Origin of the sequence: Psychrobacillus sp. AK 1817, from assembly GCF_008807035.1 — a bacterium.
GTDB classification, from domain to species: domain Bacteria; phylum Bacillota; class Bacilli; order Bacillales_A; family Planococcaceae; genus Psychrobacillus; species Psychrobacillus faecigallinarum.
Map to the genome: position 1 here is coordinate 1,038,085 of NZ_CP031739.1, position 115,343 is coordinate 1,153,427.

Genomic DNA, 115,343 nt, shown 5'->3' on the forward strand with positions numbered 1-115,343 from the left:
GGAAATTTTGCAAGAACAAGTTGACCTGCCCAACGCAACGTACCTTCCTTGTCAACAAATGTTACTGTTCCATCTTGACCGATATTCATACTTTGTGCATCTGTTGGTATCTTTATTGGTCGATACTCCCCACCTACAGTCAGTGGTGTATCAGGTAAATAACTACCACCAGTATTAAGGTTGCCAGAAGCTTCCCAGTTTCTTTCAACACTAGATGCATCTGGATATGACAAATTAATAACCGCAGCATTTGCAGCAGCTAATGTCTCCGCAGCTAATACTGCTTTATTGTTCGCTTCAAATGCATCTTTTGCTGCACTACCAGCAGGAGTTGTGCTAATAGTTGGATCTTGGGCATCTTTCAACACTTTCTCTTCTGCCACTAATTTGTCTTCTGCAGCCTTAATTAAAGCAGGATCCGCGGGACTTTTAGCTTTTTCATCTGCTAAGCTTTTTTTAGCATCTGCCACATTTTTTTCTAATGGCTCTAAAGCTTTTGCTAATGTATCAGCTTTAGCCTTTGCGTCAATAGCTGCATCCTCTGCAGGCTTCTTAGCATCATTTGCTAATTTTGTAGCATCTGCAAGTGCTTTTGGATCAACTTTAGTAACTCCACCAACTAAAAATTTACCATCACTATTTACTAAATACCCTTCATTGTCCATATAGAAATTACCTGCACGAGTATATAAAGGATTAACAAATCCACCTCGATTAGCATTAGTTGAGTCCGCTACTTGAAAGAATCCATCTCCAGAAATAGCAAGGTCTAATGTATTTCCAGTAGATTGCATTGAACCTCCTGAGTGAATTGTATCAATTGCAGATAATTGAGATCCTAAGCCTACTTGTTTTGGGTTTACTCCCCCACGTGTCCCTGTAGCTGCAGAAGCACCAGCGGTAGTTTGTGAGATTAAGTCTTTGAAGATGGTACGACCTTTTTTAAAACCGTAAGTATTTACGTTTGAGATATTGTTACCTATTACATCTAATTTTGTTTGAAAGTTTTTAAGTCCTGAGATACCTGAGTACATTGAACGAATCATTGATTAATTTCTCCCTTCGATTTGTGTGCTAGCTTCAATCAGTCCACTGCACATAGCATCCTATAAAGGTCCTGCTATCCTAGCACAATTGTGCCGTCAATATTAGTAAACAATTGGTTTTTCGCTTCCGTGCGATCCATGGCAGTTATAACCGTTGCATTTTTTGCACTTACGATTAGAGCTGCTTGATCCATCAATACTAATGAGTCATTGACACCCTTTGAGCGCGCTTCTGTTACTTTATCACTTACAAGCTGCCACTGCGCATCTGATATATGAATATTTCTTTCTATTAATCGCTGATTAGCATGTTTGCTTACCTTTAATTCCGTTTTAACCGTGGCTTCATGTAAATGCTGTAAAAACGCTTGCTTCGACGATGTGACTTGTTTAGATGTAATTGGTTGACGGATTCCTGGCTGCAGCGTGACGCGGTTAATAGTAACTTGGTCCATTGCATGTCTCCGTTCTATTTATTATTGAATAGAATTTATTTTTTCTGCTGTAATCGTCTTACCTCCATCAAGATTAAAAACAATTACTCCTTCTTTTTTAGATACTGATTGAACAACACCTGTAGCTTCCGCAGAATCAGCAGTGTAGCTAACAGTTTTTCCAATCATCATACTCGCTTCTACTAAGTTATTAGAGTTTGCATTGTTTGATAGTACTTCAGATATATTACCAGGTGTGATTTTCTTTCCGTCCGAAAGCGTAAATTCTACACTCCCATTCACGAATTTTACTCCTGTGATTAAACCTGTACCTTCAGTTGTGATCGGTTTACCAGCTTCATCTAGCTTATCTGTCAGCTCATGCCATTTCACTTGTTTACCAGCGAAATTACTATATTCAATCATTTGAGTTTGCTCTTGTGCCTCTGCATACTTCTCAAATGCCTTAGTAAGGTTTGTCATTTGCTCTAAAGATGAAAACTGAGCCATTTGGGCAATGAATTCATTGTCCTTCATCGGATTTGTAGGATCCTGATTTTGAAGCTGAGCCATTAATATTTTTAAAAATTCATCTTTACCAAGTGTACTATTTCCCGTAGTTTTAGTAGTTTTCTTTGAAGATAAATACATATTACTCGTAATTGGTGATAAGTCGGCCATAGTTATACCTCGATTTCATTTAAAAATTCTTGGAAAGTAGTTTGAGTATCCTGACTTTCTGGATTAGAATCTTGTTGCTCCTGCTCTTGTTGCTGCTTAAAGGAAGAGTCTTGGAAGCTTTCATTTCTTTGTTGCTTAGCAGTGTCCTGCAAAGCTTGAGTAATCTCAAGTTTTTCAACCTGGATGTTCTGATTTGCTAATCCTTGTCTTAGTTGACCGGAATGGGTATCTAGCATTTCTTTACCTAAAGCAGTTGAGGCTAACATTTTTGCAGTAAGTATTCCATCCTTTTGGATCAACTCGATACGAATTGTCCCAAGCTGTTCTGGATATAGTTTAATAACTAATCTATTAGCTCCCCCAGATTGTCCAAATTGTACCCGGTTCATAACCTTTTGAAGCTCTTTCAAAAACTCCTCTGATTGAGCAGGTTTTTCAGTAGGAAGAGTCATTGTTACAGTTTCTACCTTTGTTTGTACAGTAGTCGTTTGACCTTGAACCAAAGAAGTTATCTCTTTACTTTCCGTCACTACTTCTGTATTCGCTCCTTTTACAACAGTTTGATTTATCACCATTTGCTGTAAAAAGGCTTTAGGAATAGTAATTGTACTCTTTCCTTGATTAAGAGAGACATTCATTAAGTTTTCCTTTAATGTTTCTAACGTTTGCTTTAAATCAAACAGCGTAGATTCTTGCTTAAAAGTTAAATCACTTTTGTTACCGATAAGTTGAGCAATTTTTAAAAGCTCCACTGCTTGTGTTGCTTCAACAGGGCTTACGACTGATTGCTTAGCCTCAACTTGGTTTGCCATTACCGGGTTTGCCATCGCTTGTCCATTCAAGGATAAAAGGATAGATTCAACAAGCTTATTAGGTTGTTCCGAAACGATAGCGAGAATATCCCATACGTCCTGTGTTTGATTTTCCAGCTTGGACAAATCATCAGTTTCTCCTAGTAGCTTATTTAACAATTGTTTTAGTGAACTAGAATCTACCGTTAAATCATTAGCTTGTAGTAACTCCTGTGCTTCTTCCAATGATTGAACATCTAGAAGGGAAAGTAAATCTTGAATAAAATCTGGCTCTTTATCTGCACCATTCGATACATTTGGCAGTTGCAAAGTTTGACTAGAAAGAATTTGCCCAAATACATTACCAAAAGCCTGTCCGTTACCTGCTTGTAACTGTGGTTTGGATTGTACTGCTACTGAATTTCCCATATTAACCATTGCCGCTATGTTCATTTTTTCACCTCCCTTCAAATACAAGAAGCATGCTCTATTGTTTAGTCATTAGCTCGGTATATTTTGCTGCATCCAGGGGGGACATTTTTTCGTAAATTTTTGCAACTGTATCTGGTTTTAAGCTTGCTAAGATTCTCAAAGCCTCAGCATCACTCATATTTGTAATAACAGGTGCTGCTGTCTTCGCTGACATTTTTTCAAAAGTAGAAACTACTTCTGCATAATCTCTTTTAGATTGTTCGTTTTGTCTCTTTAATTCCTCAATTTGCTGTAATAGACTCTCCTGTTCCAATAACAATGATTCTTGTGATTTCTCGGAGTTGTCTATTTCTGCTTGAAGCTTATCGATTTGGACTTCCTTTTGCTGGATCTCTGCTTGAAGAGAAACAACTCTCTCCTCTAAACGATTCGTTTTCTTGTTTTCACCTATGGACTCTTCCTGACCAAGAGAAGTAAGTTCTTTAGCTTTTTCAAAAACATTTATATGTGTTATCTGAGCAAAAGTTAGAAGGAGAGCCAAAGCAAAGAGAAGCGGTATGATAAACAAATATAGTATTTTCTTGCCTAAGCCCGCTTTCTTCGGCTCGTTGTCCATCGTTTGTACGCTTTTCTTTTTGTTATTCGGTTTAGCCATGCCTTTACTCACCTAATCTCTTTGTTTTGAAACTTTAAGGAAGATATCTCATCTAATACAATTGACTCTAATCTAAACTGTTCTTGTTGAAAGCTTTCAAAATCTTTTTCTTTCATTTTTTCAAACTTACGAACTTCTAAGCTTTTTTCTAATAACTTTTCTTCATACCAATTCATCTTTGCTCTAGCTTGAACTACTTCCTTCTGCACTACTTCAATTCTTTTTTGTAAGCCTTCCAAAAAGTTGGAGTAATGATGTATTCCATCTATACTTAAACCATTTACTAAAAGATTATTTTGTGCATCTAATGTATTTTCTCTTTTTTTCAAAAGATTATATAGCTCAGTAGCAACCTCTTCAAAAGAATTCACCGATTCCTTATATGCTATTTCTGTCTCTGACTTTTCTTGTTCTCGAACCGTAAGTACTTTAGCAAATTTATATTGATAAGCAACCATCTTAAGCTCCACCACCTGATAATGTCACTAATTCATTCACGCTATTTTCCAAAGAAACCTTATCAAGATATCCTTGCTTTAAAAAGGAGGTTATTAAAGGTTCAAATTGAATCGCCTCATCGATTTCTCGAGAGGTTCCACGTTTATATGCACCGATATTGATCAAATCCTCTGATTTATTGTAAGTAAAGTAGAGCTCCCTAAGTCTTTCTGCTGCTTTTACATGGTCTTCATCTGAAATATGGTTCATTAGGCGACTAATACTTTTCAACACATTGATGGCAGGAAATTGCCCTTTATTAGCAAGAGATCTATCCAGAACAATATGCCCATCTAATATCCCTCGTACAGTATCTGCTATCGGCTCATTCATATCATCACCATCTACTAAAACTGTATAGAAAGCAGTAATAGTTCCTCGTTCATTTGTACCTGTTCTCTCCAACAACTTGGGAAGAATAGAGAAAACCGAAGGTGTATACCCCCTTGTTGCTGGTGGCTCACCTACCGCTAGTCCAATTTCACGTTGAGCCATTGCCACACGGGTAACAGAATCCATCATCAGCATGACATTTAAGCCCTTATCACGGAAATATTCTGCAATAGCAGTCGCAGTAAAAGCTCCCTTTATACGCATAAGTGCTGGTTGATCAGATGTAGCTGCAACAACTATAGATTTTTCCAGTCCCTCTTTGCCTAGATCTCGTTCGATAAACTCTCGAACCTCTCTTCCACGTTCTCCAATTAGTGCTATAACGTTTAAATCAGCGTTAGTATTCCTTGCTATCATTCCCAACAAGGTACTTTTACCTACACCCGAACCAGCAAATATACCAACCCTTTGTCCCTTTCCGACTGTAAGCATACCATCAATCGCCTTCACACCCACCTCAATTTGCTCATGGATAGGTGGTCTCGTTAATGGATTTGGCGGATCTTGTTCGGTACCAACCGTGCTTAACCCTTTAGGTAATACTGTTCCATCTATCGGGTTTCCCATAGAATCTAGTACTTTACCTATCAGCTCTGGCCCTACTTTTATCTCTAAAGGACTATTAGTTCCTTCCACTAAGCAACCTGTTGAAATTTCGCGAATGTTTGTATAAGGCATTAAAATAACTATTTCCTCTTTAAAACCGACTACCTCAGCAAGTATTACTGACGGTCCATTTTTAACGGAATTAATATGAATTTTACATACATCACCAATGGAGCTCTCGGGGCCTTGGGATTCAATCATTAATCCAACAACACGATTTACGCGACCATACTTTTTAAAGGTGGATACGTTTGGTATGTGTTGAATTAAATCGATTGCCTTCATTTACTTTCACTCCATACTTTCAAGAATATCGACTAGCTTACGTCTTAATTCTTTTACTTGTTCATCAATACTTACAACAATCCGACCATGGTTTGTCTCAATATAGCAATCGGTATCATTCATTTCCTCATCAACAAAAATCATAAAAGGTACGTCTACCGGAAAAATAGATGCAAGCTCTTCTCGATTCTCAGAGACTAGTGAAAAGTATACTGGAGAAACATATATTTTAATTTCTTTCATTTCTCTAGCTTCTTTTAATCCTCTTCTAACAATAGATAAAAACAACTCGTGTTCATCTTCTAACTTAACACCCAAAATACGTTCCGCATTTCGAATACTTAACTCAAGAATCACCTGTTCTTGTTGCTGTAAGTAAGCAGCGGCATTCATATACGCTGTTTGCATTGCTTCATTGGCTACGGCTAGCTTATTTTGCATGTCAGCCATAGCCTTTAATCTTCCCTCTTCTAGTCCCTGCGCAAAACCCTCATCATAAGCACTTTTTTGATAACTAAGCTTTTGCTCGTTCCACTCATTTAACTCGTTTTGAATAATGTTCCTTGTTTGTTCTATTTCTTGTTGAAGTTCTTGTTGTTTTTTAGCTATTTCCTGATCTACTTCCTCTAACATTCTGTTTCGATCAGCAGAAAAATTTTCATGTACAACTGACTCTTCTGTTGTATCCTCTTCCATATAAAGATTTTTTATGTGAATGGGACGAATTTTTTCAGAGTTCTCATTTATTTGTACGTTTCGGAAAATTCTAGACAATAATGTCATCTCCTCCACCACGGGCAATAATGATTTCACCAGCGTCTTCTAAGCGTCTGATTACTGACACAATTCTGCTCTGCGCTTCTTCTACGTCGCGTAGTCGAACAGGTCCCATGATTTCCATCTCTTCTTTGAATGTCTCCGCCATGCGTGTAGACATATTGCGGAAGATTATATCTTTAACTTCCTCACTCGACACCTTCATGGACAGAATAAGATCCTCGTTTTCACAATCACGAATAACTCGTTGTATAGAACGATTGTCCAAAGTAACAATATCTTCGAATACGAACATTCTCTTTTTAATCTCTTCTGCAAGCTCTGGATCTTGAATTTCAAGTGCATCCAAAATCGTTTTCTCTGTAGTACGGTCTACTCCATTAAGGACTTCTACTACCGCATCTACTCCACCGGTTTCTGTATAATCTTGTGTAACTGTGGATGAAAGCTTACGTTCTAACACGGCTTCAATTTCACTTATCACTTCAGGAGAAGTGGAGTCCATCGTAGCAATTCTTCTTGCTATATCCGCTTGTACCTCCTGTGGCAGGGACGATAATATAATCCCTGCTTGCTGCGGTTCAAGATACGATAAAATAAGGGCAATAGTTTGCGGATGCTCATTTTGAATGAAATTAAACAATTGGGTTGGCTCTGCTCTTCTTGCAAAATCGAAAGGGCGAACCTGGAGTGAAGATGTCAAGCGGTTAATGATAGCTTGTGCATGTTCACTGCCTAGCGCCTTTTCAAGAACAGTTCTAGCGTAACCAATACCACCCTGTGAAATATAATCCTGCGCTAAGGCAATATTGTGAAACTCTTCTATGATGTCTTCTTTTATTTCTGGCTCTACTCTTTTCACTCCAGAGATTTCTAGAGTTAATCTCTCGATTTCTTCTTCATTTAAATGTTTATAAATAGAAGCAGACACTTCCGGTCCTAGAGAAATTAATAAGAGCGCGGCTTTTTGCTTACCAGTTAGTCCTTTTTCTTTTTTGTTCATAGCCGTCCCCCCTTAATCCTCTGCTATCCAAGTACGTAACAATTTAGCAAAGTCTTCAGGCTTATCTTTTGCCATTTTTTCAAGTTGCTTACGTCTTAAAGTAGATTCTGTTTCTTTTTCATTATTAATATCATCAACTTCTGGTATTTCTTTTGCTTCTTCAAGGATAATTAGTTCTTCCTCTTCCTCACTTCGTCTAGATCGTAGCAACGATACTACAAGGAGAATAATAGCTACAAGGAATACTCCAAGAATCACATAAATCCACCAAGGAATTGTTGAAGAAGGGACATCAGCGAGTTCATTTTTCCCTTTAAGCTCTTGAACGGAGACAACAACTTTTTCTTCAATCTGTTCCTCCGTTAGTTCGCCAGCTTCCTTATCAATAGATGTGCGAACAATCGTTGCAAGAATCTGTTCTATATCTCCTTGGACATCTGCTGGTAAAGAAGTAACATCGTCAGCTTGAGGTGGTTCAACCATTACTTGAATACCTATATCTCTTATTTTATATGGGCTCTCGACTATTTCTTTCCTAATACGATTTACTTCATTGTTAATCGTATCTTCTGTTCTCTCATAGTCACCATCTGCTGTAGAACCTTCCACATAATTAGTAAAATTATCAGTAGCGTCTTCTGATTGAGGAGTACCACCCGTTAATGGATTATTACCAGTAAAAGTTTCAGAGATTCGTTGAGCACTAATTTCAATACCTGCCATATTTTCGACATCAACAGGTTCCACTAGATTCTCTTCTCGGTTTTCTTGTTTAAAGTCGATATCTGTAGTTACAGATACAACAACTTTATTGTGCCCCATCAAAGTACCTAGCATTGTTTGTACTTGGCGTTGAAGGTCACGCTCAATGGTTTTCTTTAATGTCATTTGATCTGTAACATTTGTCCCGCCAGAACCGTTTGCCTGCTCCAAATCAAAGTATTCTAGGAATTGATTTCTAATAACGATATCTTCAGTAGATAAATTAGGTATAGATTTAGATACTAAATTATATAAGGACGCTATTTGAGTTTCTGAAAATTGATACCCTGGTTCTGTGTTAAGTACTATAGATGCACTAGCGGATTCATTGCTTTGAGATAAAAATACCCCTTCTTCAGGCAATGTAATCATTACCTTAGCTTCTTTAACCCCTTCTACACTTCCAATCAAATTCGCTAGCTCTGTTTGTGTAGTGGCAAGCTTGAGTACATTAAACTCGTTATCGGTCATCCCAAAACCTGCATTTTGAGAGAAAAAGCTATAATCTATCATTCCCGATTGTGGAAATCCTTCGGCCGCCATTTGAACTAGCAGTGTATCCTTCTGTTCCTTAGGAACTAATATAGAAGTCCCGCCAGCTGCAATTTCATTTGGTATGCCTTTTGAATCTAAATTTTCTTTAATGCGCCCTACTTCCGAAGGGGTCACTTCTGAATATAGAGGAACCATTTCAGTTTTTGTCAGGAAAAAAGTTAGTACAGCTGCAAGAGCTATTACTCCTAAAAGACCGCCTATCATAATTCCTTTTTGGCCTTTAGAACGACTTTTCCAAAAGACTGTTATATCATTTTTTATTTTCTTTATACGTTCATTCATTTTTATCCTCCGGTTATGGTGAATATTTTAGCTCGATATATTAACTTTAACCGAGGACTAAACTTGCATACGCATGATTTCTTGATAAGCCTCCACGACTTTGTTCCGAATTTCTAATGTAGCATTTAAAGCAATACTTGATTTCTGTGAAGCAATCATCACTTCATGAAGTTCTATATTTCCACCATTGATTAGCTTATTTGTTGCAACGTCTGAAGCTTTCTGTGTCTCATTCACCGAGTTAATAGCACTTTGTAGGAAATCTCCAAAGTTTTCTTGTGCCTGCGACGAACTAACCTTATTAGTCGCCATGGGTGCATTTACCTGAGCAACATTAAACATTGATACTGATTCAATAGCCATAAAGAGTTAAACCTTCTTTCCTATTTTCCAATTTCAAGAGCCTTTGAAAGCATTGCTTTATTCGCGTTAAACACAGTGACGTTTGCCTCATAAGAACGAGTAGCTGAAATTAGGTCAACCATTTCTCTTAAAGGATCTACATTAGGCATTTCAACATAACCTTCTTCGTTTGCGTCCATATGACTTGGATCATATACGAGCTTAAATGGTGTTTCAGTATCCTCTTTTACTTGAGATACCTTTACTCCATTACCAACACCATTTTTATCTGATGTGCCTCTTGCTACATTTAAAAAATTTGAAAATGAACCTTCATTTGGTTGCAATGTTACTGTTTTCCGTCTATATGCTTGCCATTCACCATCAACCATTTTTGCTCTAGTTGTTTCTGCATTAGCCATATTAGATGAGATAACATCCATACGTAAACGCTGAGCAGTAAGAGCTGATGCTGTAGTATTCATCCCGTGAAATATTGACATTATCAACTGCCTCCTTTAATCACCGTTTGTAAGGTGTTCAGCTTTCCGCTCATTCGATCAACTAAAGCATTGTAATAGAGTTGATTGGTTGCTAGGTTCGCCTGCTCCTTATCCATATCTACTCCATTGCCATTGCTGCTATATCTTAGATTGGAATAATTGAATACTGCGGAAGAACTAGAACTAGCTTGAAAGTTAATATGTTTCTCTTCTGTTCGATAAGCAGAAATTGATGTTTTCTTAGCATTTTCTAAATAATCATTGAAACTTACGCTTTTTGCCTTGTAATTCGGCGTGTCAACATTCGCTATATTTTGCGCAATAGTCTTTTGTTTCATAGTTGAGAAATTTAGACCTCGTTCTAAATTCTCAATTGTACCACCAAAAATACCCATAAATTACTCACCCCTATTTTTCTTACGTCCTAATTTTAGTAATAATCTGTTAAAATCACAATAATTTAATTGTAAAGAATTAGATGCACAGTGTCTATTCTATTTTTTGCATTTTTGTAGGTCTTTTTTCCTTTTTTTCTTATTGTTCGTCAAAACATTTGTCACATTTGGGGAACCTTGACGAAATTTAGCATGCAATTACAAATTCTACCCTACTTTTCAATAAATAAAAAGAGCCAATTCTAGAAAAATCTAGAATTGGCTCCATTTTTTAGTAAATTATCGCATTTTAAGCTGAGCAAGTTCAGCTAAGAATTTATCATTTAGAACTTTAATATAAGTTCCTTTCATACCTAATGATCTTGACTCAATAACTCCTGCACTTTCTAATTTGCGTAGTGCATTTACGATTACTGAACGAGTGATTCCTACGCGGTCAGCGATTTTAGAAGCTACTAACAGGCCTTCGTTACCGTCTAACTCTTCAAAGATATGCTCAATAGCTTCTAATTCACTGTATGACAATGAGTTGATAGCCATTTGAACGACAGCCTTGCTTCTTGCTTCCTCTTCGATTTCTTCTGATTTTTCACGTAAGATTTCCATACCAACAACAGTAGCACCGTATTCACCAAGAATTAAATCATCATTTTGGAATTCGTTTTTCAAACGTCCAAGTATTAAAGTACCAAGACGCTCACCACCACCGATAATCGGCACAATAGTAGTTAAGCCATCTTTAAATAATTCTCTATTTTCAACTGGGAATACAGAATGTTCGCTGTACACATCTAGGTTAGAAGATGTTTCATTAACATGGAAAAGGTTTTTAGTGTAATCCTCTGGGAATTGACGCTCTTCCATCATTTTAATAATACGGTCATTTTCGATTTGTTGATGTACTTCATGCCCTAGTAATTTTCCTTTTCTACTAACGATAAATGCATTACATTCTATAACTTCACTTAATGTTGCAGCCATCTCTTTAAAGTTAACTGGTTTCCCAGCAGATGCTTGTAACATCGAGTTAATTTTGCGTGTTTTGTCTAATAAGTTCATTGAATAAATCCTCCATTGTAGTTTTCATATTTATTTTAATATTCTAAAGGTTTTTAATTGTTTTTGAAAGTAATAAGAATCGGTTTTTATAATATAAATTGTGATAAATCTTTGTTTTTCACAATATTGTCAAGTTTAGAGTCAATATAAGCAGGAGTAATTTGAATCTGTGCCGGAGAAATCTCCGAAGCCTCGTAAGAAAGGTCTTCTAATATTTTCTCTAGAATCGTATGAAGACGTCTTGCTCCAATGTTATCTGTTTCTTGGTTTACCTGATATGCTATATCTCCGATTCTTTCAATCGCATCATCAGAAAAAGTAATACTCACTTCCTCCGTTTGTAGCAGTGCTTCATATTGCTTTATAAGCGATTGATGAGGTTCCTTTAGAATTCGGACAAAGTCTTCCTTCGAAAGCTTTTCAAGCTCTACACGAATAGGAAAGCGTCCTTGAAGCTCTGGAATTAAATCAGAAGGCTTAGACATATGGAAAGCTCCAGCAGCTATAAATAATATATAGTCCGTTCTAACTGCTCCATATTTTGTCGTCACCGTCGAACCTTCTACAATTGGTAAAATATCTCTTTGGACACCTTCGCGAGAGACGTCAACAGAAGAGCTTCCACCACTTTTGCTAGCGATTTTATCCATCTCGTCTATAAAAATAATACCCGTTTGTTCAGTCTTTTCAATGGCAATTTGTGACAACTCATCGTTATCTATTAATTTACCCGCTTCTTCTTGAATTAATACTTTTCTTGCATCTTTTACTTTCATTTTTCTTTTTTTCTTTTTCTTTGGCATTAAGTTAGAAAAAGCATCTTGCATATTCATTCCCATACTTTCCATACCGCCGCCTTGCAATGCATCAAATATGGAAGGAGCTTGTTCTGTCACTTCAACTGTTACCATTTCATCTTCCAGCTTGCCATCTCTTAAGTCTTCGGCAATTTGGGATCGTTTTATACGTACTTCTGTATCATCATTGTCAGATGAATCATCTTCAGGTTTTCCACCGAACAGAGCCTCAAATGGATTTTGCGTAGCATTCTTTTTCTTTAAGGAAGGTACAAGAAGCTTTACAATGGCATCATTGGCCAATCGAACAGCCTGATCCTTTACCTCTTCCATTTTTTCTTCTCTAACGATACGTATAGCAGCCTCTACTAGATCTCTAACCATAGACTCTACATCTCTACCTACATACCCTACTTCTGTGAATTTAGTCGCTTCAACCTTTACAAAAGGAGCTTTAGTCAGTTTAGCAATTCTTCTAGCTATTTCTGTTTTCCCTACTCCTGTAGGACCAATCATTAAAATATTTTTAGGAATTACTTCTGCTCTTAATTCCTCGTCTAGCAGTTGTCTTCTATAACGATTTCGTAAAGCAACTGCCACTGCTTTTTTAGCCGTTTCCTGGCCTACAATATACTTATTTAAGTGCTCAGTTATTTGTTTCGGGGTTAAGTTAGTTTCCTTCATGTTCACCTAATACCTCCACAACTATTTGATGGTTTGTAAAAACACAAATGTCTGCCGCCGTTGTTAAAGAGGCCTTTGCTATTTCCTTTGCAGTTAATTTATCACCCGCAAATTGCTTCAACGCTCTACCTGCTGCCAGTGCATAATTACCACCGGAACCAATGGCTAATATTCCGTCATCAGGTTCTATAACCTCTCCTGTACCTGATACAAGCAATAAATTGTTTTTGTCCATCACTAATAGCATTGCTTCTAACTGACGGAGCATTTTATCACCACGCCACTGTTTGGCTAGCTCAACCGCTGCTCTTTGAAGATTGCCGTTATACTCTAGCAGTTTACCTTCAAACATTTCAAAAAGCGTAAATGCATCTGCGACAGATCCCGCAAAACCTGCTATGACTTGACCGTTAAACAGTCTTCTAACTTTTTTAGCAGTATGCTTCATTACCACTTGATTTCCTAAAGTAACTTGACCATCGCCTGCCATTGCACAACTTCCATTATGACTTACCGCAAATATAGTAGTTGCATGAATTGAACTCATTTGTATGACCTCCTATAATTACGCCCTTGGATGGGCATTCATATATGTTTTTCTTAGATGCTCTTTCGTAACGTGTGTATAAACTTGAGTCGAGGAAAGATGAGTGTGTCCCAACAATTCTTGGACACTCCTTAAATCTGCTCCATTATTAAGCAGATGAGTAGCAAATGTATGGCGTAGCATATGAGGATATATTTTCGTATGCAGAGAAGCTTTTTTAATCATGCTATTAAGAATGTAACGTACACCATCTGTGGTAAGATGCTCACCTCGACTATTTACAAATAAGTATGGATGAGTAGTTTTTTTCATCAATTTTGGTCGACTATTTTGCATATATTCTTCTACCGCAGCAAGTGCATAATCTCCAACAGGTATGTATCTTTCTTTCCTTCCCTTACCCATTACCCGCACTACTCCATAGCTACTATCTATATGACTGTTTTCAATCGAAATAAGTTCGCTCACACGCATTCCAGTTGCATATAATAATTCAAGTATGGCAATATTTCGAACAGACAATAAATCCGTCCCTTTATTTTCTTCAAATAACTTCTCTATTTCTTCTTCATAGAAAAACTGTGGCAATCTTGTTTCTTTTTTTGGATGATACAATGACTGGAAAGCGTCGTCTCGAATACTATATTCCTTGTTTAAAAATTTATAATATGATCTTATGGATGAAATTTTCCTAGAAATAGACGTCCTTGCTAATTTTTCTTCATATAGCTTAGTAATATACAATCGCGCATGAATATATTCGACGTCATTTAATTCCTCAACACCCTCAGCTTCTAAAAACTTTAAAAATTGAATAATATCTTTTTCATACTCTCGGACTGTAAGATTAGAATAATTTTTTTCCAGTTGTATGTGTGCAATAAAAGAATGAAGTTCATCTTTCCCAATCACAACTAACCACTCCAATTTATACATTGTAAAAGCCTCTAAAAGTATACAACTTTTTAGAGGCTTTTAGCAATTATATCGCTGTATTTTTCATAAAATTTTGAATTGTTGTCAACGCTCTATTTGCAAGCTGTTCAGTTCTAACTTTTTTGTCTCTAACTTTCGGTTGTAGTTCAGGAAACAAACCAAAGTTAACATTCATCGGCTGGAAATTCTTCGGGTTTGCCTCAGTGATGTAACGCGCCATGCTGCCTAGAGCCGTCTCGGCTGGGAACACAATTAGGTCTTCACCTTTTGCCAATTTCGCAGCGTTTATGCCTGCTAATAAACCACTTCCTGCAGACTCTACATAGCCTTCGACACCTGTCATTTGTCCAGCAAAGAACACATTTTGGTTGGCTTTTAGTTGGTATGTCGGCTTTAAAACATATGGCGAATTAATGAACGTATTTCGATGCATCACGCCATAACGAACGATTTCTACATTTTCAAGACCAGGAATTAACTTTAATACTTCCTTTTGAGGTCCCCATTTTAAATGTGTTTGAAACCCTACAATATTATATAGAGTCCCTGCAGCATCGTCCTGTCTAAGCTGGACTACCGCATATGGTCGTTTACCGGTTTTAGGGTCTTCAAGACCAACTGGCTTCATTGGCCCAAATAACAGCGTCTTTCTTCCTCTTGCCGCCATTACCTCTACTGGCATACAACCTTCAAAATAAATTTCTTTTTCAAATTCTTTTAAAGGAACAACCTCTGCCTCGATTAATGCGTCGTAGAAGCGGTTAAACTCCTCCTCGGTCATCGGGCAGTTTAGGTAAGCTGCTTCTCCTTTGTCGTATCTAGACTTTAAGTATACCTTATCCATGTCAATACTGTCTTTTTCTACGATTGGCGCAGCAGCATCATAAAAGTAAAGATATTCTTGTCCAGTAACTTCTCTCACTTTTTCTGCTAGTGCAGGAGATGTCAAAGGACCAGTAGCTATAACTGTTATTCCTTCAGGTATTTCAGTTACCTCTTCATTTATTATTTCTATTAACGGATGGTTTCTAATTGAATCAGTTACTCTTCCCGCAAAGTCATGTCTGTCTACCGCAAGTGCGCCACCAGCCGGCACACTACTGTTATCTGCCGATGATATGATGAGGGAGTTGAGCATACGCATTTCTTCTTTAATAACGCCTACAGCATTAGTTAAATTATTTGCTCTTAATGAATTGGAACAAACCAATTCAGCAAATTTATCAGTATGATGAGCCGGTGTCTGTTTAACAGGTCGCATTTCATAGAGGCGTACCTTCACACCTCTACTAGCTATTTGCCATGCCGCCTCGCTTCCTGCTAAGCCAGCACCAATAACGTTTACTATTTCAGTCATGTCGTATCCTTCTTTCTAACTTTGCGGATCTTCTTTATAATCACACGCAACACATTGTATTTGTATTCCTTTTTTCAACTTCTTCTCTACCAGCATCTCATTACATTTTGGACATTGTCTACTTATCGGCTTATCCCATGATAAGAAATCACACGTAGGATATTGATCGCAGCCATAGAATAAGCGTTTCGTTTTACTTTTTCGTTCAACGATCTGTCCTTCTTCACACGCTGGGCACTTAACTCCAATTTCTTTAACGATAGCTTTTGTATTTCTACAATCTGGAAAATTACTACATGCCATGAATTTACCATAACGACCAAGCTTGTAAACCATAGGAGAACCGCATTCTTCACAGTCCTCACCAGTAGGCTCATCTTTAATCACTATTTTTTCCATTTCAGCTTCAGCATGCTTCAAATGTTTTTCAAATTCTACATAGAATTCGTCTATTATTTTTTTCCATTCCACTTGCCCTTCCTCTATACTATCCAAATCTTTTTCCATTTGGGCAGTAAATTTTATATCTACGATATTTGGGAAGAATTCTAATACAAGTTGATGGATGATTGTTCCTAGTTCAGTAGGAACAAATCTCTTCGTTTCTAGAGTCACATAACCTCTTTTTTGAATTGTATCTAATGTTGGAGCATATGTAGATGGTCTACCTATGCCCAGTTCTTCAAGTGTTTTAACAAGTCTTGCCTCGGAGTAACGCGGTGGAGGCTGAGTAAAATGCTGCTTAGGCTCAATTTCTATAGCGTTAACTTTATCTCCAACTTCCATAACAGGTAACAATTTATCTTTGTCATCCGTCTGGTCATCCGAGCCTTCTACATATACCTTCATAAAACCAGGAAACTTCACTTGGGAACCATTTGCTCTAAAAATAACTTCTCCATTTTTAAGGTCCACAGCAACGGTATCTAATGTTGCTGGAGCCATTTGGCTTGCTATAAATCTTTCCCAAATCAGTTTGTATAAGCGGAAAAGATCACGTGATAATATAGCCTTTAGGGACTCAGGTGTTCTTAATACACTTGTAGGTCGAACAGCCTCATGTGCATCCTGCGCTTTCTTATCTTGTTTTTCAGCTTTCTTAATCGAAAGAAACTCTGAGCCATATTCATTTTTAATAAATTCAGCAGCGTCTGTCTTAGCTGTATCTGAGATTCTAGTAGAATCCGTTCTCATATAAGTTATTAGACCGACGGTACCTTCTTTTTTACCAAGATCTATTCCTTCATATAGTTGTTGCGCAAGCATCATTGTTTTTCTTGCTCTAAAGTTTAACTTTCTTGCTGCCTCCTGCTGTAAGGAAGAAGTAGTAAATGATGGAGCTGGATTACGTTTTCTTTCTTTTTTCGTCACATTAGTGACTTCAAACTTTTTGCCCTTCATGAGTTTTAATACTGCATTAACCTCATCTTCGTTAGTAAGCTTAGCTTTCTCTTTTTCTTTTCCGAAATAAAGCGCTTCAAAGGTTTTTTTACCCTTTTCAAATTCAGCTTCGATAGACCAGTATTCCTCAGGAACAAATCGTTCTATTTCTTGTTCACGATCAATTATTAGACGCAGAGCAACTGATTGAACTCTTCCCGCCGAAAGACCCTTTTTTACTTTCTTCCATAGAATAGGGCTTATATTGTATCCAACTAAACGGTCTAAAACACGTCTTGCTTGCTGTGCATCTACCAAATCCAAATCAAGTGGTCTTGGATGTTTAAAAGATTCTAGTATAGCATCTTTTGTTATTTCATTAAATACAACTCGACAGTCTGAATCTATATCCACATTTAGAGAGTTAGCTAAATGCCAAGCAATAGCTTCCCCTTCTCTGTCGGGGTCAGCTGCGAGATAAACTTTCTTCGCTTTTTTGGCAGCATTTTTTAAATCCTGAAGGACAGGACCTTTACCGCGTATTGTAATATATTTGGGCTCATAATTATTTTCCACATCGACACCCATTTGACTTCTAGGTAAATCTCTTACATGTCCAATCGATGCTTTTACTTTATATTTTTTCCCTAGATATCGCTCAATCGTTTTTGCTTTCGCTGGCGATTCTACTATTACTAAATAATCCGACATAGATGTGCCTCCTTATAGAAGGTAACTCGCTTCAATCTGCAAAACAAATACCTGTTGCAAAATGTATAACAGTTTTCTGAGAAATGCAAGACTTTTCATTTTTAAAAAGCAAAATTTAGGTGATTTTGATCAATTCTTCTATGATTTGATGACCGTTCCAAATTGGCTTTGCGCCTTCTAAAATAAGGTGATGTGGCCCTTCTGAAAGACCTGAATCGATTGAACCCGGGATTGCGAAAATTTCTTTTCCATTTTCTAAGGCATGCTCCATTGTAGAAACTGTACCACTCTTTTTTTTCGCCTCTGTAATAACGACACCTAACGACAAACCGCTAATAATTCGATTCCTCATGGGGAAATTCCACTTTTTAGGGGTAATATATGGAGGGTATTCTGTTACTAATAAGTGATGCTTCGACATAAAATTAGCTAGTTCCTTATTATCTTTTGGATACATATTAAAAAGCCCTGTGCCTAGCACTCCTATTGTTTTGCCGCCCATTTCAATCGTTTTCCGATGAGCTATTGTGTCTGCACCGCTAGCTAGTCCACTTACTATGATAAAATCATTTTCAATTAGAGGAGGTAATATCTTCTCAATACTAGTTTCTGAATAAGAGGTTGCCTTTCTAGAGCCAATTATAGCAATCTTCCTTTTGTTTGCTAGGAAACGAATATCCCCTTGTACGTATAAAATAGCTGGAGGATCGTACAAATTTAGAAGACTTTCTGGATAAATATCATCATTGTAAATAATCGGAAGGATATTGTGCTTCTCATATGTTTCGAGGATTGGATGACGAATAAACTCTTTGTACATATTCTTCAGATGATTAGCTCGTTCTATAGTAATATTACACAATTTTGCTAGTAGGCTTGGTTGGATTTCTTCAAGTTGTGATAAATCCGGATCTTGCTTAAGAAGTGAGTATATTTTGGGAAGAGGGACTGGGAATACATAATGGAGGGCAAGTATGCGGTTTTTAAATCGAGGTACTGTCATCTATTTGCTCCTTTATAATTGGATTGTTAGGGATGATTATAACTAGCTGTTTTAATTTTTATTAAAAAGCACGGCCCATCATTGATGAGCCGCACAAATATTATTAATGTGTTTTACAAGCGTCGTAAATTCCAGCTTCTTTAATAGCTTCGATTAAAGTCTCACCGATTACAGATGGTGTAGCCGCTACTTTCATGCCAGCTGCTTCCATTGCTTTAATCTTACCTTCTGCTGTACCTTGGCCACCAGAGATAATTGCTCCAGCATGACCCATACGTTTACCTGGAGGTGCAGTTTGTCCACCGATAAATCCAACTACTGGTTTTTTCATGTTAGCTTTAATCCATTCAGCAGCCTCTTCTTCAGCAGTACCACCGATTTCTCCGATCATAACAACTGCATAAGTATCTTCATCTTCATTAAATTCTTTTAATACATCGATAAAGTTTGTGCCGTTTACTGGGTCTCCACCAATACCAACGGCAGTAGTTTGACCAATGCCTTCTTGAGTTAGTTGATGAACAGCTTCGTATGTTAAAGTACCAGAGCGTGAAACAACTCCTACATGACCTTTTGTATGAATATATCCTGGCATAATACCAATTTTACACTCATCAGCAGTGATAACACCTGGGCAGTTTGGTCCCACTAAACGTGTTTTCTTACCTTCCATATAGCGCTTCACATTTACCATGTCTAAAACTGGAATATGTTCTGTAATACAAATAGCCATATCTAGCTCAGCGTCAACAGCTTCCATAATCGCATCAGCAGCAAATGGTGCTGGTACATAAATTACAGATACATTAGCACCTGTAGCTTTTACAGCGTCAGTTACTGTATTGAATACAGGTACGCCTTCTACTTCTGTTCCACCTTTACCAGGAGTAACCCCAGCAACGATTTTTGTACCATATTCTAGCATTTGTTTTGTATGGAAAAGAGCAGTTGAGCCCGTAATTCCTTGAACAATTACTTTAGTATCTTTATTAATATATACGCTCATTTTATGTCCCTGCCTTTCTTATCCTACAAGATTAACGATTTTTTGAGCACCGTCTGCCATTGAATCTGCCGCAACAATGTTTAAGCCTGATTCATTTAATAATTTTTTACCTAAATCTACATTAGTTCCTTCTAAACGAACTACTAGTGGTACTTGAAGTCCAACTTCTTTTGCCGCGATGATAACACCCTCAGCAATAACGTCACATTTCATAATTCCACCAAAAATATTTACGAAAATACCTTTAACGTTTGGATCAGCTAAGATAATTTTGAATGCTTCAGTTACTTTCTCAGCTGTAGCACCGCCCCCAACGTCCAGGAAGTTAGCGGGTGAGCCGCCATAGTAGCTAATTGTATCCATAGTTGCCATAGCTAAACCTGCTCCGTTAACCATACATCCGATATTCCCATCTAAAGAAATATAGCTTAAGTCATATTTAGATGCTTCGATTTCTTTTGGATCCTCTTCATCGAAATCACGAAGTTCTAAAATGTCTTTATGACGGTATAATGCATTACTGTCAAAGTTAAATTTTGCGTCTAACGCTAAAACATTGTCGTCCTCAGTTACTACTAATGGGTTAATCTCAACGATAGATGCATCTTTTTCTTTGTATACTTGGTATAGACCAAGCATAAATTTAGCTGCTTTGTTCACAAGTTTCGCTGGAATATTCATGTTGAATGCCATACGACGAGCTTGGAATCCAGTTAATCCTATAACAGGATCAATTTCTTCATAAAATAATTTTTCTGGAGAATTTGCTGCTACTTCCTCGATGTCCATACCGCCCTCTTCAGAGCCCATTAATGTTACACGTGAAGTTGCACGGTCTAATACTAAGCCTACATAATATTCTTTTTTAATTTTGCTACCTTCTTCGATAAGTAGACGTTTAATCTCTTTACCTTCTGGTCCTGTTTGGTGAGTAACTAGAACTTTGCCTAAAAGTTCTTTAGCATATTCACGTACTTCGTCCAAATTTTTTGCAATTTTAACTCCACCAGCTTTACCACGTCCACCTGCGTGGATTTGCGCTTTTACAACAATAACGTCAGAGCCTAATTCTTTAGCTGCCTTCACCGCTTCTTCTGGTGAGAAAGCAACGATTCCATTAGAAACTGCTACGCCATATTGTCTAAGGAGCTGTTTACCTTGATATTCATGGATATTCATTTATACATCCTCCCTCAAACTAATGTCACTAATCTGCTACCTCTATCATTGTAATAAAGCTGTCACAACTTGTCCACAAAAGTCTAATGATTCTTAAAAACATAGAATATTCAAAATAGATGTCGAAAAAGGAAAAAATATTATACTTTGCCCTTTTCTTTATCAACCTTATATATAAATGCAAAAACTTCAGCAACTGCTTGGTATAACTCTTCTGGAATAGATTGATTAATATCTAGTTGTCCAAGGAGCTCCACTAGGCTAGCATCCTCCTGTATAGGTACTGAGTGCTCTTTAGCTTTTTCTAATATATTCTCAGCAATCTTCCCTTTTCCCTTTGCCACAACCGTTGGAGATTCATTGTTACCAGGTTTATAAGTTAAAGCAACTGCTTCTTTTCTGACAAACTTTCCCTCTGTCATATTCGTATATCCACTCCTTGCTCTATAGAAGTGTTTTTTTGTTTCCATAGCGTATTAGATTTTTGTTCATCAAATGTTTTTACGAAAACTCCAGATAATTGATACCCCGTGGAAGCGAGACCATCCTTGAGTGAAGCTTTAAACTGATTAGCAATCATATCAATCGTTTGATCATCATTGAAGACATTAATAGTGACAATCTTGTTTTGAACTTGCATATCAACAACCGTTTCCTTTAGAGAGTCTAATTGAAGATAGAACATGATTCTTGCAAATTCTGAATCTATCTTCCCGTCTTCCTTCATTCTTCCATTCCATTCTAATGTCGCATCCATTCGTTTGCCTAAAAATTCTAACGGAATTTGCATTAGTAACTGATGCTGTGGACCATTTTCTCCAGAAAGGAGCTGCAAGCCATTCATTCTTCCAAGAATTGATTCTGCTCCTTCTTTAATGACATTAGGTAAATTAGACATTTGTAGTAGCTCAACAAGTTGTGGTTTTAACTGGTTTGCTAGTTGTCTAACATTTTCTTTTTCACTTCCAAGACTCCCCTCATAGCTAAAGCCAAGAGATTTTAATACTTCTTTCATCGCATGTTCAAAAGCCTTGCCATCTAATTGACTTAGCACTGCTTGCTCTGCATGATTTCTCTGAGTAGTAAAGGATAAGTCCTTACTTAATAGGCTTACTTGGTCTAAGGATTGGTTAATCATTTCATTTGAAGAACCTTTTCCTAACAAAGAAACTAAGTGGTCTTTAGGCGTAAACCCATTTAAGTCCCTCATAAAAATGGCTTGTTGACTTTGCTCTGAAAAAACTTTTACCAAGGATTGTGCTACAACCTTCGGACTAACTTCGCCATTTTTCAAGGTTGCTAATATTTGATCCTTTTGTGTTGCTGTAAGCAAAGGCTGAGCTTGAATCCATTGCCGCACTTGCTCTATAGCCCCACCTCTATTTTCTATATTAGGTTGTATTAATTTACTAACTATTTCACCCGCTGTTTGTGTTAATGCATGCTTGCTTGAAGTTGGCACAGGATTATTTAATGTAGCTTCTGAAGGTAAAATAGCAGCATTTTTCAACTGTTGTAATATTGGTAGTCGGGTGCTTGTAGGAAGCTGTAAATTTTGAAGTATTTCCAGCTGTTTACCTAAAATAGCACCTGCAACGGGCATGTTAAAAGGTTCTCCTACCTTCTGTAGACTTTGAAGAATAAGTGTTTTAGAGGAGGGAGAGAGTATTTGATCCTGTTGTAATACATTTTTCATGTTAGCAATTAAGGAAGAAAAACCATCAGTAGATTTCCCACTCAATATTGTTTCAAACATATTTGATGTTAAAGGAACCTTCAAGTCTATCATTTTTTGAATTGCTTCCAATCCTTCTCTTACAGAAATATTGGCAGGAAGTTGCTTGATCAGCTGTTCTGCCTGTAATAGCAATTCCTTGGAAATAGGAATTTGTTCTTTTATAAAAAACTGAACAATTGCTTGTAGTTCACTAGACTTGTTCAGGTTCATCGCCTGTAGCAGTTGCTGAGCCTGTTGCACTGCTGTGTTTCCGCCTAAGGGACCAGCGACTACTTTCAACTGTACTTCAGGTTCGGATTTAGTTACTTGAAAAAAGTGAGCATCTCCTGCCTTCAAAGGAGTCTCTAGCTTAGCAATAATCTTTTGATTACCTATTTGAACTTCTGCTGTTTGGTTTGGGAAAAGCTTCTTAATAGTTCCATGTACAACTTGTCCATCTTTCATAGTCATTGGTATTTTCGAAGAAATGGCGTTTGGCATATGCGATTGAATAGATGAAAAAGAGGATCCAGTCATAGTTTCACCTCGCTCAATAAAGTTTTAATCGGTTCAAAAGTTTTACGATGGTGCACGGTTGGACCATGTTGACTAATCATTTCAATATGTTCTTTTGTTCCATAACCAGCATGCTTGTTAAATAGATAGACAGGAAACTTTTCATGAAGTTCGTCCATATATTCATCTCTTGCCGTCTTGGCAAGAATGGAAGCGGCTGCAATCGCTAAGCTTTGTGCATCGCCTTTAATTATGGAATGATTCTCTATTTCTATTGGCAACTTCATAGCATCTACTAATACAACAGCAGGTTGTTTTTTTAGGTTATAGACAGCTTCCACCATCGATTGCTTCGTTGCTTCATAAATATTTAACTCATCAATTTTTTCAACAGGTTGAAAATGTACATAATAGCTTATAGCATTTTCTTTAATCTTCATAGCTAGTTCGTTTCTTTTAACCCTAGAAACCTGCTTAGAGTCATTTAGGCCAATTAAGCTATCTGTATTGTCGTTTAAAATCACAGCGGCAGTGACAACTGGGCCCGCTAATGGCCCTCTGCCTGCCTCATCTACTCCTGCAATGAGTCCACTTTGGTTAATGTCAAAACTCTTATCAAACATTACTTTCTCTATATGCGCTTCTCTTTCTAGTTGCTGAATTAGCTGTTTTCTCTTCCAGCTTCCTAATAACTTCTGCGCCCCTGCCCTTGGATCCTGTTCTAATTCTTTCATCCACGATTCTGTACCATCTGCAAAGTTTAATTTTTCTTTTAATTCCTGTAAACGTAGCATTATATTCACTTCATCTTTCTTTCAATTTATATATGTATCGGCTAAAAATATTTTAAATCGAGAAAACCCTCTTTACCATAAGGTAAAAAGGGTAAAATTTTTCACTCATATTCATTTACAAAGTCAAAAGTTAGCTTTCCTAATTGTTGATTTCTAATATCACGAACAATTAACTCAGCAACCTGATCGTAGTCAACCTCTCCACCGGGTCCATAGCATCTTCTTAGGTTTCCGATATGATCAAAGGTTTCCACTAGGTCTTCACTCACTGTTGTAACTTTATATCGTTCTTCCATTCTTCTCGGATAATGGCTCTCCAAAAAGCGCAGTCCATATATCGCCAAGTCTTCCATATTTATGACCGCATCCTTGATAGCGCCAGTAAGAGCTAACTTGTAACCTACTTCTTGGTCTTCAAATTTCGGCCATAAAATACCCGGAGTATCCAGCAGCTCTATTTCCTTCTCAACCTTAATCCATTGCTGTCTCTTTGTTACACCTGGAGTATTTCCAGTTTTAGCAATGTTCTTTTTAGCGAATCGATTAATCAATGTGGATTTCCCTACGTTCGGAATACCCACTATCATGGCTCTAATAGCTCTCGGTTTAATCCCACGCTCTTTCATACGGTCCCATTTAGGCTTTAAAAGCTCTTTAGAGGCCTTAAAAACAGTCTGTAGACCTTTTCCTTCTAAAGAGTTTATCGCTACTGTAGGATGCCCTTTTGATTCAAAATACGCTATCCATTTTTTTGTTTGAGTATCGTCTGCCATATCCATTTTGTTTAAAATAAGTAGCCTTGTCTTTTGATGGACTACCTCGTCTAACATTGGATTTCTTGAAGACAAAGGCAAACGTGCATCAATTAATTCAAATATAATATCTACTAGCTTTAGGTTTTCAGTAACTTCTCTTCTCGCTTTGGCCATATGACCTGGAAACCATTGTATCGTCATATCGCACCTCCTTCTTGAAGCACTCAGCTAATTCGTCAAAATAGCCGGAAGAGGTAATTACCTCCTTACTTTCGTAAATGCTTATTTCACAAAGCCAACCTCACCAATTGGCCAAAAAACAAAGTTTGTTTTTCCTATAATTTCATCAATTTCAATTAAACCAATCATTCGACTATCTTTACTATATCTGCGGTTGTCTCCCATTACGAAAACATAACCTTCCGGAATTTCTTTATCCCCAGTTATACTTTCAAGAGTAAAGTCATCGGTTAGTGTTCCCTCAGTTATATCATCCTTATATTGGTCTAAATAGGGTTCAGATACTTCTTTACCATTAATGTAAAGTTGGTCATTTTTGTATTCAACATGATCACCAGGTAGTCCAATTACACGTTTGATATAATTTTTCTGCTCAGGAGCATGAAATACAACAATGTCAAATCGTTTTGGCTCACCAACTATATAACCAATTTTGTTAACTAGCATACTATCCCCGTTTTCTAAGGTCGGCATCATTGATTCTCCGTCCACAATTATAGGGGTAAACAAAAAGAGGCGAATTATTGCCGCTAGTCCAAAAGCAATTAAAAGTGCTTTTGACCATTCCCATAACTCATTCTTCTTTTCTTTTTGTGCTTGTCTCATTCATTTGCCCCCTTTATATACTCTTTATATTGTACAAGGAAAATGTTAGAGAGGCAAAAAGATTTCCATCGACAATAATAAATTCTCATAAATTTAATGCTTAAGTCATTTTAAATTTAGAACTATGTACTCCATTATTGTAATTACAACAAACAGAGGTAAATGAATGCGTTTTTTGACATAGTTTTAAACGCTATTTAATTATATATGCCCTAAAACGCAAGAATTATATATCAGATTAATAAAACACCTATACTATAGATTCCTAAAAGTAAAAAATGTTGTAGCAAAAGTGAGTTCACTTCCACTACAACATTTACATTAGGCATTTCTGCCTTACTTACACTATTAGCGACGCTCTTTAATACGAGCAGCTTTACCGCGTAGTTCACGTAGGTAGTACAATTTAGCACGACGAACTTTACCACGACGAATAACTTCTAAGTTTGCAATTTTTGGTGTGTGTACTGGGAAAGTACGTTCTACACCAACACCGGAAGAGATTTTACGAACTGTAAAAGTTTCGCTAATTCCGCCTCCACGACGTTTGATTACAACACCTTCGTACATTTGGATACGTTCGCGAGTTCCCTCAACAACCTTAACGTGTACACGTACTGTGTCACCAGGACGGAAAGTTGGAAGATCCGTACGTAATTGTTCTTTTGTGATTTCTGAAATAATGTTTTGCATCATTTTCTCTCCTTATATAGAATGCTCTTACACACATTACCTGTTGCAGCGGAACACCCAAAATCAGTACTTTACATAAAAGCACATAGTAAAATATATCATACCTACTAGCAATATGCAATCATAATTTATAACCCTTTGATAGATTGAAGCATTTGTTTTTCTGCTTCAGTTAAATCAGCATTCTCTAGTAGATCATTTCTTCTATCGAACGTCCGTTTTAAGGACTGATCTCTTCTCCATTTATCTATAGCAGCATGATTACCCGACAATAAAACATCAGGTACCTTATATCCACGATATTCTACTGGACGTGTATAATGAGGATGCTCAAGAAGTCCGGTCGAGAAAGAGTCCTGTTCATGAGATGCAGCCTTACCGAGAACATTTGGCAGTAATCTCACAACGCTATCCACTACTGTCATTGCTGCTAATTCTCCACCTGTCAAAACAAAATCGCCAATCGAAATTTCGTCTGTCACTAAATGCTCTCTGATACGCTCATCATATCCTTCATAATGACCGCATATAAAAACAAGCTCCTCTTCCTTCGCTAATTCCTCTGCTTTTTGCTGGTTAAAACGCTCTCCTTGGGGACATAGCAATATAATTCTTCTTTTCCCATTAGTACTTGGAGGAAGAGCTTCTACTGCATTAAAAATAGGCTCTGGCTTTAATACCATACCTGCTCCACCACCATAAGGATAATCATCCACCTGATGATGTTTGTTTCCTGAATACTCTCTGAAATTTACTACATCAATAGATACTTCATTCTTCTCTTGCGCTTTTTTCAAAATAGATGAGTTAAATACACCTGTAAACATTTCTGGAAATAGCGAAAGAATATGAATTTTCATCATGATAATAAACCTTCTAGCACTTCAATCGTGATTTCCTTCTTGTCCACATCTATTTTCTTCACTACATCCTCAATGTAAGGGATGTAGTGCGCCTTTCCTTTAGAAGGTTGCACTGTCCAAACGTCGTTCGCACCCGTTTGTAGAATTTCAGTAACTGTTCCGATTGTTTCTCCTTCAGTAGAAATAACTGTACAGTCAATAATTTCGTGGTAGTAATATTCATTTTCGTCTAACTCTGTCAGATATTTCTCTGATACTTTCAATGTCGCATCACGGAAAGCTTCCACATCCTTAAGCAATGTATAACCTTCAAAAGTTAGCAAATCAAAGTTTTTATGCTTTCTGTAACTTGTAATCTTTACGATAATCGGCTTAGAGCCATCTGTCTTAAAAAGTCCAAGTTCATTTCCTACCTGATAACGCTCGTCCGGAAAGTCTGTAGTAGAAATGACACGTACCTCTCCCCAAATCCCATGGGTATTGACGATTTTTCCAACATTGTACCATTCCATATAATATATTTCCTCCTATCAAAAAAGGAAGAACAAATTGTTCTCCCTCTTCTTAATATTACATTTACCTAAAGCAAAATATATTCGCTAGTGGTATTAGCTTCATTCTAAAATGAAGTTAATCTAATATGTCGACATATGTTTTCTTTTGGTGACTGCCTGCTGCTGAGTAAACAATAGTACGAATAGATTTAGCTACTCTTCCTTGTTTGCCAATTACTTTTCCCATATCTTCAGGATGTACAGAAAGTTTGTAAACTATACGGTTTGCACTTTCTTCCTTTTCTACCTGAACTTTGTCCGGATAATCAACTAATGGTTTAACGATTGCTTCGATCAGCTGCTTCACAATGTCCCCTCCGATTATTTGCCGAGTTTTGCGTTATGGAATTTTTCCATAATACCTTGTTCAGAGAACAAGTTACGTACTGTATCAGATGGTTTTGCACCATCTTGAAGCCATTTTAACGCTAATTCTTCGTTAATTTTAACTTCTGCTGGTTTAGTAAGTGGGTTGTAAGTACCTACTGTTTCAATTTGACGACCGTCACGTGGTGAGCGAGAGTCTGCTACTACAATACGATAGAAAGGAGATTTTTTTGCTCCCATACGTTTTAAACGAATTTTAACTGCCATTTTTATTGCACCTCCGAATAGTTTCACACAAGATAGTATATTATCAAGGTTTTAATTGTTTGTAAAGTGTTTTTTCTTAACACCTTATTTTTTTCTAGGAAATTTACTTGAAAAGAGAGTCAAAACCAGGCATTTTCATCTTTTTCTTTCCTTTTTGTTGCATATTAGTCATTTGCTTCATCATTTTTTTCATGTCTTCAAATTGCTTCAAAAGTCTGTTAATATCTTGAATTGTTGTTCCAGACCCTTTAGCAATTCTTTTCTTTCTTGGTCCATTAATAATCTCAGGATTCGTCTTCTCTTGCGTAGTCATAGAGTATATAATCGCTTCTACACGATCCATTTGCTTCTCATCGACCTTTGCATTTTCCAACCCTTTAATTTTATTTGCTCCTGGAAGCATTTTTAAAATTTCATCTAGTGGACCCATTTGTTTAACTTGGCTAAGCTGCTCTAAAAAGTCATCGAATGTAAAAGACTGCGTACGGAATTTTTCTTCCAATTCCTTCGCCTTTTCTTCATCCACATTCGCTTGTGCTTTTTCAATTAGAGACATCATATCGCCCATGCCTAAAATCCGAGAAGCCATACGCTCCGGGTGGAACGGCTCTAGAGCATCCATTTTTTCTCCCATTCCGACGAATTTAATCGGTTTTTGAGTGATTGAACGTATGGAAAGAGCTGCTCCTCCTCGAGTATCCCCATCTAACTTTGTAAGAACTACCCCAGTTATTCCAATCGATTCATTGAAATTATTAGCTACATTGACTGCATCCTGCCCTGTCATTGCATCTACTACTAAGAATACTTCATCTGGTTCTTTTAAGGCGCGAATATCTTTAAGCTCTTGCATTAAAGTCTCATCAATATGAAGACGACCAGCCGTATCGACGATCACAACGTCATAATGCTCCTCTTTTGCATGCTCTAGACCCTTTTTAACTATTTCTACTGGTGAAATATCAGTACCAAGTTGAAAAACAGGTAAAGAAAGCTGTTTTCCAATCGTTTCAAGCTGCTTAACAGCAGCAGGACGATAAATATCCGCAGCAATCAATAAAGGTTTTTTATTGTATTTTTTACGAAGTACGTTGGCTAGCTTACCTGTAGTAGTTGTTTTACCGGCACCTTGAAGCCCCACCATCATAATCACAGTTGGTGGTCTAGAAGAGAAAGCTATTTGACTTTGTTCTCCACCCATCAACTGGGTCAATTCGTCTTTTACAATTTTAATGACCTGTTGACCTGGAGTTAGACTTTTCATAACCTCTTGACCAACAGCTCGTTCTGAAACATTTTTGACGAACTCTTTTACTACCTTTAAGTTAACGTCCGCTTCCAATAACGCATAGCGAACCTCACGCATCATCTCTTTGACATCAGCCTCAGAAATTTTGCCTTTTCCTTTGATTTTCTGAATCGTCCCTTGAAGACGCTCAGCTAATCCTTCAAATGCCATGCAAGCTCGCCTCCTAATCCCATTCTTTTAATTGCTCAATGAGTTGAGTCAGTTCTACTGATGATTTATCTTTTGCTATTTGTAAAAGCTGTTTAATGGTTTCTTGTCGTTTTTCAAACTTAGATAGAAGATTTAATTTATCTTCATATTCTTCTAACATTGCTTCAGTGCGACGAATATTATCATAAACAGCCTGTCTAGAGATATTATATTCTTCTGCAATCTCTCCAAGTGATAAATCATCTAAATAATAAAGCTGCATATAGCTTCGTTGTTTATCTGTCAATAAAGCCTGGTAAAAATCGAAGAGAAAATTCATGCGAGTTGTTTTTTCAATCATGCCCATCTCTCCTTACCATGTGTAATGGTTCATCTTATAGTTTATAAACAGAGTCTTTAACTGTCAAGTAAAATTACTTGTCTTCTGTTGTTTCTTCTAACTCTAAGCCTTCTGCAAATAATCCATATACGTATTTCTCTGCATCAAAAGGCTGAAGGTCATCCATTTGCTCTCCCAGACCAACAAATTTAACTGGAATATGCAGTTTGTTACGAATGGCAAGTACTATACCGCCCTTAGCCGTGCCGTCAAGCTTTGTTAAAACAATTCCGGTAACATTTGTTGCTTCCTTGAAAGTTTGAGCTTGAACAAGCGCATTTTGACCTGTAGTGGCATCTAGAGCTAATAATACCTCATGAGGGGCATTTGGTACTTCTCTTGAAATGACACGATGGATCTTTTCTAATTCATTCATTAAATTGACCTTATTTTGTAGGCGACCAGCAGTGTCACAAATCAAGACATCCGCCTTTCTTGTCTTTGCAGCTCGAATTGCATCATACATAACAGCAGCAGGGTCCGATCCTTCCGCCTGCTTAATAACCTCTACTCCTACACGATCTCCCCATACCTGAAGCTGATCGATTGCGCCCGCACGGAATGTATCTCCAGCAGCAAGCATAACTTTCTTGCCATCATTATTTAATCGATGTGCAAGCTTGCCAATGGTCGTAGTTTTTCCTACTCCATTTACTCCTACAAAAAGAATAACAGTCAACCCATCTTCTTCTAGCTGAAGCTCTGTTAAATCTTTATCTCCAGCTTCATAAATTTCTACCAATTTTTCTGAAATAACCGATTGAATACCAGCTGTATCCTTGATGTTTTTTCGTTGAACTTCAAAGCGGAGTTTGTCCATTAACTCCACTACTGTTTCAAATCCAACATCTGCTTGAAGTAAAATTTCTTCTAATTCCTCAAAGAAATCCTCATCGACCTTACGATACTTTGCTACTAAGTCATTTACTTTAGAAGTAAACTGATTTCGTGTTTTCGATAGACCTTCTTTAAATTTATTGGTAATGGAGACTGTTTCTTCCGCCTCTGGTGTAGAACCTAACATCTTTTCTTTCATTTTTTTAAAAAAGCTCATAGTTAAACTCCTTTTAAGTTACTAATTCTTCTTCTAATTTTACAGAAACGAGCTTGGATATTCCTGATTCCTGCATAGTGATTCCATACAGGACATCCGCTCCCTCCATAGTGCCCTTGCGATGAGTAATAACGATAAACTGCGTATCATGACTAAATTTCTTCAAGTAATCACTATAGCGAGTTACATTAGCTTCATCCAGTGCAGCCTCCACCTCATCCAAAATACAGAATGGAACCGGACGTGTGTGCAGGATAGAAAATAATAAGGCAATAGCTGTTAGCGCACGCTCTCCACCAGATAAGAGAGAAAGATTTTGGAGCTTTTTGCCTGGTGGCTGCGCCACGATATCTATACCAGTATCAAGCATTGAACTAGGATCCGTTAACACTAAGTCTGCCTGTCCTCCACCAAATAATTGTCTAAATACCACTTTAAAATTCCTTTGAATTTCATTAAAGGTAGTTTCGAAACGGATGGTCATTTCTTCATCCATTTCCTTAATGACTTCATGAAGTGTCTCTTGAGCAGAAAGCAAATCTTCCCGTTGTTCAGTCAAGAAAGAATGGCGTTCACTTACTTGTTCAAATTCTTGTATAGACCCTAAGTTAATAGGACCTAACTCTTCAATAGAACGCTTTAACAATTTGACCTTTTTACGAGCAAGCTCCTCATCCATATTAAATGGGTAATCTCGTTTTGCTTCTTCTAAAGTTAATTCATATGTTTCTTCTAGTTGATTTTGAAGCGAGTTAGATTCTACTTCTAGCTTTCCAAGCCTTAATTCTAATGTACGCTCATCATTGGCGTATATATTTACATGCTGCTGAAGTTGCTTTAGATGATTTTCGGAATCATTAACTTTTTGAGAAAGTACTAGTCTTTTCTCTTTGTCAGTTTTGATTTGATCAATCAAATAATCTTTTTTCTCTTTAAAGTTTATAATCATTTGACTGATTTCTTCCGGTGACGGTCCAGACTGATCATCATTTTCAAACCAGCTAATTTCTTTTTCTAATGTACCGATTTTTTGTGAACAAGTTTGAATCTCTTGTTCCAGTTGTTTCTTTTCTTTGTCCTGCTGATTTACTTGTTCATTGACTACAGCAATAGAGGATAAAAGTTCACCAAGCTCATTTTGTACTTGGTCTTTTTCCTGCATCGACTGTTGTTTTAATAATTGCAATTGATCAATTGTTTGCTGAATGGAATTTAATGATTCATTAATTTCTGCACTACGTTTAGCTGTTTGTTCTTTTTTGCGGACTAAATCCTCATGTAGGTGATTTTTTTCAGTCTGCACCTCGTCAAACTCTAATAATCGATTGGTCAGCCGAGAAATAATTGCCACACATTCTCTGTCTTCTGATAAAAGCTTATGCTCTTCCTCGCGCAATGCTTCTCCGGATAGACGAGCTTCCTCTAGCTCTATTTTCAGTTGCTGAACCTGTTGCCTTTTAAAGGAAACGGATTTTTCGGCTTGTAGAACAGATTGTTGTAGCTCCACTAGCTTGTCATTCAATTGTTCTAGCTCAGCTTTTCTAGTAAAGACGGATGACTGCTGCTTCACGGAACCCCCAGTCAAGGAACCGCCAGCATTTACTACATCTCCATCTAACGTTACAAAACGATATCGATATTGTAATCGGGCTGCCATTTCGTTAGCACCCTTTAGATCAGTCGCTATAATGATATTTCCTAGCAGGCTTTCGATAATAATTTTATAATCAGGATTATAATTCACTAGCATATCAGCAGTATTTACAAATGATGGATGCTGTTTAATAGGGGCCAATGCTTGCTCCGTTAATTTACGAGACTTCATAACCTGTAATGGAAGGAAGGTAGCTCTTCCCACCCTTTTCTTTTTCAACCATTCAATTGCCAGTCGAGCATCTTGACTTGTATCTGTAATAATATGTTGCGATTGCTGGCCTATGGCCGTATCAATTGCATTCATATAATCCGATGGAATCTGAATTAGTTCCGCAACTGCTCCATGAATCCCTTTTAGTTCTTTTTTGTCGCGAGCCATCAGTACTTCCTTAACTCCTTGGAAATATCCGGAAAACTCTGACTCAAGCTCCTCCAAAGAGTCTTTTCTTGCCTGCATTTGATGCTTCATTTGATAGGCTTTTTGAAGCATTGACTGTTGTTCTTCATAGGAGGCCTCTAATTTATCAGAGGTTTCTCGTTTAGATTTAAAGTCTAGCACCTTTTGCGCCAAATTCTTTTGACAAGTTTCTAGCTGCTTCTCTATCTCTTTTTTTCTATTTGTAAGCTTTTCGAGCTCATCTTTAATCTCACGGTAATCCTCTACCATTTTTTCTGAAGAAACTAGTTCAAATTGAAGCTGCTGTTCCATATGCTTCATTTCATTTTTCATCGTTGCTTCTTCGTTTAACAAATCAATGTAAGAGCCCTTCAAGTTTTCGATTTCTTCTTCTACTTCGGAGGCCGATTTGCTAAGTACATGGTCTATTTGAAGTTTCTTTGCTCTTAGTTCTTTTAATAATATTTTTTTCTCAGAACTGGATACTACGTTTTCTTCCAATTGCTTTTCAAATGTTTGCAGCTTGGTCTTTTCTTCTTCCAAAGCTCTTTTAAGCTGTGATATTTGTTGACTTGCATTCTGTTTTTTCTCGGCAAGTAGCAGTTTTCTTCCCTCTAAACGTTCTAGCTCAGAGCTTACTTCAAGTAATTCCCCTTGATCTTTATCTAGCTTTTCATCAGTTGTACCAATAATTCTTCTAACAGTAAGAATATCAGCTTCTGCCTCACTAACCTGCGTTAGAAGAAGCTTCTTCTGTTCGTCTATTTGCTGAAGTTGATTATGTAGCTCTGCACTTTCCTGCTTAAAAAGATTTAAATCATGAGCAATGACCGCTATTTCAATATCCTTTAGTTCCGTAGACATCTCTAAATAATCAGAAGCCAATGAGGATTGAATTTTCAGAGGTTCCATTCGTCCATCTAGCTCATGAAGAATATCGAGCACTCGGTTTAAATTGTCATCGGTTTCGATAAGTTTGAATTCTGCTTTTTTCTTGCGTTGCTTGTATTTTAGAACACCTGCTGTTTCCTCGAATATCGTTCTTCTGTCCTCTGGACGACTGTTTAATATCTCATCCACTCGTCCCTGAGAAATAATAGAGAACGCTTCTTTTCCAAGTCCTGAATCCATAAATAAATCTGTTATATCCTTCAATCTACACTGTTGCTTGTTCAGAAGATATTCACTATCACCAGAACGATAAACTCTTCTTGTTACGCTGATTTCAGCAAAATCAAGAGGGACGCGATTATCAGAATTATCTAGTATTAAGGTTACTTCTGCAAAGTTTAATGCCTTTCTAGAATCACTTCCTGCAAAGATTACGTCTTCCATCTTTGCTCCACGTAGCGACTTTGCAGACTGTTCCCCTAGTACCCATCTGATAGCATCCGTTACATTACTTTTCCCACTACCATTTGGACCTACCACTGCTGTTACCCCTGGAACGAAATCTATTCCAATTCTGTCAGCAAATGATTTAAATCCAATAATTTCTAATCTCTTAAGGAACAACGATTATTCCTCCTGTTCTTGATCCTTTATTGCGAGTATCGCCAGTCTGGCAGCTTGCTGCTCTGCCTCTTTCTTAGAACGTCCTATACCGACGCCAAGTTCTTTAGTATTTAAAATAACACGTGAAACAAAGGTACGGTTATGTGCCGGACCTTTTTCCTCTACAATTTCATAGCTAAGTGTACCATTGTTTTTTTGTTGAATTACTTCTTGTAGCTGGCTTTTATAATCCATCACATGCGAAAAAGCACCGACTTCGATTTTAGGAAAGACAATCTTTTCTAGAAAAGAAACGACTACCTCTAATCCCTGATCTAAATATAATGCACCGATAAATGCTTCGAACACGTCTGCTAAAAGTGCCGGTCTTTCACGCCCGCCGGTTAATTCTTCTCCTTTACCAAGCAATACATATTTACCAAATCCTAATTCATTGGCAAATACAACTAAAGAAGGCTCGCATACAATAGCTGCGCGAAGCTTAGTAAGCTGACCTTCACTCATTACCTCATATTGCTGAAATAGGTACTGAGAAACCGATAATTCTAATACGGCATCTCCAAGAAACTCTAAGCGTTCGTTATCGGTGAAAAACTTACGTCGATGCTCATTCACATAGGATGAATGGGTAAAGGCTTGATACAATAATGTCGGATTATTGAATTGGATTTCAAAATGATTTTGAAATTTTTGGAACTGTTGTTTAACGCTTTCTGGGAACCCCGTTTTTTTAGGGTGGTTGTTTTTTCTATTTACTTTCATCCTGATCTGCCTTTCTTACTTAACATCTATCTGTTTAAGTTTACCTGTTTATAAAGCAATGTGCAAAAAGAAATAGAGACGCTTTTTATTCGGAAGAATAAAAAACGTCTCTGTTGCTATTTAACTTTATCCACCTTCGTATATAGAGCAACTATATAAAAATGTGACTATTTAATATTAGCCTTGTTTGCTTTCAATATAGCTAACTGCGCTACCCACAGTTGAAATATTCTCAGCATCTTCATCCGAAATCTCCATATCGAACTCATCTTCAAGCTCCATTACTAACTCAACTACATCTAGTGAGTCGGCACCTAAATCATCACGGAAGGATGCTTCTAATTTTACTTCGCTTTCGTCTACTCCAAGACGATCTACGATAACTTTAGTTACACGTTCTAAAACTGTTGACACATTTGTCACCTCCCCTCAATGATTATACAAAAAACTTCTTGTCTATGAAAGGCTATTTCACATGAAATATAATACATTCTAAATCAGATAGTGCTTACTTAAGTTCCGTCTGGCATTACATATACATGCCGCCATTGACGTGGATAGTTTGCCCAGTAATATAACTAGCATCGTCTGATGCTAAAAATGCTACCGCGTTAGCAATGTCTTCAGGATTACCGAATTTTGCCAAAGGTATTTGGCTAAGCATTTGTTTTTTGATATCTTCAGGTAAAGCATCAGTCATATCAGTTGTGATAAAACCAGGAGCAACTGAGTTAACTGTAATATTACGGGAAGCTAATTCCTTTGCAGAGGATTTTGTTAAACCTATTACACCCGCCTTTGCAGCTACATAATTGGCTTGTCCAGCATTTCCAGATACCCCGACAATTGAAGTTATATTTATAATACGCCCTTTGCGCTGTTTCATCATTTGTCTCGTAACAGCCTTCGTACAGAGAAACACACCTTTTAGGTTTGTATTCAAAACATCATCCCACTCTTGCTCCTTCATACGCATCAGTAGATTATCACGAGTAATGCCAGCATTGTTAACTAAAATATCAATGGAGCCGAAGGTTTCTATGGTTTGATTGACTAAGTTTTGGACATCCTCAGCTTGATCTACATTTGCTTGAATAGCAAAGGCTTCACCACCGCGCGATTGAATTTCTTTCACTACGGCTTCTGCCTTTTCTTTGCTTCCACTATAATTTACCGCTACCTTTGCTCCTTCGCTTGCTAGGTAAAGAGCAATATCCTTACCAATACCTCGAGATGCACCTGTGACAATTGTGGATTTACCATCTAATTTACCCATTGATAACCTCTCCTATTTCAGTAATCGCTTGCTGCATGGAAGCCTCATCATAAACACAATAAGTAGCAACAGAGCGATCTACTTTTTTGACTAGACCACTTAATACTTTACCAGGGCCACATTCGATAAATATATCCACACCAAGATCAAGCATTTGTCGAATAGACTCTTCCCAGCGGACTGGAGAATACAATTGCTCCACTAATAGATCCTTCATATCTGCAGCCTTCTCTACTGGCAAGGCTGTAACATTTGAAATAACTGGAGGTATTGCATCCGAAAGATTAATAGAATCAATTGCTGCATCTAGTTTATGTGCAGCTGGTCTCATTAATTCGGAATGGAATGGCCCGCTTACAGCTAAGGGGATTGCTCTTTTAGCACCTACCTCCTTCGCTTTAGCAGAAGCCTTTTCTACTCCTGCCGCTGTTCCTGAAATAACAATTTGACCAGGACAGTTAAGATTTGCAATTTGCACTATATCTCCATTGTTTGAAACTTCCTGCGTGACCTCTTTTAACAAAGAAGCTTCGAGGCCTAATATTGCAGCCATGGCCCCTTCTCCAGCCGGAACAGCTTCATTCATATAAAGACCACGCTGGTGAACTAGCGAAACTGCATCTTCAAAGCTAAGTGCTCCAGATGCTACTAACGCAGAGTATTCACCTAAGCTATGACCAGCAGTATAATCTGGCGTAATACCTATGTCAATCAGAGATTTTGCAATCATTATGCTTGTTGTTAGTAACGCCGGCTGTGCGTGATAAGTTTTAGTAAGTTCCTCAGCTGGACCATTCAACATGATGTCCGATAGGGAGAACCCTAACTTTTGATCTGCTAGTTCATAAAATTTCTTTCTTTCACTGTTACTTTCGATTAGCTGTTGCCCCATCCCGACCGTCTGGGAACCTTGTCCTGGAAATATAAAAGCTATTTTAGTCATTGGAGGATTCCTTTCGTAATGTTGTGTAGATAATGTCGGAAACATTATTTTCTACCATTGTTCGCGCTTGTCTAATCGCATGGAATACCGCACGTCCATTAGAAGAACCATGTGCCTTGATAACAGGAGCCTTTAAGCCAAAAAGCCCTGCTCCACCATACTCTGAGTAGTCCAATTTATTTTTTAATACTTTTAGTTGATCCTTTACAAGCAATGCTGAGATTTTAGTTTTTGTCGAAGTATTAAAAGCTTCTTTTAATAAAGTAAATATCCCTGCTGCTGTACCTTCAATCGTTTTTAATACCATATTGCCTGTAAATCCGTCTGTTACCACGACATCCGCCACACCATACAATAAATCTCTAGCTTCTATATTGCCTATAAAATTAACAGGGGTCTCGTTCAAAAGTGTAAACGCGGCTTTCGTTAGCTCATTTCCCTTTTTATCTTCCGTTCCAATATTCAAAAGACCAACGCGCGGATTAGAAATCCCACGAACCTTCTCCGCATAGACACTTCCCATTACTGCGAATTGTTGCAAATGTTCGGGCTTTGCATCTGCATTTGCACCAAGATCAAGCATTACAAACCCTTTTCCATCAATAGTTGGTAGAGTAGGAGCCAATGCCGGACGATCTACTTGGTCAATTCTGCCGACTATGAATAGTCCCGCTGCCATCAGTGCCCCTGTGTTACCAGCAGAAACACAAGCATCCGCTTCACCGTTTTTGACCGATTCTGCCATTTTGACCATAGAGGAATTTTTCTTTCTACGGATGGCACGCACTGGCTCATCTGTTCCTTCAATCACTTCATCTGTATGGACAACCTTCAAGCGTTCATGCTTAGTTACAAGCGTTTCTAGTTTATTCTCGTCCCCAAACATTATAATTTCTAGATCGTCGAAAGCCTCTAAAGCTTCATAGACCCCTTTAACTATTTCATGAGGGGCGTTATCTCCGCCCATTGCATCTATAGATATTTTCATTTTTAATCACCTTTTTTAAGTCATAGTTTCTCGATACATATTAAATTCGCCAACAAACACTGTTTCATTTTCTACCTTGCTTGTGACTTTAATAAGTGTGCTATTTTTTTCAGGATCACTGGAAAGAACTACAGCTTTTGCTATAACTCGGTCTCCAGCCTTCACTGGCTGCACAAATGTAATGTTGGATTTTCTCGTTAAAGCCAGCTCATCGTTAATGACCGCGACCGCCAATGAATTTGCTTGGGCAAATAGATGATGTCCTCTAGCTATACCATTTCTAGCAAAAACATGGTCTTGTGTTATATCCAACAAGGATATTGCTTGCTTATCCAAATCTATATCTATAATTTCTCCAATCACTTCATCGATTGGGAGTGATTTAACCTCTTCTTCAAAATTATGAGCAGCTACAGACTTAATTCTCTCACGCAACTCAGGAATGGACAACTCCATTCGATCCAAACGAATAGTTTGCACACTCACTTTAAAGGTAGATGCTAAATTTTCATCCGTTATAAAAGGATTTTTATCTAGAGTTTCTAATAAAAGCCTTTGTCTTTCTTTTTTCGTATATTTCAAGCTATTCACCGCCATTTTAGCACTTGGTACTAATATCAGTATATAAACATTAAAAAAAGAATGCAAGGAATGATTTCACATCATCCATGCATTCTTTTTAGTTAATCCTTTCTCCATCCAATGCTTTTGAATTTATCAGAGTGTTTCGAAGACCTTCCATTTCATCCGATTTCCAGAAATGCTCAGATTCTAGTAGACGTTCTGCATCTATTTTAGCTGTATTTAAAGCTCTATAATCATGAACCAAATCGGCAATTTTGAATTCAGGTAAGCCACTTTGCTTTTTCCCGAAGAAATCCCCAGGTCCACGAAGTTCTAAATCTTTTTCTGCCAAAACGAATCCATCGTTAGTTTCCGTCATAGACATCATGCGTTCCTTTCCTTCTTCTGTTTTAGGATCTGCAAGAAGTATACAATAAGATTGATGCTCTCCACGTCCTACCCTTCCGCGAAGTTGGTGCAGTTGAGCAAGTCCAAAGCGTTCTGCATCAAAAATAATCATGAACGAAGCATTAGGAACATTTACTCCTACTTCCACAACTGTTGTAGAAACTAACACATGAATATTTCCATCCGTGAATTCTCTCATCACTTCATCCTTTTCATCGGAGTGAAGTCGACCGTGCATTAAGCCAACAGTGTAATCTTTACCAAGTTCATATGACATCATATTGTAAACATCGACAGCATTTTGAACGTCTAGTTTTTCAGACTCCTCAATTAGTGGACAAATAATATAGGCTTGTCTACCATTTGCTAGTTCTTTTTTCAACCGACTAATTAGTTTAGGAAGTTGGTCCTCCTTCATCCAATGTGTATCAATTGATTTTCTTCCAGCTGGCATTTGATCGATAATAGAAACATCCATTTCTCCAAATGCTGTTATCGCTAAAGTTCGTGGAATAGGAGTTGCCGTCATAAAAAGTACATCAGGATTTTCTCCTTTTTCCTTTAATACTTTTCTTTGCTCTACACCGAAACGATGCTGCTCATCGGTTATAACCAAACCAAGCTTTTTAAAAGAAACTTCAGGTTGGATTAATGCATGAGTACCTATGAGCAAATCAATATTACCTTCTGCTAAATTTTCCAATACAATTCTTCTTGCTTTTTGTTTGGTAGATCCCGTTAAAAGTGCAATTCTAACTCCAAGCGGAGCGAGCCATGCATCTAAGGAAGCCGCGTGCTGCTCTGCAAGAATCTCTGTTGGCGCCATCAAAGCTCCTTGATATCCAGCAGTAATAATTGCATATAAACAAATAGCGGCCACGACTGTTTTTCCAGATCCCACATCCCCTTGCAAAAGTCTATTCATACGATGTGGCTCCTTCAAATCTCGACAAATCTCATTGACCACTCTCTTTTGAGCATCCGTTAGCTCATAAGGTAAGGATTCAATGAGGATTTTTAATCGGTCATTGTCAAAAGCAATACTATTCCCAACATTTTGCTCTTTTCGGACTTTCTTAATCGCCTGCATTTTTAGTTGAAAGTTAAGTAATTCCTCATAAACAAACCGTCTTCTTGCATTTTTTGAATGATTGGCATCCTGAGGAAAATGTATCCCCTCGAGAGCTTCTACTATTTCGGGTAGTTTATAAGCGGAACGGATAGATTCCGGTAAAGGGTCCATAATATACCCTTTTAACTCATCTAAAGCTTGTCTCATGAATCGTCTGAAAATCTTTTGGCTTATGGACCCTTTTAACGAATAGACAGGTTCAAAATCCTGTTGGTCCGTTTTCGGCCCTGCAGAAAAGGTAGAGACATTAATAACCTGACGCCCTCTGTCCCACTTGCCAGTAACCGTGATTACAGATCCTGGTGTAATTTTAGATTTCAAATAGGCTTGGTTAAAAAATACTGCCTTAATCAGATGCTGTCCAGCCAACAAACGAACCTGCAATCTGGATTTATTTTTTCCTAAAAAAAGAAGAGAAGGTTCACTTTCGACCCTTCCTTCCACTGTTACTCTCTCATTATGAGCTGTTTCTGCTAAGTTTTTTAATCGAAAATCTTCATGTCTATAAGGGAAGGTCATCACTAAATTCTCTAATGTGATAATCCCTAACTCTTCTAACGCCTTAGCAGTCCCACTTCCAACACCCTTTAAAGAGGTAACTAATTCGTCTACCTTATTTTCCACTGCTGACCACAGCCCCACCAAAGATTTTTGCTTCTAACCATTTTCCTGTTGGTGTAGCAGCTAATCCTCCTTGAGCAGTTTCTTTTAATGCTGTTGGCATTGTTTGACCTATTTTATACATAGCATCTATTACTTCATCGCATGGTATTCGACTAGTAACCCCGGCTAAAGCCATATCTGCTGCCACTAAAGAATTAGAGGCACCCATTGCATTTCTCTTCACACAAGGTACTTCCACTAATCCGGCAACAGGGTCACAAACTAATCCAAGCATGTTTTTTAGTGTAATAGCAAATGCTTCTGAGCATTGTGCCGGTGTACCACCAGCCATCTCTACAATAGCGGCTGCGGCCATACCCGCTGCAGACCCTACCTCTGCTTGACAACCACCCGCAGCTCCAGATATAGAAGCATTGTTAGCTACGACAAATCCGAATGCACCTGCAGTAAAAAGATATCGGATCATCTGTTCACGAGTTGGATTTAATTTATTTTTGACTGCAAATAAAGTTCCTGGCACAACACCTGCAGATCCAGCTGTAGGTGTTGCACAGATAGTACCCATTGCCGCGTTTACCTCATTGGTTGCCACTGCTTTACTTACAGCATCCAGCATTAACTCTCCTGTAAGAGAGTTCCCCTTTTGCATATAAGCTTGTAAAAGTACCGCGTCTCCTCCAGTCAACCCAGAAGTTGAATGAACTCCCTTAAGTCCCTTCTCTACAGCTTCTTCCATAACCGTTAGATTACGATCCATTTGTGTTAAAATTTCTTCACGGGTGCGTTCTGTCATAAGAATTTCTTGCTCGATCATTATTTCAGATATCAGCTTATTTTCTTTGTTAGCTCTATCTACTAATTCACGCACATTCCGAAATAAGACTTCCATCGTACCCCTCCTTAATCTACTATCCTTGTAACCTTGGTTATATTCGGCAAGGTCTTAAGTTCTTCTAATATATCCTCGTTCACATTTTGGTCTACTTCAATAACCATCAAGGCCATATTCCCTTTCTCTTTTCGAGAAACCTCCATATGACCGATATTTATATCATACTTTGCCAAGCAATTGGCAACGCTTGCAATACATCCTGAACGATCTTCATGAACTACTAATATAGCAGCTAAGTTGCCGGATAACCTTAATGGAAAACCATTAAGTTCAGTTATTTCTGTCTTCCCTCCACCAATAGAAATACCAACCATCGACATTTCTCGCTCGTCGTCTCCTAACACAATCCTTGCTGTGTTTGGATGCTCGGTATGTCCTGTCTCAGGGATAAACTCATAAGATAAGCCAACTTTTTCTGCATCACTAAACGCAGTTTTAATCCGCTCATCAAAAGTGTCGTAATCAAGTAAGCCGCCGATAATTGCGACATCAGTTCCATGTCCTTTATATGTCTCGGCAAAGGAACCATAAAGATGGATTTTTGCCCATGTAGGTTGCTTTCCAAATAAATCTCTTGCCACCCGCCCTATACGTGCTGCTCCAGCAGTATGAGAAGAGGATGGTCCAATCATAACCGGTCCAATTATGTCAAAAACAGACTTGAATTTCAATTGACAGACCTCTCTTTCATCTTAATAATTCTATTTTACACTTATTGGGATGTTTAAACAAAAGTATTGTACGAAAGAGATACAATACTCACGCTTGTTAAAGGATGATTTTCTACAGACTTTGATGTAAATGTGAGCAATATTTTTTTAATAATTACACCCTCACATCTTAAAAAAACGCGTGGGATTTCTCCCACGCGGAGTTGCTCTTCTTTATTCGACCGATAAGATATATGGATATAACGGTTGTTTACCGTTATAAAGTTCTACTTCAACATCCTCAAATTGTTCTTCGATATAAGCAGCAAACTTGCCTGCTTCTTCTTCAGAAACATCTTCGCCGTATATAACTGTTACTATTTCTGAATCATTATCAATCAATTCATTTGCCAGCTTAGTGGCTGCTTCGACTCTAGAAGGCTGAGAAAGAATAATTTTACCTTCTGCTAAAGACATGAAATCATCTTTTTTAATCTCAACGCCGTCAATGGACGTATCACGAACAGCAAAGGTAACCTGACCAGTTTTTACATGAGAAAATGCTGCAGTCATATTCTTTTTGTTTTCTTCTACACTTGCTTGAGCATTGAATGCCAAAATTGCAGCCATACCTTGAGGAATCGTTTTTGTTGGCACAACAGCTGCTTCTATTCCTAAAACTTCAGCCGCTTGTTCTGCAGCCATTACAATATTTTTGTTATTTGGAAGGATTAATACACGCTCTGCTCCTACCGATTCAATTGCTTTTACAATATCCTCTGTAGAAGGGTTCATTGTTTGTCCACCTTCTATTACAGCTGAAGCACCTAAGCTTCTTAATAATTCTGCAACTCCGGTACCCATTGCAACAGTAACCACTGCATATGGATGCACTTCAGTTTTTTTTACAGCAGCTTCAGCTGAATGGCCTTCACCAACTATTTCCGTATGTTGCTGACGCATATTTTCAATTTTAATTTTGATAAGATCTCCATATTGCTGACCATAGGTCAATACTTCACCTGGAGTTTCAGAGTGTATATGAATCTTAGCAATCTCATCGTCAGAAATTACTAATAGAGAATCTCCATATGCACTTAAATCATTGCGGAAATCATTTTCGTCAAAGGATTTTTTCCCTTCTTCGAAACGAACCATAAACTCCGTACAAAATCCGAATTCAATGTCTGCCGTGTCCATAAATCCTTGAACACTTTTATGATGCTCGGCACTTACCAAATCATCCATAGAGTTACTAACCGTTTTCTCAGGAAGTTCTTCTCCCTTTAAGCTTGCTAAGAAGCCCTCATATACAAATACTAAGCCTTGTCCACCACTATCTACTACCCCAACTTCTTTTAAAACAGGTAATAGGTCTGGAGTTCTATTCAGTGATTGTTTTGCCTCTTCTACAACAGCTGCCATTAGTTCAGGGATATCTGTAACTGTTTCACTAATTTCCACTGCTTTTTTAGCAGAGTCTTTAGCAACAGTCAAAATTGTACCTTCGACCGGCTTCATAACCGCTTTATAGGCAGTTTCCACGCCGTATTGCAGAGCTTGAGCAAATTGCTTCGCATCCAAAGTAGCATATTGTTCAATAGATTTACCGAAGCCTCTGAAAAGCTGAGATAAGATAACTCCTGAGTTTCCCCTTGCCCCCATCAATAACCCCTTGGATAATGCTTGAGCAGTTTTACCGATGTGCTCACTCGTGTGGGCAGCAGTTTCTTTAGCTCCCGAGGTCATTGAAAGATTCATATTTGTCCCTGTGTCACCATCAGGAACAGGAAATACGTTTAATGCATCGACATAGTCCGCGTTTTGAAAAAGATGGTGTGCTCCCATCTTGACCATATCTGCAAATTGATTACCATTGATTGATTTCATTGTTTTCTCTCCTTAATCACACGTTTGCCACGCGAACTCCTTGTACGTAAACATTTACGGATTTCACCGACATACCAAGAGATTTATTCAGTGTATATTTCACTTTGGATTGGACTTGATAAGCGATTTCAGAAATTTTTGTTCCGTAACTCACAATAATATACATATCGATATGTAGATCTACTTTTTCCTGTCTAACAATAACACCTTTAGTAAAGTTTTCTTTTCTTAATATATCTGTTAAACCATCTCTGATTTGATGCTTTGATGCCATACCTACGATACCATAGCATTCAATCGCGGCTCCGCCAGCAATCTGTGCAATTGTATCTTGTGATATATCAATGTGCCCGAATTCATTTGTTAATTCTATTGACATGTTGAAACCTCCCAAGTCCTTTTTGACTATCCCTTATTGTACTACACCCTTTAAAATTATAAAAGACACGTTTCTATTCGTCTACTTTTTGCATAAAGTGTAATTAGATTGCCATTTCGTGAAAATACAATTCCTGATACTATAGTAACTATGTAAAGACCATTACTGCAAGTCAAAGCCAAACCAACTTTTCTATTTTATAGTGTAAAGGTTTTTTTCTTGATATACTTGCTTATCAAAAGAGACTGTGGTAAATTATTAAAGTATGTGAAATATCGAACTGAAAAATCTTTCAGCTTCTTTTTTAAAGGAGGAAATTATAATGCCAAAAGTATGTGCAATCACTGGGCGTAAAGCTCGTTCTGGTAATGCTCGTTCTCACGCAATGAACGCTAACAAGCGTACATGGGGGGCAAACCTTCAAAAGGTCCGTATTCTTGTAGACGGTAAACCTAAACGTGTATGGGTTTCTGCTAGAGCTTTAAAATCAGGAAAAATTGAGCGCGTATAATCGCTCTCATAGTTAATGCCAGGTTGACTATTCGTCGACCTGGCATTATTTCTGTCTAAAACTATTTTTTCTCCTCGTCCTTTTTAAACAGACGAATACAGACCTTCATAATACTACTAACAGATTTAGGTAATTTAAAAGTGTAGACCTTCACACATATTTCCTCCCTTTTAGTCACTGCTTCTTATCATTAAACATATGCCCGACTCAAAGGAGATAGTACTTGTTCGTTCTACTTGTTCATTACTAGTAAACTTTGCATTACCATAATTAACTACTTCATTTTCTACATTGTATAAGAAACCATCAAGATTCACGTTCTCAATTTTCTCACCAAAAGGATAGAGGGAAATATATTTGTATTCTTCCTGTTTTTGGATGTAATGAGTACCAGGTAGTAAAAATTGAAGTTTATTTTTATTGTTTTGAATATAAAAGGATACTTTTGGATATCGTATTTGAAAGTAATAAACGTCATGTAAAGCAGCTTGATAGTGATCTAAGCGTGCGCCACTTGCACCAGTTAAAATGACTTCTGTTGGATTATATTTCATAGCCTCTAATAACGCTAAGTGTGTATCTGTCTCATCCTTATCCGTTGGCAAAATAGATATATGAGTTATTTTTTCACGTAAAACGTTCAGCTCTTCCTCGCTAATAGAATCGAAATCACCAATAATCTCATTTGGAATAATGTTAGCATTGATTAAATGAAAGGCACCTCTATCTGCTCCAATGAAAATAGTTTCTTCTTGAAAAAAAGGAAGCTGTCTAAGATCAACAACTTCCTCTAAAGGGCCTCCAGAACAAATGAAGACACGTTTCATCTAGAAACCGCGCTTAATCCAGCAGCTTTAATTCTTTGAAGAGCTTTAGCTTTATCTGGGGCGTTGTATATAGCAGAGCCAGCTACAAGAATAGTTGCACCAGCTTCTACACAAGGAACAATAGTTTCTTCGTTAATACCGCCATCAATCTCTATTTCTATAGAAAGATTTCTTTCCTTGATAATCTGTGAAAGCTGTTTTACTTTCGGTACAACAGAATGAATAAACTTTTGACCACCAAATCCTGGATTCACTGTCATAAATAAAACCATGTCTATATCCTCTAACACATGTTGAATAGTTTCTATTGGTGTATGGGGGTTTAATACGATCCCAGGCTTAACTCCAAAGGAACGAATCAGTTGAATAGTTCTATGCAGATGCGGACAAGCCTCCACATGTACTGTAATATAATCAGCTCCTGCCTTAGCGAAAGCTTCAATGTACTGGTCTGCATTTTCAATCATTAAATGTACATCTAGCGGTAGATTTGTCAGTGGACGAAGAGCTTCCACAACAATTGGACCCATCGTAATATTGGGAACAAAGTGGCCGTCCATCACATCAATATGAATAAGTTCAGCTCCAGCCTTTTCAACCTCTAAAACTTCTTCTCCTAATTTAGCAAAATTTGCGGCTAAGATGGAAGGTGCAATTTTTATCATTTTTAGTACCTCGGCTTTCTTTCTACGATTTCTTCATAAAACTGTAGATAATGTTTATATCTGTAATCTTTTATTTCTCCTAGCTCTACTGCTTGCTTAACTGCACATTTAGGTTCATTTACGTGTAAGCATCCACGATATTTACAACCATCTTGACGTTCTACAAAGTCTGGAAAACAACTAGATAGTTCTTCTTTTTCCATTAAATCGAATTCAAAGGAACTAAAACCAGGTGTATCCGCTAAAAGACCATCACAAACCTCTATTAACTCTACATGTCTTGTCGTATGCTTTCCTCTTCCTAAAGCATCAGAAATTACACCTGTTTTTAAATCTAGGGAAGGTAGAATTGTATTCAGTAAAGTAGATTTCCCTACTCCAGACTGACCAGCTAGTACCGTGGTTTTTCCTTTTAAAACCGGTGAAATTTTTTCATGAAAAGCCGGATCATCTTTATAGGTCATTAATATTTCATAGCCGATTTTTTCATAGTCAGAAATATATACTGCCATTGTTTTTTTCATTTTTTCATCCATTAAATCACTTTTCGTCAAGCAAATGATTGGCTCAATATTAAACGATTCGAGAACTACTAAAAAGCGATCCAATAAAATGGTATTAAAATCTGGTTCTTTAATAGAAAAAACCAAAATCGCTTGATCAATATTAGCAATTGGCGGACGAACTAGGTTGTTTTTTCTTTCATGAAGAACGGTGATAGTTCCATCATTTTCTCCTTCTACCGTATAGTCGACAAAATCACCTACTAGAGGAGACTCGCCTCTATTTCTAAAGACGCCTCTCCCTCTGCATTGAATGATGTTACCGTTGTCATATACATAGTAAAATCCACTAAGTGCTTTTCTTATTTGTCCGTTTGGCATCCTATGCCTCCCTAATTTATTCATATGATACGCTATCTTGCGCTACAACCTCTTGATCCCTTTTGATAAGGTATCCACCTGTCTCGCCTTCTACAATTTCTAATGAAATCTTTTTATCGATTGTTGAAGTAATTTCAAATTCTTCCACAGGGGGATCAGTTAATTTATGGTTTTTGTCTTGGATGTAGATACGAATAATTTGTGGAACCACTTCCTGTTCCAGCTCTCCGTCCTCTTCTCCGTCCTCTCCATCTATTTCTGGAGGTATATATTCAATGGTTACGGTTTTCACAACTGTCTGAGTCTTCTTTTGCTGAGGTCCTTTAGAAATTACTACCTCTACCGTACTCCCTTTAACTATCTTCACATTAGGTGCAGGGGATTGTTCTACAACTGCTCCCTTAGGAATCTTATCATGATGGACTTCTTTTGTTCTTACGACCTTTATACCTGTACTTGTTGCATATTCGTTAAGGTTTTTTTCATTATATTCCCTTAAGTCTCTTAGTGTAATCATTTCTGGTCCAAGACTAACTTGGAAATAGATGTCAGTTTCTTCTGGTATAATATCTTCTCCAGCTGCAGGTTCTTGCTTTAAGATGGTACCTGCGGAAGCAGAAGAGTATATTTTATCACTATCATCGATACTACGAAATCCTTGCTTTTGTAACAAAGCCTTCACCTGATCAATATCCTGGTTTTCATAGTTACTCATTGCTGATGTTTTTTTACCTTGAGATACGTAAAGGTCTACTTCAGTTTCTTTATCGCGCATTTTCCCCTCTTCCGGAGTTGTACGAATAACATGATCCTTTTCAATCTCATCGTCAAATTCCAATATTTGTTCCCCAATGACGAAGCCTTCTGATTCAAGTAGCTTTATGGCAGCCTCTAATTCTAACCCAGCAATAGGTGGAACCTCTATCTTGTCTGGTTTAAACAATCCCGGGAAAGCAATAATAATGATTAATGCAAGTAAAATCAAGCCAGCAATTATCCCTGTTATAACTTTCCATTTTTTTATTTTTTTCTTTGGCTTCTTTGTTGATACTGGTGAAGGAGCCTCCGTAGGTATTTTTTTTGTTTCTGCTACATCCTCGAAAGAAACAGGCTCTTTAATAATAGGAAGCACCTTGGTAGCTCCATCGTCTACCGGTACAACAAATTTTGGTTCATTAGACCTTTCTGGTGACATGGCAGTTGATAAGTCTCTTTCCATTTCCTCAGCAGAACGATATCTATTTCTAGAATCTTTTGCAGTTGCTTTTAATACTACGTTTTCAAGACTTTGTGGGATTGCTGGATTAATAGCTCTAACTGAAGGAGTTTCAGCCTGTAAGTGCTTTAAGGCAATCGAAACAGCTGATTCTCCAGAAAAAGGCAGCTGTCCTGTTAGAAGTTCAAATAATACTATACCTAATGCATATATATCAGATTCTCTAGTTGCTGTGCCCCCACGTGCTTGTTCTGGTGATAAATAATGTACTGTACCTAATACTGAATTGGTCTGCGTATGGGAGGTCGCACTCAATGCCATCGCTATTCCAAAATCAGTTATTTTCACATTTTCTTGCTCGTCCAATAAAATATTCTGGGGTTTAATATCCCGATGAATAATATGATTATTATGTGCATTAGAAATAGCAGAAGTTAACTGTTTCATAATAGTGATTGATTTGATCGGTGAAACCGGTGCATTACTCTGTATGTATTGTTTTAACGTTTCACCTTTTACATGTTCCATAACAATATAATGAATATCTTCATCTTCTCCGACATCATAAATATTGACTATATTAGGGTGTGTAAGGCTTGTTGCAGATAGTGCTTCACGTTGAAAGCGACGACGTAATTCTTCTTCGTTAGAAAAATCATATCGCAATACTTTAATCGCGACGTCTCTGTCTAAAATCATGTCATGTGCCAAATAAACATTGGACATGCCGCCTCCACCAATCATTTCTAGCAATTTATATCTGCCGCTAACTCTTTTACCGATTAACATCCTTACACCTCCTCATCCTTGTTTGTTAACAAAATCAGTGAGATATTATCTTCTCCACCTGACTTGTTCGCTTCCTCCACTAATTCATCTCCCATTACTTGAAGAGACTTCTTAGAGTAAAGCAGGCTTTGTATAAAGGATTCACTTAATTTGTTACTTAATCCGTCTGTGCAAAAAAGAAAATAAGAATTAGCGACAAATTCTACCTCAAAAAAATCTGGATGAATAGTTTTTTCTGTTCCGACAGCCTTCATAATTGCATTTTTCATAGGATGGGTTTTTGCTTGCTCTTCATTAATTTCTCCTGAATCGAGCAGTACATTTACAAAAGAGTGATCTCTTGTAATCTGTTGAACCAAATTTTCTGTAATTTGATAAACACGGCTATCTCCTATATGCGCAATAATTCCTTTACTGTCTTTACTGTTTTCAAACAAGCCGGCAATTAATGTCGTCCCCATTCCTTCACAGCCTGTATTTGAGGTAGAATGCTGAGCTATAAGCTGATTTATCGTTTGGAAAGTGTACATTAACCATTCTTTTTCTGGAACAACAGAAGGATTATAAGCATGAAAATATTTTTCAAATTCTGTAATGGCCATTTCACTTGCTACATCCCCGGCATTATGTCCGCCCATTCCGTCTGCAACAACCGCTAATACACGACCATCCTCTCGCTGAAATACACCCACACGATCTTCATTGATCGTTCTTTTCATGCCTACATCAGTTTTAACAACGAACCTCATTTATACCTTCACCTCTTCATAGATAGAGCTCGTTGCAATCAGCTCTGTTTTTGAAAAACTGCTACAAAAAATCCGTCACTTCTTAAGTCTTGAGGAAACAGCTGTAACATACCATCCTCTTCTTGTTGTTTTATATTTTTTACAACGTCTGGAAAAGATTTTAGTTGCATATCTGGGTGATTTTCCAAAAATAGTTTAGCGGTTCCTTCATTTTCTTCCTTATCCACTGTACACGTACTATAAACCATTAATCCATTTGGCTTCAATAGCTTATATGCTTCATCTAACAATTTGAGCTGAATAGGCTTTAATGAATCAAAATCCTTTTCATTTTTTGTGTATTTAATATCTGGCTTTCTTTTCATAACACCTAAACCACTGCAAGGAGCGTCCACTAAAATACGGTCAAATGTTTGCTCTGGGAATAACTCAGAAGCTTTGCGTCCATCCTTTTCAACTGTTTCTATGAAACTAAAGCCCAGCCTTTCCGCATTTTCTTTTACTAGCTTCAATTTATGCTGATGGATATCCATAGCTACAAGCTTACCAGTGTTTTTCATTTTTTCAGCAATATGTGTTGTTTTTCCTCCTGGTGCTGAGCACATATCTAAAACAATCATGCCCGGTTCAGGTTGAAGGGCATACGCTGGAATCATGGAGCTTTCGTCTTGAATCGTAACAAATCCTTTTTGGAAAGCGGTGGTTTTTGCTGCCTGGCCATTAAACAAATAAATACACTCTGGAATAACTTCGCTTTGTGCAACGACATATCCTTCTTGTGTCATCAAATGCATCACTTGCTCTACCGTTCTTTTGAACAAATTGACACGTAAAGTTGTTACTGGTGGCTCATTGTTTTCCTCAAGCATTTTCTTAGTTGTTTCGAAACCATATTCTGATATAAATCGTTTAACCATCCAAAGAGGGTGACTTGTTTCAATAGAAAGACGCTCGACATCGTCCACAATACTTTCTGTCGAACTAACCCCTTCTCGAAGAATTGAACGCAAAATACCGTTCACTACTCCTGAAATTCCTTTATGACCTCTTCTCTTTGCTATATTAACCGCTTCATTCACTGCTGCATGATCAGGAATTCTAGATAGATAATGGATTTGATATAGAGATAATCGAAGAAGCTGTCTAACCCAATCGTCAAGCTTTCCTTTTATAAATGGTTTTAGATAATAATCCAAAGTCATTTTATGCTGAAGTGTTCCATAGGTTAACTCGGTTAACAACGCTCGATCTTTTGGTTCAATATCGTACTTTTCAATTGTCTGATGCAGCAAAAGGTTACTATATGCTTGTTGTTTTTCAACCGCCATTAAAATAGTTAAGGCTGCATCCCTAACATTACCAGTCCATATTTTTTCGTTCTTTTTTGTCATTCAAATTTATCTCCTATTCGCAATTTAGAACCAACGCCACGCAAATAGTCATTTGCAGACATTCTTTTCTTTCCAGCTGGCTGTAGTTCGTCAATTCGAATTGCTTCTTCAGCACCTGTTTGGACAACAAGGTAATCCGATTCTATTTTTACAACTGTACCTGGCAGTTCTTTTGTATTTACTTCTATTATATCTGCTTTCCAAAGCTTCACCGTTTGTCCATCCAATGTTGTATATGCTACTGGCCATGGATGAAGACCACGTATTTGGTTGTGAATTTCTAAAGCAGATTTAGTCCAGTCTATTCTTTCCTGCTCACGAGAAATATTTTTCGCATAGGTCACAAGCGATTCATCTTGTACTATGCGTTCGTTTCGACCTGTGATGATTAGCGGCAAAGTCTCTTTTAAAAGCAGTGTACCTACTTCGCTTAATTTATCAAAAAGAATTCCGGTATCATCTAAATGAGTAATAGGGATTTCACGTTGCGATATAATATCTCCTGCATCTAGCTTTTCTTCCATATACATGATGGTAACACCGGTTTTTTCTTGGCCATCTATTATTGCTTGGTGTATTGGAGCTCCTCCACGATAGGAAGGAAGCAAGGAAGCATGCACATTAATACAACCGTATTTTGGAGCCTCTAAGAGCTCCTTCGGCAATATTTGTCCAAAGGCAGCAGTTATGATTAAATCTGGAGCAAGGTTAAGTATTTGATTGAGCTCCTCAGAGCCCTTTAACTTGTTAGGTTGAATAATCGGTAATCCAAGTTCTAAAGCCTCTTCCTTTACAGGTGGCGGCGTTAAAACTTTTTTTCTTCCAACTGGGCGGTCAGGTTGAGTTACGACTGCACTTACTTCATAACCCTCTTCCACTAGCATGCGTAAAATAGGAGCCGAAAAGGCAGGTGTGCCCATAAATACAATGGATGTCATAACTCTTCCTCCAGTTCATTCTCCAATTCTTCCACATCAACATAACGAGTAATTTTAGTAGTGAATAGAACCCCGTGTAGATGATCGATTTCATGAAGGATTGCTCTTGCTTCATAGTCCTCAGCCTCTAACTCATATAAAGCGCCATCACGATCCTGTGCCTCTACCTTCACATAAAAAGGTCGCTCCACCTCTCCATAAATATCCGGGAAGCTTAAACAGCCTTCAACTTCTACTTCTGATCCACCTATTTCGACGACTTCTGGATTGACCATTTCAATCACCTCTTGTCCTTCTCCTAGGTCCACGATAGCCACTTGAATTGTTTCGCCAACCTGTGGCGCAGCAAGACCAATTCCATCTGAGGCGATCATCGTGTCATACATATCATCCAATAAATTTGCAAGCTTTTCATCAAATACATGAACCTCTTCACATTTTTTAGTCAATAAATCATTTGGGTGTGTAATAATATTTCTAATTGCCATTTCTTATTCCTCTTTTCAAACAGCCTATAAAATTGTGGATGGGTCAAGGTCTACCGTAAGCACGACACCTTTTTTTATCCACTCCGTACGATAAATTTTAATCAGTTGCTGTAGTTTTTCGATTAATAGTGGTTCTTTTTTGTATTTTATCAAACATTGGTAACGATATCTATTTTGTATCTTGCTTATTGCGCTTGCTGTTGGTCCTATTACCATACTCGTGCTTGATAAATTATCTCTTAACCAATCGGTAGCAAGTTTCGCATATTCAGCTGCAAGGAGTACATTTTCATGAGTCACTTGCACAAGCGTTACGAAATAGAAGGGTGGATATTCATATTGCTTACGCATGATCATTTCATTGTGATAAAAAGGCTCGTACAACTGTTCCTTTGAGTACTCTATCGCATAGTGCTCTGGTGTATACGTTTGAATATATACAACTCCTTCTTTATCATGCCTTCCTGCTCTACCACTAACCTGTGTCATAAGCTGAAACGTCTTTTCAGCAGCACGAAAATCTGCAATATGCAAAGTTGTATCTGCATTTAAAACCCCGACTAAAGTAATATTAGGAAAGTCCAATCCCTTGGCTATCATTTGTGTACCTAATAAAATATCTGCTTCGCCATCGCCAAACTTTTTAAGTATACGTTCATGGGATCCCTTTGTCCTTGTAGTATCCACATCCATACGTAATACTCTGGCATAAGGAAATAATTTAGTTATTTCCTCTTCAACCTTTTGTGTACCCGTACCAAAAAAACGGATGTGCTCACTTTGACATTCAGGGCACTCTTGGGGCACAGACTCCTCATGTCCACAATAGTGGCATTTTAATCGCTCGCCTTCTCGATGGTAGGTTAAGGAAATATCACATTGGTCGCATTCTACAACTGTCCCACAATCTCTACAAAGTACAAAGGAAGAGAACCCTCTTTTGTTAAGAAATAATACGATTTGTTCCTTCATTTCTAATTTTTCTCGAATTGCATCTGCTAAAGGTAGACTAAACATGGAGCGATTGCCACTTTTCAGTTCCGCGCGCATATCCACTATATTAACTGTTGGCAGAGCCTGCTCTTTTGCTCTCATGCTTAACGATAATAGTGTATAAACTCCCTTTGATGCACGAGCATATGATTCTAATGATGGGGTGGCACTACCTAAAATAACTGGGCATTTGTGAAACTCACTTCTCCAAATTGCCACATCTCTTGCATGATAGCGAGGTGTGTCCTCCTGTTTATAAGAGGACTCATGTTCCTCATCTAAAATAATGACACCTAAATTCTTAAATGGAGCAAATACTGCGGACCTTGCCCCGACAACAACCATAACTTCACCACGCCAAATTTTGCGCCACTCATCAAATTTCTCTCCGGTAGATAAACCGCTATGCATGACAGCCACCTGATCACCAAAGCGAAGCTTGAAACGGCGTGTCATTTGAGGTGTCAAGGAAATTTCAGGTACTAGCATTATCGCCTGTTTTCCTTCTGCTATAGATTTTTCAATTGCATGTAAGTAGATTTCTGTTTTACCACTGCCAGTAATGCCATGAAGTAGGAAAGTTGTATTCTCTTCGTTGTTTTGAGCTTTAGTTATATGAGATAATGCAGTTTCCTGTTCGACTGTTAGCTGAACGTGATTGTCACGATCCTGATAATCGAGCGAAGTAATCTCTCGATACACTTCTTCTTGCTCTTTCACTAATATTTTTTTATTAATAAGAGTATTGACGGTAGCATTACTAACATTTGCAGCCTGAATTAATTCCTGCATTGTAAATGAGGTTTTTTCTTGAGCTAATAGCCACTCGATTAACTCTTTTTGTTTCACTGCTTGTTTTGTGAGTTTATTGAGCTGGCCAACAACAAAATCCTTATCATCTACAAGGGTATATTTAGTAACGGTTTTGACCCTAGCTTGTTGCTTGATAACATTTTCGAGCTCTAAACTACCTTCAATTAAATGCTTTTTCATCATCTTTAGCATTCCCGATTTTTCAAAAGCTTCATAAGGAAGCACTTCTTTTCTACCAAAAAGCTCTAGAATCTCTTTTTCCAATTGGGTGGGGTCTAAAATTTTAATATTTTTTTTATAAGAAGCTCGCAATGCTGCGGGAAGCATTACTTGAAGAGCATCAATTTCATAGCAGAGAGTTTTCTTTGTCATCCACTTGGATAATTTGAGCAATTCCTCTGTAATAACTGGCTCTACATCTATTATAGATTGAACTTCCTTTAGCTTCGATCTATCTACTTCTGTTTCTCGTTTTATATTCGTGATAAATCCTTGCACTTTTCGATTACCGAAAGGAACATGGACACGGCTTCCTCGCTCCACTAAATCCTCTAAATGCCCTGGCACTACATAATCAAATGGCCGATCAATAGGATATGCGGCTACGTCAACTATGACTTCTACAATCATAGAGCCTCATCTTTTTCTAGCTCAATAATAGTGTGAAATAACTGAAGGGCAAGCTCCTTCTTACTGTTTTGAGGGAAATGAACTTCTATATCGTTCTTTCCAACCAGCGTAACAGAATTAGTTTCTGTCCCAAAACCTGAACCCTCTTCAGTAACATCATTAGCTATTATATAATCTGCATTCTTCTTCTCTAATTTACCTTTAGCATAATGGACTACATCATTCGTTTCAGCTGCAAAACCAACTAGTATTTGATGTGATTTACGTTTCCCAAGCTCTGACAATATATCCGTAGTTTTTTCGAGAGCTATAGTGACTTCACCATCTTTTTTCTTCATCTTTTGAGGGTGTATTTCTTTCGCTTTATAATCAGCTACTGCAGCTGTTTTGACTATAATTGATGCACTATCAAAATGCTCCAGTACTGCAACAAACATGTCTTCAGTACTTTCAACATTAACTACCTCAACATTCCTTGGTGCTTCTATAGCAACTGGACCCGAAACGAGAATAGTCTCTGCACCTAACCTAGATGCAGCCTCTGCCATTGCATAACCCATTTTTCCGCTAGAAAAATTAGTCAAAAAGCGGACTGGATCTAATTTTTCTCTAGTTGGACCAGCGGTGACAACTACTTTTTTACCTTTTAAAGGAAAATCACAAGGTACAAAATGTTCTTCCACAAGCTTAACTATTTTTTCCGGCTCCTCTAGTCTTCCCTTACCAATATAACCACATGCTAAAAAGCCTTCAGATGGCTCGATAAATGAATATCCGTCGTTTGAAAGCCTTTCAATATTACGTATTACTGCAGGATTGTCGTACATATGTACATTCATAGCAGGTGCGATCCAAACATCTGCGGTAGTTGCTAAAAGGGTAGTGGTCACCATATTATCAGCAATTCCATTTGCTAACTTTGCGATAGTATTAGCTGTTGCAGGAGCAACAATAACTAAATCAGCCCAGTCAGCTAAATCTATATGGGCGATGACTTTAGAATTTTTTTCATCAAACGTGTCAAAGTAAACATCATTTCGTGACATCGCCTGAAAACTTAACGGCTTTACAAATTCCATAGCGGATTCTGTCATAATCACTTTTACTTCAGCTCCAGCCTGTGAAAGCTTGCTTACTAAAGCAACCGCTTTATAAACAGCTATACCGCCCGTAACACAAACAAGAATTCTTTTAGAAGTTAACATTATTAATCCCCTCTCTAAACAACAACCTCCCAAAGAACAGATACATTCTTTGGGAGGTGTCTTCATCATCCGATTAGCCTTGCGGGTTTACTCCTAAGGTATCCGTCGAGGCTTTTAACAATTCCTTTAGCTAACAATATCTAAGCTAAATGAAGGTTATTTTATACTTCGTCCTCGTATACAGCGTTTTCGTTAGCTGATTCGATTTTAAGTTCGCCAGCTGCTACTTCTTCTAACGCTTTTCCAACTTGTTTTGCAGAAACGTAGATGCCAAGACGCTCTCCACCTTCTTCTTGCAATTGACGTGCTCTCTTAGAAGCAACGCTTACTAATGAATATTTTGAATCGATTTGATTTTTTAATGAATCTACTGATGGATATAACATTTAAAATTCCCCTTCCAACATGGATAAATATCTTTTTTCTACACGTTCGCGTCGGCAATGCTCTGCAGCAACAATTGCATTAATCTTTGAACAAGCTTTTGTTACTTCATCATTTTCCACGACATAATCATACAGATGCATCATCTCTAGTTCCTGCCTAGCAGCAAGAATACGTGAATTGATGACATCTTCTGTTTCAGTTCCTCTACCTATTAAACGTTGCTCCAACTCACTCAAGCTAGGAGGTGCAAGGAAAATAAAAAGTGCATCTGGTGCTTTTTCACGTACCAATGCAGCTCCTTGGACTTCAATTTCTAAAAAGACATCTCGACCTGAGTCAAGCGTTTCATTCACATAATCGATTGGGGTTCCATAATAATTCCCTACGTAAGAGGCATACTCTAACAACTTACCTTGCTCAATTAACTCTTCGAATTCTTCTTTCTTTTTAAAGAAATAATCCACACCATCTACTTCACCTTCGCGCGGAAGTCTTGTCGTCATAGATATGGAATATTCGTAGTTTGTTCCCGGTTCCGAGAATAATTCTTTTCTCACTGTCCCTTTACCTACTCCGGATGGACCTGATAATACGATTAGTATACCTTTTTCTCTTCGCATAAAATCTCCTTCAATTACATGCTATCTCAGACTGCTAACTTTAATACATACTTTACTGATTATAACACAAGTCCTCTATAAAATGATAAGATTAAAAGAAAAGCAAAGACTTGTTTGTTACTTTTATAATGTAACAATGACTTTTTACTTTTTTTCTAGTCTTTTGTATAAAAGTAGAGCTAGATGAATCACTTTAAAGATTAGCAAATTAGACAGATATACATCTCTCACAATTATAGCTAACACTCGAATGATAAAAAAATGTTTTTGAAAGAGGAATTATTATGGCTTTTGATGGATTATTTACTATCTCAATGACAACTGAATTACAACAAATAGTAACAGGCCGTATTTCTAAAATACACCAGCCAAACGCTCAGGAAATATTAATGCAAGTCCGTGCTCAAGGAAAAAATTTCAAATTACTGTTTTCTGTTCATTCTTCATACTCGCGCATACAAATTACACATGAAACAATCGATAACCCATCTTCTCCCCCAATGTTTTGCATGGTACTTCGCAAGCATTTAGAAGGAGGAATCATCACCGCGGTACGCCAGCATGAAACGGACCGCATTATCGTTCTTGAAATACTTGGAAAAAATGAGATAGGTGATGAAATTACACGTGAGATTCATATGGAGGTTATGGGTCGTCATAGTAATCTACTATTAATAGACCCTAGCAGAAATCTTATATTAGAAAGCATTAAGCACTTATCACCATCTATGAACAGCTATCGGACGATTTTGCCTGGCCAACCCTATATCTCGCCACCATCTCAGAACAAGCTCAACCCACTAGTATATTCAGAGGACCTGAAAAATGTGATTCTTTCGGTTCAGGATTCTAAAGAAATAGTTGAGCAAATTTCGGGCTTTTCTCCACTTCATGCCAAGGAATTACTTCATCGTATGGATGGCGTTTCTGATCGTCTAATGATATATAAATCATTTATGGACGAATTTGAACAAGGTGGAATCGTTAAACAAATTGTAGAGGTAAATGGTAAAACATATTACTCTCCGAACGCACTTACTCATTTGGATGGAGATAAATTCAATGAACAAACACTAGGTAATTTACTCGATCGCGTTTATTTTGCTAAGGCTGAACGTGACAGAGTGAAGCAGCAGGCAGGAGACTTAGAAAGATGGCTCCAAAACGAACTAAATAAGCTAAAACTAAAAATGAAAAAACTCCAGAAGGATTTCGAGCAGGCCGAAAGATTAGATACATTCCAATTGTACGGTGAATTGCTTATGGCGAATGCTTACGCAATCGAAAAAGGGTTGTCTGAGGTTGAGCTCGTTAACTATTACGATGAAACCCAAGGAACAATAGTTATTCCTTTAGATAGTAGAAAGACGGCTACACAGAATGCACAGAGCTACTATAACCGCTATACAAAAGCTAAAACTGCCTTATTAAAAATTGAACAGCAATTTGAAATTACTAAAGAAGATATCGACTATTTTGAATTGCTACTTCAGCAAGTGATGCAAGCCTCTCCAACGGATATAGAGGAAATCCGAGAAGAATTGATGGAGCAGGGATTACTAAAAATGCGTGCTTCGAAAAAGAAGAAAAAGCCGGTAAAACCAACACCTGAAAAGTATATCGCTTCTGATGGCACAGAAATTTCTGTAGGAAAGAACAATAAACAAAACGACCATGTGACCTTCAAACTAGCGAAGAAATCAGACACATGGCTGCATACAAAGGATATACCTGGTTCCCACGTAGTTATACATTCTGATAAACCATCAGAAATTGCATTGTCAGAAGCAGCTAACCTCGCAGCATATTATAGTAAAGCACGTGAATCTTCCTCAGTACCAGTTGATTACACAATTGTAAAACAAGTGAAAAAGCCAAATGGTTCAAAACCTGGATTTGTCATTTATTTTGAACAAACTACCCTGTTCGTTACTCCAGATGAGGAGAAAATAAGACAGATGAAAAGATAATTTAGAAACGATTGGTAGGGCTATCCCTGCCAGTCGTTTTTTTAGTCTAATACATCAGTAAAATACACAAATATTTTCAGAATTATATCTCATAACCTTTGATAATAGAATAAATTAATAGTAAATTAGTAGAAATATAATTTTAATAACCTAGGAGGCAAATTCTATGACATTCCAAACTGCCGATTTATGTGATGATAATTCAAATGAGCTACAGGTGATAGGTTCAGAATTTAAATCTTACGGTAAAAGCCATAGCTTTTCTGGCCCTATTTGTACCGTTAAAGTTTTCGAGGACAATGTGTTAGTAAGTCATGCTTTAGAAAGCATTCCAGCAGGCAATGTTTTAGTAATCGATGGCGGGGGGTCTAAAAAGTGCGCTCTATTGGGAGATCGGCTAGCAAGAATTGCCGAAAGTCGAAATTTAGCCGGAATTATTATAAATGGCTGTATTCGAGATTCTAAAGATTTGTCTCTGCTAGATATTGGAATATTAGCACTTGGAAGCAATCCTTTAAAAAGTAAAAAAGAAGGGACCGGTGAAGAAGATATCCCATTGTTTTTCTTAGGGGTTGATTGGCATCCAGGAGATTATGTTTATGTCGATGAGGATGGCTTAGTTATTTCTAAGAGAAAATTGATGGACTAAACAACAGCGGTCGAAATATATTTTGGCCGCTTATTTGTATTGTTTAAAAAGTCATCTTACACTCCCTACATACATATACTTTTAAGATGTATAGAATGAAGTGGAGGAAAGGCATGGATGTTTTTGTAAGACAGGGGGATTCCCTTTATTATTATAGTCAGTTGTTTAATATTCCACTACAGTTAATTCTCGATTCTAACCAAAGCGTAAACCCACAACAAATTTCATTAGGCCAGCGTATACAAGTCCCTGGATACGTAGGATTGGATTACCAAATCAGACGAGGAGAATCTCTGTGGGCGCTTGCTCAAAGTCGAAATGTTTCAGTAGATGAAATTCTTTTAGCTAACCCCAATATTGATCCAAGCTCTTTACAGATTGGTCAAACAATTAAAATTCCCCTAAGAATTACATGGAGAGTCATTAATGGTAAACAAAATTACGACTACGAGGCATTGTCTATCGATATTAGACGCCTCCAAACAGTGTATCCATTTATTAAAGTTTCTTCGATTGGCAGCTCTGTTATGGGCAAAGACCTCCAAGAAATTATAATCGGCAACGGAAACAAGCGAGTCCATTTTGATGGGTCCTTCCACGCAAATGAATGGATCACCACACCAATTATTATGACTTTTTTAAATGACTATTTACTCTCTTTGACAAGTCAAGGTTCGATTAGAGGGGTTCTTACAACACCATTATATGAGCAAACCTTCCTTTCTATAGTGCCGATGGTCAATCCAGACGGTGTAAACTTAGTCATTAATGGTCCTCCAACTGAGGAGCCTTATAGAAGCAACGTTATCGAATGGAATAGCGGAAGTACTAACTTTTCTGGATGGAAGGCCAATATAAACGGTGTAGACTTAAATGATCAGTTTCCCGCACTATGGGAGCTAGAAAGAGATAGAAACCCCAAAAGTCCCGGACCGAGAGATTACGGCGGAGAAAGCCCCCTTTCTGAACCAGAGGCAATCGCAATGGCTGATTTAACTAGAAAAAGAGACTTTGCTCGAGTACTCCCTTTTCACACACAAGGTCAAGTCATATATTGGGGTTTTGAAGATCTTCAACCTCCTGAAAACGAGGTCCTCGCTATTCAATTTGGTGAAGCTAGCGGCTATATTCCTGTAGAAACAACTAATAGCTATGCTGGCTATAAAGACTGGTTCATACAAGATTGGAGGAGGCCAGGATTCACTATTGAGCTTGGCATTGGTACCAATCCCCTTCCACTATCTCAATTTGATGAAATTTATGAGGACGCACTAGGAATCTTTCTATCAGCCTTATATTTGTAAGCAAAAATCCGGTTTCCTTTTGTGAAACCGGATTAAGTCCTTTAACCTATAAAAACGACAATATAATTTCTATTTGGTTATATATTCTTTCTGTAAAATCCATCTTTTAATTTCAATTGCGGTTTGTTCTGGTTCATCCCATTGAAGCATATGTCCTGAATGTTCCATAGCAATAATGGTTACGTCATTGATAGCTGTTTCTATCTGATGTATACCTAGTAAACGAGCTTTATCTAAAGACTTCGGATAGGTTGCGTGAATAAGCAATAATGGTGCACGTATGGATGGATAGGCATCGGTAAAAGGCTCTAGGAAGAAAGCTTTTATAATGGATATGACCGTAAATTTAGTTGAGATTAAAGTATATCGATTCTCTTCTTTTCGAAAAAGCGAACTTACAAACTCCTCCTTTTCATTATTCCATTGTTTTGTATAAGTCTTGTATTCCTCTATAATAGTATCCCAATCTACTAATGTGGAATTATCCATATATGTATCCCATCCACTTAATGCTAAGTCAAATGTCATTTCTGGTTGATTCACAGGAAATGTAAATCCTCCATCCAACAAAATAATCCCTAATAGATCCGTAGGATGATACCGTGTATAATGAAGTGCTAAATCAGCTCCCCAGGAGTGGCCCATTATATAAAAAGGTTTTATAGTAATTTGTTTAATAACTTTTTGCAACCACTGTGCCAATGAAGAAAATAAATAATCGTCTTCTCCCTTTAAAGGGCTTGAGCCTCCATGACCAGGAAGATCCAACATGATAAGATGAAAATCCTTGTCTAATAGAACAGATAGCTCACTGTATGTGTAAATAGAGTTCCCAGCCAGTCCATGTAGACAAATAATTAAAGGATTTCGTTTATCACCAACTTCATAGTAATTAATAATATTTCTTCTATCTATTAATTGCTGTTTATCCTTCAAGCACTCACTCCCTATCTTCATCTCCTGTATATATTCGATTTAAATATAGAGATACCCTCTTCTAAAATAATAATAAGAGGCTGGAAAATGAGTAGTTTAATGCTAGATAAAAATGCCGGAAATTGATTCTTGTTATAATTTCTTACCAAAAGTACAATTCATTCTGAGTGATTTTCTGGTTTCGTAAACATTAATTTAAGTGAAGTTGTCCTCTGTTATACCTGAAATTATGTACAGTTTTCACTTGATATAGAAGAAAATTATAGTTGTTCGGAGCGAAGACGGCGACACCTAGGGGACAAGCTCGCGGGAGAGACTAAAGGCTCGACCCATCCCCCAGAAAAGCTGCCGCCGCAACGGAGAACAACTGCTATGCAGTAGAAAAAAGCCCTAAAAATTTACTAATCAATAAATTTTTAGGGCGTATAAATTTTTATGTTGGATTTTGACCCGTCCGCTTACTTGAATCTCGTTTATTTCCCTCATATTCTTGCAAAGCGATGGTAGACATCGTTTAACGTCTCGCAGCCAACCTCTTTTGCTTTATTCACATAAATACTCCATAGCTTAGCAGTCATTTTAGCATCTCCTAGAGCATGATGACGTCCAATTACTGGAATATTGTTATAATCACACAAATCTTCTAATGCTATTATATTCAAATTAGGCTCTATTACTTTTAAAAGAAAAGATGTATCTACAATCCGATGCTTAAATGGTGTTCGAAATAAGGTTGAACTGGTATGTTCCATAAAGTTCCTTTCATGAGTAGCATGATGAGCAACCAAGGTGCTATTTTGTTTAAATTGAAGAAACTTAATAAATACCTCCTCAAGTGACAATGCATCCCTTAATTGTTCACTTGTAATGCCAGTTAATTGAACAATTTCATCAGGAATTTCTCGTTTGACATGTACAAGAGAATAAAAAAACTCTTCTTCTATAAGCTTTTCCCCTGTCATTTTAATAGCCCCTATAGAAATGATGCAATCACCTTTTTCAGGAAAGAAGCCCGTTGTTTCAATATCAAATACTACAACATTTAAATTCTCCAAAGGGATATTCAGCACATCTTGAGTTATTTCCTTTTGCAAATTACGTAAAAATGCCATTTGCTGAGCATTTTGTACGTCACTAATACCCACATTTGTCCGCTTCCCTTGTAGCCCTCTCAATATTTGCATAAACGGTTCAAAAGCCATCGCCAACACCCTTTGTTTCTTTAACTTATACTAGTTAGTTCAATTACTTCCGAATGTAGCCTTTTTCCATCCTTTAATATTCTTTTCATATTTTGCAGTTGTTCCTTGTTCAAGTTGTTTATATTTAAGTAATGAGTATCCTCATAATTTTCTTTTTGGAGTAAAATCATCCGGTATATTAATAACTCTATGAAATTTTTTTCACAATTTTGAAGCATTTTTTTATAATCATTTAACCTAGTCAATTGATTTATCCTTTTTAAAGTAGAGGTCTCCAAAACACCTTCCTTTATCGACAATAAGCGCACTGCGTTTACATATGGCAAAAAAGCCGCGTACTTAAAATTCACATTTCCTTGATAGGGTCCATGTCTTTCTACCAATATTTGACCGACAGGACCAATCACATTTTTTATATGCTTTATATTGGAAGAAAAGCGAGGGAGAGTAGATGGATGTTGCCGTATGAATTCACAAATAATAGATTTTAATTGTTGTGTATAACTTTGATTGCCGTACAATGCTCTTGCATCAAAGAATATTTGTAGATATCTAATAGCTTCCCATCCTTCATCACTCAACCATTCACCCAATTGTTCTTGCCACTGCTCAAACGATTTGCACCACATAGGATTGGAACTCATAACATTCCCTTTACAATAAGGATAACCCACTGCGTTCAGTCCAAGCGCAAGCTCATCTCCCAGTGTTTTAAAATAAGCATCATTCTTTTCACTCGACCATTCGTATACAATTCCATGGTCTTGGTCACTGATCAAGCCTTGCTCTTTTCTCCCACCACTACCCGTGATAAACCAAGTAAAATCACAAGGAGGTATTCCTGCCGTGGTTTTAGCAACATCCATTACTTTGTGCATTACTTGATCATGAAAAACATTGAGAGAAATGGTATCTTTCAAATAGGACATTATTTGCCGGTCCTTCCATTCTCTTATGGATTCATATGTTTCCACGACCACACTCCCTTTAAGCAAAAAGCCTCTGAACCAGAGGCTTTTGTTTCTATTTTATTCGAATCAATTAGTGCCTTTTGCTTCCTCTAAAACCATTTGCTCTGGATAACCATAGTTTCCATGCTCGCTCATGTCTAAGCCCATAATTTCTTCTTCTTCAGTCACTCGAATACCACCCATGACTTTTTTCATTATAAATAGGATAGCATATGACACGGCAAATGCGAATGCTCCACACGCCGCTACTCCCATTAATTGGACTAATAATTGGTCAATCCCACCTCCATAAAATAAACCTGGTTTACCAGTAGTCGCAAGTTCTGTTGTAGCAAAGAAACCCGTTGATAAAGTTCCCCAAATACCAGCAGTTCCATGAACCGAAAGAGCATATATTGGATCGTCAATTTTTCTCTTTTCAAAGAATCGTGCACTATAGAATACTAAAACGCCAGCGATTAAACCAATCACAACCGACGCCCATACATCTACAAAAGCACACGACGCAGTAATAGCAACCAACCCAGCTAAAGCACCGTTTAAAATAGTCGGTATATCCGATTTCCCTAAAGCTACCCACGATATAAATGTCGCCGCTACAGCTCCTGCACCAGCTGCAAGTGCTGTATTTAAGGCTACATACCCAAAGAATGCCGCATCTACAGAAACAGTACTGCCTGCATTAAATCCAAACCAGCCAACCCATAGGATCAATACACCTAATGCAGTATACACTTGGTTATGACCCGCTAAATTATTGGCAGAGCCATCTTTATTATATTTTCCAATTCTAGGCTTAAGAATCATTGTTGCAGCAAGTGCTGCCGCTGCACCTGTTAAATGAACTACTGTAGATCCAGCAAAATCTTGCTTACCATGCTCCGCTAGCCATCCGCCTCCCCATACCCAATGAGCGATTACCGGATAAACGATTATGCCAAATAGAATGGTAAAAATAACATACGCAGATAATTTTGCACGCTCTGCAAATCCACCAAGAGCAATGGTAACCGCAATCCCAGCAAACGCTAATTGAAAGACAAAAAAGACAGTCGGAGAAACGCTCGCTCCCTCCTGTACTCCACCACCATAGAAGAAATCAGTCATTCCTACAAAAAAGTTAGCATTTCCTCCAAATATAAATCCATATCCGACGGCCCAAAATATTAATGAAGCCAAGCCGAATGTAAAAATTGTTTTACCAGCAACGTGACCAGCATTCTTCATTCTTGTTGAACCAGCTTCTAAAAGTATAAATCCACCAATCATAAAAATAACTAAAATTGCAGCAACCATGGTCCATAAGCTGTTCATCAAATACATTACATCTTCCATTCTAACTCCCCCTTTTATTCATGTTATGTTTATTCCCTTACTTATGTTAGGAAATATAACATGAATTATTTATATTTTTATTTTACTGGTTTTATAACGAATGTCAATATAATTTTCTGAATTTAATTTATTTTGTGTGAATATATGTCACATAGACTTGTAAATACAATTTATGAATAAATCCTTCCCTTTTCCTTGCACACAAGGCTAATAACTACTTTAAGCTTTTTTTAAAGATGACATGACAAACAACTCCAATTTAAAGAAGAATAGTTGAGAGGTGCATGCAAATTTATTGGATTTAGAACAGACATATGAAATGTATCTCAGTGCCTTTCACATATCCACCTTAATCCTAAATCTTTTTATCTAAAAGATCCCTACCATCAGACATGAAATGTCCCTTGAAATAAAATTTAATGTGTCACCACTTAAATACAGGGTAATTCATATCATTTCAATTATCCGTTACGCAAAAGTATTTCCCAGAAAATAATAACTCTATCGCTTCGTTACTTCTTTATAAGATTTACGGTTTCTTAATAATAAAAAAAGCTTACTGGATTATACAATCTATCCAGTAAGCTTTTGTGTTGTTTGAATCACTTTTCCATTAGGAATTAACAAGGTTATTTATTGAATACCATTCCTTGGAAAATGTTTAAATTCTATTTTTCAAATTATTTCTAGCTGAGTTAACTTTATAATTCCTTTTATTGTCCCATCTAGATTTGTTAGGATTCAAGCATTAAATCCTCCGGGTTTTCCAGTAGCTCTTTTACGGTTTTTAAAAAACCCACGGAATCCTTTCCGTCAATTACGCGATGATCATAAGACAAAGCCACATACATCATTGGACGAATTTCTATTTCGAGACCCACAGCTACCGGACGTTTTTGTATCGTATGCATACCTAAAATACCAACCTGAGTCCCATTTAAGATTGGCGTCGACATGAGTGAACCAAATACACCACCATTTGTTATGGTAAAGGAGCCTCCAGTCATGTCAGAAAGAGCTAGCTTGTTATCTCGAGCTTTTTTAGCAAGGCCAGCAATATCTCCTTCAATTTCCGCAAAATTTTTGCGATCTGCATCACGGACGATAGGTACTACAAGACCTCCCTCTGTAGATACAGCAATACCGATATCATAGAAGTTGTTTTTGACAATATATTCTCCATCGAGTTGAGAATTGACATAAGGATATTTTTTAAGAGCAGCAACTACAGCTTTTGTGAAAAATGACATAAATCCTAAACGAACATCGTTATCCTCAAAGAATTTATCTTTTTTACGAGAGCGTAAAGCCATAACATTCGTCATATCGATTTCATTAAACGTCGTTAGCATTGCAGTGCTTTGTCTAACTTCTAACAAACGTGAAGCAATGGTTTGGCGTCGACGAGACATTTTTTCGCGAGTGGTACGCCCATCATTTTCATTAACAGGAGCAGATGCTAATTTAGGCGACTCTGTTGTTTGTTTTGAACCATGAGCAGATACATCTTGTACACGAACCCGTCCCATTGGATCGACAGGTGATACATCATTTAAGTCAATACCTTTTTCTCTTGCAAGTTTTCGTGCAGCAGGACTAGCAATTGGTCGACCTTGATGATCAGAGGTCCCTTCTGTATTAGTAATCGGTGCATTTTCTGCCTTAGGTATTTCTGGTGCTTTCTCTTCTACTTTCACTTCCTCATTTTTAGGTTGTGAAGCAGGAGCTCCAGATCCTTCACCAACAATCGCAATAACTTCTCCTACTTGCACTGTATCTCCTTCACCAAATAATAGCTCACTAACTACTCCTGCTTCCTCCGAAATAACCTCAACATTTACTTTATCTGTCTCAAGCTCAACAATGAACTCACCTTTTTCAACAGTATCACCTGGTTTTTTTAACCACTGAGCGATAGTGCCCTCTGTAATAGACTCTGCTAGTTCCGGAACAATAATTTCAGCCACTTAAACTTCCTCCTCTTAGTTGCTTACAAGCCTTTCAATGCTTCTTCTATAATTCTTGCCTGTTCTACTTTATAAGTATCTGCATCACCCTCGGCGGGACTCGCACGATGAACTCGTCCTGTATAAACAATGTTTCTTCCATCTGCTATATGCAACAAATACGGAAGAGCATAATTCCAAGATCCCATGTTTTCAGGTTCTTCTTGTGCCCAAGTGAGTTGTTCTACATTAGGGTAACGTTTCACAATATCAGTAATTTCTTCTTTTGGGAAAGGATAAAGCTGCTCCACGCGAATAATATGCAAATAATTAAATTCAGAGCTGTCCTTTACTTTTTCCGCTAAATCAATTGCTAATTTACCACTTGCAAAGACGATTTTTTTTACTTTTTCAGGTTGTCCACCAAGACCAGACTGTTCAATCACAACTTGGAAACTTCCTTCAGTCAAATCTGATACATCAGCACCTACTAAAGGATTTCGTAACAGAGATTTTGGTGAAACGATTAATAACGGACGAACAAACTCTTCATTTAATGATGCCGCTTGTCTGCGCAATATATGGAAGTAGTTTGCTGCACTCGAAAGATTAGCCACTGTCCAGTTATTTTCAGCAGAAAGCTGTAAATAACGTTCTAACCTTGCACTTGTATGCTCTGCTCCTTGCCCTTCAGCACCGTGTGGCAGCAACATAACAAGCCCTGATTTTAACCCCCACTTAGCTCGTGCGGAGCTAATAAAGTTATCAAACATTACTTGGGCCATATTTGCAAAATCCCCGTATTGCGCTTCCCAAATTGTCAAAGTATTTTTGTCCTCTAGGCTGTATCCAAACTCATAGCCTAAAATAGCTGATTCGGTTAATGGGCTATTATAGACAACGAAGGATGCATTTGAACTGTCAATAAAATGCATAGGAATTAATTCTTCACCATTTTTTTCATCATGTAAAACTAAATGTCTATGAGAGAACGTTCCACGTTGAGCGTCTTGTCCGGATAAACGCACGGAAATCCCTTCTTGCAAGAGTGTGGCAAATGCAAGTGTTTCCGCATGCCCCCAGTCAATTTTACCATTGCTAGTAAAAGGCTCTTCTCGGCGTTTCAATATTTTCTCAAGCTTTTTAAATGGAGTAAATTCTTTTGTCCAAGTTAAAAGTTCCTCATTAACCTTTCTTAACTTTTCACCCTCTACTCCTGTTGTAAATTTGGGATAACCAGTTAACACTGCTTCTGGAATAATCACTTCATGTGCAGTTGTTTGAGGTAACTCTTTGACACGATCATATGCCTGTTGCATTTCCTCTAAGATCATTTCATCTAGTACATCTACTTCAGTTGATTCAATTACCTTTTCTTCTACAAGCTGTTCTCCATAAATTTTTCTTGCAGTAGGATGCTTATGGACTATATGGTACATCATTGGATTAGTTACCGAAGGCTCATCCATCTCATTGTGCCCATAACGACGATAACCAATGAGGTCAATAACTATATCCTTGCCAAATTGTCTACGATATTCAAACGCAAGTTGAGCTACTCCTATAACCGCTTCAGGATTATCCGCATTTACATGAATAACCGGAACTTCAAATCCTTTAGCAGGGTCAGAAGAATAGTTAGTGGAGCGTGAATCGTATTGCTCTGTCGTAAATCCAATCATATTATTAGCTATAATATGAATAGAGCCCCCTGTTTGAAAACCGCGCACACGACTATAATTTAGTACCTCAGTTACAACTCCTTGTCCTGGAAAAGCTGCATCTCCATGTATTAAAATTGCGAAAGCCGCGTTTTTGTCTTGCTCTGGATAGCCAGGAACATTTTTCACTTCCTGAGCTGCTCGTGTTTGACCAGTTACTACTGGACTTACAACTTCGAGATGGGATGGGTTATAGGCAAGTTTAATGGTCATTCCATCACCTGAATGATAGGTTGCCCCTTTATGATATTTCACATCTCCATACCAACCCTCTGAAATCTCCAATGAACCATCTTTTGGTAAAAAAGATTCAGATGGAACGTGGGCAAATTCAGCGAACATCATTTCATAAGGTTTTTTCAAAACATGTGTTAGTACATTTAATCGACCACGGTGTGCCATTCCAATATTAATCTGCTTTGTATTGGTTAGATTTGCTTGAGATACTAATTCATCAATTAAGACCACCAAGGAATCTAATCCTTCTATAGAGAACCGTTTAGCACCTACAAACGTACGATGTATGAATTTTTCAAAGCCCTCAATTTTGGTTAAACGCTTCAAAAGTTCTTTCTTTTCCCCAGTGGAAAGATTTGCCTTGATAGCATTTCCTTCAATTTTATTTTGAAGCCATTGTCGTTCCTCAGAGTTAACTATATGCCTAATTTCAAATGCTATATTATCTGTGTATATAGACTTTAAATAATTTATAGCTTGTAGACCATTAACTATGTCACCAGGAGGATTAGGTATTATTAGTACAGCTGGTACTTCCATAAGGTCCTGTTCAGAAAGACCATATCCTTGCATATCAATTCTAGAAGGGTCCTTCATGCCGTTATTAAGCGGATAAATATTAGCGTTGTGGTGTCCATGTCTTCGAATGGAATCTGCTAATTCAATAGCTCGAAGAATCTTTTCTAGGTTTTCCGAACTCCCTCTTCCTACAACCGCTTCATTTTTGTTTAAAGAATCGACCGGTGCCCCGTATTGTTTAAAGAGATTCGCTATATCCTCTGAAACATTTTCAGGAGAATTTAAATATAGATCATACTGTTCTAAAAGGTAGGCCAAATTGGGACCTTGAAATTCATTCCACGGATATAAATTACTTTTCATTTTACTAACACATCCTAATCTTTTTAGTTCGTAACGTACCTCGTCTTAAAGTAGTCCCACCCATTGCCAATAAGTCATACTGAAGATAATGATTAACGCGTACCCAATAATAGTAATTGGTAGCCCAGATTTTAAAAGGTCTTTTGTTGTAAATGCTCCAGTACCATATGCGAGCATGTTTTGAGGCGCACTTACTGGAAGCAAAAAACCAAAGCAAACAACAAATTGCTGGATCAATACTAGACCTGGACCGTTAAACGAAGTAGGTTGCATTGAAACCACCAACGCAATAACGATAGGGATAAACGCCGAAGCTAAGCTTGTTGCGCTTGCAAAACCTAGGTGAATCAATATATTAAACAGTGAGAGAACCATGATAATGAAAATAAGTGGCATTTCTGTTAACCCGACTGCCTCTAATGTATTTTCAGATAACCAAGATGCACCTTCTGTTTGTAAAAGTACTGTTCCCATAGAGATTCCAACTGCGAATACTACTAGAGTTCCCCAAGGAATCTTATTTTGGACTTCTTTCCAAGTGAAAATTCCAATACCCGGCAAGAGCATAACCATTACAGCTATAAATGTAACAGTCGTTGAATCTAGTGGGTGAAGTATGCCTTCAGTTGCCCAAAGAATTAATAAAGCAATTGAAATAATGATTAACCGTTTTTCTTTACCAGTTATTTGACCTAATTCTTTTAATTGATTTTTAATGACTACATCGCCATTTTCTAATTCAGATAGCTCCGGTTTAATAAGCTTGTTCATGATGAAGAATAATACGAAAGACATTAAAATTGACCATGGCCCAGCATATATAAACCATTGACCCCAAGTAATATTGATACCAAAGTTTTCTTCAATGAATCCTAGAGCGACCATGTTTTGAGCGGCTGCTGTTTTAATCCCTATGTTCCAGATAGAAATAGACTGAACTGCTGTGACTACTAATAGGGCAGAAAGTCTACTTGTTTTAGGTAGGTTGAAGGCAGCGACTACCCCTAATAGAATAGGCAAGATAGTACCTGCCCGAGCTGTAGCACTTGGAACAAATAACGCTAGCACGATACTTACAACTATTGTTCCAAAAACTAGGCTTTTTGTTTTTGTACCTACCTTAGACATGATGAACAGTGCTAAACGTTTATGTAATCCAGTAAGCTCCATTGCTGCAGCTATGAATGTTGCTCCAGCAACTAGGCCGACAGCCGAGGAGCTAAAACCTCCTAATGCTAACTTTAAAGCACCTGAAGTTGTGTAATCTATTGAAGGATCATCGATGGTTGGTGCTAGACCGATGAATACAGAAATAAGTACAATGATTATTGCCGCACTCACTGGAAACGATACGGCTTCCGTTACCCATAGAATTACCGCCAATGCAAGAATCGCTAGAGCTCTCTGCCCTGCAACCGGAAGTCCTTCAGGAGTGGGTAATAATACAATAATTAAAAATACTGCAAAAGCTAGGAGAATAAAAAACGTTTTATTCTTTTTCATTACAATTCCTCCTCTATTTCTATAGAATATTATTGTAAAATAGAATATATCTTAAAATTTTTTATATAGTTTTATTTTGCAAACTATAGGAGTACACTTTCTATTACTGTGATTCTTCAAACATCTTACCTAATCCATTAATATGACCCTTCGAGAATCCATGCTAGTTATCGTTACTTATTTTGCTAATAGAATTCATTTTTATACGATGCTTTCTAAGCAAATTTGACTGTCGTTTTCCGACTCATACAAAGATCTAATTAGCTGCAATAAAATTCTTAAATTTTTTACTGTAAACTACTATGCCTCTCTCGGTGTAACAGATATTGTCATTCCTTGCATATGCACTATTAACTGTTAGATTTCTTCCGAAAGGATATTAAAAATGCATTTCAGTTAGGTTATCTCTACCTTTCTTGGTTACTTAGTAAACTAGGAAGAACTAAATATCATCAAACAATGTGAATTAATTCACAATAAGTATACCTCTACAATTTCTTTTTGTTTATATATACCAATCTATTTCATAAATTTTTAAATAATTTTTAATCTTTTGTTCATATTTTTGTCAATATTTTATGGTTTAAAAGGTATATACTCACATTTAAGCCAATTCTTAAGTAGTACTTAATAATTAAATTTGAATTATTAAGTGTCTAGCTAATTGATCTATACGTCTTTCCTCAGTGAGCTAAACGAATTTGTAGAACTTCACATGAGTTGGTATGATTTTTCTCCCTGCTCAAGAAGCGGGCACATTTAACACGCATATAATTTTAAATAAGTTCAATTAGTGTTTGAATAAATGAGATTAAAATAATCCTCTCTTTTTCCAATTTTTATGAGAGAATGGTTATGAGAAGAAGTTATCTAAAAATGAAAGGAGGAAGTCTATGAAGCCTTGGATAGCGCGAATTTCCCTACTTTACCTACTATGTTTTCTAACAGCTTGCAATAAAGATTCCATCTCCCTTGAAAAACCCTTAACAAAAGAGCAGACCAATATTGTGCCTATAGCTATGCAAGAAGATGATTATGAAGCGATAGTAGAAGAAAAAAACAAAAGCATAAACCTTCTCCCGCTTGATATCACATCCCCTAATGCAAGCGAGCTTGGTATTACTTTTTCTGAACCAAAATACAAGAAATTTTCTGCTAATGGAGAAATCACCATTGCTGGGAAAATAGATAAAATAGATGACTTAAAATCACACTATATATGGATTAACATCCAAGCAGAAAAAGTAGGAGTTGCAGGAAAAGAACAGAATTATTTCGTTCCTATTAATGATGGGGAATTTAATCAAACAGTTCATTTTTTTAACGGAGAAGGAACATATAAAATAAAAGTTCAAGTCCCTAGCACTGAGCGAGAAAACTATTATTATGATACAGCAAACTTTGAGGTTATTAATATCAACCCAGAAAGGATAAGAGACGTTACTTATACACCACTTGGTTTAGAAGCTGGGCTAGGTCTTGATACCAAGGTTAGTTATGTAGTAGAAGAAGATGGTGTATTTACATTGAATGGGGAAATCCTGAAAGCCGCAGGTTACCAGGATATTATGGTTCGGTTGACTAAGGATGGCCAGATATGGAGCAAAGTGATTCCTGTTAAAAATGGAACTTTTACTACTAAGATTCCCCTTTTATATGGTCAAGGATTACATACTCTAGAGGTAATGATTCCTGATTCAGATAAAGAAAACTATTACAAAACTGCAACAGATTTACTCATAGAAAATACATCTATTGAAGAAATGGAGCCTATTCATTACTCCTCCCTATATACCGAACGAGGAGTTAATCTATTAGAGCCCATCTATGCTAGTAGCGTTAGCGAGCATAAATTTCATATAAAAGGTTTTATCGATCCAGAAGCGTTACTATCAGCGGAAACAACTCACCTCTATGTACAAACTAAAAAAGGAGAAGACCTAGCCTTAGAAGTAATTCCTATTAGTAATTATGCATTTGATCATTCTTTTTACTTGAGGTTTGGTCCTGGAAAATATGAGATTTCTATTAGCGTTCCTGAAATCACTAGCACAAAGAATAACTTTTTTAGATACTATGAGGTAGCAAAATTTGAAGTACTTTCAACTATAGAACAAGATAAACGAGATATCCTTCCTTCTAGAGGAGTAGAATCAGATTCACCTCAAATTATTGAACTAGCAAACAATCTCATAAAAGACAAAGTTTCCGAAAGAGATAAAACAAAAGCCATCTATGACTTTGTTGCAAACAATATTTCCTACGACGTTACTAAATTTCAAAATGAAGATTTTAATTGGGATGATAGCGCTTTAAAAACGCTGGAGTTAAAAACGGGAGTTTGTCAGGACTATGCCTATTTAACAATTGCCCTTTTACGAGCAGTCCATATTGAGGCTCGCTTTGTAGAAGGATACACAACAGATAGGCATGCTTGGGTTGAGGCAAGGGTGGATGACAGTTGGTTAACTATGGATCCAACCTGGGGGGCTGGCTATATTAAAGAAAACAAATTTATAGCAAGCTTTAGTGAAGATTACTTTGACCCTGCTGATGAAGATTTTAACAAAACCCATACACGCAATGGTATAGTCTACTAAATTTATTCTTAAGAAAAACTCAAACACCTAATACCTTACAAATTTAGACAAAGCTAGTTGATCAAAAGGAAGCCCTGTTGTTCAACTGTCTTTGTCTTTTTTAATGAAAAAAATAATAGACTCAAGGTGACTGCTATCAAGCACCTTCATTTTTACCCTCTAGCCCAACAACTCTCCCTTCTTCTCCTTTTTTTATAAACCACGGATTATTCGGTCTTTCCAAAGGAGTGATATTCATAATAAAATATCCTACAATTAAAATGAGTATAACTAGCGAGTAAAGAAGTGTATCAATAGGGTGATCATGTTCTACAATAATGAGGCGAATCATAGCGGTAATACCTACGTATAAAAAATACCTGAGAGGAAAGTGGTAGTCTTCTTTGAAATACTTCACAATCATGGTGATGAACTCAAAATATAAAAAGAATATGAGGATGTTAGCAAGGAACATTTTATAGTCGCTGGTACCTACGGTGACTAACATTTGGATAAAAATTGTAAGTTTCTTCATTAGCAAAAATGCTAATATAAATGCCAAGAGGACTAAACAGAGATTTAAAAAAACTTGCAAGGCTTTTGGGATGATCGATAACATAGCTGTAAATTTAACCATTCAATTCCTCCTTTTTAATAATACATTATTATAATGTAAGATAACCTAACATGTCTATTTTTTCTGAAATTTAAAATTATTTTTGTTTCTTTAAAGGCATTCAGTCTATTTTTAAAGGCGTCTATTTGTTGATAAAACTAATTTAATTTTATTTAATGAATCAGATGTCTAGTGAAAAGAGCAAAAATTGCTACGAAGTGGATAAAAAAACAAAACCCCCGAAAATTTTACGAATAATAAAATTTCCGGGGTTTTGAATTTAAAAGACAAGTTTTGTACTAGCCTCTTTTATCTATCCTATTCGATTAAGTCGACAAATTTTGTGGCAGCTGTTGATAGGGGTACTCTTTTTAAAAAGCATACCCCTATATTTCTTTTAGGTATGTCCTCTTTTAATTGCACTTCTTTTAATATTCCCTTATTTAAATATTCTTTAGCAAATTGTTTAGTCACACAAGCAATACCTAGGTTTATTTTAGCAAATTCTAATAATAAATCATGAGAACCCAATTCAAACTCGGGAGAAATTTTTACTCCTTTTGAGAGCATATAATCTTCTACATATCGTCTAGAAATAGATTTTGACTCGAGAAATATTAAAGGTAATTTTACTAGCTCATTTAAACTAATTGGCTTTGACAAGACTTTATTAAACTTTTCCCCATAAACAAAAATGTCCTGCACCTCTAAGCAAGGTCTTTGTCCAAGACTATCGTCCTCTACTGGAAAATTGCAAAAAGCAATATCCACCTCGCCTGCTTTTAAGATGGCGCAAAGCTCTGTTGTTGTACCATTCACAATTGTAAATTTAATACTAGGATATTTATTATGAAATTCTTCTAAGTAAGGGAGCAAGAAAAATCGTGAAATTGTATCTCCTACTCCAATTTTAAGCTCCCCTGCAGTTAGATTTTTAAATTCTAGTATTTTTTCCTCCCCTGTATCAATTAGTTTCAAGGCAGAGCTAGCATATTCAAACAATACAGAGCCTTCTGTTGTCAGAGTTACTCCCTTAGTTGTTCGATAAAACAACCTTGTGTCTAGTTCTCTTTCAAGTTGCATAATTGCTTGGCTAATTGCTGGTTGTGTCATAAACAAATCTTTTGCAGCCTTTGAGAAGCTACTATTTTTACTAACCACACAAAATATTTTATATAGATCCAGTTTCTCTGACATATAAGCACCTCTTATATCTATTATTATATATATTAATTTTACTTATATCATTGAATTGAGTAATATTACAAGTGGAAATAATATATATATTACAGTTGAAGGAGCGTTCAATTTGGAAAGAGTAGTTGGTACAGTTGTTAGAGGTCTTCGTGGCCCTATTATAAATAAAGGTGACAATATTGAAGAGATTGTAGTAGATAGCGTTTTAAAAGCTTCAGAAGTGGAAGGTTTTTCTATTAACGATCAAGATATCGTGACAGTGACTGAATCGATCGTTGCACGTGCTCAAGGAAATTATGCAAGCATTGACCAAATTGCAAAAGATGTTCATTCAAAATTTGGAGACGACACACTGGGTGTTATTTTCCCTATTCTAAGTCGTAACCGTTTCGCAGTCGTTCTACGTGGTATAGCAAAAGGTACGAGGAAAATTGTTTTGATGCTTAGCTACCCCTCAGATGAAGTCGGTAATCATCTAGTAGATATCGATGAGTTAGATGAAAAGGGAGTTAACCCTTGGACTGATGTTCTTACAGAAAAACAATTCCGTGACCACTTTGGTTATAAGCTACATCCTTTTACTGGAGTAGATTACATCGCTTACTATAAAGCTCTAATAGAAGAATATGGAGTTGAATGTGAAGTAATATTCTCTAACAACCCGAAATCTATTTTGGATTATACTAAGAACGTACTAACTTGTGATATTCATTCGAGATTTAGAACGAAAAAAATCCTTAAAGCCAATGGCGGAGAAAAAATTTATAGCCTGGATAACCTACTCTCTGAGTCAGTAGATGGAAGTGGCTTTAATGAAGAATATGGTTTACTTGGGTCCAACAAATCCACTGAAGATAGTGTGAAGTTATTCCCGCGTAATTGCCAACCAATTGTTGATAATATTCAAGATATGCTTAAAGAAAAAACAGGTAAACATGTGGAAGTAATGGTATACGGAGACGGAGCATTTAAAGATCCGGTCGGACATATTTGGGAGCTTGCTGATCCAGTAGTTTCACCTGCCTTTACTGCTGGATTAGAAGGGACACCAAACGAAGTAAAATTAAAATATCTTGCCGATAATAATTTTGCACATTTGAGAGGCGAAGAACTGAAAAAAGCAATTACCGAGCATATTAACAACAAAGGTGATGATCTCGTTGGTGCAATGGAGGCGCAAGGCACTACTCCTAGAAGATTAACAGACCTTATTGGATCGCTTTCTGATTTAACCTCAGGTAGTGGAGATAAGGGTACTCCAATGATATATATTCAGGGCTACTTTGATAATTATACTAAATAACTTCCTTACTTATGGGGGCTTGGACTAAATGTCTCGAGCCTTCTTTTTTTGTACTAAATAAAATGCAAATTAGCAAGGTATAGTATAGTTAAATGTTAAATCGCTAATCTTACATTCGTAAGGCTATCGAAAACAAAATTGCCCTCCAATAAGAGAAGGAAAAGAAATGATTTTTCATCTCTTTTCTCTTTACAATTCATAATGTTGATTCATTGAATGATCGACTTACAAGACTCTCATCTTTTCTAATAGAAAAGCATAGAAAAATCACTGTTACAGCTAGGAATGATATAACCAGTCCCTCTCTCCACAAATTGAAAGATTCTATACCCATTGTATTAATCAAGGAAAATAAACTTTGAAATACAAATAAAGGATATAAATTTCGAGTGATTACAAATACTTGAGCCAGCACAATGCCTAACAAAAAGCATAAAACAATATGAACACTCGTCTCAGTCAGATTGTTGCCTGTTAGGAGAAGAAACCACCCATCTTGTGAATACAATATTCCTGAAGCTAAGATGGCAGCTATGTTGCCTAAAGGTAATAAAGTGGTAACCACTATCCCAATAAATATGCCTAGTAACACAAAGCTGATTAATATAGCATAAGCAATAAGGAAAGTGGTCATTAAAAATGATTCTTTAGAAAAATCTTGATTGCTTAATATAACGATTACTAAAATAAGTGGTAAAAAAAAGACGAGACTTTCACTTTTAAGTTGGAGATTAAATCCATAAAAGCTCCATTTTTTCATCCACGAAAAATAAATAATAAGGATTAATGCAAGGGGAATGAAGGAAAGTAATGTTGGCATATAGGTTCCTTCCCAAAAGACATTACTAATTGATGAACCGGTTATGAGAATAATAATGTAAAATATTTCAATACTGATTATCGCTAAAATTGGAATAGCCCATTTAGTCTTCCTGCCACGTATCATACTAAAACTCCTTCTGTTATCTTCTTAATGAAGAACAAATTGGACAATTTATTAAGGATTATTTTTTTGATAAATACTACTGGTTTAAGAAGAAAGCAATAAAAATTCTATAAACAAAACTTGGGGGAATACTTTTAGTACGTCTTTTTATAGTCCTCCAGCTAACATAACCCTATTTTTGTACATTTATAAGTAATTATATCTCCAATACATATAAAAGCTTTAGGGGTTATATATATGCCCATAAGAGTCCGGGAAAGGAAATTCTCTATTCATCACCTCTTTCCACTTGATTTTTAGGGTTTAGGATAAACAAATAAAGACATACACCTTCTCTAAGCTAAGTGTATGTCTTTATTTATATTTTTAAAACTCTTCGTTGAACATGCTTTCTTTGTGAACATCTGGCTTAGACGCTTCAAGCATTAATATGACGGCTGTTATAATATGCATTATCATTCCAACAATAGGTATAAAGCCGATACAAGAGGTTACTATTCCCAGAATACTCCCAGTCGTAGTTTCCCCTCCCTCTTTTTTCGTTATGATAAGGGTAACGATATGCAAAGCCAACATAATTACCAAAGGTATCCAGAGAAAGCTCATGATTATAATTCCACCTAGAACTGGTATCCCTAAAAGTGCCTCCAATCCTCCTGTAACCCATTTTAATATTTTTGTGTTTGACATAATTGCGACATCCTTTGTTTGAATTATTTTTAATATTATTAAAAATATAACATATTCCTTCTCGTATGTCTTGGCTTTCTTATGTTTTTTTACCTATTAAATAATAATAAACTTAAGTTAAGTTCACCAATTTTAATCCATAATATGGAATATGTCATCTTTAGTACTTAAGGTCTTTATAACAAGTTGGGTAAAAGAATGTAATTATTTTTAAAGGTGGATAAAACAATTATCTGAGTAGCGATGAAACTTGCGGTTAATCTAAAGCTTTCTTAATATGGAAGCGAAAATTGTAAAGATATCGCTTCTTGTGAAGGTCAATTACAGAGGTTTTTTTTGTTAAAACTTATTAGTACTTAATTTCCCATTTAAATATAACAATAATACTTAACATTAAAACCCCGGAATGTTTTACAAACCTCTAACATTTCCGGGGAAGTAAGTTATTTCAACAAGCCGTGCTTTAAATCATTATGCCATTTAGAAAGCATAGGAATATCTGCCTCCGTAATTGTGTCTGCCTCATATGCTGCATCAACTAAAGCATCATAATTAGTCAAGCTAATAAAGTTAATACCTGCTTCATTAAACGAATCCTCTGCCTTCGGAAGTCCATATGTAAAAATACTTACAACTCCAAGTACTTCTAATCCTGATTTTCTTAACGCTTCTACAGCTGTTAAGCTACTTCCACCTGTGGATATTAAATCCTCAATGACTACTACCCTTTGACCAGGTACTACTTTTCCTTCAATTTGGTTTCCTCTACCATGTTCCTTTGCCTTCGACCGTACGTACAGCATAGGAAGGTCTAACACATCACTTACCCATGCAGCATGAGGAATACCAGCTGTGGCAGTTCCCGCTACTGCTTCTGTCCCTGGGAAATTGTTGTTAATGGCTTCTGCAAGGCCATTTGCAATTTCTTTCCGAATGGCTGGAGAAGACATAGTTATACGATTATCACAATAGATAGGCGATTTAATGCCTGAAGCCCAAGTAAAAAGGTTGTTTGGCTGTAACTCTACTGCTCCTACCTCAAGTAGTGCCTTTGCAATTTTATGATCAAGTTTCATGCGTATTCCTCCCACATATTAAAGATAGTTTTGTAAGCCTCAACTGGATTATCTGCCTTTGTGATAGCACGTCCAACTACAATGTGAGAAGAGCCTTGCTTTCTAGCAATAGAGGGAGTTGCCACTCTTACCTGGTCGTGTGCTTCTCCAGAAGAAAGTCGTATACCTGGTGTCACTCGTAAAAAGCCTTCCCCACAAGATTCAACTATTTTTCCTGCCTCGAGCACAGAGCATACCACTCCATCTAATCCCGCTTTTTTTGAAAGCCTAGCATAATGAAGAACAGATTCCTCCAAAGAAGTATGGATAAGCTGCTCCTCCTGCATTTGTTGCTCTGATGTAGAGGTTAACTGAGTAACGCCGATAATAGCAGGTCTCATTTTTCCAGCTAGGGTTCCCGCTTCCAGTCCTTCACGAGCTTTAATCATCATTGCCTCTCCTCCAGCAGCATGAACATTGATAAGATCGACTCCTAAACGAGCTAGTCCTTTCATAGCTTGGCCAACTGTGTTTGGAATATCATGTAGCTTCAAATCTAGAAATACATCATGTCCCATTTCCTTCAGCTTATAAACTATAGCTGGACCTTCCTGCATATAAAGTTCCATTCCTACCTTAACAAAGAGAGGTTCGTTAAAGGGGGTTAAAAAACTGTACACTTCCTCAGCAGAAGCAAAGTCTAATGCAATAATCGGATTGTTTATCATAATCGATGGCTCCTTCCAACTAAATCGTTTACTGTTTCATACCCTAGCTCGTCAAGCTTATCAGGTAACTGCTCGATTAACGACGGACAAATGAATGGATCAACAAAGTTAGCTGTTCCAATAGCTACTGCGCTTGCCCCTGCAGATAAGAAGTCAATAACATCATCTATGTTAGATACCCCTCCCATTCCGATAATAGGTAGTGAGACTTGATTAGCAACGTCATACACCATGCGTAATGCAACAGGCTTAATAGCAGGGCCAGAGAGACCGCCTGTTACATTAGCAATAACAGGACGTCCCGTTCGAGTATCCAACCGTAAACCAAGTAAAGTATTAATCATTGTTATACCATCTGCACCACCGGCTTCCACAGCTTTGGCAATTTCTACAACGTTTGTGACATTCGGAGACAGCTTCACATACACAGCTACAGAAGATACTGCTTTAACTGCTTTTGTCAGCTCTTCTGCTATTTGAGGGTCTGTACCAAACGTTATTCCACCTTGTTTAACGTTTGGACATGATATATTCAACTCAAGTGCATGCACATTTGGAGCTTTGGAAATAGCTTCCGCAACTGCAACGTAATCCTCCGTTAAGGTACCAGCAACATTTGCGATAATGGGTACATCAAATTGCTCTAACCAAGGAAGCTCATTTGCCATTACCTTTGTAAGACCAGGGTTTTGTAATCCAATTGCATTAAGCATTCCCGCAGGAGTTTCTGCGACACGAGGAGTGGGATTTCCTAGTCTAGTTTCTAGTGTGGTAGCTTTAATCATAATTGCACCTAATTTAGACAAATCATAAAGCTGTGCATACTCTTTACCAAATCCGAAGCACCCTGAAGCCGGCATTATTGGATTTTTTAACGACAGACCTGGTAACTCTACCGCTAATCTGTTCATACTCGAATCACTCCTGACTGGAAGACTGGACCATCAGAACAAACCTTCAAATAGTCAACATCCGTTTTTTCCGTTGTTTCGCATACACAAGCAAAGCATGCTCCGATACCGCAGCCCATACGTTGCTCAAAAGAAAGATAGCCTTCTTTATGTGGATACATTTTTTCAAGTGCTGCAAGCATAGGAGTTGGACCGCAGCTATAATACATGACAAAGTCGTCAGCAATTTTGTCTAAAACGTTTGTGACAAATCCTTTATGTCCATAGCTTCCGTCTACTGTTACTATATAAGTTTCACCTAGTTGTTTAAACAGCTCCTCATAAAAAACAACATCTAGCGATTGAAAGCCCAATACGTGGATGGGTTGCACACCTCTTTCCACCAGTCTTTTGGACAGTTCATAAAGAGGTGGAACACCAATACCCCCACCTACTAGCAGAGCTTTCTCTCCAGCCGTAATTTTATCTACAGGAAAACCTTGACCTAAGGGACCAAGCACATCTACAATATCCCCTGGTTTTTTCTTCGAAAGTAGAACCGTTCCACTTCCCTCTGCACGATAAATCATTGTAAACTCTAAAGCTTCATTGTTTATAGAACTAATACTAATTGGTCTACGCAATAAAGGTTCCATTTGATCAGACACTCGTATATGAACAAATTGGCCTGGCTGTTTCATATCCTGCACGAGCTGTCCTTTTAAGGTAAGCTCGAAAATGTTCGTTGCTATCTTTTGCTGATGTACAACGCACATTTGCTCTTGTCTAATCATGCGCGAACCTCCTGTAATTTCATCGTATCTGTAGAAAAACTCATTGACTCAATTACTCGAACCATAGCTTCTGCAGTATCTAATGAAGTTAAGCAAGGTATTCCATTTTCGACTGACTCTCTTCGAATACGGAAGCCATCACGCTCTGGCTGCATTCCTTTCGTCAAAGTGTTAATAACAAATTGAGCTTCCCCTTTTTGTATCACATCTAATAAAGTAGTGCCCTTCGAGCCAATTTTGTCTACTATATCTACTGGAATACCTGCGGATAGAATCGCTTTTGCCGTCCCTGCTGTCGCAATGATACGGAATCCAATTGCGTGAAAACGTTTAGCAATATCTGTTGCTTCCTCTTTATCTTTGTCAGAAATAGTCATTAGTACAGATCCATGATCTTTAATTTCCATACCTGCTGCCACTAAGCCTTTATAAAGTGCTTTTTCTAGTGTTATGTCTTTCCCCATTACCTCTCCTGTTGATTTCATCTCAGGTCCGAGTGTAATATCAACTCTACGAAGCTTAGCAAAACTGAAAACTGGTACTTTTACGAATACTCCTGGACTATTTGGTGCCAGTCCTGTTTTGTATCCCTGCTCAACAATAGAGTGTCCTAGTATAGCTTTTGTTGCAATGTTTGCCATTGGTATAGAGGTTATTTTACTTAAAAATGGTACTGTACGGCTTGAGCGTGGGTTTACCTCAATCACATAAACCTCATCTTTAGAAATTACATATTGAATATTCATCAGACCTACGATTTTTAAGCCTCTAGCAAGTCTTGTTGTGTAGTCAACCAGGGTGTCTATATGTTTTTGAGATAACTTTTGTGGTGGATATACGGCAATAGAATCGCCTGAATGGACTCCAGCTCGCTCAATATGCTCCATAATACCTGGTATTAAGACATTCTCTCCATCACAGATTGCATCTACTTCAACCTCTGTTCCTGTTAAATAACGGTCGATTAGAACCGGCTTTTCAGGGCTTGCTTCTACAGCATTTTCCATATAGTGCTTAATCTCATCTTCGTTATAAACGATTTGCATTGCGCGTCCACCAAGTACGTAAGAAGGTCTCACTAATACCGGGTAACCAATTTCATTAGCAATTTCAATTGCTTCTTCTACAGATACTGCAGTTTTACCTAGTGGTTGAGGTATTCCAATTTCGTGAAGAGCAGATTCAAATTTATTACGGTTTTCTGCTCGATCGATATCCTCTAAAGTAGTACCTAATATTTTTACTCCTCTTTCTTCTAATGCTTCTGCTAGGTTTATCGCTGTTTGACCACCAAACTGTACAACTACACCTTTTGGCTGCTCAAGATCCACGATATGCATAACGTCTTCCACAGTTAACGGTTCAAAGTATAATTTATCTGAAATAGAGAAATCAGTCGAAACTGTCTCTGGATTGTTATTGATAATAATTGCTTCATAACCGGCTTCTTTTATCGCCCATACAGAGTGTACAGTTGCATAGTCGAATTCTACACCTTGCCCGATTCTAATTGGACCAGAACCAAGCACAATCACGCTTTCTTTATCCGTACGAACAGATTCATTTTCCTCTTCATACGTTCCATAGAAGTAAGGCGTTTCTGATTCAAACTCTCCAGCACATGTATCTACCATTTTATAAACTGGGACAATATCGCTTTCCTTTTTAAAGTTATATACTTCTATCTCTTTCACATTCCAATATTTTGCGATTGTTTTGTCTGCAAAGCCCATTCTCTTTGCTTTATATAAAATTTCCTTATTGAAAGGATTATCTTGAATTACCTTTTCGTATTTAACGATATTTTGTAATTTATTTAAGAAAAATAAATCAATTTGACTCCACGCATGAATTTGCTCGATTGTCACTCCACGGCGTAACGCTTCACCGATAAAGAATAAGCGCTCATCTCCTGCGCGGCGAATTCTCTTAGCAATCCATTCATCTGTAATAGAATCGCTATTTTTCATTTCAAGATGAAAGTGACCTGTTTCCAAAGAACGAACTGATTTTAGAATTGCTTCTTCAAAAGTACGTCCAAGGGACATTACTTCTCCTGTTGCCTTCATTTGGGTGCCAAGATTACGTTTAGCTGATTCAAATTTATCAAAAGGCCATCTAGGTATTTTCGCTACAATATAATCTAAAGCTGGCTCGAAGCAAGCGTATGTTTTTCCCGTAACAGGATTCATCATTTCATCTAATGTAAGTCCTACCGCTATTTTTGCTGCGAGCTTTGCAATTGGATAACCTGTCGCCTTTGAAGCAAGCGCAGATGAACGGCTTACACGTGGATTAACCTCAATAATATAGTAATTGAAGCTATGTGGATCTAAAGCAAGTTGTACGTTACATCCACCTTCTATTTTTAAAGCACGAATAATCTTTAAGGATACATTTCGAAGCATTTGGTTTTCACGATCAGATAATGTTTGCGTCGGAGCCACTACAATTGAATCTCCAGTATGAATCCCTACTGGGTCTACGTTTTCCATATTACATACGACGATTGCATTGTCAGCTGAATCTCTCATTACCTCATATTCTATTTCTTTATAGCCCGCAATGGATTTCTCCAATAGACATTGAGTCACGGGACTATACTTTAAACCACTTGTAACGATTTCGACTAGGTCTGCATCATTATGGCAAATACCCCCTCCAGTTCCACCTAATGTGAATGCTGGTCTTACGATTACTGGGTATCCAATACGCTCCACAAAGGTTTTTGCTTCCTCAAGATTGTGGATAATGTCACTTTCAGGTACTGGCTCGTTCAGTTCATTCATTAATGTTCTGAACAAATCCCGGTCCTCTGCTTTGTGAATTGCCTCTAGCTTCGTACCAAGAATTTCTATCCCTAACTCGTCTAATATGCCAGATTCATCTAGCTGAATAGCCATGTTTAAGCCAGTTTGACCCCCTAATGTCGGAAGTATTGCATCTGGGCGCTCTTTACGGATAATCTTACTTACGAATGGAAGAGTTATTGGCTCAATATATACTTTGTCCGCAATTTCCGTATCTGTCATAATAGTTGCGGGATTGGAGTTAACTAGTATTACTTTATAGCCTTCTTCTTTTAGGGAAATACATGCTTGTGTCCCCGCATAGTCAAACTCTGCAGCTTGACCGATTACAATTGGACCAGATCCGATTACTAAAATAGTTTCTATATCTTTACGTTTAGGCATGTGAAGTCTCCTTTTTGCTTTCTTTATTCATTAACTCTATAAATTGATCAAATAAGTGTGTGGAATCCTCTGGTCCACATGAACCTTCCGGGTGGAACTGTACACAGAAGACTGGATATGTTTTATGTCTTACACCTTCAACTGTTCCATCATTTAAAGCTACATGAGTAATTTCAAGGTCAGTATTGGATATAGAATCTGCATCAATCGCATAGCCATGGTTTTGAGAAGTTAGCTCAGTTCTTCCAGTAGTTAAGTCTTTTACTGGATGATTCCCACCTCGATGACCGAATTTTAATTTAAATGAAGTGGCACCACTCGCTAGAGAAATTAACTGATGACCAAGACAAACTCCAAAGATCGGGACGTTACCGATTAAGTCCTTTACCATCTCAATTGCTTCTGGTATATCTGTTGGGTCCCCAGGTCCGTTAGATAACATGACCCCATCGGGACGCATTGCTAGAATTTCTTTTGCTGATGTGTTGAAAGGTACTACAATCACGTCACAGTCACGCTTGTTTAGCTCTCTTAAAATACCATGCTTCATGCCAAAATCTACTAATACTACTCGTTTTCCACGTCCAGGACTTGGATACGGTCTAGTAATAGATGACTGCTCGACTACGTTTTTAGGTATTTCAGTAGCTTTTAGTATTGCTACAATTTCTCCCACATTTACTTCTTCTTCAGCGTTTGTCATCTTACCCTTGAGTGAACCATGCTTTCGAATAATGCGTGTTAGCTTACGCGTATCTATTCCTTCAATTCCTGGTACATTTTTTAATGTTAAAAATTCATCTAATGTACTTTGGTTGCGAAAGTTAGATGGATGCTCCGCCAATTCACGAACAACGATTCCTGACAAGCCTATTTCAATAGCTTCAAAATCATCTGGATTTATACCGTAGTTACCAACCATAGGATACGTGAAAGTCAGAATTTGACTACAATTGGATGGATCCGAAATAGATTCCTGATAGCCTGTCATTGCTGTAGTGAAAATAACCTCACCAACAGTTCCTTTTTCGCTTCCAAAAGCATTCCCCTTAAATACCGAACCGTCCTCTAATATTAAATATCTAGTTTTCATGCTTGTTCCTCCTGCCATACGATTTCTCCGTTAAAGATAGTAACTTGTGGCCAACCTGCACAAACCCAGCCATCAAATGGTGTATTCTTCCCTTTAGATAAGAATGCTTCTTTTTCTATTTTTTGTTCTTTATTTAAATCTATCAATACTAGATCTGCTGGAGCTCCAATCTCTAACTTGCCAAATTCAAAGCCAAATACGTTCGCCGGTTTGATTGTTAAGAAATCTAAAAGTTGCTTTAACGTCCATTCTCCAGTTTTCACAAAATGTGTATACAACAATGGAAAAGCCGTTTCTAATCCAACGATTCCAAATGGAGCCTTTTCAAATCCTAGTGCTTTTTCCTCCTCTGTGTGAGGTGCATGATCTGTCGCAATAAAATCTAATGTTCCATCTAATAGTCCCTCACGCAATGCCATCATATCGTCCCTTCCTCTTAAGGGGGGATTCATCTTCCAAGTTGCATCATTGGATGGAATATCTTCCTCACAAAGTATTAAATGGTGAGGACTTACTTCTGCCGTTACATGGATGCCTGCCTTCTTTGCGTCTCGTATCACTCGAACAGATTCCTTAGTACTAACATGGCATACGTGATAATGTGCACCTGCAGCTTCAGCTAGTAATATATCTCTCGCAATATGTACTGATTCTGAAACAGAGTGGATTCCTTTTAATCCAAGCTCTTCATTTCGTTTCCCTTTATGCATTACTCCACCATATAAAAGTGAATTATCCTCACAGTGTGCTACTACAGGAATATGGTACTTTGCTGCTTCTTGCATTGCTTCTAGCATTGTCCCCGCCGTCTGTACTCCCACGCCGTCATCGGTTAAAGCAAATGCCCCAAGCTCTTTAAGTGAAGCAATATCTGTGCGTTCTTTACCAGCTTGGCGTATTGTAATTGAAGCATATGGAAGCACTCTTACAAGTGCATTTTTTTCTACTAAGTTTAGTACATGTGAGAAGTTTTCAGCTGTATCTGGGACTGGACGAGTATTAGGCATTGCACAGATAGTTGTATATCCACCCTTTGCAGCAGCTTTTGTACCAGTTTCAATCGTTTCTTTTTGTTCACCACCTGGCTCACGTAGATGCACATGTACGTCAATAAAACCTGATGAGAGTAACATTCCTTTACCATCGATTACTTGTGCCTCTGCTAAAGTTGGAGTAGGGTGGATTTCTGTTATTATCCCTTCTTTAACTACAACAGAAGTAGTTTCTAATTCACCTGATTGGTTTACTAGTTGAACGTTTTGAATTATTTTTGTCATGTTATTCTCTCCCTTTCAAGATCATCTCAATAACAGCCATTCGGATATAAACACCATTTTCCATTTGCTTAAAAATTCTAGAACGCTCACATTCTACTAATTCGTTTGCAATTTCCACATCACGATTAAACGGAGCAGGGTGCATAATAATTGCTCCTTCTTTCATCCTGCTTTCTCGCTCCAAAGTCAGACCATAGGATTGATGGTATTCTTCCTTTGAAAATGATATCGAACCATCGTGCCTTTCATGTTGCACTCGTAGCATCATTAAAACATCACTTACTTCAATTACATCATCAAAACTATTAGTAGTTTCAAATTCTGCTTGCCATTCACGTGGACACACAAAATGAATTTTAGCTCCTAGCCTAGTTAAAGCATCTGCATTCGATCTTGCCACTCTACTATGCGCTATGTCCCCTACTATTGTGACTATTTTATCCTTCAATCCCCCAAATTCTTGCCAAATAGTAAAGATATCTAAAAGGCTTTGAGTGGGATGGTTTCCAGTGCCGTCCCCTCCATTGATGATTGCAGGTCTCACTTTCCCTACCAGTTCATTGAAATAGTTATTTTGTTCATGTCTTATAACTAATGCATCCAAGCCTATAGATTCTAGTACTTTTACTGTGTCATATAGTGTCTCACCCTTTAATGTACTAGAAAAACCCGCATCAAAAGGTAACACCTCCAGCTGTAGCTTTCTTTCAGCCATTTCAAAGCTCATTTTCGTTCTTGTACTCGGTTCGAAGAATAAGTTAGCCATTGTATATTTGTTTTTTAAAGTTGAGACGGCGCCTTCACGAAACGCTTGTGCTTGTTTTAAAATAGCTAGTATTTGTTCAACTGACAAATCTTTCATTGATACTAAATTTTTCATGAATATCCGCCTTTCTTTTATAAAAAAACCTCCTCGAAAAATTCGAGAAGGTCCGTTAAGCATAACCAAAGTAGAGATTCTATAAGTAAAAATCTCTTTTTTGGTCCGAACCCTTCGCTGACTCTCTGTTCAACTTATTAAAAGGTCATTATTCTATTGTGTCATTTCCAGATGATTCAGCTTCTTTTCTTCCAGGAAGAATCCAGTTTAAAACTACTCCAACGATGGCAGCTAGTGCCATTCCTTCTATACTTAATGCTTCCGTTACGATAAATTTAGCTCCACCAATACCGATTACTAAGATAACAGATGCAATAACTAGGTTGCGACTGTTTCCAAAATCAATATTTGCTTCTACTAGCATGCGCAACCCACTAGAAGCAATAATCCCAAACAGCAGGATAGATACCCCTCCGAGAACTGCGGTAGGTATTGTTGTGATAAGCGCCATTCCTTTACCAAAGAAGGATAGCAAGATTGCAACAACTGCTGCTCCCATTATTACGTACACACTATAAACTCGTGTAATGGCTAACACACCAATATTTTCGCCATAAGTAGTCTTTGGTGGACCACCGATTAAAGCACTTACGAATGTTCCTAACCCATCTCCAAGAAGTGAGCGATGTAAACCAGGCTCTTTAATATAGTCTCGATTTACAACCTTCCCTAATACTAATTGATGCCCAATATGTTCAGAGATAGTAACAATGACTATAGGAACCATAATGAGCAAGATTTTAGAAGTAACTTCAAAATCATAATGAACTCCTGGTACTAAGAAATCGGGTAACGCTAGGAAGCTTGCCTCTTTAACAGGAGTAAAATCTACAATTCCAATTAGGATAGAATAGAGATATCCAACTACTAAGCCAATCAAAATTGGCATGGTACTAATAATGTTTTTAAAAAAGATAGTACAAATGATTGCTGTAAACAATGTTACAAGTGCAGCAGAAAAATGTAAGAAACTATACTCTTTTAAACCTGTCTCTACATTTGTGATATTCATCGCCATGTCCACAGCAACTCCTGCTAATCCCAGACCAATAACCATAATTACCGGACCAACAACGATTGGTGGCAATAACTTCATAATCCACTTGTATCCACTTTTCCAAATGATCAGTGACACAATACCATATACTAAACCTACAAATACTGCTCCAATCATTGCATTACCTGGATTAATAGCTTTACCCGATTCGCCAAGTCCATTTACTGCCAATAAAATTGGTGCTATGAAAGCAAATGAGGAACCTAAATAAGCCGGCACTTGAAATCGGGTTATCATTAAGAAAATGATTGTTGCTATACCACTAGTCAGTAACGCGATTGCGGGACTTAACCCTACAAGCTGTGGTACTAATATTGTTGAGCCAAACATCGCAAACATATGCTGAAAACTTAGAGTGATCAGTTGTCCGCTTGTAGGTTTATCATTTACATCTAATATCGCTTTCGACATTTAAGGTCCCCACCTTTCTAGGATTATTCAAATATTGTTACAGCATCTACTTCGTCCGTCTCTGTAACTTTAACCACTATTTTTTCACTACTAGAGGTAGGAATGTTTTTACCTACATAATCTGCTCGGATTGGTAGCTCTCTGTGACCTCTATCTATCAACACGGCAAGTTGTATTTGGGATGGCCTTCCTAAATCCATTACTGCGTCCATCGCTGCTCGAACCGTTCTCCCAGTAAACAGAACATCATCTACTAAAATAACCTTTTTGTTTGTAACATCATGTGTAATATCAACTTGTTGTACGAGTGGCTCGTTAGAAGCATTTTTTAAAGATAAATCATCTCTATACAATGTAATATCTAACTCACCCGTTTTGATTGGTTTACCTTCAATTTTTACGATTCTTTCTGCAAGTCTTTGCGCTAAAAATGTACCTCTAGTTTTTATCCCTACTAATATACACTCTTCAATTCCTTTGTTACGTTCAATAATTTCATGGGCAATTCTAGTGAGTGCCCTGTTGATAGCTTGCTCATCCAATATGCTTGCCTTTTCTTCCATACGATTACATCCTCCTATCCATAATATAAAAAACCTCTTAAGCTAGAGAAGCTCAAGAGGTTGTATGTGCGCGATAAGATATAGTGAACCTATTAATCCGCAGAATAATAGTGAGTCACTTTCACATGTACCTTCTCAGCCTCTCTGGACTGTTATTAAAGGTGAAGCTATTCAATTTATTGTAATTAGTATAACGGACTATTCTTCTTTTGGCAATGATTGTTTTCGCAAGTCTTGCAACAAATCTGTAAAGTCCTCTGGTAGCGGATAAGAAAATTCTAAATACTCCCCTGTTCTTGGCTGTATGAAACCGAGAACTCCTGCATGTAGAACTTGACCATTAAAATCTATAGTCTTCTTCGGTCCATATTTAGGATCTCCTGCTAATGGATAACCGATATACTTCATATGAACACGAATTTGATGCGTTCTTCCAGTTTCCAACTGACATTCCACTAAAGTGAATTTGTTAAAACGTTCTAAAACACGGAAATGTGTTACAGCATGCTTACCGTTATCCACAACCGCCATGTTTTGACGCTCTTTTTTATCACGAGCAATCGGCGCATCAATTGTTCCTTTATCATGCGCGATATGTCCATGAACAAGTGCAGTGTATTTACGAGTAACTGTTTTCTTTACTAGCTGATCAACTAACGAAACATGGGCAACATCGTTTTTAGCAACCATTAGAAGGCCAGTTGTATCTTTATCAATACGATGGACGATTCCTGGGCGTAAAACTCCATTGATACCTGAAAGGTCCTTAATTTGATGCATTAGACCATTAACGAGCGTACCACTTAGATGGCCAGGAGCAGGATGAACAACCATACCTCGTGGCTTGTACACTACCACTACATCCTCGTCTTCATAAACGATTTCAAGATTCAAGTTTTCTGCAACTATATCTAGCTCAACCGCTTCTGGTGGAGTTACTACAATTACATCGCCCTCTTTTACCTTGTAGCTCGTTTTTGCGGGCTCATTGTTGACTAAAACACTACCATCTTTTATAAAATTTTGAATTTGTGTACGAGACCAATCTGTTTCAAAAGAGGCAATTGCTTTATCAATTCTCTCTTTTTCCTGGTCCTTTTCAATAATAAACGTTAATTCTTCCATTATTTCACCTTTTTCTTTTCAGCTCGTTCTTCTCGTAGTATAAAAATAATTACAACCACAACTCCTAATGTTAGGGCAGCATCTGCAATATTAAAAATCGGAAAATCATAGTTAACAACCGGAATGAGTACATCTACAAAATCGACTACTTCACCTTTCCAAAGTCGATCTATAAAGTTACCAATTGCTCCTCCTAATAAAAGCATTAATCCTACTTGAAAAAGAGGTTTCCCTTTTGCTTCCTTATGAAAGTAATAAATAATCGCAACAATCACAACTACAGTGATAACTGCAAAAAAACCTATTTGTCCTTGTAGCATACCCCATGCAGCACCACGATTACGATGTGAAAGCAGTGCAAAGTATGGGTCCCAAATCATAATTTGTTCACCAAGCGTCATATTTTTAACAACAAGCCATTTTGTCCATTGATCTAATGCAATGACAAATGCTGCTAGTCCATAAAATTTCCACACATTAATTCCCCCGATAATCAAATAAGCCTTAAAGACCTCTCTTAGTTGCAGTGAATATTATATCCACCCACTAATTATTTAAAAAGATTTTTGCTGAATAATATTAAACAATCTACAATAGTTTACCATAGAAACCTATCCTACGTAAAAGAGCATCTATGATTTACAAAAGAAAAAATTAATTCTTTTATCTATTATTCAAACTTTTAGTGTAATTCATATTCATGTGATCTATCTTTCTAATCAAATGCTCTGTCTTAATTTTTTTAAAAAAGTGGCCCTATTTAGCATAGGGCCACTTTGTATATATTATACGTAATGTTTTTCTACTACTTCTGCACAGCGAGAGCAAAGTGTCGGGTGAGCTTCACTTTCTCCTACTGTTTCAGCAATAGTCCAGCAACGCTCACATTTTTCTCCGTCTGCTTTTTCAACTACAACGGATGAATTTTCAAGCACTAAACTGTTTGCTGGTGCTTCAGATTGAGAACCACCTAAAACAAACTTAGATACGATAAACAGTTGCGCGAAATCAATTGCGTCTGTGTCGAACAACGCTTTATATTCATCACTAACATACAACGTTACTTTTGCTTCTAATGATTTACCAATTGTTTTCGCATTACGAGCTTCCTCTAATGCTTTTAATACATCATCACGTAATCCCATGATTTTTTCCCATTTTGGAGCAAGTGCTTCAAATGCAGGATAGTCAAGAGCTTCTGGCATATCTGTTAATTGAACACTTTCTTCCTTCTCAAACTCCAAATAAGCCCAAAGCTCATCTGCTGTATGTGGAAGTATTGGTGTCAATAATTTTAATAAAGCAAGAAGTGTATCATACATTACAGTTTGCATTGCACGACGATCTTTGTCATCTGTTCCGTAAATATAAACAACGTCTTTAGCGATATCAAGATAGAATGAGCTCAATTCACCAGAAACAAAGTTATTAACAGTGTGATAAACTGTAGCAAAATCATAACGGTCATAAGCAGCTCTTACCGTCTTGATAACCTCTTGTAATTTCATATACATATATTGGTCTACTTCACGTAAGTTCTCAAATGCCACACGATCACTTGTTGGATTAAAGTCGCTAATATTCCCGTGTAAGAAACGAAGCGTATTACGGATTTTACGATAGACTTCTGTAACTTGTTTGATGATTGCATCAGATACACGAACATCCGCTGTATAATCTACAGATGCAACCCATAAACGTAGAATATCAGCACCTAATTGATTCATTACTTTAGCAGGGACTACAACATTCCCTAATGATTTACTCATTTTTCGACCATTACCGTCTAAAATGAAGCCGTGGCTTAATAACCCTTTGTATGGAGCATGACCATACATTGCAGTACTCGTAATTAGAGAAGAGTTAAACCATCCGCGATATTGGTCAGATCCTTCTAGATATAAATCTGCTGGGAATACTAAATCATCACGTTCCTCTAAGACACCATGGTAGGAAGAACCAGAGTCAAACCAAACGTCCATAATATCTGTTTCTTTTGTGAAAATTCCATTTGGACTATGTGGATGTGTGAACCCTTCTGGAAGTAACTCTTTTGCTTCTCTTTCAAACCAAATATTTGAACCATACTCACGGAATAGATTTGATACATGAGAGATAGTCTCTTCTGTTAAAATTGGTTCGCCGTCCTCTGCATAAAATACTGGAATTGGCACACCCCATACACGCTGACGAGAGATACACCAATCTCCACGATCACGAATCATATTATACAGACGAGTTTCTCCCCATGCTGGTGTAAATTTAGTATTGCGGATAGACTGCAATAATTCATCTCTGAAAGCCTCAATTGATGCAAACCATTGAGGAGTTGCACGATAGATAACAGGTTTTTTTGTACGCCAGTCATGTGGATATGAGTGAGTAAAGAATGTAAGCTTCTCTAATGCTCCTACTTTCTCTAATTCCTCAGTAATTGCTTTGTTTGCTGTATCATAGAATAGCCCTTCGAAGCCTGGTGCCTCAGCTGTCAGTACCCCACGCTCGTCAACAGGACAAAGCACATCTAGACCGTAAGCTTTTCCTACGTAGAAGTCGTCTTCCCCGTGGCCAGGTGCTGTATGAACACAGCCAGTACCTGATTCAGTTGTAACATGCTCTCCAAGGATTATTAAAGAGTCACGGTCATATAATGGGTGCTTAGCAACTAGACGATCCAATTCTTGACCAAGAATTGTTCGTTCAATAGAGTATTCTTCCCATCCTAGCTCAGCTGCTACAGATTCTGCTAAGTCTTTTGCAATTACATATTTGTTCCCTTTTGTTAGTACTACTGCGTATTCTACTCGTGGATGTAATGAAATTGCTAAGTTTGCAGGAATGGTCCAAGGAGTAGTAGTCCAAATAATGAACTTTGTCCCTTCTTCTAAAACAGCCTTGCCATCTCTTACAGCAAAGCTAACATAAATAGAAGGAGATTTTTTGTCTTGGTATTCAATCTCAGCTTCTGCAAGGGCAGATTCACTTGAAGGTGACCAATAAACAGGCTTTAATCCTTTGTAGATGTAACCTTTCTTAGCCATAGCACCAAATACTTCAATTTGTCGCGATTCGAATTCAGGCTTTAATGTTACATAAGGATTATCCCAATCTCCACGAACGCCTAAACGTTTAAACTGTGATCGTTGGTTGTCAATTTGTTGGTATGCATAATCCTCACATAGCTTTCTAAATTCAGCCAGTGATAATTCCTTACGTTTAACACCTTTGTTAGTTAGAGCTTGTTCAATTGGTAGTCCATGTGTATCCCAACCTGGAACATAAGGAGCATGGAAGCCTGTCATCGATTTGTGACGAACAATCATGTCTTTAAGAACTTTGTTTAAAGCATGCCCAATATGAATATCACCATTGGCATACGGTGGGCCATCATGTAGAACAAAGAATGGACGCCCTTCCGTTCTTTCTAAAACTTTTTTATAAATATCCTGTTCTTCCCATTTTGCTTGGATATCTAACTCTTTCACTGGTAGATTTCCACGCATAGGAAAATCTGTTTTTGGCATTAATAGTGTGTCTTTGTACTCCATTTTTCTTCCTCCTTTGTTTTTCGCAGGTGCTGGTATAATTCTTGGAAAATAAAAAAACCCCTCATCCCAAAAGGGACGAGAAGTTATGCTCGCGGTACCACCCTACTTGCGATCACTAAAAGTAACCGCCGCTTAGTATGTCGTAACGGGACATAATCCGAAGACACTTAAAAATTCAGTATCCTTGCTCCAAAGTGATCCACTAAAACGTTTCATTGCTTGAGCTCACACCATCCTCAAGTCGCTTTACAGAAATCATTTTTAGACGTCTTTTTCAATGCATATATATATGATATGAAATTATTATAGGAAATGTACGACCATCAGTCAAGAAATCTCTTATTCCTCTGTAGCAGAAATACGATCTACAGCTGTTGTATCTACATCATACTCCATCAAATGATTCCAGTCATCAGTATTAATAAGATCTAGTTGTGCCTCTACAAGCATTTTAAATCGATTTCGGAAAACTTTAGACTGTTTCTTCAACTCTTCAATTTCTAAGGCTATTTTTCGAGCTTTGGAAAGAGCTTCGTTGACAATACGATCTGCATTTTTCTCTGCTTCTTTTACTATGAGCTTTGCTTCTTTTTGTGAGTTGCGTCTAACTTCCTCAGCAGCCTCTTGCGCAACTACAATGGACTTATGTAAGGTTTCTTCTATAGACGTGAAATGACCAACCTTTTCACTGGAGGACTTTAATTTGAGCTCTAACTCTTTTTTTTCTTTGATAAGTATTTCTAAGTCCTTCATAATCTGATCAAGAAATTCATTTACTTCATCTTCATTGTAACCTCTAAATCCCTTACTGAACTCCTTGTTATGTATATCAAGTGGTGTTAGTGGCATCCTATCCATCTCCTTTACATACTAATGTTCTTCCCTCTATTATACATTTCAGACTGGTTGAATACATCTAAATTTCAAATTAAATTTAAGAAAATTATTTTTTTGGCTCTATTCTACCAATTTGAAGTCTTATTTTGTCTTTTTTGGTTCTTCCCTCTATCATCAATAATTTTATGCGACCAAATCCACGAATAGAAATCATATCTAGCTCTTGTAATTCCATAGACGGTTGGTCTTTTTCAGTCCAATTGACCTTTACTTTACCACTTTGAATAAGAGAAGCAGATTTTTGTCTAGATATATTGAAAATAGATGAAATAACAGTATCTAGCCTTAAAGAACTCACCGTGTGATTTTCTGATACCCATTCCTCGTGTTGTCTGAAATAATTGGAAGAGTCATCTACTACTTCGATATGAACCTTCACTTTCCCAATCCCAACAAAATTCGCCCTCACATAATCTAAAACCTCTGTAGCAACAACAAATTGAATCGAGCCTTCCTCCACTCGAATGTCTCCAAATTTACTCCGGTCAATTCCTAGGGACATCATCGAGCCAAGCACGTCTTTATGCTTTAAGGTAACAAACTTTTGAGGATATTTTACTTCAACTACAGTCATATTATAATCTTCTTCTGTTGGTTCAAAATATGACGGATATAGAAGTACTCTTTTTCTTTCAGCATCTTCTAATGCTCCTGCTGCACTTGACTCAATAGAATCATATTGTCCGCGCACAGAATTTAAAATAAACTGCTGCCTAGGATCTAGAAAATCAGTTAGCCTTGGAGCATAACGATCTTCAATCTCTCGCATCATATTAGTGGTTTGTTCAATAAATGGTTGCTCTTCTTTTCTAAAATGCTGTAATAGATGTTCCATACTGCTGAGACCTCGCTGAAATTTATAGTAAGAAAACACGCTAGCATCCTTGCAGGGATACTTTTCCAAAAAATAAGACATGGATCAAAGTCTTTGTTTACGCTTTAAGCGCGCTTGGCATTGGTTTTATCGATAAGAGCCACTTGCTCCTACAAAAAAACCTCACTAATGTGAGGTTAAATGAATTGACCTAAAGATAAAATTCCTCTCATAGCTATATTTAAAACAAAAATAGCTACAATCGGAGAAATATCAATCATACCGATTGGTGGAATGATTTTGCGAAATGGCTCTAAATAGGGCTCACATATTTTCCCTAAAAACTGCCCTATTGCAGATTCACGCACATTGGGTACCCACGACATAAAGATATAAATAATCAATGCAAATGAGTATATCTGTACTAATTGAGCTAACAAAACTAATATTAAATCCATTGTAAGTAACTCCTCTATTAATCTAGATCGTTATAGTAATAATCTGAAATCGAACCTGCAACTTCTACGGAATCAGGAGCACATAGGAAAATATCTGTTCCTATTCGTTGAATGTCTCCACCTAAAGCATATACTGTTCCACTTAAAAAGTCGATTATTCGGATTCCTTGTTCCTTATCGATTCGTTGCAAATTAACTATAACGGCTTTTTTATTCTTTAAATGCTCAGAAATATCTTGCGCCTCCGCATATACTCTTGGCTCGATTAAGATTACCTTAGAGGATTTTTGCATATTTTGTATACTTACAAGATTGGTTGCAGCAGTTTCCTTAGGAGCAGTATTGAATTTTCGTTCCTTAGCGTAAGACTTAACAGGCTGTTGTTTTATTTGTTGAGGTTCTACAGGCTGCTGCTGTGGTCTTTGCTGTTGTTGTGGAACAGATGTATCTTCATCCTCTTCTAAATAGAAAAAGTTTTTTACCCAATTTTTCATACTCATTCATCCTCCTTGTCTTTACCGACTAATGCAGTTCCTATTCTTACAAATGTTGCTCCTTCTTCAATAGCAATTTCATAATCTCCAGACATACCCATAGATAATTCTGTACAAGGAGCATGAGGCTGTTGTTTTGCAGCTATTTTCGTTTGTAGCTCTTTTAAATCACGAAAAACCTGTCTTATAAGCGAATCATCATCCGTATTAGGTGCCATAGTCATAAGACCAACAACACGTATTCGAGAATAGTCTTTAAGTTCATCAATAAATAACTCGGCTTCTTCTAAAGAAAGGCCATGCTTAGACTCTTCCTTCGAAACATTTACCTGAACAAAGCAATCTTTCACTGTGCTTGCTCTTTTTTCAATTTCGTCAGCTAAGCTTTTCCGGTCTAAAGAGTGCAAGTAATCTATCTCATTAATAACCGATTTTACTTTTCTAGTTTGTAAAGAGCCTATGTAGTGCCATTTAACATCAGCTGAAATAGCTTCAATTTTTTTCATTAATCCTTCTGGTCGATTCTCTCCAAGATGTAAAATTTCATTTTGTATAACTTCCTCTGTCCGCTCTACAGAAACTTCTTTTGTAACTGCGATCAGAGTTACATCCTTTATATTTCGATTAGCTCGTACGCAAGATTTTTCTATATTCTTTTGGATACTGATTAAATTACTTTTCACATTTGACATATAAAACCAACTCTTCATCTTTTGTTTTGTTCATTGTATCAATGAAATGGCCTTTTATCAATAAAGAACAGTACCTATTCTCGGTTTTTTGAAACGATTATTACATCTTTTCCAATTATTGCTATATTTTGTATGTCAATTTTTTTAGTTTCTCTTTTTTTATTAAAAAATGTGGGGTATGCCCCATTAGTTTCCACTATAAAAGAAGTTATAAAACCTGTTTCTTTGTCTATTTCAGCGTCTACTATAAACCCTAGCAATTGGCCGGAGTTTGCCTCGATGACTTCTTTTTGCTGTGCATCTGAAAATTTCATCAGTTCCCTCCCTTTTTCTTAGTATATTCATGAAAATAGAAAAAAACGCTTTTTCGAATGAAGAAAAAGCGTCAATTTGTTTTTTAAGTTACTTTGGATTTAACTGGCTTTGAATAGTCGATAACGCACTTTTTTCTAAACGTGATATTTGAGCCTGGGATAATCCCAAGTCTGTAGCTATTTCTGTTTGGGTAGCACCAAAATAAATTCTCTTCGTTAGAATTTTTCGTTGTCTAGAATCTAAATTCTGAAAGCTTTCCTTTACGGTGAAATATGTTACCCACTGATCTTCCGATACATCATTATCGCATAATTGGTCCATCATATAGATAGCGTCTCCCCCATCACTAAAAATAGGTTCTTGTAGGGAAACAGGGTCTTGAATAGCGTCTAAAGAAAGTAATATATCTTCAACAGGAATTTCTAATATTTTTGATAAATCTTCTAATGTCGGTTCTTCCAGATGTTCATTAATATATTGTTCTTTCGCTTTCATCGCCTTGTAAGCGATGTCTCTTAAAGAACGAGAAACACGTACAGAATGATGGTCACGTAGATGCCTTTTTATCTCCCCTATAATCATAGGCACCGCATACGTAGAAAACCGAACATTATGTTTTAAATCAAAATTTTCAATGGACTTAATTAATCCTATACAGCCGACTTGAAACAAATCGTCCGCCTGTTCTCCTCTATATGCGAATCGTTGAACTAGACTTAAAACTAGTCTTAAATTACCCATAACTAATTCATCTTTAACTGATTCTTCTCCACCCTGTAAACGTATAAATAATGCTTTCATTTCTTCATGGGATAGTAAAGGAAGCTTTGATGTGTCAATGCCGCATAATTCTACTTTTGTTCTCGTCATAGTTCTTCCTCCGGACTTTTTAATAGTTCTTAGTCAGTTTGTCCTGAGGTTAAAAGATTATTCCGAGCTCGGCTATCCAATTTCACCCATTAGGCGATTGGCTCGTTCAACACTTCTTTTAAATCTAATATGATTTTTTTCTCTAAACGTGATATATATGACTGTGAAATTCCGAGATGATCCGCAACCTCTTTTTGTGTCATTTCCTCTTGTCCATTGAGTCCGAATCTGCATTGCATAATATATTTCTCTCGATTTCCCAATAAGTTAATTGCTTCAAAAACATGCTGTCTCTCTAATTTTTTTTCTACATCCTCGATGATTAAATCCTCGCTTGTACCTAAAATATCAGATAGTAATAATTCATTTCCATCCGAATCAGAATTCAATGGTTCATCAAAGGAAACCTCTGATTTCATACGATTTGTTTTTCTTAAATGCATGAGAATTTCGTTTTCTATACATCTAGAAGCATAGGTAGCCAGTTTAATTCCTTTATCTAAATTAAATGTTTCAACTGCTTTTATAAGACCAATTGAACCAATGCTTATCAAATCTTCTATGTTAGTGTTTGTTTGATCAAACCTTCTTGCAATATATACAACTAATCGTAAATTTCTTTCGATTAATACGTCTCTAGCATGCTCATCTCCATCCATAAAGGCTAACAACATTTCACGTTCCTCATCTCTCGTCAATGGTTTTGGCAGCGACTCACTTCCACCAATATAATGGACTCCCTTTCTTTTAAACGAGAGAATCCAAAAGTAAAATCGACGTAGCAAATTTAATATCATTATTTAACACTCCTTTTTTTAAGATGATAGTAAGTGGAACTATGCAATATCCCATCTGCTTCATGAGGAAATTTGTCCTTGCCTCTAGTTAAAACAATATAACCTTTTGGTAATGGTTGATCGTTAACAATCCATTCTTCATATTTAATACCTATAACCCACGACTTCTCTTTCTGCACTGTAGCAATCGGTATTAAACGTACTTTGCTGGCATATTCTTTTGGAAGCATATCCAAACCTTTGTAATGCGTACTATCCCAGCTATTAATCACTTCATAAAGAATATCTGGAAGGATTGGTTTGAGAGCTTCTGCCGCTATAAAATGTACTGGATCATTAGAAAGAGGCTCCGTGCATACGTTTCCCGAATCGATAAATAATATGAGTTCTTTAGTTTGATCGAATAGCCTGATGCTTGAAGGATAAATAAGTTCTCTTTCCGTTTGTGAGATATGAAGGTGCAATACATGTTTAGTAAGAAGGTATAAACCACCTGTAGCAATAACTGCATAGTTAAGAATCATGAATGAATTGCTAGCGTTACTGTACATAGGGGCAATGGCTGTAAGTAATCCACCTGCAAAAATACTTGCGAGTAAAGTTAATGTAATAGCCTTGACGATTTGTGTCCTTTTTTTCCAGAATGCTATTCCTATCATGAGAAAGAAAGTTAAAAATAGCGTACTGAAATGATTTGAAAAAACAACTGTTATCACTCCCGCAACAAAGGCCGACAGAAGCAGGTATCTTTTTTGGTTTTCAATCCAGCCAATTCTGTTTGCAAACGCTAAAACGGTGTAGTTGAAAAATGTGTTTGTTGCAATCATAACTTCTGCGTACATAGCTCTCCTCCTTTTGATAAAAGCTTAACACCCAATTTATAAGAAATTTGTCAAAGGAACGTCCAAAAGTAAATTTTTTAAACGACAAAATCCCATAAGTAAATATTAAATAAGTAACGATTGTAGCTAATAAATAAGAGACTTTTAAGAAGAGAAAGAAGACTAAATATGCAAAAAATAAGTGAAAGGTTATTTAATAGTTATTCGACTTTAAATATCTCTTGAATGGTCATAAAATTTTCTATCCGGTCATAAATGTCTCCCGAATGGTCATAAAATTTTCTATACGGTCATAAATGTCGCCCGAACGGTCATAAAAAATTCTATCCGGTCATATATGTCGGCCCAAGGACGTATACAATATCTTCCTAAAAGCTAGTAATGATTAAAGAATGCGTCTTACTATATTTTTTGGGCCATTTAATATTCTTTATTAAACACAAAAAAGCAACCACCATTAATGGTGATTGCTTTTTATCTATAAAATGTTTAGATTAGCTTCTACGATTACGATTACGCAAGAATGTCGGAATATCTAACGCATCGTCTTGTTGATGATGAGTTGGATTTGGACGTTCTTGTTGAAAAGAAGGCTGTTGTGGCTGTGGTTCTTCTTTTCTAGTTTCACGGTGTGGAGTTGTAGCTGCCTGTTGTGCACGTGCAGCTCCAAAGCCTGTCCCTCTTGGTTGCTTTTGTGTAATCACTTCTTCGTTAAAACCTGTAGCAATAACTGTTACAACAATTTCATCCTTCAGATTATCATTGATTACAGAACCGAAAATCATGTTAACTTCCTCATCAGACGCAGATGCTACAATGTCCGCAGCCTCTTGTACCTCAAATAGAGAAAGGTTAGATCCACCTGTAATATTCATTAAAACACCTGTAGCTCCGTCAATAGAAGTTTCAAGTAATGGGCTGGAGATTGCTTTTTTAGCAGCCTCTGCAGCACGGTTCTCTCCAGCAGAGATACCTATACCCATAAGTGCTGCTCCTTTATTGGACATAATAGTTTTAACGTCAGCAAAGTCGAGGTTTATAAGACCAGGAACAGCGATTAAGTCAGAGATACCTTGAACCCCTTGACGAAGAACGTTATCAGCTTCTCTAAATGCTTCAAGCATTGGAGTATTTTTGTCTACGATTTCTAATAGACGGTCATTAGGAATAACGATTAACGTATCGACAGCTTCCTTCATCATACCAATCCCACCTACAGCCTGTGTAGAGCGTTTACGGCCTTCAAATGTAAATGGACGTGTTACTACTCCGACAGTTAAAGCCCCTAAATCACGAGCAATTTGAGCGATTACAGGTGCAGCTCCAGTACCGGTTCCTCCACCCATACCAGCAGTAACGAAAACCATGTCTGCTCCTCTAAGCGCTTCTTCGATTAACTCTTTGCTTTCTTCTGCTGCTTTTTTTCCTACTTCTGGGTTAGCTCCTGCACCAAGCCCACGAGTCAGCTTGCCTCCGATTTGTAGCTTTACTTCGGCTTTTGACATGTTAAGAGCTTGAGCATCTGTATTAACCGCAATAAAGTCTACACCTTGAACTCCATGTTCAATCATTCGATTTACTGCGTTGTTACCGCCGCCACCTACTCCAATAACTTTAATAATTGCTAATTGATCTTCATTTGTTTCAAATTCTAACATGCTATTGCCTCCTATATCTTTCAACTATGATAAAGTTTTTTCATTCAAAGAACTTGTCAAACAGTTTCTTCGCTTTACTCATTGCACTCTCTTTGTTCTCATTGTTTGCATTTTTTTGTGGTTGTTTTTGTTTTTTAGTACTTGCTACTACTTCATTGTGTGCCGTTTGAGATAATGCATGGCTATTGCCAATTTTACCATAGAAAAGATCTTCTTTATAGGCATATCTTATAAGGCCAACAGCTGTTGTATATTGTGGTTCCCTAACGCCGATATAATCTGGTGTATATAGGCGGACACGTGATTGTAATATATGTCTCGCTAATTGACCAATACCTTCAAGCTTAGCTACACCGCCGGTAATAACTACTCCACCCGGTAGATCTTGCAAGCCCATGCGGTAGAATTCTTCTAAGATTAACTCGAACAATTCCTCTAAGCGCACACCGATAATTTCGGCAATATAACGTTGGGAATATTGTTCTTTCATGTCTGCGCCAATAACTGGTACTTCAAATAACTCATCATCTGAAGCATCATCGTAAAAGGCATGTCCATATCTTAATTTTATCATTTCCGCCTGTTCAGTTGGTGTTTTCAAGACAATCGATAAATCTTTAGTAATATGGTCACCACCTACAGGTATAACAGAAGTATTAACTAAATGCCCTTCTCTGAAAATAGCAATGGTTGTAGAACCTCCACCTATGTCAATATAAGCGGTTCCGTGATTCTTTTCATCTTCTGTTAATGCAAAATGTCCTGCTGCCAAAGGTTGTAAGTAAATCTCTCTAATTTGAAGACCAGCTCTTTCCACACATCGTAGAACGTTATGTAAAATTGTTTTTGATGTAGTCATCATTATACCGTCCAATTCAAGACGAGTACCAATCATGCCTCGAGGGTCTTTAATCTCTTCTAAGTGATCAACTATAAATTGTTTTGGCGCTATGTTAATAAGTTCTCTTTCTGGTGGGATAGACATTACCTGTGCAGATTCTAATACACGATCTAAATCTGCATCTGTTATTTCTCTGTCCTCACGATTGACAGCTACTACACCTTTGACATTTTGTATATTTGCTAAATTAGCGGGTATACCTAGCACAATTTCTTGAATGGACATCCCTATCATTCTCTCAGCCTCACCAACGGCCTTTTTAATGGATTGAACAGTTGCATCTATATCAACAATGGTGCCTTTTCGTATACCGTTCGATTTAACATTTCCTACTCCTATTACATGCAGCGAGTCATCACTCATTTCGCCTATTAATACTTTAATGGAAGACGATCCAATATCCAATGATACGTACAATTCTGATTGATTCACCCGTGGCACCTCCTAATAACTCTTTATTTATTATTCTATTGTAAAAAACATATAAAGTCTAAAATTTTCTAAACAAATAGTAAATTGACACTTAAATCATTATCTTTTTGTTCTTTCTGCCCATTTAGTTAATAAAATTCGACGAATTACAGCAATATTTTGAAACAGTCGAACTCCAAAAGCAAAGATTGCCGCTAAATATAAATCTACTCCTAAATGAACTCCCAGAAACGCTAGAGCAGCTGCTAATGCAATATTAAAGAAGAAGCCTGAAACAAATACTTTGTCATCGTAAACATGCTGTAATTGTGCGCGTATTCCACCAAACAAAGTATCTAGTGCTGCTAAAACAGCAATGGATAGATAGCTCTCATATATTTCTGGAATTTGAATATCAGTCATTAAACCAAGTGAAATCCCAAGTAATAAACCTAAAAACGGCAACCACATAATACTACTCTCCCCCTGGAACTTCTTGTAAAAATTGCATATTTACAGACTGGTCAAACGCTGGTATTGTAATGATATTTTCAGGTTGACCTATTGTCAGTCTCAAATTATCTATATAGAAATCATCGCCGATAGGGGATGCTTCTAGCTGGTTATACATTTTTTTCGCATCTTCAAATGATAGCGTCCCAATTTTAATGGTGAAGGGGGCCTTTTTGATAGCCAGGTTATTCACAGTAGTCCTGCCATTTACATCACGAATAGCTGTGGAATAAATAATTCGTTTTCCATCTACCTCTACTGCTTCTGCTTTAAAACGATTAATTTCGTTTATGAGTCTTATTAACAAATCTGGTGAAATCTCTTCTATTTGTTCTCCTACAATCATACTCTCTATAGAAGGCTCAATTGTAATGGACAGCCCTGGCCCTTTAAACTCATCTAAACCAATTTCTTGCTTTAACTGTTTAATTGTTTCATTTAGAGCTACTTCAGGACTGGCGTTGACCATATTTTCATACTTACCTACTGTTTCCTCTAATACACGAACCTCTGACAACAGTTCTGAATGTAACTGTGTTTCCGTGGCTAGTTCTTGTCGTATTTCCCATACATCCCGTGTATCACGGGTTTCTGGGTCTTTTACTGTATTATATTGAACTGCTATCATAAAACCAACGATTAACAAAATTATAGTAAACCGAATATAGACGGTTTTTTTCATGTATTCGGCCTCCTTCACCTTTGTTAATTTTGGTCACCTCGCAAAGCAGGCATGACTATTTTACTTTTTTCTTCTACTGTAACTACAATATTGTCACTTGTTAATTGATCGACAACACCACCACCTAAATTTACAGATGCTAGTAAAACCTTTGGATCTCCAACTACCTCTATAACAAAAGGAGCAGGAAATGCTCTACCATCCACGGTAATTACAGGACCAGTACAGCTTATGTACGATTGTGCATGGAGCCTTTGTCCATTAATTGAAATGGCCTCGGCGCCGGATATTTTTAACTCATTTATCACTTTAAATATGTGACTTTCATGAACAATATAATCATTTGGATTTTCCTGTGAGGGATTATATTCACCATCCTGCAACGAAATGGATAATCCTTTTCCTTGCGACTGCATATCCCCCATTAACAAACGAAGCATCTCTGCCTCCTTTACTAACTCCTCAACACTTTCTTCACTTTCCACAAACGATTTTTCATATTCTCTAATCTCTTGCTGTTTTGTATTTATTTCTTCTGTTAATTCCTTATTCATTTCTTTCTGATCTATCAGCTTTTCTCTATACTTTTCAAGCTCAAGTGAATAATCGCTATTTCCGCCTGTTTCTTTATCAGCAGAAGCCAAACTGTAGGAATAAGCTAGAATGAAACCTAAAACTAAACTAACCAGCGAAATCAGAATTCGTCCTCGAAAAGGGACATTAAGGAGTCTCCTCTTCTTCATCTTCAATCGCCTCCTCCTCAGTTGTCTCCTTAAAAACCTCTACATAAGGTTCAAAAAATGAACCTACCTCCATATCGATTACGCCCTTTTGATCTGGATTTAGTTGCGAAACTATCGAAGGGTAGTAATTCATTTTTTCCGAAAAAGATGGAATCAAGGCTTGTACTTCATTCCCGTCATTCATGTAAACCTGAATGGAATATTTGTCATTCTCTTTCGGTACATAACTTATTTGAGAAATTGTCAATAATACTTCATTTTTCATTTTTTTAAGTTCTTTTATTAGACGTAATCGAATCTTTTCGTTTTCGAATCCTGTGATAATAGGTCCCTCCATAGGAACAATATGTCCTTCTGGAGCTATCGTTTTGCCATTCTCCAATACTATTTGAAGAGTATTCTCGCTTTCCACATATCCAACCTGTTTATATTCTTCTACCTGGATATGTATGCTGGAAAGCCATTTCCTTTTAACTTGTACATTTTCAACCCAATCACTTTTCTCTAAAGCTTCTTCTATATCTTTTTCCTTGAAGCTCCACATAGAGTCCCCAATCGTCAGACCTGTCTGTTTAATATATTCTTCCTTAGAGAAAAGATTAGATCCTTCCAAATCTATTTGTTGTATTTGACTATAGGATGATTGGAAGTACAAAACAACGAGCAGTGTAAAGATAAAGAGAAAAAGTAGAATGGAAAATTTTTTATTTGTTCTACGTCTTCTTTTTTCTTTTAAAGTGGGTATACGATCTTCAATATCGATGATTTTTTCCATTCTACCGCCTCCCTTCTGTACCAGATGTGTTTGCCAAATTCAAAATAATTCCTATAATTCCCCAAGTCATGACTAAGGATGACCCTCCGTAACTGATGAAAGGTAACGTTACCCCTGTTACTGGAAGTAAGCCTGTCACAACGCCCATATTTAAAAATGTCTGTACTACAAGCAAGGAGGTTAATGCGACTATCATTAATTGAGCCTCTCGTGTCTTTGCTCTCGCCGCCATTGTATAGCTGGTTGTGAAAAAGACAACAAAGGCCATAATAACAATCAACCCGCCTATAAACCCTGTTTCCTCTAACAAGATAGAGAAAATGAAATCATTTTGTGGCTCTGGTAAGTATAAGAATTTCTGGCGGCTGTTACCATATCCAAAGCCAAACAAACCTGCTGGACCAATCGCTAGTAAAGATTGAATAGCTTGAAACCCAGAACCAAGAGGGTCTTTCCAAGGGTCTAAAAAGGCTTGGATACGAATTAGCCTATACGGGGCAGAAATAATTAGGGCAGCTAAACCGATTACACCTGACAAACCAATAGCAAAGAAAAACTTTAAAGGAAGTCCTGCAACGAATAGAAGCATGAAGACTGCTACTACTAATACAAATGCTGAACCAAAGTCAGGCTGAACCATAATAAGCCCAATAGGAAGCAAAAGCAACAAAGCACTTCTAATATATAGTTTGCCTTTGTTTTTAGGCTCTTTTGCTAAAGCTAGCGCTAAAACCCCTAACACTGCAATTTTGGATAATTCCGCAGGCTGAAAATTTGTGAAACCAAGTGATATCCAACTTTGCGATCCATTCCGTACAACACCGATACCTGGAATCAGTACCCCTATAAGCAATACCACCGATATGATATATAAAACGTGCCAAAATGTGGTAAGCCGCAAAAATGATTTATTTTGAATAAAAAATGCTCCGGCTACCCCCACTATTAGGTACATTCCTTGTTTTAAAGCAAACGGTGTTTGTCCTTGATAATGTACCTCGCTCCAATAAGAGCCAGCAGAGTGTACAAACAAAATACCGATAATAGATAAAAATAATACAGACGATAAGAATAATAACTTTCTTTTATCTTTCGATTATTTCATCCTTTCAACTTGTCGATAACGCCTTTACGATTTCGATGAATTCATCTCCTCGCAGTTCAAAGCTTTCATATTGATCCCAGCTTGCACAAGCTGGCGAAAGTAGAACAACATCACCTTTTTGGGAGACTTCTACAGCTAAGCTTGTAGCGTCCTTCAAATTAGACACTTTTTTGACAAAAGGAATGTTATTCTCCTCACCAAACTTTTGGAGCCTTTCACTAGTTTCACCAAAGTGTACTAAAGCACGGACATTTGGAAGGTAAGGAATAAGCTCATCAAAGGAATGTCCTCTATCTACCCCACCAGCAATCCATACTACTGGCTCTGTAAAGCCTGCTAAAGCACTTTTAGTAGCCAGCGTATTTGTTGCCTTAGAATCATTGTAATATTTACGTCCATTAGATTCTAAAACAAATTGTGTACGATGTTTGACACCTTGGAAGGATTGCAATACTGCCTTGATGCTTTCTAAAGAGCAATCTAACAATATAGCGGTTGCAGTTGCAGCTAACACATTTTCTAAATTATGCTTTCCGCGAAGAGCAATGATAGAGCGTTCGAAAAGCTCCACCCCATTCCAGTATATATATTGATTGTCTGCACTTATTCCTTCGGCTGTTTTTTTACTCACGTAAAAAGGAACCTTTTGTGCTAAGCTTTTTTCTGCATAATCTTTTACAATTTTTTGTTCCCCATTATAAACAAACCAATCGGAATCATCTTGTTTCTTAGTAATATTGAATTTAGCATCGGTGTATTCCTTATAGGTTTTATGATAGTCTAAATGCGCCTCATATAAATTCATTAGCACAGCTATTTTAGGTTTCAATAGTTCAGTTCCCATTAATTGGAAGGAAGATAATTCCATTACAATGTTATTTTCCTTAGTCGCCGTTTTAGCTACCCCAGAGGCAACCGTACCAATATTACCAGCGATTAATGGCTGTTTATGAGCGTGTGCAAGCATTTCATAAATAAGTGTTGTAGTAGTAGTTTTACCATTCGATCCTGTGATACCTATTATTGGAGCTTCACTAATACGATAAGCAAGCTCTACCTCTGTCCAGACAGGAATATTTCTTTTAATAGCTTCTGCAACCACAGAATTTGTATAAGGAATTCCTGGATTTTTTACTATCAAACTAAACCCTTCGTCCAATAAGTCCTCTGGATGGCTCCCACAAATTACAGTCAAGCCTTTAGATAGGAGATATTGAGCGTTTTCATTTTGTTCAAAAGGCTTGGAGTCATTGACCGTTACAAATGCTCCTAAGTCATGTAGGATTTCCGCAGCAGCTGTTCCGCTTTTGGCTAAGCCTAGCACGAGAATTTTTTTATGATACACAAATGGTAGCTGATTCAATTTACATTACCTCCATGATTACTACAATCATTGCCGAAATAAAGTTAATTGCCCAAAAGGTCGTTACAACTTTACGCTCACTCCAGCCAGACAATTCAAAGTGATGATGAATAGGACTCATCTTAAATATTCGCTTTCCAGTTGTTTTAAAGCTGATAACTTGTAAAATAACCGATAAAGTTTCTATTACAAATATAATCCCCACTATAAGTAAAAGAATTTCTTGTTTTACAAGAATAGATACCATTGCTAATGCTCCACCTAAAGCAAGAGAACCAGTATCACCCATAAAAACCTTTGCTGGGTTTTTATTGAATAACAGGAAGCCGAGCAAAGCACCTGCTACACTAAATGTGAAAATTGCTATGTCTGTTTGTTCGTAGATTAATGCAAGTACACCGAAAGTAGCGAATGACACTGATGCTGTACCAGATACTAAGCCATCTAGTCCATCCGATAGATTTACTGCGTTGGAGAAACCAACTAGCCAGAAGACTAAAAAAGCCACATAAAATTGACCTAATGAGAATCTAATATCTGTCCACGGTATAGACAAGGATGTATCAAATGGTCCTAATTTTAATAAGAAGTAGCCGATAATCGCTACAATGATTTGACCGATTAGCTTTTGCCATGAAGTCAAACCTAAATTTCGTTTTAAAACTACTTTTATAAAGTCATCCAAGAAACCTATTAATCCAAATCCAACTAATATTAATAATAATACAATGGATTGAGTAGTAATTTTGTCAAAAATAAAGGAAATGGCAAGCGTTGTAACAATAATGGAGATTAAAAATATTAATCCTCCCATTGTAGGTGTACCAGCTTTTTTCTGATGAGACTCTGGGCCCTCTTCTCTAATACTCTGCCCAAATTTCATTTTTCTTAGATAAGGAATAATAATCGGGGCAAGTAAAACAGATACTAGAAAGCTAACAATAAGTGTAATAATCGTTGTAGACAATGTCATAAAAAAATCTCCTTAAATACGCACAACTATTTACGAATGTACTATAGTTATTTTTATTTTGTGTAAACATGTATCGTCCCATCTAACGGAATAAGACTGTTTTCTTTAGGTAATTGGGTTAAAATTTCATCCCCATCCCCGTGCCAAACAATTTTAAATGGATACATATAAGATGTAATTTCTTTTCTTTTGGTACCTACTAAGTCAGGAACTCGAACAGTTTGGACGTCACCCCATCTGTAATCTTTTTCTAGCTGAGTACCACTGCCAGTAACTTCAAGTGAATCTTCAATTATTTGACCAACAATTGGCGCTGCTATAACTCCTCCGAACTGTGTGCTATGTTTAGGATTATCAATGGCCACGTATACAATAAGCTCTGGGTTATCAGCTGGCGCGAAACCAATGAAAGAAACAATATATTCCCCTTCCATATATCGACCGTTTTGAACCTTTTGTGCAGTCCCTGTTTTTCCACCGATACGCAATTGGTCTCGATAAGCGTTTCTTCCAGATCCATGGGCCACAACATGTTCAAGAGCCTCACGAACCTTTTGAGATGTAGCCTCCGAAATTACTTGAGTTTTCATCTCCGGTTCAGCTTTCGATAAAACTTCTTTTGTTTCTCCATCCAATATATTTTTTACGATATACGGCTTATAAAGGTAACCGCCATTAATAGCAGCAGCCACCGCCTGTACTTGTTGAATTGGTGTTACAGAGATACCTTGACCAAAAGAAGTCGTAGCATGTTCGACAGGTCCGTATGCATCCTTGCTAAATAGAATACCCGAGGATTCTCCAGCCATTCCAGAACCAGTGGATTGACCAAAACCAAATTTTTTAATGTACTCTGAAAGCTTATCAGGTCCAACTCTTCTGCCTAATTCTATGAAGCCTGGGTTGCAGGAATTTTCAACAACCTCCAAAAATGTCTGGCTGCCATGTCCTTGACGCTTCCAACATCGCAATCTCGCACCCTCTACTATCGTATAACCTGCATCATGGAAATGATCATTGTCTAAATCCACCACATTTTCTTCTAAGGCTGCGCTCAATGTAATAATTTTAAATGTAGATCCTGGCTCAAAAGTCATCCAAACTGGTAAGTTACGATTATAAACAGTAGAATCGACTTCTTGATAGGAGGACGGATCAAAGTTCGGTGCGGAAGCAAGCGCAAGAATTTCCCCGTTGTTTGGATTCATTACTATAGCAATACCTTGAGTAGCTTCATATTTGTCCATAGCTTGAGACAGTTCTCTTTCTACAACAGTCTGTATCTTCATATCAATAGTCAGCTGAACATGGTTGCCATTTTGTCCATTTTTCCAGCCGTCATCTACATGGGGAAGTGGAATCCCCTTTGCATCCGTAAACATACGAATGGCTGATTCTTTCCCCTTCAGTACGGAATCGTATTGATATTCAATCCCAGCAAGTCCCTGTGCATCATATCCAGTAAAACCAAGTAATCTGGACAGCATTCTGCCATGCGGGTAATCTCTTACATAGTCAATCCCAGCATACAATCCTTTAATATTTTTATCTTGAATTTGCATAGCCAAATCAGAGGTAATATTTTTTCCATCAGGAGCTATTTTAACAAGATATGCTCTTTTGTTAATTTGGTCGTATAATTTTTGCTCTTCTACCTCTAATAGTGGAGCTATCTCTTCTGCAACCTTGTCAGGCTCTTTGTTTTGAGATGGCATATAAAATAGAGTTGGTGATAGCTTATTCCCAACAATTACCTCACCATTTCTATCGAGTATATTACCCCTCTCGGAAGCATAGGGTAATTCTCTGTCCCAACTTTCCTTCGCTTTAGTAGTTAGTTCCTCAAATTGGACAAACTGAAGCTGAATAAGCTTTCCTGCTACCGCTATAAACAACAGAAGCGTGATAATCCATATCATCCGTAATCGAATAACTTGCTTAAGTTTAGATATAAAGTTTTCTCCTTTAGCCCGTTTTAGATAGCTTATGAAAAAACGTCAGTAACTATTCTATCACTCTTCTAGTCTTGTGGTAGTTGCTCTGTTTCTTCGACTTCTTCTGTTTCTTCTTTTTCTACGACTGGATCAGCTACTTCCTGAGGAGTAGATAGTTGAACAACTATCGGTGTCTCGCTTGTAACAATTGATCCTGCTGTTAAACTTTGCTTAGAAACATAACCATCACCAATTATTTCAATAGGTAGTCCAGAAAGTGACTTATAAATCATTAGATTTCTTTTAGACCAACCATTAAAGTTAGGAAGCTGTATTTCCCCACTACCTTTAACAAAGACCGTTCCTTTAGAAATAACTGAAGTACCCGCCTTAGGATATTGTTCAACAACCTTATCCGCCTGACCAATTATAACAGTTTTCAAGCCTTGTGCTTCTAAATCCATTTGGATATCAACCAAATTTTTTCCAACTAAATCTGGCATTGTAATAGGCTTAGACAATTCAAGATTTTCAGGTTCTATGTTTAAATACTTTAAGCTACTTTCTGTAACGGAATTAAATATCTCTGCTACTGGCTGAGAACCTACTTCCGTATCTTTAATCTTAGGTTTATGAACTGCTACATAAACTATTAACTGTGGGTCCTCTACCGGCGCCATACCTAAGAATGAGTATAGGAATAATTGTCTTCCCCATAAATAGGAACCATCACCTTTTGGAATTTGAGCTGTACCAGTTTTACCTGCAGAAGTATATCCTTCTAGCTTGAATCGTTGGGCAGTTCCATGATCCGAAGTAACTGTACTTTCTAAAATGTCCTTCACCTGATTTGCAGTACTAGCTGAAATTGGAGATTTCTTTTCAACTGGTTCATTGTCTTCGATAATTTCGCCTGTATTGGGATTTACAATTTTATCAATAACAAATGGTTGCATCATAGTACCTTCATTTGCAATAGCTGTCATAGCTTGAACCATT

At 37.3% G+C, this 115,343-nt stretch carries 109 protein-coding genes, 1 pseudogene and 1 other annotated feature (2 of these 111 only partly in view); of the genes and pseudogenes, 6 read left to right on the plus strand and 104 right to left on the minus strand.

Annotated elements, in window-relative coordinates; all coding sequences use genetic code 11:
• The 47 genes from D0S48_RS05445 to D0S48_RS05675 all read right to left on the minus strand — a co-directional run.
• Nucleotides 1-1,046 carry the 5' portion of a flagellar hook-basal body complex protein gene (locus D0S48_RS05445; RefSeq protein WP_151110543.1) on the minus strand. It extends 253 nt beyond the left edge of the window, so 1,046 of the gene's 1,299 nt are visible here — the first part of the coding sequence; it begins with the start codon at nt 1,044-1,046; its stop codon lies off the left edge, out of view.
• 74 nt (nt 1,047-1,120) lie between these two features.
• On the minus strand, nt 1,121-1,501 hold the full coding sequence (locus D0S48_RS05450) for a TIGR02530 family flagellar biosynthesis protein (RefSeq protein WP_151110544.1): 381 nt from the start codon (nt 1,499-1,501) through the stop codon (nt 1,121-1,123).
• A 21-nt stretch (nt 1,502-1,522) separates the two neighbouring features.
• On the minus strand, nt 1,523-2,161 hold the full coding sequence (gene flgD, locus D0S48_RS05455; protein WP_151110546.1) for a flagellar hook assembly protein FlgD: 639 nt from the start codon (nt 2,159-2,161) through the stop codon (nt 1,523-1,525).
• Nucleotides 2,162-2,163: 2 nt separating this feature from the next.
• The gene (locus D0S48_RS05460) at nt 2,164-3,405 is read right to left on the minus strand and encodes a flagellar hook-length control protein FliK (RefSeq protein ID WP_151110548.1); all 1,242 of its coding nucleotides are present in this window, start codon (nt 3,403-3,405) and stop codon (nt 2,164-2,166) included.
• Between the two features lie 34 nt (nt 3,406-3,439).
• The gene (locus D0S48_RS05465) at nt 3,440-4,039 is read right to left on the minus strand and encodes a MotE family protein (RefSeq protein ID WP_151110550.1); all 600 of its coding nucleotides are present in this window, start codon (nt 4,037-4,039) and stop codon (nt 3,440-3,442) included.
• An 8-nt stretch (nt 4,040-4,047) separates the two neighbouring features.
• A complete protein-coding gene (fliJ, locus tag D0S48_RS05470; protein ID WP_144538053.1) occupies nt 4,048-4,497 on the minus strand; it encodes a flagellar export protein FliJ in 450 nt (149 codons plus the stop codon).
• 1 nt (nt 4,498) lies between these two features.
• Nucleotides 4,499-5,821, minus strand: coding sequence for a flagellar protein export ATPase FliI (fliI, locus tag D0S48_RS05475; protein ID WP_151110552.1), 1,323 nt, complete (start codon nt 5,819-5,821; stop codon nt 4,499-4,501).
• A gap of 6 nt (nt 5,822-5,827) precedes the next feature.
• Complete coding sequence (fliH, locus tag D0S48_RS05480; protein WP_151110554.1) at nt 5,828-6,604, minus strand: flagellar assembly protein FliH; 777 nt, start codon at nt 6,602-6,604, stop codon at nt 5,828-5,830.
• Nucleotides 6,588-7,601, minus strand: coding sequence for a flagellar motor switch protein FliG (gene fliG, locus D0S48_RS05485; protein ID WP_151110556.1), 1,014 nt, complete (start codon nt 7,599-7,601; stop codon nt 6,588-6,590). The genes fliH and fliG overlap by 17 nt, the downstream gene beginning before the upstream one ends.
• Nucleotides 7,602-7,613: 12 nt before the next feature.
• Entirely contained in the window at nt 7,614-9,200 is a 1,587-nt protein-coding gene (gene fliF, locus D0S48_RS05490; protein ID WP_151110558.1) for a flagellar basal-body MS-ring/collar protein FliF, read from the minus strand.
• Between the two features lie 57 nt (nt 9,201-9,257).
• The gene (fliE, locus tag D0S48_RS05495; protein ID WP_151110560.1) at nt 9,258-9,563 is read right to left on the minus strand and encodes a flagellar hook-basal body complex protein FliE; all 306 of its coding nucleotides are present in this window, start codon (nt 9,561-9,563) and stop codon (nt 9,258-9,260) included.
• A 20-nt stretch (nt 9,564-9,583) separates the two neighbouring features.
• Nucleotides 9,584-10,045 (minus strand): flagellar basal body rod protein FlgC, encoded by a 462-nt coding sequence (gene flgC / locus D0S48_RS05500; protein WP_144538047.1) that lies wholly within the window; start codon nt 10,043-10,045, stop codon nt 9,584-9,586.
• Between the two features lie 2 nt (nt 10,046-10,047).
• Nucleotides 10,048-10,440, minus strand: coding sequence for a flagellar basal body rod protein FlgB (gene flgB / locus D0S48_RS05505; RefSeq protein ID WP_151110562.1), 393 nt, complete (start codon nt 10,438-10,440; stop codon nt 10,048-10,050).
• 279 nt (nt 10,441-10,719) lie between these two features.
• Nucleotides 10,720-11,499, minus strand: coding sequence for a GTP-sensing pleiotropic transcriptional regulator CodY (gene codY, locus D0S48_RS05510; protein ID WP_144538045.1), 780 nt, complete (start codon nt 11,497-11,499; stop codon nt 10,720-10,722).
• An 86-nt stretch (nt 11,500-11,585) separates the two neighbouring features.
• Complete coding sequence (gene hslU, locus D0S48_RS05515) at nt 11,586-12,980, minus strand: ATP-dependent protease ATPase subunit HslU (RefSeq protein ID WP_144538252.1); 1,395 nt, start codon at nt 12,978-12,980, stop codon at nt 11,586-11,588.
• Entirely contained in the window at nt 12,967-13,527 is a 561-nt protein-coding gene (gene hslV / locus D0S48_RS05520) for an ATP-dependent protease subunit HslV (RefSeq protein WP_144538044.1), read from the minus strand. Before hslV ends, hslU begins: the two co-directional genes overlap by 14 nt.
• Nucleotides 13,528-13,545: 18 nt before the next feature.
• Nucleotides 13,546-14,463, minus strand: a complete 918-nt coding sequence (xerC, locus tag D0S48_RS05525; RefSeq protein ID WP_144538043.1) for a tyrosine recombinase XerC — start codon at nt 14,461-14,463, stop codon at nt 13,546-13,548.
• Between the two features lie 46 nt (nt 14,464-14,509).
• Nucleotides 14,510-15,820, minus strand: a complete 1,311-nt coding sequence (gene trmFO / locus D0S48_RS05530) for an FADH(2)-oxidizing methylenetetrahydrofolate--tRNA-(uracil(54)-C(5))-methyltransferase TrmFO (protein ID WP_144538042.1) — start codon at nt 15,818-15,820, stop codon at nt 14,510-14,512.
• Nucleotides 15,821-15,835: 15 nt separating this feature from the next.
• Complete coding sequence (gene topA / locus D0S48_RS05535; RefSeq protein ID WP_144538041.1) at nt 15,836-17,911, minus strand: type I DNA topoisomerase; 2,076 nt, start codon at nt 17,909-17,911, stop codon at nt 15,836-15,838.
• A 115-nt stretch (nt 17,912-18,026) separates the two neighbouring features.
• A complete protein-coding gene (gene dprA, locus D0S48_RS05540) occupies nt 18,027-18,914 on the minus strand; it encodes a DNA-processing protein DprA (protein ID WP_144538040.1) in 888 nt (295 codons plus the stop codon).
• 103 nt (nt 18,915-19,017) lie between these two features.
• Nucleotides 19,018-19,920 carry a succinate--CoA ligase subunit alpha gene (gene sucD, locus D0S48_RS05545; RefSeq protein WP_144538039.1) on the minus strand — a complete coding sequence of 301 codons (903 nt, stop codon included), beginning with the start codon at nt 19,918-19,920 and terminating at the stop codon, nt 19,018-19,020.
• Between the two features lie 18 nt (nt 19,921-19,938).
• Nucleotides 19,939-21,099 carry an ADP-forming succinate--CoA ligase subunit beta gene (sucC, locus tag D0S48_RS05550; protein WP_151110564.1) on the minus strand — a complete coding sequence of 387 codons (1,161 nt, stop codon included), beginning with the start codon at nt 21,097-21,099 and terminating at the stop codon, nt 19,939-19,941.
• Between the two features lie 140 nt (nt 21,100-21,239).
• Nucleotides 21,240-21,521: an EscU/YscU/HrcU family type III secretion system export apparatus switch protein gene (locus D0S48_RS05555; RefSeq protein WP_151110566.1), complete on the minus strand. Its 282-nt coding sequence runs from the start codon at nt 21,519-21,521 to the stop codon at nt 21,240-21,242.
• Nucleotides 21,518-23,353: a hypothetical protein gene (locus D0S48_RS05560; protein ID WP_151110568.1), complete on the minus strand. Its 1,836-nt coding sequence runs from the start codon at nt 23,351-23,353 to the stop codon at nt 21,518-21,520. The genes D0S48_RS05555 and D0S48_RS05560 overlap by 4 nt, the downstream gene beginning before the upstream one ends.
• Nucleotides 23,350-24,126 (minus strand): ribonuclease HII, encoded by a 777-nt coding sequence (locus tag D0S48_RS05565; RefSeq protein WP_151110570.1) that lies wholly within the window; start codon nt 24,124-24,126, stop codon nt 23,350-23,352. The genes D0S48_RS05560 and D0S48_RS05565 overlap by 4 nt, the downstream gene beginning before the upstream one ends.
• 101 nt (nt 24,127-24,227) lie before the next feature.
• On the minus strand, nt 24,228-25,082 hold the full coding sequence (gene ylqF, locus D0S48_RS05570; protein WP_151110572.1) for a ribosome biogenesis GTPase YlqF: 855 nt from the start codon (nt 25,080-25,082) through the stop codon (nt 24,228-24,230).
• 81 nt (nt 25,083-25,163) lie between these two features.
• Nucleotides 25,164-25,727, minus strand: coding sequence for a signal peptidase I (lepB, locus tag D0S48_RS05575; RefSeq protein WP_144538034.1), 564 nt, complete (start codon nt 25,725-25,727; stop codon nt 25,164-25,166).
• Between the two features lie 348 nt (nt 25,728-26,075).
• On the minus strand, nt 26,076-26,420 hold the full coding sequence (gene rplS / locus D0S48_RS05580; RefSeq protein WP_144538033.1) for a 50S ribosomal protein L19: 345 nt from the start codon (nt 26,418-26,420) through the stop codon (nt 26,076-26,078).
• A 128-nt stretch (nt 26,421-26,548) separates the two neighbouring features.
• Nucleotides 26,549-27,280 carry a tRNA (guanosine(37)-N1)-methyltransferase TrmD gene (gene trmD / locus D0S48_RS05585; protein WP_144538250.1) on the minus strand — a complete coding sequence of 244 codons (732 nt, stop codon included), beginning with the start codon at nt 27,278-27,280 and terminating at the stop codon, nt 26,549-26,551.
• On the minus strand, nt 27,280-27,795 hold the full coding sequence (rimM, locus tag D0S48_RS05590; protein WP_144538032.1) for a ribosome maturation factor RimM: 516 nt from the start codon (nt 27,793-27,795) through the stop codon (nt 27,280-27,282). The genes trmD and rimM overlap by 1 nt, the downstream gene beginning before the upstream one ends.
• 118 nt (nt 27,796-27,913) lie before the next feature.
• Entirely contained in the window at nt 27,914-28,144 is a 231-nt protein-coding gene (locus D0S48_RS05595) for a KH domain-containing protein (protein ID WP_144538031.1), read from the minus strand.
• A 14-nt stretch (nt 28,145-28,158) separates the two neighbouring features.
• Nucleotides 28,159-28,431, minus strand: coding sequence for a 30S ribosomal protein S16 (gene rpsP, locus D0S48_RS05600; protein WP_053590001.1), 273 nt, complete (start codon nt 28,429-28,431; stop codon nt 28,159-28,161).
• Between the two features lie 103 nt (nt 28,432-28,534).
• Complete coding sequence (gene ffh, locus D0S48_RS05605; RefSeq protein ID WP_151110574.1) at nt 28,535-29,890, minus strand: signal recognition particle protein; 1,356 nt, start codon at nt 29,888-29,890, stop codon at nt 28,535-28,537.
• 13 nt (nt 29,891-29,903) lie between these two features.
• Nucleotides 29,904-30,230, minus strand: coding sequence for a putative DNA-binding protein (locus tag D0S48_RS05610; protein ID WP_144538029.1), 327 nt, complete (start codon nt 30,228-30,230; stop codon nt 29,904-29,906).
• Between the two features lie 73 nt (nt 30,231-30,303).
• Nucleotides 30,304-31,323, minus strand: a complete 1,020-nt coding sequence (gene ftsY, locus D0S48_RS05615; protein ID WP_151110576.1) for a signal recognition particle-docking protein FtsY — start codon at nt 31,321-31,323, stop codon at nt 30,304-30,306.
• 13 nt (nt 31,324-31,336) lie between these two features.
• Nucleotides 31,337-34,891, minus strand: coding sequence for a chromosome segregation protein SMC (gene smc, locus D0S48_RS05620; protein WP_151110578.1), 3,555 nt, complete (start codon nt 34,889-34,891; stop codon nt 31,337-31,339).
• A 3-nt stretch (nt 34,892-34,894) separates the two neighbouring features.
• Nucleotides 34,895-35,653 carry a ribonuclease III gene (gene rnc / locus D0S48_RS05625; protein WP_151110581.1) on the minus strand — a complete coding sequence of 253 codons (759 nt, stop codon included), beginning with the start codon at nt 35,651-35,653 and terminating at the stop codon, nt 34,895-34,897.
• 177 nt (nt 35,654-35,830) lie between these two features.
• The gene (gene acpP / locus D0S48_RS05630) at nt 35,831-36,067 is read right to left on the minus strand and encodes an acyl carrier protein (RefSeq protein ID WP_093263354.1); all 237 of its coding nucleotides are present in this window, start codon (nt 36,065-36,067) and stop codon (nt 35,831-35,833) included.
• Between the two features lie 115 nt (nt 36,068-36,182).
• Nucleotides 36,183-36,929, minus strand: coding sequence for a 3-oxoacyl-[acyl-carrier-protein] reductase (gene fabG, locus D0S48_RS05635; protein WP_151110583.1), 747 nt, complete (start codon nt 36,927-36,929; stop codon nt 36,183-36,185).
• Nucleotides 36,922-37,872 (minus strand): ACP S-malonyltransferase, encoded by a 951-nt coding sequence (gene fabD, locus D0S48_RS05640; protein ID WP_144538024.1) that lies wholly within the window; start codon nt 37,870-37,872, stop codon nt 36,922-36,924. The genes fabG and fabD overlap by 8 nt, the downstream gene beginning before the upstream one ends.
• Entirely contained in the window at nt 37,865-38,860 is a 996-nt protein-coding gene (gene plsX, locus D0S48_RS05645; RefSeq protein WP_151110585.1) for a phosphate acyltransferase PlsX, read from the minus strand. The genes fabD and plsX overlap by 8 nt, the downstream gene beginning before the upstream one ends.
• Nucleotides 38,861-38,875: 15 nt before the next feature.
• Nucleotides 38,876-39,442, minus strand: coding sequence for a transcription factor FapR (fapR, locus tag D0S48_RS05650; protein WP_144538022.1), 567 nt, complete (start codon nt 39,440-39,442; stop codon nt 38,876-38,878).
• 97 nt (nt 39,443-39,539) lie between these two features.
• Nucleotides 39,540-41,588: an ATP-dependent DNA helicase RecG gene (gene recG, locus D0S48_RS05655; protein WP_144538021.1), complete on the minus strand. Its 2,049-nt coding sequence runs from the start codon at nt 41,586-41,588 to the stop codon at nt 39,540-39,542.
• Entirely contained in the window at nt 41,578-42,477 is a 900-nt protein-coding gene (sdaAA, locus tag D0S48_RS05660) for an L-serine ammonia-lyase, iron-sulfur-dependent, subunit alpha (RefSeq protein WP_144538020.1), read from the minus strand. Before sdaAA ends, recG begins: the two co-directional genes overlap by 11 nt.
• Before the next feature lie 11 nt (nt 42,478-42,488).
• The gene (gene sdaAB / locus D0S48_RS05665) at nt 42,489-43,151 is read right to left on the minus strand and encodes an L-serine ammonia-lyase, iron-sulfur-dependent subunit beta (protein WP_144538019.1); all 663 of its coding nucleotides are present in this window, start codon (nt 43,149-43,151) and stop codon (nt 42,489-42,491) included.
• 213 nt (nt 43,152-43,364) lie between these two features.
• Nucleotides 43,365-45,020, minus strand: a complete 1,656-nt coding sequence (locus D0S48_RS05670) for a DAK2 domain-containing protein (RefSeq protein WP_151110587.1) — start codon at nt 45,018-45,020, stop codon at nt 43,365-43,367.
• Nucleotides 45,021-45,036: 16 nt separating this feature from the next.
• Nucleotides 45,037-45,399 (minus strand): Asp23/Gls24 family envelope stress response protein, encoded by a 363-nt coding sequence (locus tag D0S48_RS05675; RefSeq protein WP_151110589.1) that lies wholly within the window; start codon nt 45,397-45,399, stop codon nt 45,037-45,039.
• Nucleotides 45,400-45,721: 322 nt separating this feature from the next.
• Between D0S48_RS05675 and rpmB the strand changes: the two genes are divergently transcribed.
• A complete protein-coding gene (gene rpmB / locus D0S48_RS05680) occupies nt 45,722-45,910 on the plus strand; it encodes a 50S ribosomal protein L28 (RefSeq protein ID WP_093263405.1) in 189 nt (62 codons plus the stop codon).
• Nucleotides 45,911-45,971: 61 nt separating this feature from the next.
• Here rpmB and spoVM read toward each other — a convergent pair whose 3' ends face one another.
• The 13 genes from spoVM to gmk all read right to left on the minus strand — a co-directional run bounded on the left by spoVM (nt 45,972) and on the right by gmk (nt 58,505).
• Nucleotides 45,972-46,088 (minus strand): stage V sporulation protein SpoVM, encoded by a 117-nt coding sequence (gene spoVM, locus D0S48_RS21300; protein ID WP_370455728.1) that lies wholly within the window; start codon nt 46,086-46,088, stop codon nt 45,972-45,974.
• Complete coding sequence (locus tag D0S48_RS05690) at nt 46,081-46,737, minus strand: thiamine diphosphokinase (protein WP_151110591.1); 657 nt, start codon at nt 46,735-46,737, stop codon at nt 46,081-46,083. The genes spoVM and D0S48_RS05690 overlap by 8 nt, the downstream gene beginning before the upstream one ends.
• Nucleotides 46,734-47,402 carry a ribulose-phosphate 3-epimerase gene (gene rpe / locus D0S48_RS05695; protein WP_144538014.1) on the minus strand — a complete coding sequence of 223 codons (669 nt, stop codon included), beginning with the start codon at nt 47,400-47,402 and terminating at the stop codon, nt 46,734-46,736. The genes D0S48_RS05690 and rpe overlap by 4 nt, the downstream gene beginning before the upstream one ends.
• Before the next feature lie 2 nt (nt 47,403-47,404).
• Nucleotides 47,405-48,286 (minus strand): ribosome small subunit-dependent GTPase A, encoded by an 882-nt coding sequence (rsgA, locus tag D0S48_RS05700; protein ID WP_151110593.1) that lies wholly within the window; start codon nt 48,284-48,286, stop codon nt 47,405-47,407.
• Between the two features lie 16 nt (nt 48,287-48,302).
• Complete coding sequence (gene pknB / locus D0S48_RS05705) at nt 48,303-50,291, minus strand: Stk1 family PASTA domain-containing Ser/Thr kinase (RefSeq protein ID WP_151110595.1); 1,989 nt, start codon at nt 50,289-50,291, stop codon at nt 48,303-48,305.
• 2 nt (nt 50,292-50,293) lie between these two features.
• Nucleotides 50,294-51,040 (minus strand): Stp1/IreP family PP2C-type Ser/Thr phosphatase, encoded by a 747-nt coding sequence (locus tag D0S48_RS05710; protein ID WP_151110597.1) that lies wholly within the window; start codon nt 51,038-51,040, stop codon nt 50,294-50,296.
• Nucleotides 51,041-51,078: 38 nt separating this feature from the next.
• A complete protein-coding gene (gene rsmB / locus D0S48_RS05715; protein WP_151110599.1) occupies nt 51,079-52,431 on the minus strand; it encodes a 16S rRNA (cytosine(967)-C(5))-methyltransferase RsmB in 1,353 nt (450 codons plus the stop codon).
• Entirely contained in the window at nt 52,428-53,369 is a 942-nt protein-coding gene (fmt, locus tag D0S48_RS05720) for a methionyl-tRNA formyltransferase (RefSeq protein WP_151110601.1), read from the minus strand. The genes rsmB and fmt overlap by 4 nt, the downstream gene beginning before the upstream one ends.
• Nucleotides 53,366-53,857 (minus strand): peptide deformylase, encoded by a 492-nt coding sequence (gene def / locus D0S48_RS05725; protein WP_144538008.1) that lies wholly within the window; start codon nt 53,855-53,857, stop codon nt 53,366-53,368. Before def ends, fmt begins: the two co-directional genes overlap by 4 nt.
• A gap of 24 nt (nt 53,858-53,881) precedes the next feature.
• A complete protein-coding gene (gene priA / locus D0S48_RS05730; protein WP_151110603.1) occupies nt 53,882-56,293 on the minus strand; it encodes a primosomal protein N' in 2,412 nt (803 codons plus the stop codon).
• Complete coding sequence (coaBC, locus tag D0S48_RS05735; RefSeq protein ID WP_144538006.1) at nt 56,290-57,498, minus strand: bifunctional phosphopantothenoylcysteine decarboxylase/phosphopantothenate--cysteine ligase CoaBC; 1,209 nt, start codon at nt 57,496-57,498, stop codon at nt 56,290-56,292. The genes priA and coaBC overlap by 4 nt, the downstream gene beginning before the upstream one ends.
• Before the next feature lie 161 nt (nt 57,499-57,659).
• Nucleotides 57,660-57,884 (minus strand): DNA-directed RNA polymerase subunit omega, encoded by a 225-nt coding sequence (gene rpoZ / locus D0S48_RS05740; RefSeq protein WP_144538005.1) that lies wholly within the window; start codon nt 57,882-57,884, stop codon nt 57,660-57,662.
• The gene (gene gmk, locus D0S48_RS05745; RefSeq protein ID WP_144538004.1) at nt 57,885-58,505 is read right to left on the minus strand and encodes a guanylate kinase; all 621 of its coding nucleotides are present in this window, start codon (nt 58,503-58,505) and stop codon (nt 57,885-57,887) included. It lies immediately after the preceding gene.
• Nucleotides 58,506-58,789: 284 nt separating this feature from the next.
• Between gmk and D0S48_RS05750 the strand changes: the two genes are divergently transcribed.
• The 3 genes from D0S48_RS05750 to D0S48_RS05760 all read left to right on the plus strand — a co-directional run bounded on the left by D0S48_RS05750 (nt 58,790) and on the right by D0S48_RS05760 (nt 62,428).
• Entirely contained in the window at nt 58,790-60,475 is a 1,686-nt protein-coding gene (locus D0S48_RS05750; protein WP_151110605.1) for an Rqc2 family fibronectin-binding protein, read from the plus strand.
• Between the two features lie 166 nt (nt 60,476-60,641).
• Complete coding sequence (gene rraA / locus D0S48_RS05755) at nt 60,642-61,124, plus strand: ribonuclease E activity regulator RraA (RefSeq protein WP_151110607.1); 483 nt, start codon at nt 60,642-60,644, stop codon at nt 61,122-61,124.
• Nucleotides 61,125-61,237: 113 nt separating this feature from the next.
• Complete coding sequence (locus D0S48_RS05760; RefSeq protein ID WP_151110609.1) at nt 61,238-62,428, plus strand: M14 family metallopeptidase; 1,191 nt, start codon at nt 61,238-61,240, stop codon at nt 62,426-62,428.
• A gap of 69 nt (nt 62,429-62,497) precedes the next feature.
• On the opposite strand, the gene D0S48_RS05765 is transcribed toward D0S48_RS05760, so the two are convergent.
• The 7 genes from D0S48_RS05765 to D0S48_RS05795 form a co-directional block, all read right to left on the minus strand.
• Nucleotides 62,498-63,364: an alpha/beta fold hydrolase gene (locus D0S48_RS05765; RefSeq protein ID WP_225321698.1), complete on the minus strand. Its 867-nt coding sequence runs from the start codon at nt 63,362-63,364 to the stop codon at nt 62,498-62,500.
• A gap of 482 nt (nt 63,365-63,846) precedes the next feature.
• Nucleotides 63,847-64,566 carry an exonuclease domain-containing protein gene (locus D0S48_RS05770; protein ID WP_151110614.1) on the minus strand — a complete coding sequence of 240 codons (720 nt, stop codon included), beginning with the start codon at nt 64,564-64,566 and terminating at the stop codon, nt 63,847-63,849.
• Between the two features lie 20 nt (nt 64,567-64,586).
• Nucleotides 64,587-65,540 carry a DUF294 nucleotidyltransferase-like domain-containing protein gene (locus tag D0S48_RS05775; protein ID WP_151110615.1) on the minus strand — a complete coding sequence of 318 codons (954 nt, stop codon included), beginning with the start codon at nt 65,538-65,540 and terminating at the stop codon, nt 64,587-64,589.
• A 63-nt stretch (nt 65,541-65,603) separates the two neighbouring features.
• Entirely contained in the window at nt 65,604-66,872 is a 1,269-nt protein-coding gene (locus D0S48_RS05780; RefSeq protein WP_144537997.1) for an ammonium transporter, read from the minus strand.
• 734 nt (nt 66,873-67,606) lie between these two features.
• On the minus strand, nt 67,607-68,839 hold the full coding sequence (gene odhB, locus D0S48_RS05785; RefSeq protein ID WP_151110617.1) for a 2-oxoglutarate dehydrogenase complex dihydrolipoyllysine-residue succinyltransferase: 1,233 nt from the start codon (nt 68,837-68,839) through the stop codon (nt 67,607-67,609).
• A gap of 23 nt (nt 68,840-68,862) precedes the next feature.
• On the minus strand, nt 68,863-71,658 hold the full coding sequence (locus tag D0S48_RS05790) for a 2-oxoglutarate dehydrogenase E1 component (protein ID WP_151110619.1): 2,796 nt from the start codon (nt 71,656-71,658) through the stop codon (nt 68,863-68,865).
• A 45-nt stretch (nt 71,659-71,703) separates the two neighbouring features.
• A complete protein-coding gene (locus tag D0S48_RS05795; RefSeq protein WP_144537994.1) occupies nt 71,704-73,161 on the minus strand; it encodes a DASS family sodium-coupled anion symporter in 1,458 nt (485 codons plus the stop codon).
• 893 nt (nt 73,162-74,054) lie between these two features.
• On the opposite strand from D0S48_RS05795, the gene D0S48_RS05800 reads away from it, so the two are divergent.
• Entirely contained in the window at nt 74,055-75,761 is a 1,707-nt protein-coding gene (locus D0S48_RS05800) for a transglutaminase domain-containing protein (RefSeq protein ID WP_151110621.1), read from the plus strand.
• 136 nt (nt 75,762-75,897) lie between these two features.
• On the opposite strand, the gene psiE is transcribed toward D0S48_RS05800, so the two are convergent.
• Nucleotides 75,898-76,377 carry a phosphate-starvation-inducible protein PsiE gene (gene psiE / locus D0S48_RS05805; RefSeq protein WP_151110623.1) on the minus strand — a complete coding sequence of 160 codons (480 nt, stop codon included), beginning with the start codon at nt 76,375-76,377 and terminating at the stop codon, nt 75,898-75,900.
• Between the two features lie 297 nt (nt 76,378-76,674).
• Complete coding sequence (locus D0S48_RS05810; protein WP_144537991.1) at nt 76,675-77,553, minus strand: LysR family transcriptional regulator; 879 nt, start codon at nt 77,551-77,553, stop codon at nt 76,675-76,677.
• A 112-nt stretch (nt 77,554-77,665) separates the two neighbouring features.
• Between D0S48_RS05810 and D0S48_RS05815 the strand changes: the two genes are divergently transcribed.
• Entirely contained in the window at nt 77,666-78,856 is a 1,191-nt protein-coding gene (locus D0S48_RS05815) for a coenzyme F420-0:L-glutamate ligase (RefSeq protein ID WP_144537990.1), read from the plus strand.
• A 196-nt stretch (nt 78,857-79,052) separates the two neighbouring features.
• On the opposite strand, the gene D0S48_RS05820 is transcribed toward D0S48_RS05815, so the two are convergent.
• The 35 genes and pseudogenes from D0S48_RS05820 to D0S48_RS05990 form a co-directional block, all read right to left on the minus strand.
• Nucleotides 79,053-79,802, minus strand: coding sequence for a hypothetical protein (locus D0S48_RS05820; protein WP_144537989.1), 750 nt, complete (start codon nt 79,800-79,802; stop codon nt 79,053-79,055).
• A gap of 366 nt (nt 79,803-80,168) precedes the next feature.
• Nucleotides 80,169-80,492, minus strand: a complete 324-nt coding sequence (locus D0S48_RS05825; protein WP_144537988.1) for a hypothetical protein — start codon at nt 80,490-80,492, stop codon at nt 80,169-80,171.
• A gap of 443 nt (nt 80,493-80,935) precedes the next feature.
• Nucleotides 80,936-81,568 (minus strand): orotate phosphoribosyltransferase, encoded by a 633-nt coding sequence (pyrE, locus tag D0S48_RS05830; protein ID WP_144537987.1) that lies wholly within the window; start codon nt 81,566-81,568, stop codon nt 80,936-80,938.
• Nucleotides 81,565-82,275 (minus strand): orotidine-5'-phosphate decarboxylase, encoded by a 711-nt coding sequence (gene pyrF, locus D0S48_RS05835; protein WP_144537986.1) that lies wholly within the window; start codon nt 82,273-82,275, stop codon nt 81,565-81,567. Before pyrF ends, pyrE begins: the two co-directional genes overlap by 4 nt.
• Complete coding sequence (locus tag D0S48_RS05840; RefSeq protein WP_144537985.1) at nt 82,272-83,186, minus strand: dihydroorotate dehydrogenase; 915 nt, start codon at nt 83,184-83,186, stop codon at nt 82,272-82,274. Before D0S48_RS05840 ends, pyrF begins: the two co-directional genes overlap by 4 nt.
• Nucleotides 83,183-83,959, minus strand: coding sequence for a dihydroorotate dehydrogenase electron transfer subunit (locus D0S48_RS05845; protein WP_144537984.1), 777 nt, complete (start codon nt 83,957-83,959; stop codon nt 83,183-83,185). Before D0S48_RS05845 ends, D0S48_RS05840 begins: the two co-directional genes overlap by 4 nt.
• Nucleotides 83,956-87,153, minus strand: a complete 3,198-nt coding sequence (gene carB, locus D0S48_RS05850; RefSeq protein ID WP_144537983.1) for a carbamoyl-phosphate synthase large subunit — start codon at nt 87,151-87,153, stop codon at nt 83,956-83,958. Before carB ends, D0S48_RS05845 begins: the two co-directional genes overlap by 4 nt.
• Nucleotides 87,146-88,246 carry a carbamoyl phosphate synthase small subunit gene (locus D0S48_RS05855; protein ID WP_151110625.1) on the minus strand — a complete coding sequence of 367 codons (1,101 nt, stop codon included), beginning with the start codon at nt 88,244-88,246 and terminating at the stop codon, nt 87,146-87,148. Before D0S48_RS05855 ends, carB begins: the two co-directional genes overlap by 8 nt.
• The gene (locus D0S48_RS05860; RefSeq protein WP_151110627.1) at nt 88,243-89,523 is read right to left on the minus strand and encodes a dihydroorotase; all 1,281 of its coding nucleotides are present in this window, start codon (nt 89,521-89,523) and stop codon (nt 88,243-88,245) included. Before D0S48_RS05860 ends, D0S48_RS05855 begins: the two co-directional genes overlap by 4 nt.
• Nucleotide 89,524: 1 nt before the next feature.
• Nucleotides 89,525-90,403, minus strand: a complete 879-nt coding sequence (locus tag D0S48_RS05865; protein ID WP_144537980.1) for an aspartate carbamoyltransferase catalytic subunit — start codon at nt 90,401-90,403, stop codon at nt 89,525-89,527.
• A gap of 148 nt (nt 90,404-90,551) precedes the next feature.
• Complete coding sequence (locus tag D0S48_RS05870; protein WP_144537979.1) at nt 90,552-91,871, minus strand: uracil-xanthine permease family protein; 1,320 nt, start codon at nt 91,869-91,871, stop codon at nt 90,552-90,554.
• A gap of 23 nt (nt 91,872-91,894) precedes the next feature.
• A complete protein-coding gene (gene pyrR / locus D0S48_RS05875) occupies nt 91,895-92,434 on the minus strand; it encodes a bifunctional pyr operon transcriptional regulator/uracil phosphoribosyltransferase PyrR (protein ID WP_144537978.1) in 540 nt (179 codons plus the stop codon).
• Nucleotides 92,435-92,632: 198 nt separating this feature from the next.
• Nucleotides 92,633-93,559: an RluA family pseudouridine synthase gene (locus D0S48_RS05880; RefSeq protein WP_144537977.1), complete on the minus strand. Its 927-nt coding sequence runs from the start codon at nt 93,557-93,559 to the stop codon at nt 92,633-92,635.
• Nucleotides 93,559-94,035 (minus strand): signal peptidase II, encoded by a 477-nt coding sequence (gene lspA, locus D0S48_RS05885; RefSeq protein WP_144537976.1) that lies wholly within the window; start codon nt 94,033-94,035, stop codon nt 93,559-93,561. Before lspA ends, D0S48_RS05880 begins: the two co-directional genes overlap by 1 nt.
• Before the next feature lie 309 nt (nt 94,036-94,344).
• Nucleotides 94,345-97,107 carry an isoleucine--tRNA ligase gene (gene ileS, locus D0S48_RS05890; protein ID WP_151110629.1) on the minus strand — a complete coding sequence of 921 codons (2,763 nt, stop codon included), beginning with the start codon at nt 97,105-97,107 and terminating at the stop codon, nt 94,345-94,347.
• 68 nt (nt 97,108-97,175) lie between these two features.
• Nucleotides 97,176-97,394: a binding site (T-box leader), on the minus strand.
• A 52-nt stretch (nt 97,395-97,446) separates the two neighbouring features.
• On the minus strand, nt 97,447-97,956 hold the full coding sequence (locus D0S48_RS05895) for a DivIVA domain-containing protein (RefSeq protein WP_144537974.1): 510 nt from the start codon (nt 97,954-97,956) through the stop codon (nt 97,447-97,449).
• A 94-nt stretch (nt 97,957-98,050) separates the two neighbouring features.
• Nucleotides 98,051-98,839, minus strand: a complete 789-nt coding sequence (locus D0S48_RS05900) for a YlmH family RNA-binding protein (protein ID WP_151110631.1) — start codon at nt 98,837-98,839, stop codon at nt 98,051-98,053.
• A gap of 176 nt (nt 98,840-99,015) precedes the next feature.
• Nucleotides 99,016-99,276 (minus strand): YggT family protein, encoded by a 261-nt coding sequence (locus tag D0S48_RS05905; protein WP_144537972.1) that lies wholly within the window; start codon nt 99,274-99,276, stop codon nt 99,016-99,018.
• Nucleotides 99,277-99,293: 17 nt separating this feature from the next.
• Entirely contained in the window at nt 99,294-99,776 is a 483-nt protein-coding gene (locus D0S48_RS05910; RefSeq protein WP_144537971.1) for a cell division protein SepF, read from the minus strand.
• Complete coding sequence (locus D0S48_RS05915; RefSeq protein ID WP_144537970.1) at nt 99,773-100,462, minus strand: YggS family pyridoxal phosphate-dependent enzyme; 690 nt, start codon at nt 100,460-100,462, stop codon at nt 99,773-99,775. The genes D0S48_RS05910 and D0S48_RS05915 overlap by 4 nt, the downstream gene beginning before the upstream one ends.
• A gap of 74 nt (nt 100,463-100,536) precedes the next feature.
• A complete protein-coding gene (locus tag D0S48_RS05920; RefSeq protein WP_144537969.1) occupies nt 100,537-100,776 on the minus strand; it encodes a YlmC/YmxH family sporulation protein in 240 nt (79 codons plus the stop codon).
• 88 nt (nt 100,777-100,864) lie between these two features.
• Nucleotides 100,865-101,647: an RNA polymerase sporulation sigma factor SigG gene (gene sigG / locus D0S48_RS05925; protein WP_144537968.1), complete on the minus strand. Its 783-nt coding sequence runs from the start codon at nt 101,645-101,647 to the stop codon at nt 100,865-100,867.
• An 89-nt stretch (nt 101,648-101,736) separates the two neighbouring features.
• Nucleotides 101,737-102,444 (minus strand): RNA polymerase sporulation sigma factor SigE, encoded by a 708-nt coding sequence (sigE, locus tag D0S48_RS05930; RefSeq protein ID WP_144537967.1) that lies wholly within the window; start codon nt 102,442-102,444, stop codon nt 101,737-101,739.
• Complete coding sequence (locus tag D0S48_RS05935) at nt 102,444-103,286, minus strand: sigma-E processing peptidase SpoIIGA (protein ID WP_151110633.1); 843 nt, start codon at nt 103,284-103,286, stop codon at nt 102,444-102,446. The genes sigE and D0S48_RS05935 overlap by 1 nt, the downstream gene beginning before the upstream one ends.
• 494 nt (nt 103,287-103,780) lie before the next feature.
• Nucleotides 103,781-104,944, minus strand: coding sequence for a cell division protein FtsZ (ftsZ, locus tag D0S48_RS05940; protein ID WP_144537965.1), 1,164 nt, complete (start codon nt 104,942-104,944; stop codon nt 103,781-103,783).
• Nucleotides 104,945-104,984: 40 nt separating this feature from the next.
• Nucleotides 104,985-106,277, minus strand: coding sequence for a cell division protein FtsA (gene ftsA, locus D0S48_RS05945; RefSeq protein WP_144537964.1), 1,293 nt, complete (start codon nt 106,275-106,277; stop codon nt 104,985-104,987).
• A 99-nt stretch (nt 106,278-106,376) separates the two neighbouring features.
• On the minus strand, nt 106,377-106,727 hold the full coding sequence (locus tag D0S48_RS05950; protein ID WP_144537963.1) for a small basic family protein: 351 nt from the start codon (nt 106,725-106,727) through the stop codon (nt 106,377-106,379).
• A 4-nt stretch (nt 106,728-106,731) separates the two neighbouring features.
• Complete coding sequence (locus tag D0S48_RS05955; RefSeq protein ID WP_144537962.1) at nt 106,732-107,451, minus strand: DUF881 domain-containing protein; 720 nt, start codon at nt 107,449-107,451, stop codon at nt 106,732-106,734.
• A 23-nt stretch (nt 107,452-107,474) separates the two neighbouring features.
• Nucleotides 107,475-108,194, minus strand: a complete 720-nt coding sequence (locus D0S48_RS05960; protein ID WP_144537961.1) for a DUF881 domain-containing protein — start codon at nt 108,192-108,194, stop codon at nt 107,475-107,477.
• A complete protein-coding gene (locus D0S48_RS05965) occupies nt 108,172-108,969 on the minus strand; it encodes a cell division protein FtsQ/DivIB (protein ID WP_144537960.1) in 798 nt (265 codons plus the stop codon). Before D0S48_RS05965 ends, D0S48_RS05960 begins: the two co-directional genes overlap by 23 nt.
• Nucleotide 108,970: 1 nt before the next feature.
• Nucleotides 108,971-110,029 (minus strand): annotated as a pseudogene (locus tag D0S48_RS05970) (FtsW/RodA/SpoVE family cell cycle protein); the annotation flags it as partial.
• A gap of 49 nt (nt 110,030-110,078) precedes the next feature.
• Complete coding sequence (murD, locus tag D0S48_RS05975; protein WP_151110638.1) at nt 110,079-111,437, minus strand: UDP-N-acetylmuramoyl-L-alanine--D-glutamate ligase; 1,359 nt, start codon at nt 111,435-111,437, stop codon at nt 110,079-110,081.
• 1 nt (nt 111,438) lies between these two features.
• Nucleotides 111,439-112,410: a phospho-N-acetylmuramoyl-pentapeptide-transferase gene (mraY, locus tag D0S48_RS05980; RefSeq protein WP_144537957.1), complete on the minus strand. Its 972-nt coding sequence runs from the start codon at nt 112,408-112,410 to the stop codon at nt 111,439-111,441.
• A gap of 53 nt (nt 112,411-112,463) precedes the next feature.
• On the minus strand, nt 112,464-114,329 hold the full coding sequence (locus tag D0S48_RS05985) for a penicillin-binding transpeptidase domain-containing protein (protein ID WP_151110640.1): 1,866 nt from the start codon (nt 114,327-114,329) through the stop codon (nt 112,464-112,466).
• A 101-nt stretch (nt 114,330-114,430) separates the two neighbouring features.
• A protein-coding gene (locus D0S48_RS05990; RefSeq protein ID WP_225321699.1) for a penicillin-binding protein crosses the window boundary here: on the minus strand, nt 114,431-115,343 show its end. 1,310 nt of this gene lie beyond the right edge of the window; 913 of the gene's 2,223 nt are visible here — the last part of the coding sequence; its start codon lies beyond the right edge, outside the window; the stop codon is at nt 114,431-114,433.

Bases quoted from the DNA above. Each gene is read 5' to 3' on its own strand.
- D0S48_RS05450 (WP_151110544.1), bottom strand. From the start codon at position 1,501: ATGGACCAAGTTACTATTAACCGCGTCACGCTGCAGCCAGGAATCCGT.
- flgD (WP_151110546.1), bottom strand. From the start codon at position 2,161: ATGGCCGACTTATCACCAATTACGAGTAATATGTATTTATCTTCAAAG.
- D0S48_RS05460 (WP_151110548.1), bottom strand. From the start codon at position 3,405: ATGAACATAGCGGCAATGGTTAATATGGGAAATTCAGTAGCAGTACAA.
- D0S48_RS05465 (WP_151110550.1), bottom strand. From the start codon at position 4,039: ATGGCTAAACCGAATAACAAAAAGAAAAGCGTACAAACGATGGACAAC.
- fliJ (WP_144538053.1), bottom strand. From the start codon at position 4,497: ATGGTTGCTTATCAATATAAATTTGCTAAAGTACTTACGGTTCGAGAA.
- fliI (WP_151110552.1), bottom strand. From the start codon at position 5,821: ATGAAGGCAATCGATTTAATTCAACACATACCAAACGTATCCACCTTT.
- fliH (WP_151110554.1), bottom strand. From the start codon at position 6,604: ATGACATTATTGTCTAGAATTTTCCGAAACGTACAAATAAATGAGAAC.
- fliG (WP_151110556.1), bottom strand. From the start codon at position 7,601: ATGAACAAAAAAGAAAAAGGACTAACTGGTAAGCAAAAAGCCGCGCTC.
- fliF (WP_151110558.1), bottom strand. From the start codon at position 9,200: ATGAATGAACGTATAAAGAAAATAAAAAATGATATAACAGTCTTTTGG.
- fliE (WP_151110560.1), bottom strand. From the start codon at position 9,563: ATGGCTATTGAATCAGTATCAATGTTTAATGTTGCTCAGGTAAATGCA.
- flgC (WP_144538047.1), bottom strand. From the start codon at position 10,045: ATGTCAATATTTCACGGGATGAATACTACAGCATCAGCTCTTACTGCT.
- flgB (WP_151110562.1), bottom strand. From the start codon at position 10,440: ATGGGTATTTTTGGTGGTACAATTGAGAATTTAGAACGAGGTCTAAAT.
- codY (WP_144538045.1), bottom strand. From the start codon at position 11,499: ATGAACTTATTAGACAAAACACGCAAAATTAACTCGATGTTACAAGCA.
- hslU (WP_144538252.1), bottom strand. From the start codon at position 12,980: ATGAAGGAAACTAACTTAACCCCGAAACAAATAACTGAGCACTTAAAT.
- hslV (WP_144538044.1), bottom strand. From the start codon at position 13,527: ATGAGTTCAATTCATGCAACTACTATATTTGCGGTAAGTCATAATGGA.
- xerC (WP_144538043.1), bottom strand. From the start codon at position 14,463: ATGTATAAATTGGAGTGGTTAGTTGTGATTGGGAAAGATGAACTTCAT.
- trmFO (WP_144538042.1), bottom strand. From the start codon at position 15,820: ATGACTGAAATAGTAAACGTTATTGGTGCTGGCTTAGCAGGAAGCGAG.
- topA (WP_144538041.1), bottom strand. From the start codon at position 17,911: ATGTCGGATTATTTAGTAATAGTAGAATCGCCAGCGAAAGCAAAAACG.
- dprA (WP_144538040.1), bottom strand. From the start codon at position 18,914: ATGACAGTACCTCGATTTAAAAACCGCATACTTGCCCTCCATTATGTA.
- sucD (WP_144538039.1), bottom strand. From the start codon at position 19,920: ATGAGCGTATATATTAATAAAGATACTAAAGTAATTGTTCAAGGAATT.
- sucC (WP_151110564.1), bottom strand. From the start codon at position 21,099: ATGAATATCCATGAATATCAAGGTAAACAGCTCCTTAGACAATATGGC.
- D0S48_RS05555 (WP_151110566.1), bottom strand. From the start codon at position 21,521: ATGACAGAGGGAAAGTTTGTCAGAAAAGAAGCAGTTGCTTTAACTTAT.
- D0S48_RS05560 (WP_151110568.1), bottom strand. From the start codon at position 23,353: ATGACTGGATCCTCTTTTTCATCTATTCAATCGCATATGCCAAACGCC.
- D0S48_RS05565 (WP_151110570.1), bottom strand. From the start codon at position 24,126: ATGCTACGTTTACAGGAATTAAAAGAAAAATTAAACTTTGCAGATGGT.
- ylqF (WP_151110572.1), bottom strand. From the start codon at position 25,082: ATGACGATACAATGGTTTCCAGGTCATATGGCCAAAGCGAGAAGAGAA.
- lepB (WP_144538034.1), bottom strand. From the start codon at position 25,727: ATGAGACAAGCACAAAAAGAAAAGAAGAATGAGTTATGGGAATGGTCA.
- rplS (WP_144538033.1), bottom strand. From the start codon at position 26,420: ATGCAAAACATTATTTCAGAAATCACAAAAGAACAATTACGTACGGAT.
- trmD (WP_144538250.1), bottom strand. From the start codon at position 27,280: ATGAAAATTCATATTCTTTCGCTATTTCCAGAAATGTTTACAGGTGTA.
- rimM (WP_144538032.1), bottom strand. From the start codon at position 27,795: ATGGAATGGTACAATGTTGGAAAAATCGTCAATACCCATGGGATTTGG.
- rpsP (WP_053590001.1), bottom strand. From the start codon at position 28,431: ATGGCAGTTAAAATTCGTTTAAAACGTATGGGAGCAAAAAAATCTCCT.
- ffh (WP_151110574.1), bottom strand. From the start codon at position 29,890: ATGGCATTTGAAGGATTAGCTGAGCGTCTTCAAGGGACGATTCAGAAA.
- D0S48_RS05610 (WP_144538029.1), bottom strand. From the start codon at position 30,230: ATGATTGAAAAAACAACTCGCATGAATTTTCTCTTCGATTTTTACCAG.
- ftsY (WP_151110576.1), bottom strand. From the start codon at position 31,323: ATGAGCTTTTTTAAAAAAATGAAAGAAAAGATGTTAGGTTCTACACCA.
- rnc (WP_151110581.1), bottom strand. From the start codon at position 35,653: ATGAAAGTAAATAGAAAAAACAACCACCCTAAAAAAACGGGGTTCCCA.
- fabG (WP_151110583.1), bottom strand. From the start codon at position 36,929: ATGGGTAAATTAGATGGTAAATCCACAATTGTCACAGGTGCATCTCGA.
- fabD (WP_144538024.1), bottom strand. From the start codon at position 37,872: ATGACTAAAATAGCTTTTATATTTCCAGGACAAGGTTCCCAGACGGTC.
- plsX (WP_151110585.1), bottom strand. From the start codon at position 38,860: ATGAAAATATCTATAGATGCAATGGGCGGAGATAACGCCCCTCATGAA.
- sdaAA (WP_144538020.1), bottom strand. From the start codon at position 42,477: ATGGAAGTCTTATTTCGGAATGTGCGTGAATTAGTAGATAGAGCTAAC.
- D0S48_RS05670 (WP_151110587.1), bottom strand. From the start codon at position 45,020: ATGAAATCAATCAATGGTAATCAATTTGCAGATATGGTCAAGATGGGA.
- D0S48_RS05675 (WP_151110589.1), bottom strand. From the start codon at position 45,399: ATGTCAATAGAATTAACAAATGAATTCGGGCACATTGATATATCACAA.
- rpmB (WP_093263405.1), top strand. From the start codon at position 45,722: ATGCCAAAAGTATGTGCAATCACTGGGCGTAAAGCTCGTTCTGGTAAT.
- D0S48_RS05690 (WP_151110591.1), bottom strand. From the start codon at position 46,737: ATGAAACGTGTCTTCATTTGTTCTGGAGGCCCTTTAGAGGAAGTTGTT.
- rpe (WP_144538014.1), bottom strand. From the start codon at position 47,402: ATGATAAAAATTGCACCTTCCATCTTAGCCGCAAATTTTGCTAAATTA.
- rsgA (WP_151110593.1), bottom strand. From the start codon at position 48,286: ATGCCAAACGGACAAATAAGAAAAGCACTTAGTGGATTTTACTATGTA.
- pknB (WP_151110595.1), bottom strand. From the start codon at position 50,291: ATGTTAATCGGTAAAAGAGTTAGCGGCAGATATAAATTGCTAGAAATG.
- D0S48_RS05710 (WP_151110597.1), bottom strand. From the start codon at position 51,040: ATGAGGTTCGTTGTTAAAACTGATGTAGGCATGAAAAGAACGATCAAT.
- rsmB (WP_151110599.1), bottom strand. From the start codon at position 52,431: ATGACAAAAAAGAACGAAAAAATATGGACTGGTAATGTTAGGGATGCA.
- fmt (WP_151110601.1), bottom strand. From the start codon at position 53,369: ATGACATCCATTGTATTTATGGGCACACCTGCCTTTTCGGCTCCTATT.
- def (WP_144538008.1), bottom strand. From the start codon at position 53,857: ATGGCAATTAGAAATATTATTACACACCCAAATGATTTATTGACTAAA.
- priA (WP_151110603.1), bottom strand. From the start codon at position 56,293: ATGATTGTAGAAGTCATAGTTGACGTAGCCGCATATCCTATTGATCGG.
- coaBC (WP_144538006.1), bottom strand. From the start codon at position 57,498: ATGTTAACTTCTAAAAGAATTCTTGTTTGTGTTACGGGCGGTATAGCT.
- rpoZ (WP_144538005.1), bottom strand. From the start codon at position 57,884: ATGTTATATCCATCAGTAGATTCATTAAAAAATCAAATCGATTCAAAA.
- gmk (WP_144538004.1), bottom strand. From the start codon at position 58,505: ATGCGAAGAGAAAAAGGTATACTAATCGTATTATCAGGTCCATCCGGA.
- D0S48_RS05750 (WP_151110605.1), top strand. From the start codon at position 58,790: ATGGCTTTTGATGGATTATTTACTATCTCAATGACAACTGAATTACAA.
- rraA (WP_151110607.1), top strand. From the start codon at position 60,642: ATGACATTCCAAACTGCCGATTTATGTGATGATAATTCAAATGAGCTA.
- D0S48_RS05760 (WP_151110609.1), top strand. From the start codon at position 61,238: ATGGATGTTTTTGTAAGACAGGGGGATTCCCTTTATTATTATAGTCAG.
- D0S48_RS05770 (WP_151110614.1), bottom strand. From the start codon at position 64,566: ATGGCTTTTGAACCGTTTATGCAAATATTGAGAGGGCTACAAGGGAAG.
- D0S48_RS05780 (WP_144537997.1), bottom strand. From the start codon at position 66,872: ATGGAAGATGTAATGTATTTGATGAACAGCTTATGGACCATGGTTGCT.
- D0S48_RS05790 (WP_151110619.1), bottom strand. From the start codon at position 71,658: ATGAAAAGTAATTTATATCCGTGGAATGAATTTCAAGGTCCCAATTTG.
- D0S48_RS05795 (WP_144537994.1), bottom strand. From the start codon at position 73,161: ATGAAAAAGAATAAAACGTTTTTTATTCTCCTAGCTTTTGCAGTATTT.
- D0S48_RS05800 (WP_151110621.1), top strand. From the start codon at position 74,055: ATGAAGCCTTGGATAGCGCGAATTTCCCTACTTTACCTACTATGTTTT.
- psiE (WP_151110623.1), bottom strand. From the start codon at position 76,377: ATGGTTAAATTTACAGCTATGTTATCGATCATCCCAAAAGCCTTGCAA.
- D0S48_RS05810 (WP_144537991.1), bottom strand. From the start codon at position 77,553: ATGTCAGAGAAACTGGATCTATATAAAATATTTTGTGTGGTTAGTAAA.
- D0S48_RS05820 (WP_144537989.1), bottom strand. From the start codon at position 79,802: ATGATACGTGGCAGGAAGACTAAATGGGCTATTCCAATTTTAGCGATA.
- D0S48_RS05825 (WP_144537988.1), bottom strand. From the start codon at position 80,492: ATGTCAAACACAAAAATATTAAAATGGGTTACAGGAGGATTGGAGGCA.
- pyrE (WP_144537987.1), bottom strand. From the start codon at position 81,568: ATGAAACTTGATCATAAAATTGCAAAGGCACTACTTGAGGTAGGAGCA.
- pyrF (WP_144537986.1), bottom strand. From the start codon at position 82,275: ATGATAAACAATCCGATTATTGCATTAGACTTTGCTTCTGCTGAGGAA.
- D0S48_RS05840 (WP_144537985.1), bottom strand. From the start codon at position 83,186: ATGAACAGATTAGCGGTAGAGTTACCAGGTCTGTCGTTAAAAAATCCA.
- D0S48_RS05845 (WP_144537984.1), bottom strand. From the start codon at position 83,959: ATGATTAGACAAGAGCAAATGTGCGTTGTACATCAGCAAAAGATAGCA.
- carB (WP_144537983.1), bottom strand. From the start codon at position 87,153: ATGCCTAAACGTAAAGATATAGAAACTATTTTAGTAATCGGATCTGGT.
- D0S48_RS05855 (WP_151110625.1), bottom strand. From the start codon at position 88,246: ATGAAAACTAGATATTTAATATTAGAGGACGGTTCGGTATTTAAGGGG.
- D0S48_RS05860 (WP_151110627.1), bottom strand. From the start codon at position 89,523: ATGACAAAAATAATTCAAAACGTTCAACTAGTAAACCAATCAGGTGAA.
- D0S48_RS05865 (WP_144537980.1), bottom strand. From the start codon at position 90,403: ATGAAAAATTTAGTATCAATGAAAGATTTGTCAGTTGAACAAATACTA.
- D0S48_RS05870 (WP_144537979.1), bottom strand. From the start codon at position 91,871: ATGTCGAAAGCGATATTAGATGTAAATGATAAACCTACAAGCGGACAA.
- pyrR (WP_144537978.1), bottom strand. From the start codon at position 92,434: ATGGAAGAAAAGGCAAGCATATTGGATGAGCAAGCTATCAACAGGGCA.
- D0S48_RS05880 (WP_144537977.1), bottom strand. From the start codon at position 93,559: ATGGAAGAATTAACGTTTATTATTGAAAAGGACCAGGAAAAAGAGAGA.
- ileS (WP_151110629.1), bottom strand. From the start codon at position 97,107: ATGGAGTACAAAGACACACTATTAATGCCAAAAACAGATTTTCCTATG.
- D0S48_RS05895 (WP_144537974.1), bottom strand. From the start codon at position 97,956: ATGCCACTAACACCACTTGATATACATAACAAGGAGTTCAGTAAGGGA.
- D0S48_RS05900 (WP_151110631.1), bottom strand. From the start codon at position 98,839: ATGGAACATCTATTACAGCATTTTAGAAAAGAAGAGCAACCATTTATT.
- D0S48_RS05905 (WP_144537972.1), bottom strand. From the start codon at position 99,276: ATGGATTTAATATTAGTTTTGTTAGCTCAATTAGTACAGATATACTCA.
- D0S48_RS05910 (WP_144537971.1), bottom strand. From the start codon at position 99,776: ATGAGTATGAAAAATTGGGTAAAAAACTTTTTCTATTTAGAAGAGGAT.
- D0S48_RS05915 (WP_144537970.1), bottom strand. From the start codon at position 100,462: ATGTCAAATGTGAAAAGTAATTTAATCAGTATCCAAAAGAATATAGAA.
- D0S48_RS05920 (WP_144537969.1), bottom strand. From the start codon at position 100,776: ATGAAATTTTCAGATGCACAGCAAAAAGAAGTCATCGAGGCAAACTCC.
- sigG (WP_144537968.1), bottom strand. From the start codon at position 101,647: ATGACGAGAACAAAAGTAGAATTATGCGGCATTGACACATCAAAGCTT.
- sigE (WP_144537967.1), bottom strand. From the start codon at position 102,444: ATGATATTAAATTTGCTACGTCGATTTTACTTTTGGATTCTCTCGTTT.
- D0S48_RS05935 (WP_151110633.1), bottom strand. From the start codon at position 103,286: ATGTACGCAGAAGTTATGATTGCAACAAACACATTTTTCAACTACACC.
- ftsZ (WP_144537965.1), bottom strand. From the start codon at position 104,944: ATGTTAGAATTTGAAACAAATGAAGATCAATTAGCAATTATTAAAGTT.
- D0S48_RS05950 (WP_144537963.1), bottom strand. From the start codon at position 106,727: ATGTGGTTGCCGTTTTTAGGTTTATTACTTGGGATTTCACTTGGTTTA.
- D0S48_RS05955 (WP_144537962.1), bottom strand. From the start codon at position 107,451: ATGAAAAAAACCGTCTATATTCGGTTTACTATAATTTTGTTAATCGTT.
- D0S48_RS05960 (WP_144537961.1), bottom strand. From the start codon at position 108,194: ATGAAGAAGAGGAGACTCCTTAATGTCCCTTTTCGAGGACGAATTCTG.
- D0S48_RS05965 (WP_144537960.1), bottom strand. From the start codon at position 108,969: ATGGAAAAAATCATCGATATTGAAGATCGTATACCCACTTTAAAAGAA.
- mraY (WP_144537957.1), bottom strand. From the start codon at position 112,410: ATGACATTGTCTACAACGATTATTACACTTATTGTTAGCTTTCTAGTA.
- D0S48_RS05985 (WP_151110640.1), bottom strand. From the start codon at position 114,329: ATGATATGGATTATCACGCTTCTGTTGTTTATAGCGGTAGCAGGAAAG.